General features: G+C 62.7%; 53 protein-coding genes. 26 read left to right on the top strand and 27 right to left on the bottom strand.

Translation table 11 applies throughout. The annotated features are described in order from the left end of the window. The first annotated feature begins 373 nt into the window (after positions 1–373). From LJ738_RS18025 to LJ738_RS17995, 7 genes are all read left to right on the top strand, one after another. Entirely contained in the window at positions 374–733 is a 360-nt protein-coding gene (locus LJ738_RS18025) for a hypothetical protein (protein ID WP_227787756.1), read from the top strand. Between the two features lie 264 nt (positions 734–997). Then, the gene (locus tag LJ738_RS18020; protein WP_227787755.1) at positions 998–1681 is read left to right on the top strand and encodes a response regulator; all 684 of its coding nucleotides are present in this window, start codon (positions 998–1000) and stop codon (positions 1679–1681) included. A gap of 267 nt (positions 1682–1948) precedes the next feature. Continuing rightward, positions 1949–3181: an oligogalacturonate lyase family protein gene (locus LJ738_RS18015; RefSeq protein WP_227787754.1), complete on the top strand. Its 1233-nt coding sequence runs from the start codon at positions 1949–1951 to the stop codon at positions 3179–3181. 193 nt (positions 3182–3374) lie between these two features. Continuing rightward, positions 3375–4508: a glycoside hydrolase family 88/105 protein gene (locus LJ738_RS18010; protein WP_227787753.1), complete on the top strand. Its 1134-nt coding sequence runs from the start codon at positions 3375–3377 to the stop codon at positions 4506–4508. 5 nt (positions 4509–4513) lie between these two features. Next, entirely contained in the window at positions 4514–7372 is a 2859-nt protein-coding gene (locus LJ738_RS18005) for a glycosyl hydrolase (RefSeq protein ID WP_227787752.1), read from the top strand. 8 nt (positions 7373–7380) lie between these two features. After that, positions 7381–7695, top strand: coding sequence for an L-rhamnose mutarotase (rhaM, locus tag LJ738_RS18000; RefSeq protein ID WP_227787751.1), 315 nt, complete (start codon positions 7381–7383; stop codon positions 7693–7695). 239 nt (positions 7696–7934) lie between these two features. Next, entirely contained in the window at positions 7935–9344 is a 1410-nt protein-coding gene (locus LJ738_RS17995; protein ID WP_227787750.1) for a glycoside hydrolase family 28 protein, read from the top strand. 207 nt (positions 9345–9551) lie between these two features. Here the strand turns inward: LJ738_RS17995 and LJ738_RS17990 are convergent, their stop codons facing one another. The 7 genes from LJ738_RS17990 to LJ738_RS17960 all read right to left on the bottom strand — a co-directional run bounded on the left by LJ738_RS17990 (position 9552) and on the right by LJ738_RS17960 (position 18917). Beyond that, positions 9552–10121 carry a LutC/YkgG family protein gene (locus tag LJ738_RS17990; protein ID WP_227787749.1) on the bottom strand — a complete coding sequence of 190 codons (570 nt, stop codon included), beginning with the start codon at positions 10119–10121 and terminating at the stop codon, positions 9552–9554. Continuing rightward, entirely contained in the window at positions 10118–11518 is a 1401-nt protein-coding gene (locus LJ738_RS17985) for a lactate utilization protein B (protein ID WP_227787748.1), read from the bottom strand. Before LJ738_RS17985 ends, LJ738_RS17990 begins: the two co-directional genes overlap by 4 nt. Next, positions 11515–12255 (bottom strand): (Fe-S)-binding protein, encoded by a 741-nt coding sequence (locus LJ738_RS17980; protein ID WP_227787747.1) that lies wholly within the window; start codon positions 12253–12255, stop codon positions 11515–11517. Before LJ738_RS17980 ends, LJ738_RS17985 begins: the two co-directional genes overlap by 4 nt. A 252-nt stretch (positions 12256–12507) precedes the next feature. Beyond that, positions 12508–13881, bottom strand: a complete 1374-nt coding sequence (locus LJ738_RS17975; protein WP_227787746.1) for an FGGY-family carbohydrate kinase — start codon at positions 13879–13881, stop codon at positions 12508–12510. A gap of 8 nt (positions 13882–13889) precedes the next feature. Further along, the gene (locus LJ738_RS17970; protein ID WP_227787745.1) at positions 13890–15170 is read right to left on the bottom strand and encodes a sugar isomerase; all 1281 of its coding nucleotides are present in this window, start codon (positions 15168–15170) and stop codon (positions 13890–13892) included. 319 nt (positions 15171–15489) lie between these two features. After that, on the bottom strand, positions 15490–16500 hold the full coding sequence (locus LJ738_RS17965; protein ID WP_227787744.1) for a GntR family transcriptional regulator: 1011 nt from the start codon (positions 16498–16500) through the stop codon (positions 15490–15492). Between the two features lie 308 nt (positions 16501–16808). Continuing rightward, entirely contained in the window at positions 16809–18917 is a 2109-nt protein-coding gene (locus LJ738_RS17960) for a bifunctional aldolase/short-chain dehydrogenase (protein WP_227787743.1), read from the bottom strand. A 269-nt stretch (positions 18918–19186) separates the two neighbouring features. Here LJ738_RS17960 and rhaT point away from each other — a divergent pair, with 269 nt between their 5' ends. From rhaT to LJ738_RS17915, 9 genes are all read left to right on the top strand, one after another. Then, complete coding sequence (rhaT, locus tag LJ738_RS17955; RefSeq protein ID WP_227787742.1) at positions 19187–20269, top strand: L-rhamnose/proton symporter RhaT; 1083 nt, start codon at positions 19187–19189, stop codon at positions 20267–20269. Positions 20270–20536: 267 nt separating this feature from the next. Further along, a complete protein-coding gene (locus LJ738_RS17950; protein ID WP_227787741.1) occupies positions 20537–23650 on the top strand; it encodes a SusC/RagA family TonB-linked outer membrane protein in 3114 nt (1037 codons plus the stop codon). A 32-nt stretch (positions 23651–23682) separates the two neighbouring features. Beyond that, positions 23683–25200: a RagB/SusD family nutrient uptake outer membrane protein gene (locus tag LJ738_RS17945; protein WP_227787740.1), complete on the top strand. Its 1518-nt coding sequence runs from the start codon at positions 23683–23685 to the stop codon at positions 25198–25200. A 75-nt stretch (positions 25201–25275) separates the two neighbouring features. Next, entirely contained in the window at positions 25276–27222 is a 1947-nt protein-coding gene (locus LJ738_RS17940; RefSeq protein WP_227787739.1) for a rhamnogalacturonan lyase, read from the top strand. A gap of 121 nt (positions 27223–27343) precedes the next feature. Continuing rightward, a complete protein-coding gene (locus tag LJ738_RS17935) occupies positions 27344–28126 on the top strand; it encodes a rhamnogalacturonan acetylesterase (RefSeq protein ID WP_227787738.1) in 783 nt (260 codons plus the stop codon). Positions 28127–28138: 12 nt separating this feature from the next. Continuing rightward, entirely contained in the window at positions 28139–28981 is an 843-nt protein-coding gene (locus LJ738_RS17930; RefSeq protein ID WP_227787737.1) for a rhamnogalacturonan acetylesterase, read from the top strand. Positions 28982–29086: 105 nt separating this feature from the next. After that, positions 29087–30364, top strand: a complete 1278-nt coding sequence (locus tag LJ738_RS17925) for a glycoside hydrolase family 28 protein (protein ID WP_227787736.1) — start codon at positions 29087–29089, stop codon at positions 30362–30364. Positions 30365–30497: 133 nt separating this feature from the next. Continuing rightward, entirely contained in the window at positions 30498–32246 is a 1749-nt protein-coding gene (locus tag LJ738_RS17920) for a hypothetical protein (protein ID WP_227787735.1), read from the top strand. Positions 32247–32368: 122 nt separating this feature from the next. Continuing rightward, entirely contained in the window at positions 32369–35239 is a 2871-nt protein-coding gene (locus tag LJ738_RS17915) for a glycoside hydrolase family 2 protein (RefSeq protein WP_227787734.1), read from the top strand. A gap of 78 nt (positions 35240–35317) precedes the next feature. Here the strand turns inward: LJ738_RS17915 and LJ738_RS17910 are convergent, their stop codons facing one another. The 4 genes from LJ738_RS17910 to LJ738_RS17895 all read right to left on the bottom strand — a co-directional run bounded on the left by LJ738_RS17910 (position 35318) and on the right by LJ738_RS17895 (position 41512). Beyond that, on the bottom strand, positions 35318–36421 hold the full coding sequence (locus LJ738_RS17910) for a glycoside hydrolase family protein (protein WP_227787733.1): 1104 nt from the start codon (positions 36419–36421) through the stop codon (positions 35318–35320). A 3-nt stretch (positions 36422–36424) separates the two neighbouring features. Continuing rightward, positions 36425–37366 (bottom strand): glycoside hydrolase family 43 protein, encoded by a 942-nt coding sequence (locus LJ738_RS17905; RefSeq protein ID WP_227787732.1) that lies wholly within the window; start codon positions 37364–37366, stop codon positions 36425–36427. 229 nt (positions 37367–37595) lie between these two features. Then, a complete protein-coding gene (locus tag LJ738_RS17900) occupies positions 37596–40013 on the bottom strand; it encodes a glycoside hydrolase family 95 protein (protein ID WP_227787731.1) in 2418 nt (805 codons plus the stop codon). A 167-nt stretch (positions 40014–40180) separates the two neighbouring features. Continuing rightward, positions 40181–41512 (bottom strand): rhamnogalacturonan acetylesterase, encoded by a 1332-nt coding sequence (locus LJ738_RS17895; RefSeq protein ID WP_227787730.1) that lies wholly within the window; start codon positions 41510–41512, stop codon positions 40181–40183. A gap of 214 nt (positions 41513–41726) precedes the next feature. On the opposite strand from LJ738_RS17895, the gene LJ738_RS17890 reads away from it, so the two are divergent. The 7 genes from LJ738_RS17890 to LJ738_RS17860 all read left to right on the top strand — a co-directional run bounded on the left by LJ738_RS17890 (position 41727) and on the right by LJ738_RS17860 (position 59476). After that, a complete protein-coding gene (locus LJ738_RS17890) occupies positions 41727–42809 on the top strand; it encodes a glycoside hydrolase family protein (protein WP_227787729.1) in 1083 nt (360 codons plus the stop codon). A 163-nt stretch (positions 42810–42972) separates the two neighbouring features. Then, positions 42973–46185 (top strand): SusC/RagA family TonB-linked outer membrane protein, encoded by a 3213-nt coding sequence (locus LJ738_RS17885; RefSeq protein ID WP_227787728.1) that lies wholly within the window; start codon positions 42973–42975, stop codon positions 46183–46185. Positions 46186–46221: 36 nt separating this feature from the next. After that, on the top strand, positions 46222–47724 hold the full coding sequence (locus LJ738_RS17880) for a RagB/SusD family nutrient uptake outer membrane protein (protein ID WP_227787727.1): 1503 nt from the start codon (positions 46222–46224) through the stop codon (positions 47722–47724). A gap of 252 nt (positions 47725–47976) precedes the next feature. Further along, complete coding sequence (locus LJ738_RS17875) at positions 47977–50976, top strand: glycoside hydrolase family 2 protein (RefSeq protein ID WP_227787726.1); 3000 nt, start codon at positions 47977–47979, stop codon at positions 50974–50976. 236 nt (positions 50977–51212) lie between these two features. Then, positions 51213–53741: a glycosyl hydrolase 115 family protein gene (locus tag LJ738_RS17870; protein ID WP_227787725.1), complete on the top strand. Its 2529-nt coding sequence runs from the start codon at positions 51213–51215 to the stop codon at positions 53739–53741. A 116-nt stretch (positions 53742–53857) separates the two neighbouring features. Next, positions 53858–57295, top strand: coding sequence for a DUF4450 domain-containing protein (locus tag LJ738_RS17865; protein WP_227787724.1), 3438 nt, complete (start codon positions 53858–53860; stop codon positions 57293–57295). Between the two features lie 21 nt (positions 57296–57316). After that, positions 57317–59476 carry a hypothetical protein gene (locus tag LJ738_RS17860; protein ID WP_227787723.1) on the top strand — a complete coding sequence of 720 codons (2160 nt, stop codon included), beginning with the start codon at positions 57317–57319 and terminating at the stop codon, positions 59474–59476. Positions 59477–59515: 39 nt separating this feature from the next. Here the strand turns inward: LJ738_RS17860 and LJ738_RS17855 are convergent, their stop codons facing one another. The 6 genes from LJ738_RS17855 to LJ738_RS17830 all read right to left on the bottom strand — a co-directional run bounded on the left by LJ738_RS17855 (position 59516) and on the right by LJ738_RS17830 (position 67125). Then, a complete protein-coding gene (locus LJ738_RS17855) occupies positions 59516–59926 on the bottom strand; it encodes a YbbN family protein (protein WP_227787722.1) in 411 nt (136 codons plus the stop codon). A gap of 124 nt (positions 59927–60050) precedes the next feature. Beyond that, positions 60051–62231, bottom strand: coding sequence for a sensor histidine kinase (locus LJ738_RS17850; protein ID WP_227787721.1), 2181 nt, complete (start codon positions 62229–62231; stop codon positions 60051–60053). A 186-nt stretch (positions 62232–62417) separates the two neighbouring features. Continuing rightward, positions 62418–63755 (bottom strand): family 1 glycosylhydrolase, encoded by a 1338-nt coding sequence (locus tag LJ738_RS17845; protein WP_227787720.1) that lies wholly within the window; start codon positions 63753–63755, stop codon positions 62418–62420. A gap of 245 nt (positions 63756–64000) precedes the next feature. After that, complete coding sequence (locus LJ738_RS17840) at positions 64001–65620, bottom strand: GMC family oxidoreductase (protein ID WP_227787719.1); 1620 nt, start codon at positions 65618–65620, stop codon at positions 64001–64003. A gap of 54 nt (positions 65621–65674) precedes the next feature. After that, on the bottom strand, positions 65675–66280 hold the full coding sequence (locus tag LJ738_RS17835) for a gluconate 2-dehydrogenase subunit 3 family protein (RefSeq protein WP_227787718.1): 606 nt from the start codon (positions 66278–66280) through the stop codon (positions 65675–65677). 17 nt (positions 66281–66297) lie between these two features. Further along, a complete protein-coding gene (locus LJ738_RS17830; RefSeq protein WP_227787757.1) occupies positions 66298–67125 on the bottom strand; it encodes an SDR family oxidoreductase in 828 nt (275 codons plus the stop codon). A gap of 279 nt (positions 67126–67404) precedes the next feature. On the opposite strand from LJ738_RS17830, the gene LJ738_RS17825 reads away from it, so the two are divergent. Then, positions 67405–68136, top strand: a complete 732-nt coding sequence (locus LJ738_RS17825; RefSeq protein ID WP_227787717.1) for an alpha/beta fold hydrolase — start codon at positions 67405–67407, stop codon at positions 68134–68136. Positions 68137–68383: 247 nt separating this feature from the next. Here the strand turns inward: LJ738_RS17825 and LJ738_RS17820 are convergent, their stop codons facing one another. The 5 genes from LJ738_RS17820 to LJ738_RS17800 form a co-directional block, all read right to left on the bottom strand. Further along, complete coding sequence (locus tag LJ738_RS17820) at positions 68384–69616, bottom strand: NADP-dependent isocitrate dehydrogenase (protein ID WP_227787716.1); 1233 nt, start codon at positions 69614–69616, stop codon at positions 68384–68386. Positions 69617–69942: 326 nt separating this feature from the next. Continuing rightward, positions 69943–70404, bottom strand: a complete 462-nt coding sequence (locus LJ738_RS17815; protein ID WP_227787715.1) for a hypothetical protein — start codon at positions 70402–70404, stop codon at positions 69943–69945. 26 nt (positions 70405–70430) lie between these two features. After that, entirely contained in the window at positions 70431–70772 is a 342-nt protein-coding gene (locus LJ738_RS17810) for a hypothetical protein (protein ID WP_227787714.1), read from the bottom strand. Between the two features lie 217 nt (positions 70773–70989). Beyond that, on the bottom strand, positions 70990–71541 hold the full coding sequence (locus LJ738_RS17805) for a hypothetical protein (RefSeq protein WP_227787713.1): 552 nt from the start codon (positions 71539–71541) through the stop codon (positions 70990–70992). Between the two features lie 170 nt (positions 71542–71711). Next, the gene (locus LJ738_RS17800; RefSeq protein WP_227787712.1) at positions 71712–72203 is read right to left on the bottom strand and encodes a hypothetical protein; all 492 of its coding nucleotides are present in this window, start codon (positions 72201–72203) and stop codon (positions 71712–71714) included. Between the two features lie 292 nt (positions 72204–72495). On the opposite strand from LJ738_RS17800, the gene LJ738_RS17795 reads away from it, so the two are divergent. Continuing rightward, positions 72496–72978: a DinB family protein gene (locus tag LJ738_RS17795; protein ID WP_227787711.1), complete on the top strand. Its 483-nt coding sequence runs from the start codon at positions 72496–72498 to the stop codon at positions 72976–72978. Between the two features lie 51 nt (positions 72979–73029). On the opposite strand, the gene eutC is transcribed toward LJ738_RS17795, so the two are convergent. From eutC to LJ738_RS17780, 3 genes are read right to left on the bottom strand one after another with little or no spacing between them, the layout of a single operon-like run. Next, complete coding sequence (eutC, locus tag LJ738_RS17790; RefSeq protein ID WP_227787710.1) at positions 73030–73809, bottom strand: ethanolamine ammonia-lyase subunit EutC; 780 nt, start codon at positions 73807–73809, stop codon at positions 73030–73032. A gap of 35 nt (positions 73810–73844) precedes the next feature. After that, positions 73845–75245 (bottom strand): ethanolamine ammonia-lyase subunit EutB, encoded by a 1401-nt coding sequence (locus LJ738_RS17785; protein WP_227787709.1) that lies wholly within the window; start codon positions 75243–75245, stop codon positions 73845–73847. A 47-nt stretch (positions 75246–75292) separates the two neighbouring features. Beyond that, positions 75293–75502 (bottom strand): hypothetical protein, encoded by a 210-nt coding sequence (locus tag LJ738_RS17780; protein WP_227787708.1) that lies wholly within the window; start codon positions 75500–75502, stop codon positions 75293–75295. Between the two features lie 113 nt (positions 75503–75615). Between LJ738_RS17780 and LJ738_RS17775 the strand changes: the two genes are divergently transcribed. Then, positions 75616–77472 carry a glycoside hydrolase family 35 protein gene (locus LJ738_RS17775; RefSeq protein WP_227787707.1) on the top strand — a complete coding sequence of 619 codons (1857 nt, stop codon included), beginning with the start codon at positions 75616–75618 and terminating at the stop codon, positions 77470–77472. A gap of 44 nt (positions 77473–77516) precedes the next feature. Here LJ738_RS17775 and LJ738_RS21540 read toward each other — a convergent pair whose 3' ends face one another. Then, positions 77517–79070: an ATP-binding protein gene (locus LJ738_RS21540; protein ID WP_317206810.1), complete on the bottom strand. Its 1554-nt coding sequence runs from the start codon at positions 79068–79070 to the stop codon at positions 77517–77519. Continuing rightward, positions 79067–80875, bottom strand: coding sequence for a hydroxysqualene dehydroxylase (locus tag LJ738_RS17765; protein ID WP_227787706.1), 1809 nt, complete (start codon positions 80873–80875; stop codon positions 79067–79069). The genes LJ738_RS21540 and LJ738_RS17765 overlap by 4 nt, the downstream gene beginning before the upstream one ends. Positions 80876–81206 lie beyond the last annotated feature (331 nt).

Here is an 81206-nt window from a genome sequence, read left to right as displayed (position 1 = left end):
CTACCACTCGCCCAACCACTTCGAAACCCAACTGCAAACCACGTCCCAATTCTGTCCGTCATAGCTAGACCACCTCAGTGCGCCCGGATAGCAACTGGCGGCTTTTGAACCGATGCCACGGCGGCCAACTCATTCCCAAACATACTCCGCTTCCGCCTTCGCAGCCCTCTCCTGAAAAGCCCGCCCACCTTTTCCGGGTGGGCATCGGGGCCGGCGGCTTGTGTTTACCTCTGCCCGTAGGTTGGAAATCCGTAGTAACCGCAGTCAGAATCAGTATTGTTCAGACAATCAAGCGGAACGGCATCTGCGTATACCGGGTTTAAGAGCCAAGGCCAGCACTCCCAGACTTGGGAGCAGCGCGCCGCTTTTCCATATGCTTACCGTTTATTGCGACCAGTTGCCCAAGAGCTATTTGCTGATTCTGGCCTCTGAGCGGCAGGCCACGGACCCGCGTGCGCTGGCGCGCGCGCTGCACCGGGCCGGGCGCAGCGGCAAGACCAGCGTGTGGGTAGACTGCAGCCTGCTCGCGTTGGCCGATGCCACGCCCGACACGGGCTTGCTGCTGCGGACGTACCACGAGGCTTTCGCTGCGCAGGGCATCGAGATGGTGGTAGCCCACGCCAGCACGGAGCTGCGGCAGTGCCTGGTAGGCTCGCGGTCCAAGCCCGGCCCGGCGCTGGTCGATTCGCTGGTCGACGCTTCGAATTTCAAGTTGCTGCCCGCGCTGGAATAGTGTTGCGCCCGCTGGCGCTTCAGGAGCCGATACTATGGGCAGTGCCCCGCTACAAGTAGCCGGAGTCTCGGCTGGCGCGTGCCGATGGTTGAGCTGGCTAAGCTAGCGACATGCAGAATTTTTGGCTTTAAAATCATTGAAACCGAGTTTGTAAACTACTCGTTGGATGTAATTGTTTAGCTTGTTCTTGTGTCAGTTGTGTCAGGGCTGCTTCGGCGAAGCAGTGCCGGAAATGAGCAACGCTTACCTTCTCGTTTTCTGACCATGATTCGTGTTTTGTTAGTCGACGACCATGCCATTCTGCGCAGCGGCTTGCGGTCTTTGCTGGCCGACCAGCCCGGGCTGGAAGTGGTGGGCGAAGCGGGCCGCGGCGAAGAATTGCTGCAGTTGCTGCCCACCACGCCCGCCGACGTGGTGCTGCTGGACCTGAACATGCCCGGCATGGAAGGCGTCGAAATTATCCGCCAGCTCCGGGCCCACCACCCGGCGGTGCAGGTACTGGTTCTGACCGTGACGGCCGGCGAAGAGCGGGTTATTCAAATGCTCAGCGCCGGCGCCCACGGCTATTTGCTGAAGTCGGCCGGGCTGAAGGAGATGGTGTACGGCATCCGGACGGTGGCCGCGGGCCACACCTTTCTGTGCTCGGAAGTTGGGCTGGCCACGTTGCAAAAGCTGCACGAAGGGGCCGAAACGATGGCCAAACAGCTCGATGGCCTGCCCGTGGCCCATCGGCTCATGCCCGCCGACCCGCCGGTGACGCTTTCCAGGCGCGAGCTGGAAGTATTGCGGCTCGTGGCCGATGGCTTTACCAACCAGGAAATGGCCGACCTGCTGTTTACCAGCAAGCGCACCATCGAAACCCATCGGCAGAACATCATCACCAAAACCGGGGCCAAGAACACCGCTTCGCTCATCCGCTTAGCCATTAGCGAAGGGCTGATTTCGTAGGTTATCGAGTTGGGCTGGTTGGGCCGCTGCGCGTTGGGGTCGGGTTGAGCTAGCCGTTCCGGTTGGGCTAAAAGCAGGAGGCGAAGCCGTGGCTGGGCCACACCGAAGAGTACAGGAGAGTTTGGGATTGAAGGCGCGGTTTCTTGCATGCGTTCTTCCCTCAATGGCTTGCCCGCAAGCTGGAAAAGAGAAGGGCCGCGCACCGGCGCGGAGGCGGCCAAGGCTGCTGGCCCGGGTTGTTCCACACTTGCACTTGCCCGCCCTGCTATGAAAACCCGAATTGGAATTGCAACCATCCTCTGCGGCGGCCTGGCGCTGCTGAGCACCCAGGCGCTGGCCCAGGCCAAACTCGAAACGGGCGGGCAAAAGCCCATGCCGGCGGCCGAATGGATAGACCAGAGCACGGGTCACAAAGTGATGCGCCTCACCCCGCAGGACGGCAGCAACGCCGGCTTTTACTTTCACAACAACCCGTTTCTGAAAGCCAAAGGCAGCGAGGGCGACCTGATGGTGTATTACCACACCGATGCCAAAGGCCACCAGCTGCGCGTGCTCAACCTCAAGACCCGGCAGGCCACGCCCGTGACCCGCTACTTTGCCCAAGTGCACGGCGAGATTGTGGCGCCCCGGCACCGGGAGGTGTTTTACCAAACCCGCGACACGGTGTACGCCACCAACGTCGACACCCGGAAAACGCGGCTGGTGTACGTATTTGCCAAGGACTACCCGGCCAGCATCACCTCGCTCAACGCCGATGAAACCGTGCTAGCAGGCTCCATGGCCGGGCAGGAAGCGCGCGACATCCTGAGGAAGTACCCGGCAAAGTCCGACTTTTTCAACCGCATCTACGATGCCCACGTGGAGCACGCGCTATTCACGATAAACACGAAGACCCGGCAGCTACAGGAAATCTACAAGGAGAATACCTGGCTCGGCCACGTGCAGTTTTCGCCCACCGACCCCAATTTGCTGATGTATTGCCACGAAGGCCCCTGGGGCAAGGTGGACCGCATCTGGCACATCAACATCAAAACCAAAGCCGTGCGGCTGATGCACAAGCGCACGGTAGACGGCGAGATTGCCGGCCACGAGTTCTTCAGCCCCGATGGCCAAACCATCTGGTTTGATTTGCAGAAGCCCCGCAGCGTGACCTTTTATCTGGCCGGGGCCAACGTGAAAACTGGCCAGGAAAAGCTCTACCAAATGGACCGCAACGAATGGTCCATTCACTTCAATATTTCGCCCGACCAGAAGCTCTTTGCCGGCGACGGCGGCGACGCCGGCCAGGTGGCTAAAGCCCCCGACGGCATGTGGATTAACCTGTTTCGGCCCGAAGGCAACAAGTTCCGGGCCGAGCGGCTCGTGAACATGCAGCACCACGGCTACAAGCTGGAGCCCAACATCCACTTCACGCCCGATGGCAAATGGCTGGTTTTTAGGGCCAATTTTGAAGGCGAAGAGCAGGTGTACGCCGTGGAAATTGCGAAAGCGGCTTCCTAAGTAAAACGTCATGCAGAGGGCATTTACCTGTCATGCAGAGCGCAGCGAAGCATCTCATCACGCTTGAATGAGTCGTGCTGACGTGATAAGATGCTTCGCAGGCTCAGCATGACAAACGATTATTGCTTACCTACGCGAGACGTTGCGCTCGGCCTGACTAGCAAAAGCCAAGTTTGGAAGACACAATTACTATATGCTAAATCCCACCCTGAAAGCCTGCCTTTGTGCCTTGTTGCTGCTTGTGCTGCAGCCGGCCCAGGCGCAGAAGTTGGCCAAGAAAAAGGCCGTGCTGAAAGCCATGACCCGGACCAACGACTACTTCATGAAGAAGTGGCCCGATACCGGCAAGGAAATCGTGACGAACAAGGCCCGCCCCAGCCACATCTGGACGCGCGGCGTGTACTACGAAGGCCTGATGGCCCTCTACCAGACCGATAAGCAAAAGCGCTACTACGACTACGCCGTGGACTGGGGCGAAAAGCACCAGTGGGGCATCCGCAACGGCGTGACCAACCGCAACGCCGACGACCAGTGCGCCGGCCAGACCTACCTGGAGCTGTACCAGATAGACCCCAGGCCCGAGCGCCTGCGCGACATCAAGGCCAGCGTGGACGCCATGGTGAGCAGCGACAAGGTGGACGACTGGAACTGGATTGATGCCCTGCAAATGGCCATGCCTGTGTTTGCCAAGCTGGGCGTGCTGACCAAGGACACGGCCTACTACGGCAAGATGTACCGCATCTACAACTACTCCAAAACCAAGCACGGCACCAACGGCCTCTACAACCCGCAGGACAAACTCTGGTGGCGCGACAAGGACTTTGTGCCCCCATATAAAGAGCCCAACGGCGAAGACTGCTACTGGAGCCGCGGCAACGGCTGGGTGGTAGCGGCCATGGTGCGCGTGCTCGACGTGATGCCCAAAGACGCCCCGCACCGCGCCGAATACGAGCAAATGTACCTGGCCATGATGCAGGCGCTGCCCCCGCTGCAGCGCCCCGACGGCTTCTGGAACGTGAGCCTGCACGACCCCACGCACTTCGGCGGCAAGGAAATGACCGGTACGGCGCTGTTTGTGTACGGCATGGCCTGGGGCCTCAACAACGGCCTGCTCGACCGCCAGCAGTACGAGCCCATCATCGCCAAAGCCTGGAAAGGCATGGTGACCGACTGCATCCACAAAGACGGTTTCCTGGGCTACGTGCAGGGCACCGGCAAGGAGCCCAAAGACAGCCAGCCCGTGAGCTACACCAACAAACCCGACTTTGAAGACTACGGCCTGGGCTGCTTCCTGCTGGCGGGCAGCGAGGTATACAAGCTGAAATAACTACTATGAAACGACTCCTTCCTTCGCTTTTCCTCGCGGCCCTGGCATCGCTCAGCCTTCCGGCTGGGGCCCAGGCCCCCAAATGGCCGGCCATCACCCAGCAAACCAAGCCCTGGACGCGCTGGTGGTGGGAGGGCAGCGCCGTAAACAAAGCCGACCTCACCCACCTGCTCACCCAGTACCAGCAGGCGGGGCTGGGCGGCATGGAAATCACGACCATCTACGGCGTGAAGGGAGCCGAAAGCCAGTTCATCGATTTCCTTTCGCCAAAGTGGATGGACATGCTCACGCACACCCTCACGGAAGCCAACCGCCTGGGGCTGGGCATCGACATGGCGCAGGCCTCGGGCTGGCCCTTTGGCGGGCCGTGGGTGGCGCCGGTAGATGCGTCGAAGTACGTGGCGTACAGCACCTACTCGGTGAAAGGCGGCGAAAGCCTGACGGAGCCGGTCAGCTTCATGCAAAAGCCCATTGCCAATGCCGTGGGGCACAAGGTGGACCTCAAGCAGCTCTCGGACCCCGTGGCCACCAATAAAAACCTGCAAACCCTGGCGCTGGACCAGGTGCGCTTCGAAAAGCCGCTGCCGCTGCAAACGCTGATGGCCTATTCGGACAAAGGCCAGACGCTGGACCTGACCAGCAAAGTGGGCGCCGATGGAAAATTGAGCTGGACGGCGCCGGCCGGCACCTGGACGCTGTACGCCCTTTTCCAGGGCTGGCACGGCAAGCAGGTGGAGCGGGCCGGCCCCGGCGGCGAGGGCGACGTCATTGACCACCTCTCCAAAACCGCCACCGACCATTACCTGGCGTATTTCGACAAGGCCTTCAAAGGCTACGACGTGAAGCCCATCCGGGCGTTTTTCAACGACTCGTACGAGGTAGACGATGCCCAGGGCGAGGCCAACTGGACGCCGCTGATGTTTGCGGAGTTTCAGAAGCGGCGCGGCTACGACTTGCGCCAGCACCTGCCGGCGCTGTTCAACAAAGCCGCCGAGGACGAAAACCAGCGCGTGCTCACCGACTACCGCGAAACGATTTCGGAACTGCTGCTCGAAAACTACACCAAAACCTGGGGCACCTGGGCCAAAACCCACGACGCGCTGATTCGCAACCAGGCCCACGGCTCACCGGCCAACATCCTGGATTTGTACGCCGCCACCGACATCCCCGAAACGGAAGGGGAGGACCTCACGCGCATCAAGTTTGCGTCGTCGGCCGCGCACGTTACGGGCAAGCCGCTCACGTCGGCCGAAACGGCAACCTGGGAGAATGACCATTTCCTAAGCAAGCTCAGCGACGTGAAAAAGGCCGTCGACCGCATGCTGCTGGGCGGCGTCAACCACGTGTTTTACCACGGCACTGCCTATTCGCCGCAGGCGGCCAAGTGGCCGGGCTGGCTGTTTTACGCCGCCGTGGAGTTCAACCCCCAAAACCCGTTCTGGACGGATTTCGGCAAGCTGAACCAGTACGCCGCCCGCTGCCAGTCGTTTTTGCAAGCCGGCCAGCCCAGCAACGACGTGCTGCTGTACCTGCCCATTTCCGACGCCTATACGCGGCCCGGCAAGGTGCTGCTCCAGCACTTCGATGGCATCGAGCACGGCTTTAAAGGCATGCCCATCGAAGCTACCAGCGAAATGCTGCTGGCCAAAGGCTACGGCTACGACTTCATCTCCGACAAGCAGGTGCAGCAGGTGGTAAACGCCGGCAAGGGCCTGACTACCAGCGGCGGCGCCACCTACCAAACCCTGCTGGTGCCCGAGGCCCATCTCATGCCGCTGCCCACGCTGCAGCAGCTGCTGAAGTTGGCCCAGAACGGCGCCACCATCGTGCTGCAAAGCCAGGCGCCCGACGACGTTCCCGGCCTGGGCAGCTTGGCCACCCGTCGCGCCGCCTTCAAAAAGCTGCTGGCTCAGCTCAACTTCGCGGCCACTAAGCAAGCCGGCGTGCAGCAAGCCACCGTGGGCAAAGGGCGGGTGCTCCTGGGCAAAGACGTGAGCCAGCTGCTGGCCCAAGCCGGCGTGAAGCGCGAAACCCTCGTAGACAACGGCCTGCAGTTTATGCGTCGCAGCCACGCCAAAGGCCATTATTACTTCCTGGCCAACTGGGGCGAGAAGGCCATAAAAGGCTGGGTGCCGCTGCACACAGCCGCCAAGTCGGCGGCCCTCTACAACCCCATGACCGAGCAAACCGGCATGGCCTCGGTGCGCACCTCGGCCCAGGGCACGCCCGAAGTGTACCTGCAGCTGGCGCCCGGCGAAACCTGCATCCTGGATACCAACGAAGGCGCCGTAACGGGCCCCGCCTATGCCTACCTGACCCCCGCCGCCGCGGCCCAGCCCCTCACCGGCCCCTGGGACCTGGCCTTCCTTTCGGGTGGTCCGGAGCTGCCGGCCCGCCTGCAAACCCGGGAGCTGGCCTCGTGGACCACGCTGGCCGGCGAGGCGGGCAAGAAGTTCTCCGGCACAGCCACCTACACCACCACGTTTGCCATTCCCCAGGGCACTGCCGATGGCTGGCTGCTCGACCTGGGCCGCGTGGCCCAAAGCGCCCGCGTGCTGGTGAACGGCCAGCCCATGGGCACGCTCATTGGGCCGGTCTACCAGGTGTTCCTGCCCAAGTCCCGGCTGCGGCCCACCAATACGCTGACCGTGACGGTGAGCAACCTCATGGCCAACCGCATTGCCGACCTGGACCGCAACCACGTGGACTGGAAGATTTTCTACAACACCAACATGCCCGCCAAGCTCAAAGAAAACCGCGGCGCCGATGGCCTCTTCACGGCCGAAAAGTGGGAGCCCCTGGAGTCGGGCTTGCTGGGCCCCGTCACCCTCACGCCCGCTTCCCTGGGAGCGCCGGTTCAATAAGTACTGCCATGGATAAAGTAGCCTTCACCATGAAGCTCAAGCCCGGCGTGGCCGCCGAATACCAGCGCCGCCACACCGAAATCTGGCCCGAGCTCACCGCTGCGTTGCAGCAGGCGGGCATCCGCGATTATTCCATTTATCTCGACGTCGCCAGCGGGACCCTGTTTGCGGTGCAGAAGCGGGAAGTGGGCCACACCACGGCCGCCTTGCCGGCCACCGCTATTATGCAGCGCTGGTGGGCCTACATGGCCGATTTGATGGAAACCAACCCCGACCATTCGCCGGTGGTGCAGCCGCTGGAATGCGTGTTTCACATGGACTAAAAAGCCGGCCTTCCCACTCGTTGGGCAGGAATGAAAAAGTCTTTCGCCATAACAGGAGGGTGCGGGAAGGTTTGAGCTAGAGGGGAAGCCAGCTTTGTGTAGTGAGTGAGAAATACAACCTGACTGATGCGTAGCAGGATGGAAAAAAGATTGGGTGGGAGTCCTCTTTCATCTGTTTCTGCCGCGCATCATGTCAGTGTTGTCACTCTCCCTGCTTTCCGACTTAGCCTCCCGACTATATGAACCTGCTTCTTACGCTGCTTATTTCCCTGTTTGCGTGGCTGAACCCGGCGCCCGCCGACACCTCGCCCGAGTGGACCAAGCAGGTAGGCGCCAAGTCCCTGCCGACTGGAAAAACCATTTTCTCGGCCTCGAAATACGGCGCCGTGGCCGATGGCAAAACCCTCGCCACGCAGGCCATCCAAAAAACCATTGACGCCGCAGCCAAAAAGGGCGGCATCGTGACGCTGGCCCCCGGCCAGTACCTCACCGGCTCGCTGTTCCTGAAAAAAGGCGTGACGCTGCGCCTCGATAAGGGCGTGACCCTGCTCGGCAGCCAGGACCTGAAAGACTACCCCGAAATCCAGACCCGCGTGGCCGGCATCGAGATGAAGTGGCCCGCCGCCCTGCTCAACGTGCTCGACCAGGACAACGTGGCCATCACCGGCGAAGGCACCATCGACGGCCAGGGCAAAGTGTTCTGGGACAAGTACTGGGCCATGCGCAAGGAATATGACCCCAAGGGCCTGCGCTGGATTATCGACTACGACGCCAAGCGGCCGCGCGCCCTGCTCGTGTCCAACGCCTCCAACGTTACCATTAAGAACATCACCCTGCAACGTTCGGGCTTCTGGACGGTGCACGTGCTCTACTCCAAGAATGTGACCGTGGAAGGCATCGTGGTGCGCAACAACCTCGGCGGCCACGGCCCCAGCACCGACGGCATCGACATCGACTCGAGCAGCTACGTGCTGATTCAAAAGTGCGACATTGACTGCAACGACGACAACTTCTGCCTGAAAGCCGGCCGCGACGCCGACGGCCTGCGCGTGAACCGCCCCTGCGAGTACGTCCTCATCCAGGACTGCGTGGCCGGCGCCGGCGACGGCCTTTTCACCTGCGGCTCCGAAACCTCGGGCGGCATCCGCCACATCATTGCCCGCCGCCTCAAGGCCAAGGGCACCAAAACCGGCATCCGCATCAAGTCGGCCCTCACCCGCGGCGGCACGGTGGAAGACGTCTGGGTCGACGACATTGAAATGGCCGATGTGGGCTTCGGCATCATCATGACCATGAACTGGAACCCCGCCTACAGCTATTCTACGCTGCCCGCCGGCTACACCCAGGAAACCCTGCCCGCCCACTGGAAAGCCATGCTGACCAAAGTGGAGCCAGCCGAAAAAGGCATGCCCCACTTCCGCAATGTGCATATCAGCAACGTGCGGGTGACGAACGCCAAAACCGCCATCTCGGCCGAAGGCCAGCCCAATTCCCTGCTCGAAGGTATCACCCTCGACAACATCACCATGACCGCCGCCACCGCCGGTGGCATCAGCTACGCCACCGGCTGGACCATCAAAAACGTGAACATCACCGCCCAGGACCAGGAGCCCGTGGCCGTGCAAAACAGCCAGAACATCAAGTTTTAGATTTTTTTGTGAACCCCAAAGCCAAAGAAGCGGCCTCCATTGGGGGCCGCTTCTTTTTTGCCCGAACAAGCTGAGCGAGGGTCGAACATCGTGCTCTAGGTAGAAGCGCAGTCCTCTCGTCGTTGAACGATACCCACGCGGCGCGGACGCCGAGACGCCAAGTGTGGCGTCTCTACAATGTTCTGACGGCAGTGGGCGTGAGGTGGTTTAGTACAGCAACACCACCAGGCTGCGGGCGCCGTGGGCGCCAATGACCAGCGACTGCTCAATATCCGCCGTCTTGGACGGGCCGGCCACGAACGTGCCGTAGCCGCCCGTGCCGGGCAGTTGGGCGTAGGCCTGGTGCATGGTGGCCACGATGCGCCGGTGGTCGAGCACCAGCGCCAGGTGCTGGGTGATGGTGGGCAGCGCCCGGTGCAGCATGTTGGCTTCGGGCAGCCAGATGGCACCATTCTCGGCCACGCCGATTTCGCCCGTCAACACCGCCAGGTCAATGTCGGCGAGCACCTCGGTGGGCGTGCCGGCATCCACCGGCACAGTGCCCGCGAACAGGGGAGAGGCCGTATTACGCGCCTCCGGAAACAGCTGCTGGAGCGTCGAGCCCAACTGGCCCAAGCCGTCGAGCCACACCACGGTGCCGCCGATGCCGGCCAGCACGGCGCTGAACCGCTCGGCCGTGGCCTCGCCGCCGAAATCGGGCACGGTGGGCAGCAGCGTTTCGGCCGGCTTGTTGGCCTGGGCCGCCAGGAGGATGCGGGTGCGGGAAGCGCTGCTCATGCCGGTACTTGCGGTTGCGGGGGCTGCGGAACGGGTTTCGGCTGCTGCTGGTACCACTCGCGGAAGCTTTGCTGGGGCGGCTCGGGCAACTCGCGGGCCACGGCCCAGGCGTTGAAGGAGGCCGCGTGCGTGAGGCCGTGGGGCAGAAAGCGCAGGGCCTTGCGCGCAAACTGCCCGCTCAGGCCGTACACGCGGGCGCTGGCCAGCAGGCGGCCCATGAACTTCATGCTCCACTTCTTGGAAGCAGGAATTTCGTTGGCTTCGCCCAGCACCTGCCGCCACTTGTAGAGCTGGGTGTGGATGTCGATTTTCACCGGGCACACGTCGGTGCACGAGCCGCAGAGCGTGCTGGCAAACGGCAGCGAGGCGTGCTTTTTCATGTCGATGTTGGGCGACAGGATGGCGCCAATCGGGCCCGGCACGGTGAAGTCGTAGCTGTGGCCGCCGCTGCGCCGGTACACCGGGCAGGTGTTCATGCAGGCCCCGCAGCGGATGCATTTGAGCGAAGCTCGGAAATCGGGCCGGCCCAGCTGCTGCGTGCGGCCATTGTCCACAATGACAACGTGCATTTCCTTGCCCGCCACCGGCTGGGTGAAGTGCGAGGTGTAGGTCGTCACCGGCTGGCCGGTGGCGCTGCGGGCCAGCAGCCGCGTGAACACGCCCAGGTCGGTGAGCCGCGGAATCAGCTTCTCGATGCCCATGCAGGCGATGTGCACTTGCGCCAGGTTCACGCCCAAATCGGCGTTGCCCTCGTTGGTGCACACGACCACGCCGCCGGTTTCGGCCACCGCGAAGTTGACGCCCGAGATGGCCACCTGCCCGGCCAGGAACTTGGCCCGCAGGTGCTGGCGGGCGGCCTCGGTGAGGCGCTGCGGGTCGCTTTCGCCTTTTTCGGTGCCCAAATGAAGGTGGAACGTGTCGCCCACGTCTTCCTTTTTCAGGTGAATGGCGGGCAGCACGATGTGGCTGGGCGCTTCCTCCCGAAACTGAATGATGCGCTCGCCCAAATCCGTGTCCACCACCTCAATGCCGTGCTGGAGGAGGTAGGGGTTCAGGTGGCATTCCTCGGTGAGCATCGACTTGCTTTTGACGATGCGCGTGGCGCCCTGCTGCCGGATGATGGCGAGGATGATGGCGTTGTGCTCGGCAGCATCGGCGGCCCAGTGCACGTGCACGCCGTTGGCCTGCGCGGCGGCCTCAAACTCCTGCAAGTACCGGTCGAGCCGGCTCAGGGTGTGGTCTTTGATTTGGGACGCCAGCTCGCGCAGCGCCTGGAACTCGGGCACGGCGTACACGGCGCGGTCGCGCTTTTCGCGCACAAACCACAGGGTTTCGTCGTGCCAGGTGGTGCGGTCGGCATCGAGCAAAAACTGGTCGGCGCGGAGGGCGTGGCTCATGGCGTAAGTCCGTTAAGAATTTCGGCGGCGTGCATCACCCTCATGGGCAGCTGGGCCCGGCGCACAATGCCCTCCAGGTGCATCAGGCACGACATGTCGCTGCCGGTGAGCACCTGCGTGCCGTTGCGCACGTGGTCGGCCACGCGGTCCTGGCCCATGCGGGCCGAAATACCGGCTTCCGACACGCAGAAGGTGCCGCCGAAGCCGCAGCATTCGTCGTTGCGGTTCAGGTGGGTCAGCTCAATTCCATCGAGGGAGGCCAGCAGGCGGCGCAGCTGCCCGTCGCGCACCGGCGTCAGCTCCGATTCGTTGGCCTGGTGCAGGCCGCGCTGGCCGTGGCAGCTCAGGTGCAGGCCCACTTTGTGGGGGAAGGCGCCGGGCAGGGTTTCCACCTGCAGCACGGTGCTGATGAAGTCAATCAGGTCGTAGGCCGCGCCGCGCACGTGCTGCACCTCGGCGGTTTGCTCGAGCTTATCAAAGTGCTTGCGCACGTGGTACACGCAGCTGCCCGAGGGGGCCACCACGTAGTCGTAGTCCTGAAAGGTGCGAACGAAGTGCTTGTAAATGGGCAGGGCGTCGCGCTCGCAGCCGCTGTTGGCCAGGGGCTGGCCGCAGCAGGTTTGTTGGGCCGGGAAGTATGCCGGCACGCCCAGCTTTTCGAGCAGCTGCAGCGTGGCCACGCCTACCTGGGGGTAGAACTGGTCGATGTAGCACGGGACGAATAGGGCGACTTTCATTCTGGTTTTATAGCGGATTGAACCTAGTACACAATGCTTAATGGAACGTCATGCTGAGCGCAGCATCTTTACCTCAGTACTATGCCCGTCGTCTGTCATGCTGACGAAGGAAGCATCTTATCAGGTTAGCTCAATTCGTTCAATCGTGAGAAGATGCTTCCTTCGTCAGCATGACAAATGGCGTCAGTATGGCAAGTGGCGCGACCGAGATGCTGTGCTCAGCATGACGTTCTTGGTATTTAGCTCAACATCTCAAACTGTTCGGTCCTGCGCCGTCACCAGCGGCAAATCATCCTCATCGGTGAAAAGCGGGTGCGTTTTCTTCAGTGCCTCGCCCTGCTCCAGGTGCACCAGGGCGCCCAAAGCGGTGGCCTGCGGAACTTCCAGCGTGCGGATTTCGGCCTTCGGGAAGTTCCAGCTCAACGTTTGCATAAACAGCGGGTTGCGGGCAAAGCCACCGTCGACGAAGATGGTTTTTTCGCCCTGCCACACCAAGTGGATGGATTCGAGTAGAATGGCAATCAGCCCGTGCATGAGGTGCTGGTAGGCATCGGAGGCGGTGCGGAAGCCGGAGAGGTCCCACTCGCCGGCCGGCTGGTCGGGGAAGGGGCCGGTGCCGGCCATGCAGGCAGGCTTAAAGTCGGCCGACGTCTCGTCGTAGGGCCGGGCCAGCACGATGGAGCGGTAAAAATCCGGCTTCACGTGGAAGTGGGCGGCAATGCGCTCTACCTGGAAGTCGTGCTCGCGGCCCAGGAACACGCGGGCGGCCCGGGTGGCTTCGCCGCGCGGCGTCATAAAGCTCAGGCAGTCGCGGTGCAGCAGCTCGGGGGTGAGGGGCTGGCTGTTGAACGGGTTGATGGTGACCGACCACGTGCCCGTGGACACCAGCACGAAGGGCTCGTCGTTTTCGGCCAGGTAGGGCATCACGGCGGCGGTGCTATCGTGCATGCCTACGCCCACCATAATGCCATCGACCACTGAGGCGATGGAGTCGCGAGTGAGGGGCGCCAGCTTCTCGTCGATGCCCTCGCGGCGCACCCAGTCATGGTACTGGTTGCGCTTGTAGTCCCAGAGCGCGGTGTGGCAGCCCACGGACGTGTAGTCGCTGAATTTCTCGCCCGAAATCAGGTAGGAGAGGTAGTTGGGCAGGTGCAGCGAGGTATGAATCTTGGCGTACTGCTCGGGCTTGGCGTACTTGAGCCAGTACAGCTGCAGGCCGGAATTGAGCATGCCCAGCCGCGGCGAGCAGGTGTCGGCCGCAAAGTCTTCGGGCGACTGGCCCAGCTCGGCGTAGAATTTCTCCTCGATTTCGGCCGGCAGCGGCTTGAGGTAGTTGTAGAGCGGCAGCATGGGCTGGCCGTCGGCCCCAAGGTGCACAAAGCTGGCGCCGTAGGCCGTGAAATTCACGCCCTTCACCGTGTAGTGCTCATGCGTGCGCAGCTGCCGCCAGTGGTCGAGAACCCACTCCGTGAGCCGGGGCAAGTGGTCGCACACAAAGCCGTCGTCGTCGAGCACGTCGGTGCACACGTGCTGCTCCTCGTCAATTATCTGCTGGTCCTCGTCGAAAAGAATCAGCTTCTTATTGGTCTTGCCAATGTCGAACACCGCATAAACCGACTTTTTCATGGCCTTTTTCATAACCCGGTAGAGACGCTGTGCTTGCCACGCTGGCGAATGAGTTGCTCGCGCACACCCTCGGCGCGGTAAGCCCCGATGGGGTTCAGGGCGCCGCCGCTGCGGCGGTAGGCTTCGGCCACCAGAGGGCGCACGTCGGTGAGGAAGGCGTCGCGCAGGATTTCCTCGGCGCGCACCACGTCGTTGGCTTCCTGGGCCTCGTTGAGGGCGTCGCGGTCCACGAGTAGGGCCTTGGCGTAGGCCGAGAGGATGTTCTCGACCGATTGCAACAGGTCTTCCAGCGGGTCTTTTACGTTGTGGCTGGCGTCAATCATGTACGCCACGGCTTCGGCCGGCACCGATTTGTCGACGGCGCTGTCCACCAGCTCGTTGAAAATCAGGAACAGCTGGAAAGGCTTGATGCTGCCTGTGGTCAGGTCGTCGTCGCCGTACATCGAGCCGTTGAAGTGGAAACCGCCGAGGCGGCCGAACTGCCGCAGGCGGCCCACTATCTGCTCGATGTTGGTGTTGGGCAGGTGGTGACCCAGGTCCACGAGCACCTGCGCGTTCTGACCAATGGCTTGGCACAGCGCCAGCGAAGTGCCCCAGTCCGGAATCACCATCGAGTAGAAGTTGGGCTCGTAGGGCTTGTACTCCACCAGCATGGTCCAGTCCGAAGGCATGGCCTCGTAGATGGCCGCCAATGACTCCTGCGTGCGCAGGAACGCGCGCCGCAAGTGCTGCTGGCCGGGGAAGTTGGAGCCGTCGGCCAGCCACACGGTCAGGGTCCGGGCGTCGAGCTGGCGGCCGTAGCGCACGCAGTCGATGTTGTGCTGAATGGCCTGCTCGCGTACGGCCTTGTCGGTGTTGCTCAGCGAGCCGAACTTGTAGGAGTGCGGCTGGTCTTTCTGGTCCTGGAAGGTGTTGGAGTTGACCGAGTCAATCACCAGGCCTTCCTCTTTCAGGAGCTGCTGCAGGCCCGGGATGTCCTGCGGAATGTCCCAGGGAATGTGCAGCGAAATGGAATTCGACGAGCGGTTGAGGCTTTGCAGAATGCCCACGTCGCTGATTTTTTGTTCCAGTGTGCTCGGCTCGCCGCCCAGCGCGAAGCGGCCGAAGCGGGTGCCGCCCGTGCCCAGCGCCCAGCTCGGAATGGCCACCTGAAAATCCATCAGTTTTTGCACCACCCCGGGCAGGTCTACCTGGCGCAGGCGCGGCGAATCGGCGAGGTGCTGGAACTGCAGCTGGTGCTCGGCGAGCAGCGGCTGGTTGAGGTCGGCAAGGCGTTGGTCAGAGAACATGCGCGTTGGGGTGGGATTTGTGAATAAATACCCGCTTGGGAAGAGCAAATTACCCGTACTCCCTGGCCCTAACTCTTCTGGGCTCTCCTGTTTGCCAGGAAAAGTTTGAAAGCTGCAAATAGAACGTCATGCAGAGCGCAGCATCTCGCTCGTGGTAGTGCCCAATCGGCTGTCATGCAGAGCGGAGCGAAGCATCTTATCACGGCTCAACGACTAGCTCAGGCGTGATAAGATGCTTCGCTCCGCTCTGCATGACAAATAGTGCGAGCAAGTTGATGCGCGGCGCTAGGTACGAGCCTCGAAAGCTTCGCTAGCTCTTCTACAGCGACCCGCGCCGAATGGTGTAAAACGGGTTCTTTACTTTCACCCGCTGCTTCTCCAGCAGCAGGTTCGCTGCAGTTTGCCCCATGGCCTCGAAGTCGGTGGTAATCACCGTCATGTTCAGCAGCTCTTTGAGCGGGGTTTCATTGAAGGAAATGATGCCCACTTCGCGGCCCAGCAGGTAGCTGGTCTGGCGGATTTTTTTCACCAGCTCCACTAGGTCGGTTTCGCGGATTACCACGTAGGCCGTGCCGGCCTGCACCACTTCGTTCATGGCGTTTTCCACCACCGAAAATTCCTTATTGCGCATCAGGCAGAAGGAGCGGAAGCCCCACGGCAATTCCTCCGGGTGGTTGGCGTCAGAGGGCAGCACCAGCACCAGGCGGGTGTATTTTTCCAGCAGGTCCTCGGCCTTTTCCAGGGCTGTGAAAATGTCCTTGTCGAAGTCCTGAAATACGCGCAGGCAATCGTGCTTGAGCTCCGGAATGTCCTTGTCGAGCAGCACCAGCTCCTGGCTCGGAATGGTGTTCAGAATGGCGTGGTACAGCGACTTATCGGTGTCGAGGGTGAAGTGCGGCATCACCACGTAGTAGTTGTACTTGCCGAGGTTCTTCTCGATGATTTCCTGAAACAGGTTCACGTTGTAGTGGTGAATCTGCAGGTCTACCGTGGCGCGGTCGCCGAGGGTTTCCAGAAAAGCGTAGTAGATAATCTTTTTGTAGGAGCTCAGCTTATTGAACACCAGCAGGATTTTCAGCTTCGAGGTGTCGTTGCTTTCCACGTAGTAGCCCTTGCCCTGCACCGAGGTGATGAAGCCCCGCTCGCGCAGTTCACGGTAGGCTTTTTCCACGGTGTCGCGCGCCAGGTAGTGTTCCACGCTTAGCTCACTTATGCTCGGGAGGTGGTCACCGTTTTTCAGCACACCGCGCTCAATATCCATGATGACCGACTGCACAATCTGCTTGTACTTCGGCGTTTTATCAAGGGGCTTTAGTTGTAACTGATACATGCCGGCGGCGGTGGGCAAACCATGCGAGTGCGTGGCGCTAGACTTCGGAGAAACACCAGTCTAAACACTCGGAATTCAATCGCATGAGATAAAGGTGAGAAAGGAGGCTGCCCCAAATGTAGCTTTTTTGGCGATGCGAAAAGCACTTCCGGAACAGAGTTGTTGGCATTAAATAAAATAGAACGTCATGCCGCGCGAAGCGAAGCATCCCGCGTGCAGCAGTAATCCAATCGAAAGGGATACTACCACAGGCGCGATGCCTCGCTCCGCGCGGCATGACGTTCTAATAAGCGGGCAACGGCCGGTGCTTAGCGGACGAAGGCCATGGCCACGCCGCCGTCGACGTTGAGCACGTTGCCGGTGCTCTTGCTCAGCGAGCCGTCCACGAAGACGCGCACGGCCTTGGCGATGTCCTCGGCCAGCAATTCTTCGCCCAGCAGCGTGCGCTTGGCGTAGTGCTGGGGCAGCTCTTCCACCGAGATGCCGTAGGCCTTGGCCCGGCCGGCGGCCCAGTCGCCTTCCCAGATTTTGCTGCCGCGCAGCACGGCGTCGGGGTTGACGGTGTTCACGCGAATCTTGTCGCCGCCGAGCTCGGCGGCCAGCAGGCGCGACATGTGCAGCTGGGCGGCTTTGGCCGTGCCGTAGGCCACGTTGTTGGGCCCGGCCACCAGGCCGTTTTTGCTGGCAATGTTCACGATGTCGCCGCCCAGGCCTTGCTGGCGCAGGATGCGCACGGCCTCCTGGCTCACCAGGAACTGGCCTTTGACGAGCACGTCGTTGAGGATATCCCAGTCGGCTTGCGTGGTCTCGGCCAAGGGCTTGCTGATGCTCAGGCCGGCGCAGTTGACGATGATGTCGACGCCGCCGAACTGCAGGATGCTCTGGCGCAGGGATTCGGCGATGCTCTCGGCATCGGTCACGTTGATGGCCGCCGTCAGGGCGCTGTCCTTGCCATACTTCTTGCGCAGCTCGTCCTGGGTTTCTTCCAGTCGGTCGCGGTCCACTGCCACCACGCAGGCGCCGAACTTGAGCAGCTCTTCGCAAATGGCTTTGCCGATGCCGCCGGTGCCGCCGGTCACGTAGGCCACCTTGCCGGAGAGGGCCTTGGGCGGGGCCATGCGCTGGAGCTTGGCTTCTTCGAGCAGCCAGTACTCGATGTTGAACGCTTCCTGCTCGGGCAGGCCCTGGTAGGTGCTCACCGCCTCGGCGCCCTTCATCACGTTGATGGCGTTGGTGTAGAACTCGGCCGCCACGCGCGCCGTCTGCTTGTCTTTCGAGAAGGAGAACAGGCCCACGCCGGGCCAGAGGATGATGACGGGGTTGGCGTCGCGGATGGCCGGCGAGTTGGCGTGCTTGCTGCGCTCGTAGTAAGCCGCGTAGTCCTTGCGGTACGCCTCAAACTGCGCTTCCAGGTACGTCTTCACGCTGGCCGCATCGGCGAGCATGGCCTCGGGGTCGAGCACGAGCGGGCGGATTTTGGTGCGCAGGAAGTGGTCGGGGCAGCTGGTGCCTTTGGCGGCCAGGCGCGGCAGGTCGTTCGAGTTCACGAACTCCAAGACGCGGGCGTCGTCGGTGTAGTGGCCCAGCATGCGGCGCTGGCTGCTGGCCAGCCCGCGCAGCACCGGCATCACGGCCGCGGCGGCCTGGCGGCGGCCGGCGGCATCCAGCGTCTGCTCCAGTTTCACGCCGCCGAACACGGGGCCTTTCTGGCCGTAGTGGGCTTCGAGGTAGGTGGCGGCTTGCTCAATGACTTCGAGCGTGTTGAGGTAGGACTCGTAGCTGGTGTTGCCCCAGGTGAACAAGCCGTGGCCGCCGAGGATGACACCGCGCAGGCCGGGGTTGTCGGCCACAATCTTCTCCAGCTGCAGGCCCAGGTCGAAGCCCGGCTTCTGCCACGGGAGCCAGCCCATGGTGTCGCCCCAGATTTCTTTCATAATCTGCTCGCCGTCCTGGCTCGCCGCAATGGCAATCAGCGCGTCAGGGTGCAGGTGGTCGATGTGCTTGAAGGGCAGCAGGCCGTGCAGCGGGGTGTCGATGCTGGGCGTGGCGCACTTGGGGTCGAAGAGGCAGTACTCGAACAGGCCCACCATTTCGTCCTCGTGTTCGAGGCCGCGGTAGCGGTTCTTGAGCTGGTGCAGTTTCTCCACATACAGGTTGGCGCAGCCGGCTCTGGTGAGCGTGCCGATGTCGCCGCCCGAGCCTTTCACCCACATCACTTCGGCGGGCTGGCCGGTCACGGGGTCGGTGGCGGTGATTTTGCAGCTGGTGTTGCCGCCGGCGTAGTTCGTCAGGCGCAGGTCGGCGCCGAGCAGGTTGGAGCGGTACAGGAACAGGGCGACTTCGTCGCCGGCCAGCTCCAGTGCCTTGGCCTCGTCCCAGAGGTAGCTGACGTGTTGGAAAGTGAGCGTTTTTTCCATGATAGTGCTTCTGTTTCGTTGACCAGAAAACGGGATAGGGTTGCTTTTCTACAAAGGTGCCCGGGCGGGGCGGGGGTAACCTCCTGCACTCTCCTGCTCGCTCATAAAAAAGATGTTAGATGTTAAGAAAGGAGATAGTAGAAATCAGCTCAACTGAAAAAGGAATGCCCGCCGGCTGCCGCATTTGGCTTTACTTCACGGTCAGGAGAGCACAGGAGGGTTTGCGCTCGGCAACCCGGCAGCTTTGTCTAAAACCTTACCCTATAACTATGGCTGTCATTTGGGGAGTAATCCTTCACGCGCTGGGCGGCTTTGCCTCCGGCAGTTTTTACCTGCCTTATAAGAAGGTCAACGGCTGGGCCTGGGAAAGCTACTGGCTGGTGGGCGGCATTGTGTCGTGGGTATTTGCGCCCATCATCATGGGCTCGCTCACGGTGCACAACCTGTTTGGGGTGCTGGCCCAGGCCGACCACTCGACCTTGCTCTGGACCTATATATGGGGCGTGCTCTGGGGCTTCGGCGGGCTCACCTTTGGGTTGGCCATGCGCTACCTGGGCTTGTCGTTGGGCATGGCCGTCACGCTGGGGCTGTGCGCAGTATTCGGCACGGTGGTGCCGCCACTGTGGCTGGGTACTTTCCCGGAGCTGATTCACTCGGCCTCGGGGCAGGTGATTATGATGGGACTGGTGGTGTGCGTGATGGGCATTGTGGTGTGCGGCCTGGCCGGCTTTATGAAGGAAAGGTCGCTCACCGACGCGCAAAAGCAGGAAACCATTGCCGAGTTTTCGCTGCGCAAGGGCGTGCTGGTGGCTGTGTTCTCGGGCATCATGAGTGCCTGCTTCTCCTTTGGCCTCACGGCTGGCCAGCCCATTGCCGAAATCGCCAAACACTCCGGCACCAGCGAACTGTTTGCCAACAACGCCATTCTGGTTATCATCCTGCTCGGCGGCCTCACCACCAACGCGGTGTGGTGCATTTACCTCAACATCAAAAACAAGACCTACACCGACTACCTCAATCCGTCGGCCCCGGCTTTGCGCAATGTCATTTTCTGCGCGCTGGCCGGCACCACCTGGTACTTCCAGTTCTTCTTCTACGGCATGGGCGACAGCCAGATGGGTGCCTACCGCTTCTCGGGCTGGACGCTGCACATGGCCTTCATTATCGCCTTCAGCAGCTTCTGGGGCCTGTACCTGCACGAGTGGCGCGGGGCCAACAAGCTCACCATGCGCACCGTGTCGCTGGGCATTCTGGCGGTGGTGCTGTCTACGGTGATTGTGGGCTATGGCAACTACCTGGGCTCCGAGAAGCCCGAGAAGGAAGCCTCTGCCTCGGTGAGTGCCCGCGAATAGCTCAATATTCAGCGCATAGCCTTCCATGATAAACAGCGCGGCCCCCGTCCATCGACGGGGGCCGTGTTTTTTTGCTGCCGGCTGCCGGCAGATACAACCAGCCAGCTGTAATAAATATGAAAAATTAGTATAGAAACTGGAGAATACAGGAGAGGACAGGTGAGTGTACACAAACGATTGCAATAGTTTTGATGGCTGGGTAAAAGACGCCTAGCTGATGACTCCGCTTTGACTGTACACTTTTTAAAACCGCCAACTTATTTCTCTATGAACAAGCTCTACAGATTGGCTTGCTTGCTCCTGTTGCTGCTCGCTGGCTATGCGCCGGGGGCGTTGGCGCAGAGCCGCAGCGTGAGCGGCAAGGTTACCACTGCCGACACCAAAGAAGCCCTGCCCGGCGTGACCGTGCTGCTGAAGGGCACTACCAACGGCACCGGCACTGGTCCCGATGGCACCTACACCCTGCAGGTACCGAACGAAGGCGGGACCCTGGTGTTCTCCTTCGTGGGCTATGCCTCGCAGGAAGTGCCCATTGCGGGCCAGTCCACCATCAGCCCCGCCCTGACCGTTGACAGCAAGGGCCTCGACGAAGTAGTGGTAGTGGGCTACGGCACGCAGAAAGCCGGCAATGTGACCGGCGCCATCACCGGCGTTACGGCCAAGGAAATCGAGGAACGGCCGGTCAACCGCATCGAAAACGCGCTGGTGGGCCAGATGCCCGGCGTGTACGTGCAAACGCCATCCGGCGAGCCGGGCGCCGAGCTGCAGATTCGGGTGCGGGGCGCGGCCTCTATTAATGCCTCGAACGAGCCGCTGTACGTGGTGGACGGCGTGCCCGTGGATAACCTCCGCGGCATCAACCCCACCGACGTGGCCAATATTGAAGTGCTGAAGGATGCGGCTTCGGCGGCCATCTACGGCTCGCGCGGCTCCAACGGCGTGGTGCTCGTGACCACCAAGCGCGGCAAGAAGGGCGCGGCCAAGCTCAATTTTTCGGGCTTTACGGGCATTCAGAAGGTGGAAAGCAAGCTCGACGTACAGTCGCCCGAAGAGTGGATTCAGATGCGCAAAGAAGGCATCGACGAGGACTGGGTGAAGCAAAATCCGCTCAACCGCCCCGAGGACTCCCGGGCCACGCGCCTGCAGCGCCTGACCGTGAACGGCGTGCCGCCGAGCACCACCAACATCATTCGCTACACCTACGACCCCAAGTGGGCCTATGGCCAGGACAGCCTGGCGTACACCGACTGGCAGAATGCGCTGTTCCGCAAGGCCAAGATGCAGCAGTACACGGTGGGCGTGTCGGGCGGTACCGACAACGTGAACTACAACATCAACGGCTCCTACCTCGACCAGGACGGCGTGATTGTGGGCACCAACCTAAAGCGCGCCACACTGCGGGCCAACTTCGATGCCCAGATTAAGAAAGGCATCAAGTTGTTTATGACCCTGGCCCCCAGCATGGAATGGGCCAGCCTGGGCCGTGTAGACGGCACCGGCGGGCAGGCCCTGAACGCCGCCCAAATGCCCCCTGTGGGCCCCAAAGACGCCGGCAACTACGTGGGTGCTCAGCCCTACCGCACCTACAACTATTCGGGCAACTACATCAGCCCGGTGGCGGTGCTGGAGCGCAGCCAGGTGCAGGGCACCCGCACCCGCCTCAACGCCAACATGGGCCTGAACCTGGACCTCTACAAGGGACTGCAGCTGCAACTGCTGGGCGCTATGGACAACGGCTACTACCAGGACCAGCAGTTTTACCCCACCAGCACCGACCGCAACTGGTTCAACGCCAGCAACGAGGGCGCGCTGAGCCGCTCGCGCTACTACCAGACCTTCAACACGCGCTACCTCTTCCAGAGCGTGCTGAACTACACCCGCTCGTTTGGCAGCCACAACCTGAGCGCCATTGCGGGCTACTCCGTCGAGCGCACCCAGGAAGACCGGTCGCAGCAGGAAAATACCCAGCTGCCCAACGACTGGACCTACCTGTTTGACCGCGCCAACTCCACCACCGGCCAGAACAACATTGCCGTGCCGGTGAAGGACATGCTATTGTCGTACTTCACCCGCGCCCAATACGACTACAAGCAGAAGTACCTGGTGTCGGCCAGCTTGCGGCGCGACGGCTCCTCGAAGTTCGGCAACAGCCGGCCGTTTGGCTACTTCCCAGCCGTGTCGGTGGGCTGGCGCGTGTCGGGCGAGGATTTTATGCAGGGCATATCGGTTATCAGCGACCTGAAATTCCGGGCCAGCTGGGGCATTACCGGCAACAACCGCATTCCCAGCAACTCGCAGTTTGCCACCCTAGGCGTGAACAACTACCCCCTGGGCACGGGCACGCCCACCACCGGCTACAGCCCCGCCAACTTCCAGAACGACGTGTTGGGCTGGGAACAGACCGCCAGCTTTAACTACGGGGTGGATTTCGGGGTGCTCGACAACCGCCTACAGGTATCGGCCGACTACTACATCAAAAACACCTCCGACCTGCTCTACACCGTGCCGGTGTCGTCCATCACCGGCTTCACCAAAAGCCTGCAAAACATCGGCGATGTGCGCAACGTGGGTGTGGAGCTGGGCCTGAACTCGCGCAACCTCGTGGGTGCGTTCCAGTGGAACACTTCCTTTAATACCTCTTACAACGACAACAAAGTGGTGCGCCTGGGCACCGACAACACGCCCGTACCCGGCGGCTTCACCAACCTGACCAGCCTGCTGCAAGTGGGCGTGCCCATCAACTCCTTCTACCTCTACGACGCCATCGGCGTGTACAAGACCCAGGCCGAGGTAGACGCCGGCCCCAAAATGTCGGGCACCAAGGTGGGCGACAGCAAATACCGCGACGTGAACGGCGACGGCGTCATCACCAACGACGACCGCACCATCATTGGCAACCCCCAGCCCAAGTTTATTTTCGGCGTAACCAACAACTTCCGCTACAAAGGCTTCGACCTGAACGTGCTGGTAAACGCCCAGCAGGGCGGCGATTTGTACTCGCTCATCGGCCGCTCCATCGACCGGCCGGGCATGGGCTACCTCTACAACCACGCCTCGAACTGGAACAACCGCTGGAAGTCGGAAGCCAACCCCGGCGACGGCATGACGCCGGCCATCGGCGCCACCACCGGCGCCTACTTTGACTCGCGCTGGCTGTACAGCTCCGACTACATCCGCATCAAGAACATCACCCTGGGCTACACCCTGCCCAAGCAGCGCTTCTACAGCGGGGCCCGCGTGTATTTCGCGCTTGAAAACGCCTACATCTGGCACAGCTACACCGGCGGCTTCTCGCCCGAGGCGCTGCAAACCGGGGGCTACGACAACGGCAGCTACCCGCAGGCCCGCACCTACACGTTCGGCTTCAACCTGTCGATATAATCGCCTCCCACTCCCTTTAAACCGATATTTCGATGAACGCACTCAAACTTCTGGCGTGCTCCGCCGCACTGGGACTGGGCACGCTGCTGGCATCTTCCTGCAGCGAAAAAGAACTCTACATTCCGCCCGTGGCCAACAACACGGCCGACGAGTTCTACAAGGACGAAGCACAGGTAAACCAGGGCGTAATTGCTATTTACAACGGCGCCCTCTCGTTTCCGCAAAGCTCGAACTGGAACATGTCGGAGTTTCGCTCCGATAACATCAACGCGCAGGTGCAGACGGTGCAGCGCGATTTCAGCGACATCAGCAACTTCACGGCTACCTCGCAGCTCGGCCAGCTTCAGGCTACCTGGACCGACTTGTTTGAAGTGGTGTACCGCTCGAACATTTTGCTCGAGAAAATCCAGCCCTTCTCCTTTGCCCGCGTCAACCAGTTCAAGGGCGAAGCGCGGTTCATGCGCGCCTACGCCTACTTCGACCTGGTGCGCTACTGGGGTCCGGTGCCCATTGCCGACCACGTGCTGGGCATTGAGGAGTCGAAGACGGTGCCGCGCGCACCCATTGCCGACGTGTATAAGCTCATCGTTGACGACCTGACCTTTGCCGCCGCCAACCTGCCGGCCTCCTACGGTACCACCGACAAGGGCCGCGCCACCAAATGGGCCGCCAAGGCCATGCTGGCCCGCGTGTACCTCACCATGTACGGCTACCCGCTGCGCCAGACCAGCGCCCTGCCGCTGGCCAAGCAGCAGCTGATGGATGTGTACGCCGCCGCCGGCCCCACCACGTTCTCGATGGCCGCCAACTTCGCCGACCTGTTCAAAACCGTGAACGACAACAAGTACGCGGTGTTTGAAATCCAGTACGCCTCGGGCGGCGTGGGCCTGGGCAGCACCATTCCGTGGGACCAGGGCAGCGTGTTCCCGTCGTGGTGGTCGCCCTTCGCGCCCAGCCAGACCGACATCACGCCCAGCCCCGACTTCCTGGGCCGCAACTGGTCCCTCAAGGATTTGCGCCGCAAAGCCACGCTCGACACCGTGTATGTGAACCCGACTACCAACGCCATCACCGTGACCCGAGCGCAGTACACCAAGTTCCTGGAAAAAGGCACCACCGCTCCGCAGAACAACCGCGACTACTCCAACAACTTTCCCATCATCCGCTTCGAGGACGTGATGCTGATGTATGCCGAGGTGCTGACCGAAGAAAGCGGTTCGGTGCCGCCGCTGGCCCTGACGCTGGTAAACCAGATTCGGACCCGCTCGGGCATCCCGGCCTACACGGCCACCTCGCCCGAAGCAGCTTCCAAAACCGCCTTCCTGGACGCCATCCAGAAGGAGCGGAAGTACGAGTTTGCCGCCGAAGGCCTGCGCTGGTTTGACCTGGTACGCACCGGCCGCGCCATCTCGGTGATGACGGCCTACAAGCGCCTTACCACCCCGGCCACCGCCCGCCAGCTCGACGAGCATGACCTGCTCTTCCCCATTCCCTTGCTGGAGCTGCGCATCAACCCCGGCTTCTGGCAGCAGAACCCCGGCTACAACTAGCCTGAATAATTCAAAAACGGCGGGCTCCAACCCGCCGTTTTTTTTGCCAACTGACTCTGTCATTCCTTTTGCCCGATGAAATCCCGCTGCATTTCGCTCGCCCTGGCTGCCGCCCTGCTTGGGGCGGGCCCTTCGGCTACCTTGCCCCCGGCCCCACAGGCGCAGCCCGAACGGCTGGGGCGCGGGGTAGTAGCCATTGCTCAGCCCGATGGCAGGGTGTTCATCAGCTGGCGCCTGCTGGCTTCTGACGTGCCCGGGGTGGGCTTTAACGTGTACAGCGCCAATGGTACTGGAGCCCCCACCAAGCTCAATGACCAGCCCCTGACTGCGGGCACAAATTTTCTGGACGCATCCGGTAAGAAATCATCCCCGAGGTACTTCGTCCGCGTGGCCGGAGCTGCCGCCACTCCCGATGCTTCGGACGCCTCTACTCTAGCCACCGCCTGGACAGAAGGCTTCCTGCGCCTCCCGCTCCAGCCACCGCCTGGCGGCACTGTGAGCAGCGGCCCCGAAACCAGCGCCTACACCTACACCGCCAACGACGCCTCCGCGGCCGACCTGGACGGCGACGGCCAGTATGAAATTGTGCTGAAATGGGAACCCACCAACGCCCACGACAACAGCCAGGGCGGCCTCACCGGTCCCGTCATTCTCGACGCGTACAAGCTGGATGGCACCCGCCTCTGGCGCATCAATCTGGGCCGGAACATCCGGGCGGGGGCGCATTACACGCAGTTTATGGTGTACGACCTCGACGGCGATGGCAAAGCCGAAGTGGCCTGCAAAACCGCCGATGGCACCATCGACGGCCTGGGCAAAGCTGTGGGCGATGCTACCAAAGACTACCGCTCGCTCACTGTGCCCAGCGACGGCCCCAGCGTGCCCACGGCCCGCGATGCCAAGTACGGCCGCATCCTGGCCGGGCCAGAGTATTTCACGGTGTTCAACGGTCTCACTGGCGCGGCGCTGGCCAGCACGCCCTATCTGCCCGTCCGTGGCGACCTCAGTGGCTGGGGTGGCCTCGGCGGCAACGGCGGCAACGACCGGTACGGCAACCGTGCCGACCGATTCCTGGCCGCCGTGTCCTACCTCGACGGCCAGCGCCCCAGCGTGGTGATGTGCCGCGGCTACTACGGCCGCACCGTGCTGGCGGCCTGGGACTGGCGCGGCGGCCAGCTCAAGTCGCGCTGGGTGTTCGACTCGAAAGACGGCAAGAACCCCTTCTCCGGCATGGGCAACCACGGCCTGAGCGTGAACGATGTAGACGGCGACGGCAAGGACGAAATCGTGTACGGCTCGATGGTGGTCGACGACAACGGCACCGGGCTCTACAGCACCGGCCTGCGCCACGGCGACGCCCTGCACGTGAGCGACCTCGACCCCAACACGCCCGGCCTGGAGGCCTGGGGTGTGCACGAAAACGAAGAGAAAGTGCCCGGCTACGAAAACGGCCCCGGCGCCGCGATGTACGATGCCCGAACCGGAAAAATCCTCTTCGCCCGGCTGCCCGGCCAGGACGTGGGCCGCGGCATGGCCGCCGACATCGACCCGCGCTACCCCGGGGCCGAAGTCTGGGTGAGCAACCCGGAGTTGGGCCTGCTCACCTGCAAGGGGGAGCGCATCGGCCCATCGCCGCGCTCGGTCAACTTTGGCCTGTGGTGGGACGGCGACTTGCTGCGCGAGCTGCTCAACGATACCCGCGTGGAGAAATGGGACTACCAGGCCGGCCAGCTCAACAAGCTGCTTGAGGGCAAAGCCTTCGGTGGGGCCTCCTGCAACGGCTCCAAAGCCACGCCCTGCCTCAGCGCGGACCTGCTGGGCGACTGGCGCGAAGAAGTAGTCTGGCGCACCGCCGACAACTCCGCGCTGCTGATTTTCAGCACCACCATTCCCACCACGCACCGCCTCACCACGCTGATGCAGGACCGTGCCTACCGCCTGGGCGTGGCCCGCGAAAACGTGGGCTACAACCAGCCGCCGCACACTGGCTTTTTTCTGGGCGAAGGCATGAAAGCCCTGTAGCGGGGCCGCGGCGAGTTTGGGCCGCCGCTGCGCAGGTGAGTGCAGGATGCCCCGGCAGGCCTTTGGTGCAACTTTTGACTATTAACCCCTGAGCCGTCGGCTTCCATTCTCAATTTCTACGATGAATAAATCTTGGTTTGCTACCCGCTGCCTGACAGTGGCCGCGGTCCTTTTCCTGCTGGTGGGCTTTGGCAAGCCGGCGGCGCCGCCCACGCTCTACCTCATCGGCGATTCCACGGTGAACAACAACGGCAACGGTCAGATGGGCTGGGGTAATGTCGTTGCCAGCTACTTTGACACCACCAAAATCAAGGTGCGCAACAACGCCAAGGCCGGGCGTAGCACCCGCACGTTCATCACGGAAGGCCGCTGGGAGAAAACCATTGCCGCCATCAAGCCGGGCGATTTTCTCATCATGCAGTTCGGCCACAACGAAGGCAGCGCGCCCGACACCACCAAGGCCGGCCGCCGCGGCGTGCTGCGCGGCACCGGCGACGAAACCAAGGCCCTTGTGTGGCCCGACGGCCACCCCGAAACCGTGAATACCTACGGCTGGTACCTGCGCAAATTCATCCGGGAAGCCATGGCCAAAGGGGCCACGCCGGTGGTCTGCTCCATGATTCCGCGCAACGAGTGGAAGGATGGGAAAGTCATCCGCGCCAGCAACGATTTCGGCAAGTGGGCTCAGGAAGTAGCCCAACAAGAGGGCGTAGTCTTCATCAACCTGAATGAAATAACGGCGCTGAAATACGACAAGCTGGGCCCGGACGAGGTGAAGAAGTTTTTCCCCGGCGACCACACCCACACCAACGAAGCCGGCGCCCGCCTGAACGCCGAATCGGTGGTCGACGGCATTAGAAGCAACAAGAAGCTGGCCTTGAATAAATACCTGGCTAAGAATTAACTCCTTCCATTTATGAAATCAAACGACAAACCCGGAAGCCAGCTCAATAATCCATTTGGCCGCACCGTGCTGGGTTACGGGCTGCTGCTCGTGTGCCTGCTGAGTTCGGCCTTCACGCTGCTGCCTCAGAAGGGGCGCAAGCCCACGCTGTTTCTCATCGGCGACTCGACCGTGAAAAACGGCAAGGGCAAAGGCGACGGCGGCCTCTGGGGCTGGGGTAACTACCTGCCCGCGCACTTCGACACCACCCGCATTCGTATCGAAAACGACGCGCTGGGCGGCACCAGCAGCCGTACCTTCCAAACCAAGGGGCTGTGGGCCGCGGTGCAGGCCAAGATTCAGCCCGGCGACTTCGTGATTATGCAGTTTGGGCACAATGACGATGGCCCGTTGGCCGACACAGCCCGCGCTCGCGGCACCATCAAAAGCAACGGCGAGGAAAGCCAGGAAGTGTACAACCCCCTCACCAATCAGCAGGAAGTGGTGCATAGCTACGGCTGGTACCTGCGCAAGTTAATTGCCGATACCAAGGCCAAAGGCGCCACGCCGGTGGTGTGCTCGCTCATTCCGCGCAATGGGTGGAAAGAAGGCAAAGTGAACCGCGCCACGGATGGCTACACCAAGTGGGCGGCCGAAGCGGCCCGGCAGGGTGGGGCGTATTTCATTGATTTGAACAAGCTGGTAGCCGATAAATACGACCGCGAGGGCGAGGCCAAAGTGGGCACCGTGTACTTCACCTCCAAAGACCACACGCACACCATCGAGGCCGGCGCGCAGCTCAATGCCGCCACTGTGGCGGAGGGAATTCGCGCCACCAAAGGGTTGGCGCTGCGCAAGTATCTGAAGAAGATTTAGTAGTCGAAAACTAGCTCAACTTGCCCGCGCTGCTCTCGGCCACCTCTTTTCTCTGCGCTTTTAGCTTTACCAGTGAAACCCGTTAGCTATTCAAGGCGCTGCTATATGGTCCTAGCGCTGCTAATGGCGTGGGTTGGGCTGAATTGCGCGCCGGCCCACGCCACCGGCACGGCCGCCAACCCCGCCAAGCAGTATCCGATTACGGCCTACGGGGCCAAAGGCGACGGCCAAACCCTGAACACCGCCGCCATTCAAGCCACGCTGGATGCGTGCGCGGCGGCGGGTGGCGGCGTGGTGGTCGTGACCACCGGCGTGTTTGTGAGCGGGGCGCTGTTTCTCCGGCCCCACGTCAGCCTGCGCATTGAGAAGGAGGGGGTGCTAAAAGGCTCGATTAATCCGGACGACTACCCGCAGGTAAAAACCCGCTGGGAGGGCATCGAGCGGGAGTGGACCGCCGCGCTCGTGAACGCCGATGGCCTGACCGACTTCGTGATTTCCGGCGAAGGCACCATCGACGGCTCCGGCGATGAGTGGGTGCGGCAGGCCCAGCTCCAACGCCAAGCCAACGCCCAGCCCATCGGCCCACCGCGCGGGCGCCCGCGCCTGCTGGGCCTGCAGAACTGTCAAAACGTGCGGGTGGCCGGCCTGCGCCTGCACAACCAGGCCGTGTGGTGCCTGCACATTCTCTACTGCCGCAACGTGACCGTGGCGAACCTCACCATCACCGCCGACCACAACATCCCGAGCTCCGACGGCATCGATGTGGATTCCAGCGAGAAGGTGCGCATTGTGGGCTGCAGCATCGACGTGAACGACGACTGCATTTCCATCAAATCGGGCAAAGACGCTGATGGCCTGCGCGTAAACCGGCCCAGCGCCCACATCCTCATCGAGCAGTGCCACTTCGGCTACGGGCACGGCGGGGTGGCCATGGGCAGCGAAACTTCGGGCGGCATCCGCCGGGTGAGGGTGCGCAACTGCGTGGCCGACGCCGGCAACTGGGCCCCGATACGCTTCAAGTCGCAGCCCAGCCGCGGCGGCGTGGTCGAGCACATCACCTACAAAAACATGCAGCTGCTGGGCACGGGCAAAGCCGTGGAATTCAACATGGCTTGGCGCATGGTGCCGCCGCTGGCCCCGCCCGCCCCGGTGCTGCCGGTGGTGCGCCACGTGCGTCTCGTGCACCTGTGGGGCAGCACCACCGTGGTGGGCGACTTCCACGGCCTGCCCGGCAGCCCGATTACCGATGTGCGGTTTCGGCGCTGCCGCATTAGGGCCCAGCGCGGGCTCACCCTGGAGCACACCCGCCGGGTGCGCCTGGCTGGGCTGCACATGGCCGTGCAGGATGGCCCGGCACTGGTGCAGCTCAGCGACGTGCAGTAGGCCATTGGGCCGGCTGGCAGGAAGGTACAGGAAGCTTGCGGCCGGACCGGGCTGTTCCTTCGATGCGCTGGAGCGTTGGCCGGAAAATCGGCCCCCCTTCCGGCCCCTGCCGACGGCTCCGCCGCTGCTTTCTATGAAAAAACCTGCCGCACTGGCCGTATTGCTTTGCTGCCTGCTGGGCCTGCCCGCCGGGGCCCCCCAGGCGCCCGCAGTACGCCCAGCGCCGTTGCCGGCCACGGTTATCATTCCCGCCTCGAATTTTATCCAGGAAATTCCCAAAGGCGACATCATTGCCGATGCCGGCACGCTGCACGCCCCCTGGATTTTCAACAACACGGCGTTGGTGCTGAAATCGAAAACCAACATGCAGGTGCGCGTGCAGGTGCCGGAGGCCGGCAGCTACACGCTGTTTGTGCGCAGCCAGGGCGAGAAAAATACCAGCTTCAAAGTCGCCGTCAACGACAAGGTAACGGCCGCTAGCTTCGGACGGGGTGCGTTGAGCTGGCAGGCCGGGGGCACGTTTGAGCTACCCGCTGGCCCGGCCTATGTGAAGCTGACGCGCATCGAAATTGGGCCGGTGGTAGACGTGCTGGTGCTTGCTAAAAATGCCAGTCTTAAGGAAGAAGACGTGCGGCCCTACCAGCTGCCTGAAGATGTGCAGCTGCTCCGGCAGTACACCATTCCGCAGTCGAACGCCGTGAAGTTTGGCGATGTGAACGGCGACGGGAAAACGGATTTCCTGGTACTAGAGCCAGACTTCTCGGCTCACGTTTTCGACAATGCCGGCAAGGAATTGTGGGCCTATAAAGCTCCCTCCGAATACGTGAAGGAACGGTCAGAATTTGAAGCCCCCGGCGTGCTCTGGGATTTCGACCACAACGGCCGCGCCGAGGTGGTGCATTGGCGCTTCATCGAGGGCAAAGAATGGCTAGTGGTGGCCGATGGACGCACCGGCAAAATCCTGCGCAAAACAGGTTGGCCGACCCAGCCGCTGCCCCACGTGTACAACAACTTTCGGCTGGCCATCGCGCACCTGCACCCCGGCCCCGCCAACGACCTGGTGGCCTACACCGACATGGGCGGCACCGAAAACGTGACCGCCTACGCCGCCGACCTCAAGCTGCTGTGGCAGCACACCGAGCACCGCAAAAAGGACAACCTCGGCCACTACATCTACCCCGTAGACCTGAACGGCGACGGCCTCGACGAGGTGCTGGTGGGCTCGCTGCTGCTCAGCACCAAAGGCCAGGGAATCTGGAACCGCTTCGACCTGTTGCCCGACAACCACGACCACGCTGACAGCTACAAGTTCATCGACATCAACGGCGATGGCAAGCTCGATATCGCCACGGCCAACAGCGAAACCGGCGTGTTTGTGTACGAGGCCCTGACCGGCAAAATTATCTGGCAAAACACCGCCGAGCACAGCCAGCAGCTCGCCGTGGGCAACTTTCTCAAGAACGTGCCCGGCCCGCAGGTGGTAGTGGGCGGCCGCACCTACGGCAGCCGCGAAGCCGGCGAGCCGGCCCTTTCCAGCCAGCTCTACTGGTTCGACAACAGCGGCAACCTGGTGAAAAAGTGGCCCGGCAATCCCATCAACGGCAACCCCGATTTCGTGCGCGGCAACTGGCGTGGCGATGGCTCAACTGAGTTGTTCTGGCACAAATTCCGGCTCAACGACGTGGGCACCGGCGAGCTTTACTTTCCCGACCCGGTCTTTCACATGTTCGATTTCATGGGCCAGGGCGCCGAGGAAGTCATTACTCTGAGCCAAGGCCGGCTGAGTGTGTTCGGCAGCCGTCGGGCCACCCACAGCGGGAAGGACCAGAAGAAAAACCTAGAGTACCTGAGAAACAGTGTGGTCAACCACACGCACTACTAAGCGCCGAACAGTGTAGAGACGCGACACTTCGCGTCTCGGCGTTGAACGGCTCAGTAACGCACAACCTATAACAACATCAGCAACGACGAGACGCGAAGTGTCGCGTCTCTACACCGTCCGATATGCCTCCCAAATACTTTCTCTTCCTTTTTTTCTCCCTGCTGCTGGCGCAAAATGCCCGCGCTCAGCCCACCGCCCAGAAGCAAATCCAGTACCTCTCCAGCCGCGACAACCGCGCCACGGTGAAGTGGGATTTCTACTGCACCGGCGGGCGCAAAAGCGGCTTCTGGACCACCATTGCGGTGCCTTCGTGCTGGGAGCAGCAGGGCTTCGGCCTCTACAACTACGGCCGCGACTACAAGACCTACGGCAAGAACTTCCGCTTTGCGGATGAGCAGGGGCTGTACAAGCACTCGTTTACGGTACCGGCCGGCTGGCGCGGGCGGCGGGTCGAAATCGTGTTTGAGGGCTCGATGACGGATACCGAAGTGAAGGTGAACGGCCAGGTGGCCGGGGCCGTGCACCAGGGCGCGTTCTACCGCTTCAAGTATGACATCACCGACAAGCTCAAGTTTGGCGAGGCCAATGTGCTGGAAGTGAAAGTGAGCAAGATGTCGGCCGAGCCCAGCGTGAACAACGCCGAGCGGCTGGCCGACTATTGGGTGTTTGGTGGGATTTTCCGGCCGGTGTATTTGCAGTCTTACCCCCAGCAATACGCCGAAAACATTGCCATCGATGCCCGCGCCAACGGCGCCTTCACCCTGCGCGCCAACGTGCGCAACGTGAAGCAGCCAGCCCAACTCCAGGCCGACATCCTGGATGCCGCCGGCCAAACCGTGGGCACCGCCCGTGCCGAGGTAGCCGCCGGCGACACCGTGGCCCGCCTGACTACCACCCTCAAAAACCCGCGCCAGTGGACGGCCGAAACGCCCACCCTCTACCGCGCCCGCCTCACGCTGCGCACCGGCCCCGAAACCCAGTACCAAACCACCGAGTCGTTTGGCTTCCGCACCATTGAAGTGCGCCGCGGCAAGGGCATTTACGTGAATGGCACGCAAGTGAAAATGAAGGGCACCAACCGCCACAGCTGGTGGCCCGAAACCGGCCGTACCCTCAACGACTCCATCCAGCTCATGGACGTGAAGCTGCTGAAGGAGATGAACATGAACGCCGTGCGCATGTCGCACTACCCGCCCGATGCCGAGTTTCTGCACCTCTGCGACTCGCTGGGCCTGTATGTGCTCGACGAGCTGGCCGGCTGGCAGAAATACTACAGCACCAAGGCCGGCACCCCGCTGGTGCGCTCCATGGTGGAGAAAGACCAGAACCACCCCAGCATCATTTTCTGGGACAACGGCAACGAAGGCGGCACCAATAAGGAGCTGGACGCCATTTTCTACCAGTACGACCTCACCAAACGGCCCGTTATTCACCCGCACCACCGCCCCGGCAACGCGGCCAGCGGCATCGACTGCAACCACTACGAGGATTACTACAGCACGCAGAAAATCCTCGCTGATTCGCTTATCTACATGCCCACCGAATTCCTGCACAGCCAGGACGACGGTGGGGGAGGCGCCGGCTTGGCCGACATGTGGGAGCTGCACTGGAAGTCGCAGCGCTCGGGCGGTGGCTTCCTGTGGGCCATGGTGGACGAAGGCATCGTGCGCACCGACCAGCGCGGCATCATCGACGTGAACGGCGTGAACGCGCCCGATGGCCTCATGGGGCCGCACCGCGAGAAGGAGGGAAGCTTCTTTGCCATTCGCGAGATTTTCTCCCCCATCAAAATTGGGCTAAAAGAGTTGCCCACAAGGTTCAACGGCACACTGGAGGTCGAAAATCGCTACCATTTCACCAACCTCAGCCAGTGCTTTTTTCAGTGGGAACTGGTGAACTACCGCAAGCCCAGCGACCCCTTTGCGGGCAGCATCACGGGCAAGAAAAGCCGTATCAAAAGCCCTGCGCTGGCTCCGCTGGCCACCGGCAAGCTGAAACTGGAGCTGCCCAAGGACTGGAAAAACTACGATGCCCTAGTGCTCTCGGCCTACGACCCGTTCAAGAACCTTGTGTACAAGTGGACCTGGAAAACCGGCGGCAACGCCAAGCTGCTCGACGGCGTGCTGGCCCTCGAAACCAAAGCGAAGGCGGCCGTGGAAGTGACCGACATTGACAGCACGCTGACTTTGAAGGCCAATAACATCGCCGTCACTTTCAATAAAAGCAACGGCCATATTTCCGGCGTGAAGGGCAACAACGGCGACAAGCTCTCCTTCACCAACGGCCCCGTGCTGGTGGCCGGCACCGCCGCCTTCACCGGCCTGAAACACCGCACCGAGCCCGACGGCGAAGTGGTGGAAGCCACCTACACCGGCGACCTGAAAGCCGTGCGCTGGAAAATGCACGCCAACGGCTGGCTGCGCATGGAATACGAGTACGCCCTCACCGGCGACCACCCCTTTACCGGCATCAGCTTCACCTACCCGGAGAACTTCGTCATCGGAGCCAAGTGGCTGGGCCAGGGCCCGTACCGCGTCTGGAAAAACCGCTTGCAAGGCGTGAGCACCAACGTGTGGGAAAACGCCAACAACAACACCCAAACGGCCGCCGCACCCTGGATTTACCCCGAGTTCAAGGGGTACTTCGCCGACATTGCCTGGATGGAGATGAACACCGTGGAAGGCAAGTTCCTCATCGCCAGCCTCGACAAGGGCCTGTTCATTCGCCGCTTCAATTTCTACGGCCTGAGCGGGGTGAAGCCCCAGCCTGGCCCGCCCACCGGCGATATTTCCTTCCTGGACGCCATCCCGCCCATCGGCACCAAGCTTGGGCTGAACATCGACAACAACCCCAAAAACCTGGGGCCCAACAGCGAAACCAACCACCTGAGCGGCGCGCCTGTAAAGCGCACGTTGTACTTCTACTTCGGCCTGCCGCCAACGGATAGCAAGCCCCAGCCCTACATCGCGCCGGTGAAGGACGACTTGTTTTAGGCGGCACCTCACCCCCGGCCCCTCTCCAATAGCGAGGGGCCGGGGGTGAGGTGCCATCGAGAGAGGTCCCGCGGAGGCTTAATCTTGCCGCGGATTAAGCAGCCGCACAAACGTCGGTTTATCCCGGTCGCACGTCAGCTTGCCGTCTTTGAATTCCAGCTCAACTACCTGAATAACGCTGCGCTTGGCGGCGATGGAATTGTCCGGAGTGGGGTGGGCTTTGCTGCGGCCGGGGTGCGTGAAGTAGAACAAATAAGCGCGGTTGCCGCTCACCACTACATCGGGATGGCCGCCTATGGCCTGGTCGTCCAGGCCCTGGCCCGGGGCTTCGAGCAGGCGTTCGGGCTGGGCTTGCCAGTGCAGAAGGTCGGGGGAGTGGTACACGGCCAGGCCCTGCCATTTGTCGATTATCATCCAGTACTGCTTGTGCCAGCGGAAGACTTTGGGGCCTTCGCCGCGCTCGTTGATGGCCTGGCCGTGGTCGGTCCAGTGTTGCAGGTCGGGGCTGTCGGCGTAGTAGATGGATTTGTGGTCCCGCTCGTTGTTGTACCACAGCCGCCAGGTGCCATCGGGCAGCCGGAACACGCTGGCATCAATCACCTTGTCAGTGACCAGGGGCAGGGTTTGCACGTAGCGCCAGTTGAGCAGGTCGGAGCTGGTGAGGTGCACGATGACGCGCGGGTGATTCCAGTCGGTGAACGTACCCGGCACGTAGGTCAGGAACATGTGGTACTGGCCCTTATCCTCCACGATGTCGGGGGCCCAATGCGTGTAGCCGGGGTTGGGCCGGTAGCCGATGTTGGCCGTGTCGCGGTAGGTCCACGTGGTGCCGCCGTCGGCGGATTCGGCGATGCCGATGCGCGTGCCATGCACCCAGGTTACGCCGGTGGCGGTGGTGTCGGTGGCCCGGCGGTTGGTGTAGAACATCCACCACTTCTTCGCCTGCTTGTTCCAGATGACGACCGGGTCGGCCGCGCCATCATACACCGGGTCGCAAAACAGCGGCTTGGGCGCGGGCTTGGCCGCCGCGTTGGGCTGAGATTTAGCCGCGGAAATAGCTTTAGCAATGGGAGTTTTGGCAGCGGTTTTTTGCGCGAGGGCCTGGCCGGCTCCGCCGAGCAGCAGGGCCGCCAGCAGGCTGCCGGCAGCGAGATGGCAGGTGCTTTTCAGGAAATCTATCATGGGCTATTGTTGCTCCAGGCGTTTCAGCTCCTTGGCCGTGACGCGGAAAATGGTGCCGTGGCGTAGGCCCGCCGGCAGCTTGATTTGGTCAGATACATCGGTCCAATGCGTCAGGTCGGCGGATTTCACGGCGCCGTATTTGTGCTCGCGGTACTTGTCGAAATACACCAGCCACTCTGCGCCCAAGCGCACGGCCGTGGGGCCTTCAGCCCAATAATTGCCGGTGATGGGCGCCGACGGCGGCCCGTAGGGCCCGGCCAGCTGCTCGCTGAAGGCCACGCGCAGGTTCTTCTGCACCGGCTCGCGGGTTTCATCTTTCAGGAACATCACGTAGCGCTTCCCATCGGGCTGAATGCTGGCGTCAATCACGTTGAAGCCCGGCTCGAAGAGCAGGCGGGTGGGCGTGTAGGTCTTGAAATCCTTCGTGCTCACCGAATAAATCCGGTGGTTGTAGCCTTTTTCCTCGGTGCTCTGGGTTTTCGGAAACTTGCCCGCAATGGTGCTGGCCCAATAGATAAGGTAGGTCTTGCTGCGGGCGTCGTAGCTGATTTCCGGGGCCCAGCAGTTGCGGGCCTCGGGCTCCTGCTGCATCACCGGCAGAAACTGCTGCGCCGACCAATGAATCAGGTCCTTGGAGCTGGCATAGCCAATGCCTTTGTCCTGCCAGCTCACCGTCCAGACCATGTGAAACAGCCCGTCCTGACCCCGAATGATGCAGGGGTCGCGCATGAGCTTGTCCTTGCTCACGGTGGGGCGTAGGAACGTGCTGTCGTGCTTCAGGGCCGTCCAGGTGTAGCCATCGCGGCTGCTGGCCAGGTGCAGGCCATCCTCGCCGTTGCCTTTGAAATAGCAGAAGACCAGGGCTTCGCTGGGCTTCAAAGCGGTTTGGGCGCGGGTAGCGCAGGAGCTGAGGGCCAGGAGCGCGAAGAGAGCGGGGATTTTCATTCTAGACATTCATTAAGTAGCTAAGTAGCCCGTCATGCTGAGCGGAGCCGAACCGAAGGTCGCCGTAGGCAAGCATCTCGCTCGCGCCTCTTGTCATGCTGAGCCTGCGAAGCATCTTATCCTCGCGTAACGAGTCGTTGAGCCGTGATAAGATGCTTCCTTCGTCAGCATGACACACGATTATGGCTTGCTTCCCCACGCGAGGCGCTACGCTCTGCATGACGTTCAGTTATTGAGCTAAAATTTCATACGTTTTGCCCGCCCTGGTTGCAAAAGACGTCACGTACTGCGGCCGGTCATTTACCTTACTCGTTGCGGTAGTTGCGGCTACGTCTTTCACCTTCACCGGCCCGTTGGTGCGCAGCCTTAGTGGAGCGCCGGTGCGGGACAGAATACGGGCTTTCGTGAGCTGGCCATTTCGCCAGTCCATATCGACTACGAAGCCGCCCCTGGCTACCAGGCCGGAAACGTGGCCGCTGGGCCAGGCTGCGGGCAAGGCGGCCAGCAGGTGCACGTCGTTGAGCTGGCTTTGGAGCAGCATTTCCGTAATGCCGGCCGTGGCGCCGAAGTTGCCGTCAATCTGGAAGGGCGGGTGGGTGTCGAAGAGGTTGTTGAGTGTCGAGACTTTGAGCAGCTCCTGGTACATCTTGTAGGCGTGGTTGCCGTCGAGCAGGCGGGCCCAGAAGTTGATTTTCCAGGCCTTGCTCCAGCCGGTGCCTTCGTCGCCGCGCACTTCGAGGGTTTTGCGGGCGGCAGCAGCGTAGGTGGGAGTGAGCAGGGGCGAGATTTCGCGGCCGGGGTGCAGGCCAAACAGGTGCGAGACGTGGCGGTGCTGTGGGTCCACGTCCGGCCAGTCGCCGTACCATTCCTGCAGGTTGCCGGCCTGACCGATGTGCAGTGGGTAGAGCCGGGCGCGCTTCGCTTTCAACAGCCTGGCAAAGTCGGCGTCGATGCCCAGAATGGAATCGGCCTCGATGATATTGCCGAACAAGTCCCGGATGATGGACATGTCCATGGTGGAGGCGATGGTCACCACTTCCTTGCTGCCGTTGGGCAGCAGGTAGCTGTTTTCGGGCGAGGTCGAGGGGGCCGTCACGAGGTAGCCGTTGTGCTCCACCAGCCAGTCGAGACAGAATTCGGCGGCGCTCTTCATCAGGGGGTAGGCCTGGGCGCGCAGGTAAGTCTTGTCGTTGGTGAAGCGGTAGTGCTCGTAGAGGTGCTGGCTCAGCCAGGGGCTGCCCAGGCTCCAGTTGGCCCATTTGGGGTCGCCGCTGCCTTCGCCCACGGGGTTGGTCTGGGCCCAGAGGTCGGAGTTGTGGTGCACGGCCCAGCCGCGGGCGTGGTAGTAGTTGGCGGCCGTGGCCGTGCCGTTGTGGGCAAAGCGCGCAATCTGGGCCCGCAGCGGCTCCTGCATCTCGGTGAGGTTGCAGGCTTCGGCGGGCCAGTAGTTCATCTGCAGGTTGATGTTGGTGGTGTAGTTGCTGCGCCAGGAGGGCCGAATCAGCGGGTTCCAGAGGCCCTGCAGGTTGGCGGCCGGGCCACCGGGGCGCGAGCTAGAAATGAGCAAGTAGCGACCGAAGTCGAAGTACAGCAGCTCCAGCGCCGGGTCGGGCTGGCCGGCTTTGTAGGCCTTCAGGCGCTGGTCGACGGGCAGGTTGGGCGCCACGGCCCCATCGAGCCGCAAACTGACCCGGTTGAAGTACTGTTGATAGTCCTTAAGGTGGGCTGCTTTCAGCTGCTGAAAGCTCTGGCCGGCGGCCGCGTTCAGGTAGCGCAGGGCCTCTTTGGTTTCGTCTTTGCCGTCCTTGTCGGGGCATTTGTCGTAGCCGTTGAAGCTGGTGGCGCCCGACACCAGAATCACCGCCTCGCTGGCCCCGCTGATGTGCAGAATGCTGTCGGCCTGCACGCGCCCATCCGTTTTCACCACCCGGATGCGCAGCTGGTAGCGCATGCCGTTGCAGCTTTGGCTGTCCTGGTACACGACCGGCTTCATGGCGCGGCGCTCGTCGGCGTAGATGCGGGCTTTGCCGCGCAGCACCAAGTCCTTGCCATCCTCCACGGCTTTGGTGAAGGCCAGTTGGTTTTTGGCCGAAACGCTAAAATTCAACGCCCGGGCCTTGCTGGCTTTCAGCCGAATAACCACCACTTGGTCCGGGGCGGTGATGAACACCTCGCGGCTGTATTCCACGCCGTTCACCGTGAAGCGGGTGGTGGCGGTGGCATCGGCCAGGTTCAGGTCGCGGTAGTAGCGGGTGGGCGCGCCGGCCAGCGGCTGCCGCAAAATCAGGTCGCCGAGGGGCTGGTAGGCGTTGGTGTTGGGGCCCTGCATCTTGCGCATGAGCTTCACAGCCGCGCCGTTGTCGCCGGCGAAGAGCAAGCGGCGCACTTCCGGCAGGTAGGTGGGGGCCTGCGGGTTCGGGTTGGGGTTGGCCGGGCCCCCGGTCCAGAGGGTGGCCTCGTTGAGTTGAATCAGCTCTTCGGCCGGCCGGCCAAAAACCATGGCGCCCAGGCGGCCGTTGCCCAGCGGCAGCGCCTCTTCCCACACCTTGGCCGGTTGGTCGTACCACAGTACTTGAGCTGGTTTTCGCTGCGCGAAAGCCGGATGCAGGCTCAATAGGAGCAGGGTAATGAGGAGAAGTTTGTTCATAGGTTGTTGTTTGCCCGCCCGGCATGCCGCGCGCAGCGAAGCATCTTATCAGGTTAGCGCGAGTCGTTGAACCGTGAGAAGATGCTTCGCTGCGCTCTGCATGACAAACGATTTGCAGCAAAGCGAAAGGTTGCCTCGCTGCGCATTGCCTTTGGATTGATAGGCAACTAATTGCCGTCCGGTTTTATCACGGTGCTGCGGGGGCTGTTGGGCCAGTTCCAGCTGGCCAGGGCGTCGGGGTGGGCGGGGTCGAAGGCTGGGGTGTCGTTGCGCAGGAATTTCACCAGGCCCAGCTTGTTGGCCTTGATGCCTTCCACGATGCACTTGGCGATTTCGAAGGCGCCGTAGGGGTTGAAGTGGGTATCGTCGGCCAGGGCCTGGGTTTGGCCGGGGTAGGTGTTGGCGGGGTAGTGCACGAAGGCCTTCTTCGATTCCTCGGGGCCGATGGCTTCGTAGAGCTTCACGGTCATGGCGTTGAGGTCAATAAGGGGCACGTTGTCTTGCTGGGCCACGGCGCGGGCGGCGGCGGGGTAGTCGCCGAGGCTGTTCACGATTTTGCCATCGGGCCCAAAGCTGCGGCGGCTGGTCGAGGTCACAATCACGGGTAGGCCGCCTTTCTTGCGGGCCTCGCTCACGAAGTGCCGCAGCCGCTCGGTGTAGGAGTGGTAAGCGCCGTCGTTGGGGCCCTTTTCCTTTTGGTCGTTGTGGCCAAACTCGATGAAGAGGTAGTCGCCCGGCTTCATCACGCTCAGCACCTTGTCGAGGCGTTTCGAGCCCAGAAAGCTGCCCAGGCTCAGGCCCGATTCGGCGTGGTTGGCAATGGCCACCCCGGGCTTGAAGAAGCGCGGAATCATCTGGCCCCAGGCGGCCCAGGGCTCGTCGTCCTGGTTAACCACGGTCGAGTTGCCGGCCAGAAAAACGGTGACGGCCGTGGGCGCCGGTGTTATTTCCAGGGAGTTGAGGCAGGTGTGGGCGCCGTTGAATTCCAGCGTCAGCTTGTTGTCCCAGTCCAGCTTGTTCAGCTCGCGGGGCTTGAGCTGAACGGTGGTGGTGGGCGTAATCTGCCGGCTCTTGATGTTGACGGTGAAGGTTTGGGTGATGAACTTGCCGGGGGTGGTTTCGGCCTTTTGCAGCAGCAGGCGGCGCGATTCGGCCCGCAGGCTGGTGGAAGAAGCGCCCTGCGCGTCGCCCAGCGTCACGGTCACGTTGTAGTTGCCTTCGGGCAGGTCCACGGAGAAATAAAACGGCTTGTCGCTCGTCACGAAGTCGCCCTTCAGCGCGTCCTTGCCACCGCGGTCGGCGCCCGATACCGTGGTGCCGAAATCGAAGCCGCAGCCAGTAGTGGAGCTGTACACCGCCGTGGGCAGCACCTGCTGGTAGCCGGACGCCGCTTTGCCGGGCCCAAAATCAAATTTGAAAGCCGTTTTGGCGGGTTGGGCCACCGCGGCGGTGGCGAGCAGAGAACTGGCCCAGGCGGCCGCAAAAAGCAGGTTTTTCATAGTGAGTGGCGCGTGCAGGGTACTATCGGGACTAAAAGTACCCGCTGCCAGTACGGGCGCTTACCTGCACTGTCATGCCCTCCGCCGCAGGAGCAGCAGCGCCATGCGTCTGCCAGCACTGGCCGGGGCAGCACCCCAGAATACAGGAGAGTGCGGGTAAGGCCGCCGGGTTTCTTGCGCTGCTCTTAGCTACTCCACCTTTTTCAGCCGCCTTATGCTTGCCCGTCGTGCATTTCTTACTGGATTGGTATTGGCGCCGTTTGCACGGGCCTGGGCTGGCCTGGCTAGTGTTCGCCTCATTGATTATCCCCGGGGCAGCTTTTCCAGGTTCAGCAAGCACCTGCGGCCGGTGGGGCGGGCCCTGGAGCTGCCCGATTGGTACGTATGGTGCAACTCGCCCATTTATGGGCCCGATGGCCGCGTGCACGTCTTTTTCTCGCGCTGGCCGGCCAAAAAAGGCATGGGCGGCTGGCTCAACGGCTCAGAAATAGCCCACGCCGTGGCCGACCGCCCCGAAGGCCCTTATACCTTCCTCGAAACAGTGCTGGCCCCGCGCGGGCCGGGCTACTGGGACGCCACCACCTGCCACAACCCCAGCATTCAGTTTGTAGACGGCCAGTACTGCCTGTTCTACATGGGCAATTCCAACGGCAAAACCGACACCAAACGCATTGGGCTGGCCACCGCGCCCACCCTCAGCGGCCCCTGGACGCGCCCCGAGGCGCCCCTGCTTGAGCCCGGCCCCGCCGGCGCCTGGGACGACCACTGCACCACTAATCCGGCTTTCATCAAGCACCCCAACGGGCAGTACTGGCTCTACTACAAGTCCTGGAATACCAGGGAATATGAGGAGGCGAAAGGCAAGGAAATTCGCGGCAACCGCAAGTACGGCCTCGCCATTGCCGATAAGCTGCAAGGCCCCTACGTGAAATTTGAAGGCAACCCGGTCATCGACTTCTCCAGGCAGGGCAACAACAAGCAGTTTGAAGACGCTTTTGTGTGGCGGCAGCATGGCAAGTTCCGGATGCTGGCCCGCGATATGGGCGTGTACAGCCAGGAAGTGGGCTTGTACCTGGAGTCGGAAGACGGCCGGCAGTGGACGTTTCCCACCATCGCCTTCCTGCCACTGCGCGACTACGGCGTGCAGCCGCCGCCCGCCCCCGCCGGCCTGAAACGCTACGGCCGCCTCGAGCGCCCGCAGCTGCTGCTGCGCCACGGCAAGCCGGTTTACCTGTTTGGCGCCTCGCAGGGCGGCGCGGCCCTCACGGCCTCGGCCTTCATTTTCAAAATCACGTAGCCGCGCCAAAATTGAGCTGGCGCCGCCACAATTTTTAGCAAGGATAATGCCCTAAGCAGTAGTCTACAGGAGGGTAGGGGCTTTAGGGAAAAGTAATTTGGTCACAGATACCTGCCTCTACCGCTCGCCTTTTTCTCAAAATCTCACCCCTAGTTTCTCTCACATGACTAAGCGTTACACCTGGCAACGATACGGCCTGGCCGTCTGCTTGCCACTGCTGCTGCTAAATGGCCCCGGTGCGGTGGCCGCCCCCACCCGTCCCGCTCACCACATGGTGGCCGACTGGCAACTGACCGGCAAAATCGTTTCGCCCTCCGGCGAAGGCCTCCCCGGCGTGACCGTGGTGCTGAAGGGCACCACCATCGGCACTACCTCCAACGTGGACGGCACCTTTGCCCTGGCCGTGCCCGAAACGGCCGGTACGCTGGTGTTCAGCTCCATTGGGTTTAAGACCCAGGAGCACAGCTTCAGCGGCGCCGAGAGCATCACCATAAAGCTGGTGGACGACAACAAGGCGCTGGACGAAGTAGTAGTGGTGGGCTACGGCACCCAGAAGCGCGGCGACGTAACCGGCGCCATCGCCACCCTCGACGCCCGCAAGCTTGAGGAGCGGCCCATTGCCCGCGTCGACCAGGCGCTGGTGGGCCAGCTGGCCGGCGTGGTGGTAAAGCAGACCTCCGGCGTGCCGGGCCGGGCCTTCAGCATCCAGGTGCGGGGCGCGGGTTCTATTTCGGCCGGCAGCGAGCCGCTGTATGTGATAGACGGCTTCCCGCTGGAGAGCGTGGCGGCCAACGGCGGCGGCCGCTTCAGCAGCGGCAACCCGCTCGACAACATCAACCCCAACGACATCGAGAAGATTGAGGTACTGAAAGACGCCGCGGCGGCGGCCATCTACGGCTCGCGCGCGGCCAACGGCGTGGTGCTCATCACCACCAAGCGCGGCAAGTCAGGCAAGCCCCAAATCAGCGTCAATTCCTACGCGGGCGGCTCGCGGGCGGCCAAGAAGCTCGACGTGCTCAGCGGCGAGGAGTGGGCCTCGCGGGCCACGGAAATCATCAACAACAACTGGGTGAAATCGGGCGCGGGCCGCACCGCCAGCCAGACCACGGCCCAGCGCCGCACCATCCTGGGCCTGACCGGCAACAACGTGAACCCCGACCTGATGCTGGACGACCGCTGGGCCATGCCCGGCCACCCCGGCCTGCAGTACATCGACTGGCAGGACCAGCTTTACCGCACCGGCATCAGCCAGAACTACCAGGTGAGTGCCTCCGGCGCTACCGACAACGTGAACTACTACGTGTCGGGCAACTACAACGACCAGCAGGGCTTCGCCATTGGGCTGGACTACAAGCGCTACTCGGCCCGCGCCAACGTGGAAGTGAAAGCCAGCGACAAGCTGCGCTTCGGCCTGACCCTGACTCCGACCTATTCCATCTCGACCGACCCCGGCATTGAGGGCAAAGACAACCGCTTTCACCAGCTGCTCTCCGAAACCCCGATTGTGGAAGACACCGCCGGCGTGAACACCGGCTACGGCAAGAACGACGTGTACCGCTGGGCCGTAAGCGCGGCCAGCCCAATTGCCGTAATTAATGCCTACAAAGGCGACACGCGCACGTTCCGTACCCTCGGAACGGTGTTTGGCGAGCTGCAGCCCATTCCGGGCCTGCGGCTGCGCTCCACGCTCAACTTCGACAACAACGACGTGACGTCGAAGTCGTACCAGCCGCCCACGCGCAACCTGGCCACTTCGCTGGCCTCGGGCTCGTACAGCGGCTTCCGCCGCCAGACGTTTGTGAACGAAAACACGGCCACCTACGGCAAGGTCATCGGCAAAAACGACTTCTCGGCGCTGTTGGGCTATTCCTACAACTTCTCCAAGCTCGACAACGTGGCTCTGGCCGCCTCGGGCGGTTTCATCAACAACACGGTGACGACTCTGAATGGCGCCACCAACATCACGGGCACGGGCAGCAACTTCACCACCGAGACCCAGAGCGTGCTGCTCTCGTACTTCGGCCGCCTGCAGTACGCCTACGACGGCAAGTACCTGCTCTCGGCCAGCGTGCGCCGCGATGCTTCCTCGCGCTTCGGCTTCGAAGACCGGGCCGGCGTATTTCCGGCCGTGTCGGCGGGCTGGCGCCTCTCGCAGGAGTCGTTTCTGCAGCCTGTCACGTTCCTGAGCGACCTGAAGCTGCGCGGCAGCCTGGGCTACTCCGGCAACAACACCATCGGCGACTACAGCAGCATTGCCACGCTGGGCTTCGCCAACTACGCCTTTGGCGGCACCTCCGGCGTGCAGGTGACCGGCCAGGCGCCCAACAAAGTGGGCAACTCACAGCTGAAATGGGAGCGCAACCGCACCATCGATTTCGGGGTGGACTTCGGCCTGTTCAAGAACCGCATCGTGGCCTCGGCCGACATCTACACCAAAACCAGCCAGGACCTGCTCCTGAACGTGCCCGTGCCCACGGCCGCCGGCTTCGGCACCAACCTGGTGAACATCGGCGAGGTGCGCAACAAGGGCTGGGAGGTGGAGCTGAGCACCCGCAACCTGGAAGGCGCACTGTCCTGGAACACGTCGTTCAACGTGAGCCACAACGAGAACGTGGTGGTCCACCTGGGCCCCGGCGACGGCACCATTGAAGTGCCCAACGGCCTCGACACGCCCAGCAACATCCTGAAAGTAGGCCTGCCCATCTACAGCCTCTTCGTGGTGCGTCAAACCGGCATCCTCAGCCAGTCCGACATCGACAACAAAGCCGCCCTGTTTGGGGCCGAAACTGCCGGTGACCCCAAGTACGAAGACTTCAACGGAGACGGCAAGATTGACAGCAACGACCGCCAGGTGGTGGGCAACCCCAACCCCACCTACACCTACGGCATGACCAACACCGTGCGCTACAAAGGCTTCGACCTGAGCTTTCTGGTGCAGGGCCAGCGCGGCGGATCCATCTACTCCACCCTGGGCCGCGCCATCGACCGGACCAGCGTGGGCTACAAGGAAAACGCCCTGGGCCGCGTGCGCGACCGGTGGTTCTCGGCCGAAAACCCCGGCGCGGGCATCAAGGGCAAGGCCACGGGCAGCTTCGGCTTCATCCGCAACACCGACTGGCTGTACTCGTCCGACTACTACCGGGTGCGCTCCATCACGTTGGGCTACGACCTGGGCCTGATTATCAAGAAAAGCGTGGCCCAAGGCGCCCGCGTGTATGTGACGGCCGAAAACTGGTTTGGCCACGACAACTACTACGGCGGCCTCAACCCCGACGCCCTGAACACGAGCAACACCGGCACCTTCGTGTCGGGCTCGGACTACGGCGGCTTGCCACTGGCCAAAACGCTGGTCCTGGGTCTTAACCTTACTTTTTAATCGGCTGGGTTTGCCCCGCTCCCTTCCCGAATTCCCATGAAACGTATCCTCCTTCTCTTAACCATTGCCTGCGGCGTGGCCCTGAGCGGCTGCGAAAAGGACCTGGACCAGACGCCCATCTCGAATGGCTCGGTGCCGGACTTCTACAAAACGGCGGCCGATTTCGACCAGGCCATGACGTCGGTGTACAGCCAGCTGCGCGGCTTCCCCGACCGCGAAGTCATTCTCTCCGAGCTGCGTTCCGACAACATGTACGCCGTGAGCGCCATTGGCTCGCGCGACTGGGACCCCATCAACAACTTCGCGCCCACGCTCTCCATTAACCCCTACGTGGCCGATGCCTGGGCCTCGGACTACTCGGCCATCTTCCGGGCCAATACCATGCTCGACCAGCTGGCCGCCAACGGGGCCGTAACGGGCTCGCTGCGCACCCGCTACGAGGCCGAAGCGAAGTTTATCCGGGCCTTCATGTACTTCGATTTGGTGCGCAAGTTTGGCAAGGTGCCCGTGATTGAGCACGCCCTGCTGCCGCAGGAAGTATCCAAGATTCCGCGCCAGGACGTGGCCCAGGTGTACACCCTGATTATCTCCGACCTGCAGTTTGCCATCAGCAACCTGCCCGTTTCCTACACCGGCAACAACATTGGCCGCGTCACGGCGGGCGCTGCCAAAGGCATCCTGGCGCAGGTCTACCTCACCCGTTCGGGCCCCAACTACGGCATCAACGGCCCAGGCCTGGGCCTGAATGAGTACGACAAAGCCACCGTGCTGCTCGACGACCTCATTGCTGCCCGCGGCACGGCCCGCTACGCCCTGCAGCCCACCTACGCCGCCATTTTCTCGCCCACCAACGAGAATAACTCGGAGGTGATTTTCGACATCCAGTACATCAACAACGGCAGCCTGGGCTCGTCGTTCTGCAACGTGGTGGTGCCCGATGGCTACTACGGCCTGCTGGGCCTCACGTTCTCGGCCGGCTCGGTCGAAATCAAGCCCTGCTCCAACGACCTGGTGAATACCTCCTACGCCGCCACCGACGTGCGCAAGGGCGTCAACATCCAGTTGGGCTACACCTACCAGAACGTGACGGATACCCGGCCCTTCTACAAGAAATACGTGAACGTGGCCGCCAAGGGCGCCAGCCGCACCGACTGGTCCATCAACTACATCGTGCTGCGCTACGCCGACATTCTGATGATGAAAGCCGAATGCCTCGTGCGGGGAGTGGGCGGCTCCACGGCCGATGCCCTGACGCTCATCAACCCCCTGCGGGTGCGCGCCGCGCAGCCGGCGCTCACCACCCTCACGCTGGAAAGCCTGATGGAGGAGCGCCGCCGCGAGTTTGCCGGCGAAAACCTGCGCTGGAACGACCTGATGCGCTCCGGCCTGGCCCTGACCGTGATGAACGCCTGGGTGCCCAAGGACGACGTGGGCAACAAAATCACGCGCCCCATTACGGCCAACCTGCTGCTCTACCCCGTGCCGCAAGTGGAGCTGAGCTCGGCCCCCGGCCTCTACGAGCAAAACCCCGGATATTAACCGGCCGCCACTGCACTTGAGCTGAAACTAAACAGCCCAAGTTGAGCAACTTCAATAGGCCAACGACAAGAATATCCTGCTGCGCTATGCGCAGCAGGATATTCTTTTTTCCACGATGCCACCCCCAGACACGTTAGGCCCGCCTATACCGCACAGTACAGGACAGTGAGTGCAGATGGGTCGAGTTCTTTTGCGGGCAGTCCCCTTTCTCCCTGTGCCATGTATCAAGTCCCGCGTGTTTCCTCAGGCTCAATGGCACCGCGGCCTCTGGCATTGCGGCGCTGGCTGTGCGTGGCGTTGTGGTGGGGGCTGGTGCCGGCGATGCTAGCCGCCGCGCCTATTGCGGGCAGAGAGAAGTATAATTTCAACCCCGGCTGGAAAGTGCGGGTAGGAGAGGCGCCTGGTGCTGAGGCCGCCAGCTACGACGATGCGCAGTGGAAAGCCGTGACGCTGCCCTACGCCTGGAACGAAAGCGAAGCCTTCCAAAAAGACATCAAGGACCTGAGCAAGGGCATTGCCTGGTACCGCAAGCATTTCCGGCTGCCGGCCGGGGCCGCGGGCCAGAAGGTGTTTTTGGAGTTTGAGGGCATCCGGCAGGCTGGCGAATTCTATTTGAACGGCCAGCCCATCGGGCAGCACGAAAACGGGGTGATGGCCTTTGGCTTCGACATAACTCCGCTGCTGCGCCCCGCGCCCCAGGAAAACGTGCTGGCCGTGCGCATCAACAACGACTGGGACTACAAGGAAAAAGCCTCGGGCCAGATTTACCAGTGGAGCAACCGCAACTTCAACGCCAACTACGGCGGCATTCCCAAAAACGTGTTCCTGCACGTGATGAGCCCGCTGCACCAGACGTTGCCGCTGTTTTCCACGCTGGGCACCACGGGCGTTTACATCTACGCCCAGGACTTTGACGTGGCCGGCGGCCGGGCCACGGTGGTAGCCGAGGCGCAGGTGAGAAACGAGTTTGCCGCCCCGCGCACGTTCACGTTTGAGGCCACCGTGGCCGATGGTTCCGGTAAGGTCGTTGGCACGTTCAGCGGCGGCACCACCACGCTGCAGCCCAGCGAAACCAAAACGGTGGCCGCCCGCGCCCAGCTCACCGGCCTGCATTTCTGGAGCTGGGGCTACGGCTACCTGTACACCGTGACCACCCGACTGGTAGCCAACCGCAAAGTGGTAGACGAAGTAAAAACCCGCACCGGCTTCCGCAAAACCGAGTTTGCCCACGGCCTCATCCAGCTCAACGACCGGGTGCTGCAGGTGCACGGCTACGCCCAGCGCACCAGCAACGAGTGGCCCGCCGTGGGGCTGGGTGTGCCGGCCTGGCTCTCGGACTACAGCAACGGCCTGATGGTGGCCGGCAATGCCAACCTGGTGCGCTGGATGCACGTGACCCCTTGGAAACAGGACATCGAAAGCTGCGACCGGGTGGGCCTGCTACAAGCCATGCCCGCCGGCGACGCCGAAAAAGACGTGACCGACCGCCGCTGGGGCCAGCGCCTGGAGCTAATGCGCGACGCCATTGTGTACAATCGCAACAACCCCAGTATCGTGTTTTACGAGGGCGGCAACGAGAGCATCAGCGCCGCGCACATGAAGGAGCTAAAGGATATTCGGGACCGGTACGACCCGCACGGCGGCCGGGCCATTGGCTCTCGCGAGATGCTGGATATTCCCGAGGCCGAGTACGGCGGGGAGATGCTCTACATCAACAAAAGCGCCACCAAGCCCCTATGGGCCATGGAGTACTCACGCGACGAAGCCCTGCGCAAGTACTGGGACGAATTCTCGCCGCCCTTCCACAAAGACGGCGCCGGCCCGCCCTACAAAGGCGCCAGCGCGGCCGAGTACAACCGCAACCAGGACTCGCAGGCCCGCGAGGACGTGATGCGCTGGTACGACTATTGGCACGAGCGGCCCGGCACCGGCACCCGCAGCAGCGCCGGCGGCGTCAACATCGTTTTCTCCGACACCAATACCCACTACCGCGGCGAAGAAAACTACCGCCGCAGCGGCGAGGTCGACGCCCTGCGCATTGCCAAAGACGGTTACTTCGCCCACCAGGTAATGTGGGACGGCTGGGTCGAGCCCGAGAAATCGCGCACCCACATCATCGGCCACTGGAACTACAAACCCGGCGTGGTGAAGGACGTTTCGGTGGTGTCGAATGGCGAGCGGGTTGAGCTGTTTCTCAACGGCAATTCGTTGGGCAACGGGCAGCAGAGCCACCGGTTCCTGTTCACGTTCCGGCAAGTGGCCTGGCAGCCCGGCACCCTGCGCGCGGTGAGCTACGATGCCGCCGGCCGCAAAACAAGCGAAGCCGAACACCAGACCGCCGGCCCCGCCGTGGCCCTGCGCCTCACGCCCACCACCAGCCCCACCGGCCTGCACGCCGACGGCACCGACCTCGCCCTCGTGCAAGTAGAAGCAGTGGACGCCCAGGGCCGCCGCTGCCCCACGGCGCTCAACCTGGTCAACTTTGCCCTGAGCGGCCCCGCCGAGTGGCGCGGTGGCCTGGCTCAGGGCCCGGGCAACTACATTCTGGCCAAAAGCCTGCCGGTAGAAGGCGGCGTGAACCGTGTACTTATTCGCACTACCACCCAGGCCGGCAAAATCACCCTCACGGCTACTTCTGAAGGATTGAAACCCTCCACCATCAGCCTGAAATCGCAGCCCGTGGCCGTGAAAAATGGCTTGGCCACACGGGTGCCCGGCGCCGACTTGCCGGTAAGCTTGCAGCGCGGGCCCACGCCGGCCGGGCCGTCGTTCACGGTGTCGCGGGTGAGCGTGCTGGTTGCGGGCGTCGCGGCCAGTTCCAACGCTACCAACGCGGCGTTCAGCATTGATGACAACGAGCTGTCGGAGTGGGTCAGCGACCGCAAGGATGCCCAACCTTGGTTTGAATTCGCGCTGTCCCGGCCCGCCGCCATCAGCCAGGTGGCGATGAAGCTCACGGGTTGGCGCACCAGCACTTATCCGCTGCGCATTCTGGTAGATGGGCAGGAGGTTTTCCGGGGCACCACGGAACGCAGCCTGGGCTACTTCACGGCTGTGTTTCCGCCGCGCACGGGCCAGAAACTGCGAGTTGAGCTGATTGGCACCACGCAAGCCAAAGACGCCTTTAACATCTCGGAACTGGAAGCTACCAAAGTAGCCACTGCGGCCACTGACCAGCCGGGCCCGCCCGGTACGCTGGGATTGGTGGAGGTGGAAGTGTATGAAAACGCAGCCGGGTCTCCAACTCCATGAGCCAGCAAAAAAAGAACGTCATGCAGAGCGCAGCGAACCGAAGGTCGGCGTAGCCAAGCATCTCGACTGCGCCGCCATTTGTCATGCTGACGAATGAAGCATCTTATCGGCGCTGAACGACACAGGCGTGAGAAGATGCTTCGCGAGCTCAGCATGACAGACGATTGTAATGATTACCCTACGCGAGACGCTTGGCTGCGCTCGGCATGACAGGTTTTTGGCAGCCTTTCCCACTTATGTTTCAACGAAGCACCATCTTTAATTTCCTCGCCCTTGTGCTATTGGCGCTGGCCGCCTGTCCATGCCACGCCCAAGGCCCGCTCACGGCTCCGCTCACGTCAGCCTATGCGGCGCAGGCTTTCCCGCTGGTGCACGCGCACCAAGCCGCGCCGCTGTACTACGATGCCAAAGATGCTGAAGTAGTGCGCGTAGCGGCCGAAGCTTTTGCTGGCGACGTGGCGCGGGTGACGGGCGTGCGGCCGTCCTTGCGAATCTCGGCAAAACTGCCCAACGGGCCAGCAGTAATCATCGGCACACTGGGCAAATCCCGCTTGATAGACCAGCTCGTGGCCAGCGGTAAGCTCAAGCCCGGCCCGCTGCGGGGCCAGTGGGAAAGCTATGCCATTAGTGTAATTGAAAAGCCGTTTCCGGGCGTGCCGCGGGCGCTGGTCATTACCGGCAGTGACCGGCGGGGCACGGCGTTTGGCGTGTTTGAGGTGGCGCGGCGCATGGGCGTGTCGCCGTGGGTGTGGTGGGCCGATGTGGTGCCCGCGCACCACGCCGCCCTGTATGTGCAACCCGGCCGGCTCGTCCAGGGCCCGCCCTCGGTGCAGTACCGGGGTATTTTCCTGAACGACGAGGACTGGGGCCTGCGCCCCTGGGCCGCCCGCCACCTCGACAAAGACGTGCACGACATTGGCCCCAATACCTATGCCCACATATTCGAGCTGCTACTGCGCCTGAAAGCCAACTACATCTGGCCGGCCATGCACCCCGGCACCAAGGCCTTCTACCACTACCCGGCCGACCCGGTGCTAGCTAACCGCTACGCCATTGTGGTGGGCTCGAGCCACTGCGAGCCCATGCTCCGCAACAACGTGTTTGAGTGGGCCGAAAACTATGAGTACGAGTACGGCCAGAAGCCCGGCGAGTGGCGCTACGACCTCAACGGCCCGCAGATGCACCGCTACTGGGAAGACCGGCTGAAGCAGTCGGCCCGGTACGAGTCGGTGTACACGGTGGGCATGCGCGGCATTCACGACGGCAGCATGCCCGGCCCGCCCGACCGCGCCGCCAAAGTGCGTTTGCTCGACTCCATCATCACCGACCAGCGCAGTTTGCTCAGGGCCTATGTGAAGCCGATAAATGGCCGCCCGGTGCCCCAGATTTTTTGCCCCTACAAAGAGGTGCTGACCCTGTATCAGTCCGGCCTGAAGCTGCCCGACGATGTTACCATTGTGTGGGCCGACGACAACCACGGCTATATCCGGCAGCTGTCGAACCAGGAAGAGCAAAAGCGCAGCGGTGGCAGCGGTGTGTACTACCACCTCTCGTACTGGGGCGCGCCGCAGGACTATCTGTGGCTGTCGAGCATTTCGCCGCCGCTGGTGAGCTATGAGCTCAGCAAGGCCTACGCGCTGGGCGCCCGGCGGCTGTGGGTGGTGAACGTGGGCGATATCAAGCCCGCCGAGCTGGAAACCGAGTTTGCCCTGGATTTGGCCTGGAACGTGGGCCGCTGGACGCCCGCCACCGCTGCGCAGTACCCCCTGCATTGGGCCACCGAAACCTTCGGGACCAAGCTGGCGCCCGCCATTGCCCACATCAAGCAGGAGTATTACCGCCTGGCCCAGGCCGCCAAGCCCGAGCACCTGAGCGGCGTAACCTTCACGGCCGTCGAAGCCGACAAGCGGCTGGCCGACTATCAGAAAATTGCCACTGAAGCTCAGAAGCTACAGCAGCAGGTGCCCGCCACCCTGCAGGACGCCTACTTCGAACTGGTGCTGTACCCAACGCAGGGTGCGCGGCTGATGAATGAAAAAGTGATTTACGCCGCCCGCAGCTTGGAACTGGCCAAACAAGGCGATAACCGGGCCCTGGTTTTAGCCCAACGAGCCCAGGCCGCCTACGACCAGATTCAAGCCCTGACCCACCGCTACAACAACGAAATTGCGGGCGGCAAGTGGGCCGGCATGATGAGTTCGCACCCGCGCGACCAGAAGGTATTTGAGATGCCGCCCGTAGCCACAGCCGCTCTGGTAGCAGAAGGAAAAGCAGCTCAGAAAACTACAGTAACTCAAGTGGCCGCTGGACCTGCGCCACTGCTGATTGCTGCTGCCGCCTACACTGGCAAAAAAGAAGCTAACAACGAGCATCTCACGCTACTACCAGGCCTCGGCCTGGAAGGCAACGGCCTCACCCGGCAGCCCTACGACGTGCCCTCCTTCGCCACTGTCGTGGCCAATGCGCCCTATCTGGAATACCGGGCCGACTTGACCGCGGGCCCGCATACGGTGACCGTGCGGTGCCTGCCCACCTTTGGGCTATACACTGGGCGCGGCCTGCGCTACGCCGTTTCGGTTAATAATAGTCCGCCCCAGATTGTGGACGTGAACGTGCCAGCCGACTCAAAGCAGTGGAAGGAAAACGTGTTGCGCGGCTTCTCGCAGGGCCAAACCCCGCACGAGGTGGCGGCCAGTGGCCCGGCTACCATCCGGCTTTATTTGCTCGACCCGGGCGTGGTGGTTAATCAGCTCCAGATTCAATGAAAAGACGGATTGTTGAACCTCACCTCCCGACCCCCTCTCCAACAACGAGGGGGTGCCTATTCCGCGCGGGCTTGCATCGTCTGACTCCCCCTCTTTTTTGGAGAGGAGGCCGGGGGGTGAGGTTCCTCTGGCTGGTCAGCACACTCCTGCTCCTAATCAGCCAAGCTCAAGCCCAAGTAGCGCCGCCTCTCTGGCACAACCAGCCGCGCACCCTGCGCTACCACCCCGAAGGCACCGATTTCGTCATCACGAACGGTACCCGGCGCTTCAACCGCGCCCTTTACGGCACCAATACCGCCTTCCGCGTCGAGGCTGGCGACCTGCCGGAAGTGGCCCTGTACCTGCCCGGCATGGGCGGCAACCTGAAGTTTGGCCTGCTGGCCAATGGCCAGAGTAAGTGGCTGATTAAGGCTGAAAGCATAACCGCTCGCTACCGGCCCGGCGCCCTGCTCTACGACATCACCGACCCGCTGCTGGGAGCCGGCAAACTACACCTGGAGGTGCTGGCCCTGGCCGATGCCGAAGGCGTGGTGGTGAAAGCGCAGTTCGAAAATGTGTCGGCCAAAAAGGTGCAGCTGCTGTGGGCCTTCGGCGGCGTTACGGGCAAGAAGTTCAGCCGCGACGGCGACATTGGGGCCGACCCCGAATCGAGCTTTTATCTGAAGCCGGACTACTGCCAGGGCAATGCCTTTGCGCTGCAGGGCAACACGTTTACGCTCACTTATGGAATAGGGGAGAAGCCCACCAAAGCCGTGGCCGCCGCGGCTGGCAATGGGATGCCGGCACCTAAAACCCTGACCGGAACATTCCCGACCAAGGCAAAGAGCCACGTGGCCGATGCCGTGCAGCAGGAATCGCCGGCGCAGCTGTGGGCGTCCGGCGCGTCGGCCATGCCGGTAGTGGTGGGCATGGTGCCCGTGCGAGCGGGGGAGGAGCTGTATTTCTCGGTGCAAAAGCCGGCTGACGCGGGCGCTGCAACCGTTGCCTATGCTGCGTTGCCTGCCGCTTTTGCCCGCGCCGAAGCGGCCCGACAGGCGCTGGCCGGGCGCGTGCGCGTGGTCACGCCCGACCCGTACATTAACACCCTCGGCGGAGCCTTGGCTGTGGCCGCCGATGCCATTTGGGAGGCGCCCTCCTACATGCACGGGGCTGTGGCCTGGCGCATGCGGCTCAACGGCTGGCGCGGGCCCTACGCTGCCGACCCCTTGGGCTGGCACGACCGCGGCCAGTCGCACTTCCGGGCCTACGCCAAATCGCAGCTCACCAGCCCCGAAACCGGCCCGGTGGTGATGGACACCGCCCTGCACCTGGCCCGGCACCTCGAGAAGTTGGGTACGGCCGTGTTCAGCAGCGGCTACATCTGCCGCAACCCCGACGGCGACTTCCGGCCCCACCACTACGATATGAACCTGGTGTACATCGACGCCCTGTTGCGGCACCTGCACTGGACCGGCGACCTGGCCTTTGCCCGCGAAATGTGGCCGGTGCTCCAGCGCCACCTGGCCTGGGAAAAGCGCAACTTCGACCCCGACAACGACGGTCTCTACGACGCCTACGCCGCCATCTGGGCCAGCGACGCCCTGCAGTACAGCGGCGGCGCCGTCACCCACACCTCGGCCTACAACTACTTTGCCAACCAGCAAGCCGCCGCTCTGGCCCAGCTGCTGGGCGAAGACCCCGCGCCCTACCGCCGCGAGGCGGCCCATATTCACCAATCGCTCAATAGCCGCCTGTGGCTGGTGCCGCAGGGCTGGTTTGCCGAGTACCAGGATGCGCTGGGGCTGCAGCAGCGCCACCCCGCCGCCGGCCTCTGGACGGTGTACCACGCGCTGGATTCGGAAGTGCCCGACGCTTTTCAGGCCTACCAGCTGCTGCGCTACGTCGACGCGGAAATTCCGCACATCCCCGTGCGCGCCGCCGGCCTGCCCGATGCCGGCTACCACCTGCTGTCCACCACCAACTGGCAGCCCTACGACTGGTCCTTGAACAACGTGGTGATGGCCGAGGTGCTGCACACCACGCTGGCCAACTGGCAGTCCGGCCGCACCGAGCAGGCCTTTCTGCTCTGGAAAAGTGCCCTGCTCGAAAGCATGTACCTCGGCGCCAGCCCCGGCAACTTCCAGCAGATTTCCTTTTACGATGCCAACCGCGGCGAGCTATACCGCGACTTTGCCGACCCCGTCGGCGTGGCGGCCCGCACGCTGGTGGAGGGCCTGTTCGGCATCGTGCCCAATGCCCTGGAAGGCACCCTGCTCATCCGGCCCGGCCTGCCCCAGGCGTGGAACGCAGCGGCCCTGACCGTACCCGATATTTCCTTCGATTTCAAGCGGGAGGGCTCCCGCGACACCTACACCATCCGGTCGGCTTTCAGCAAGCCCCTGCGACTGAAGCTGCAGGTGCAGGCCCGGGCGGCAGCTGTGCAATCAGTCACTGTAAACGGCCAGCCGGTGCCGTGGCGCAACCTGGATGCCGCGGTGGACTGGCCGGTAATTGAGCTGAATAGCGCGCCAGCGGCGAAGTATGTCGTCGAAATCCGGTGGCAGGGCGACGCGCCCGACGCCGTCCCAACTCAGCCCAATTTCCAGGCAGGTGCGCCACTTGATGTGCGGTTTGCGCACGCGGGCATTGCGCAGGTGTTCGACCCGCAGCACGTGTTCCAGCAGGTGAAAGCCACCGGAGGCGAACTGACCGCCCAGGTGGCCGGAGCTGCGGGCAGCCATACCGCTTTCGTGCAGCTGCGGCAGGGAGAGTTAAAGTGGTGGGAGCCGGTTGGCGTAACCATTGCGCGGCCGCTGGCTGCCGTACCAGCAGCTACGGCCTTGGCCCGCGCCAAGTGGGCCGCCGTGGACCTGGCGGCATATTTCAACGACCGGGTGACGCGCATTTTCCAGAACCAATACCTGGCGCCGAGGCCCGCCGGACCCACGCTGCAGCTGCCCACGCAGGGCATCGGCAACTGGTGCTACCCGCTCACAGAAGCCAATATCGACGATGCAGGCCTACGCCGGCTGGCTGGCGCCAGGAACACCATTGAGCTGCCCGGCGGTATCCCGCTGCGCACGCCCGGCGCAGCTGGCGCCAACAACATCCTGTTCGTGTCGCAGTGGAAAAACTACCCCAGCCAGCGCACGCTGCCCCTCACCGGCCAGGCCTCGCACGCCTACCTGCTCATGGCCGGCTCCACCAATCCCATGCAAAGCCAGTTCCTCAACGGCGAAGTGCGCATAGCTTACACCGACGGCACCACCGACACGCTGCCGCTGCGCAACCCCGACAACTGGTGGCCCATCGAGCAGGATTATGCCGACGACGGCTTTGCCTTCCGCACCGGCCCGCACCCGTACCGCCTGCACCTGAAAACCGGCCTGCTCACCCGCGAATTCACTCAGTACACGGCCATCAAAGGCTTTAGCACGCGGGCCATCGACGGCGGTGCGGCCACCGTGCTGGACATGCCCCTCAACCCCCGCAAAAAGCTCAAAAGCCTCACCCTGCAAGCCCTCGCCAACGACGTGGTAATTGGGCTGATGAGCGTGACGCTGCAACGCAACTAACTGCTCCTTCTGCTCCCGCTTATGCCCTCCACTTTTCGTTTGTTTCGATTCCTTGCCGCTGGCTGCTTTGTGGCAGTGGGCGGCGCTGCGGCCGCGCAGGCCGTGCCCGGCGCCATCGACCGCAAGGCGCTGGTGGAGCGCCACCGGGTGGTGAATACGACCACCGACACGCTGTCGTCGCTGTCGGTGGGCAACGGGGCGTTTGCCTTCACAGCCGATATCACCGGGCTCCAAACCTTCCCGGCTTACTATGAAAAGGGCGTGCCGCTGGGCACCGAGTCGGAGTGGGGCTGGCACCGCTTTCCGAACAAGGAAGGCTACCAGTTTGCCCAAAGCCTGCGCGAGTATGTGCTGAATGGCCGCCCGGTGAGCTATTCGGTGCAAGTGAAAACGCCGGGCAACAAAGACGCCGTCGACTACCTGCGGGCCAATCCGCACCGCTTGCAGTTGGGCAACTTCGGCTTCCGGCTGCTCAAGAAAAACGGCCAGCCGGCCACCATCCACGACCTGCGCAACATCCGCCAGGTGCTCAACCCCTGGACCGGCGAGCTCACCAGCCACTTCACCCTGGAAGGCACGGCGGTGGATGTCATCACGGTGGGCCACCAGCAGCAGGACGCCATAGCGGTGCGTGTAGAGTCGGCGCTGCTGAAAACCGGCCGCCTGAAGCTGGCGCTGCGCTTCCCGTTTCCCACCGCGGGTTGGGCTGATATGGGCACCGACTATTCCCATAACGACCAACACCGTTCGGCCATCGTCAGCCAGCAAAAAGGGGCCGCGCTGCTGTCGCACCAGCTCGATACCACCCGCTACACGGTGGCGTTGGGCTGGGCCCAGGCGGCCACGCTGGCTCCGGTCCGCCCGCACGAGTTTGTGCTGAGCCCCGGCAAAGCGGCAAGCGTGCTCGAAGTAAGCTGCCGGTTTGCGCCCCGCCGGGCCGCTGCGCCGCTGGTTTCGTTTGCCGCCACGCGCGCCAACAGCCGCCAGCAGTGGGAAGCGTTTTGGAAGAGCGGGGGCGCCGTCGATTTCAGCGGCAGCACCGACCCGCGGGCCCGGGAGCTGGAGCGGCGCATTGTGCTGTCGCAGTACCTCACCAAGCTGCAGAACGCGGGCTCGCAGCCGCCGCAGGAAACTGGCCTGGTGCTCAACAGCTGGTACGGCCGGCCCCACCTCGAAATGCACTGGTGGCACTCGGCCCACTTTGCGCTCTGGGGCCGCCCCGCGCTGCTCGAAAAAAGCCTGACCTGGTACGCCAGGCCCGACGTGCAGGCCGTGGCCCGTGGCATTGCCCGCCGCCAGGGCTACGCTGGCGTGCGCTGGCAAAAAATGACCGACCCCTGGGGCGAGGAAGGCCCGTCGTCCGTTGGGGCGTTTCTGCTCTGGCAGCAGCCGCACACCATCTATTTTGCCGAAGAAGCTTACCGGGCGCACCCCAATGCGGCCACCCTCAAGCTGTACCAGGAGCGGGTATTTGCCACCGCCGATTTCATTGCCAGCTACCCGTTTTTTGAGAAAGACAAAAACCGCTACATCCTGGGCAAGGGCGTGATTCCGGCGCAGGAGCGGTTCAAGGCCGAAGACACTTTTAACCCCACCTTCGAGCTGGTGTACTGGCACTGGGCGCTGGCCACGGCCCAGCAGTGGCACGAGCGCCTGGGCCAGCCCCACAACGCCCAGTGGGACGAGGTGCTGCAGAAGCTCTCGGCCCTGCCACAGGCCGGCGGCGTGTACCTGGCCGCCGAAAGCGCGCCCGATTCCTACACCAACCCCGAATACAAAACCGACCACCCTTCGGTGCTGGCCGCGCTGGGCATGATGCCCGCCACCGGCCAGGTAGACCCGGCCACCATGCGCCGCACCTTCGACCTGATTTGGAAAGACTGGAACTGGGATAAAACCTGGGGCTGGGACTTCCCCATGACGGCCATGACCGCCACCCGCCTCGGCCTGCCCGACCGCGCCGTAGACGCCCTGCTCATGAAGGTGCGCACCAACACCTACCTGCCCAGCGGCCACAACTACCAGGAGGGCCGCCTGCCCATCTACCTGCCCGGCAATGGCGGCCTGCTTGCCGCCGTGGCCCTCATGTGCGCCGGCTACGACGGCTGCCCCACCCAGAATCCCGGCATCCCCAAAACCGGCTGGCAGGTGCGCTGGGAAGGCCTGCAGAAGATGCCCTGAAAAGGGGCAGGCAACGTTCTTTAGGAAGCAGCCCGCCCGTTATTTCTGAGCCAGGGCCTGCGTTATTTCAGCCTCAATCTGGGCGTTGGGCTCGGCCATGCTCACAGTTTTGAGGACCTGGTGTGTGCCAGCGTCGACCAGCAGAATCACGCCCGTGTAAATCATGGGGCCCTGCACATTCTCGACGCCGAGCTTGGTCAGGCGCTCTTTCGAAGCAGCCACGGTGGTGGGATTGCTCAGGTCGTTGAGCGCGAAAACGATGGGCTTGCGGGCATAATTGGGAACCAGGGCCATCACGCGCGGGCCGTGAGCCTTACAGGTGCCGCACCAGTCGGCGCGGTTCACAATGGCAATGACTTTGGGCGCCTTCTGAGCCAGAACCGTGGTCGCGGGCAAGGTGGTCATTACCAGAAGGGCTAGGAAGGAAATAGTGGCTTTCAGGAACTTCATGGAGCGAGATAAAAATCTGTAAAACAAGAGCTTGAATTTACAAATTCTTATTTAAAAGTAAAGGTTCCTTCCTATGTTTGGCCCAGGGTAGCTCAGGAAATGTATCCCAATAAATCAGGTGGTGCTAGTAAAATGAAGCATAGCCTGGGTTGGCAGCCTGCGGAATCAAGATGTTGACCATGGTGCCATTTCCCGGGGACGAGCTGATGCGAAACTGACCGTTGAGCAGCTTCACCCGGTCGCGCAGCGCCTTGAGGCCCATGCCTTCGCGGGTGGGAACCTGGGTGGTGTCGAAGCTGCGGCCGTTGTCGCGGGCTTGCAGCTCCAGCCAGCCGGCCCGGCTAGCCAGGGAAAGCGTGGCCTCGGTGGCGTGGGCGTGCTTCATGATGTTGTTGGCCAGCTCCTGGGCCATGCGGTAAAGCGCCAGGGCCAGGCCCGGCGGCAGGGGCGGGAGGTTGTCGGCAAGGCAGGTCAGGTGCAGGGAGGGAGAGCTGTAGTCGCGGCAGATTTCGCGCAGGGCCACGGCCAGCCCAAAGTCTTCGAGGATGGTGGGGATGAGCTCGTGGGAAAGGGTGCGGGTTTGCGAAATGGCAGTTTTGAGCAGCTCGACGGTTTTGCGGTGCGCGCTGGCAAAGGCATCGGCATTGGTGAGGGTAAGCATCTGGTCGAGCTGCAGCTGGGCGGCGTAGAGCAGCTGGCCCAGGCCGTTGTGCAGGCTTTCGGCAATGCGGCGGCGCTCCACTTCCTGGGCGTCGAGCACGGCGTTGGCCAGCTGCTGCTGCTGGGCCAGCTGCAAGCGCAGCAGGTCGGCGGTGGCTTGCTTGCGGGCCGTGATGTCGTGCCAGGTCACCACCAGCCCGTCGCCGAAGGGCGCGGCCGCCACGTGGTACCACGTCTGGGAGTGTGGCTCGGGGTAAGGCAGCTCAAAATCCAGGGGCTGTTGCTGCTCCACTACTTGGCAGAAGTGCGCAAACACGCCGCAGGGGGCCATGTTGGGCTCTTCAATCAGGAGGCGATGGCCCACCATGGTGTGCCGCTGCAGCAGGCGGTGCGACGCCTCGTTGGTGAGCACCCATTCGAAATCGACTAGGTTTCCGGCCTCGTCGCGCACGCTTTTCAGAACTTCCAGGCTGTCGAGGGTGGCGTTGAAGATGGCTTGGAGCAGATCCTTGCTTTCCCGCATCGCCTGTTCGCTCTGCTTGCGGACGGTAATGTTTTCGATGGCCACCACCGCACCGTCGCCAAGCTGCACGGCCGTCCAGCGGAACCAGCCGGTGGCGCCATTGGCATCGAAGGAATTCTCCAAGTCGAGCAACTGGCCAGTTTCCACGGCGCGCACGATGCCATCGAACAGCCCCATTTCCTTGGCGTACGGCCAGTCGACCAGCATGCGTCGGCCCAATATTGGGCGCCCGGCCAGCTCATCAGCCAGGCCATTGGCCAGCACCACTTCAAAGTCCACGATGTGGCCGGCCTCGTCGCGCACGCTCCGGAGCAGGTGCAGGGCCAGGGTAGAGCGGTTAAAAATGGCCTCCAGCAGGTCCTTGCGGGCGCGCAGCTCGGTTTCCTCCGGCTGCAGGGCCGTGATGTTGTGGGTGATGGCCAGCACGGCCAGCACCTGCCCGGCGTGCACCTCAGGCACGAGCCGCGAATGAAACCGCTGTTCGCCATTGGGCGTGGCCAGCGAATGGTTGTACTCTTCGGGCTTGCCAGTGGCAAACACGCGCTGCAGCTTGGCCGAGTAGGCGCCATCGGACGAAGTGGGCAGGTTGATTTCGGTCAGGGCCTTGCCCAGCAGCGCGCCGGGCGGCTGCCCGGCCGCGGCTCCCAGTGCCGCGTTGGCGTATTGCAGGCGCAGGCCGGGGCTCCAGCGGGCCACGGCGTTGGGGGAGAGGTCGGCCATGGCCTGGTACTGCTGGCGCTGCTGCACGAGGCGCGTGACGTCTTGCCAGTACACCAGCACCTGGGGGCCGGTGGGCTGGGTGCTCATCTCAACCCAGCGCTGGCAGTAGGACAAAAGAAACTCGCCGCTCACGGGCTCGGTAGCGTTGGCGGCCTGGTGCAGGGCCAGGCGCACTGCCTCGGGCAGGTGGGCCGGCAGCGCCTCGGCCTGGGCCGGGCCAAGTGGGGCGTGGGCCAGCCCCAGCAGGTTTACGGCCTGGGGGTTGGCAAACGTGAGCTGCACCTTCCGGTTGAGCGCGAACACGGCCAACGGCATGCCCAGCAGCACCTGCTGGGGCAGCACTGTAGGCCCAGAAGCGTCAGGAGATGGTGGGGAGGGTTGGATATGGTCGGCGGCGGTCATGCAGGCAAGGGAAAGCCGCGAGTGGGACAAACGAAAGGATTGCCAACAGGTGTGGGGCGTTCTGGGTATACGCTGCTCGGACCAGGGCAGCGGCCTTGATTGCCACCAAGTTACGGCAAGGGGCAAGGTGCCACAAACTTAATTCACCTACTGCTGAGGCGCGTGCCGCAAGCGGCCCTTGGCCCGCTACACTTCCACCTTCAGGGTAGCGGGCTCGTTGGTTACTTCGAACAGCTCGCCGTGGGGCACGATGGTAATCTGGCCGTACTCCTTCAGCAGCATTCGGTAGGCATCGGCCACGGGGCGGGGCTTGCGGTCGAGGTCGTAGAGGCCGCAGGCGTTGACCTTGCCCACCTTCCGGCTCAGGGCAATGTCCCAGTCCACCTGGTCGATGAGGGAGTACCAGGTGAAGCCTAGCACGGGCACGCCGTCCTGGCGCATCTGCATGATGTTGACCCACTGCTTCCAGAGCCAGCCGGCCGCCGCCTCGGCTTCAAACACGTTGGTTTCGGTGTGCATCACGGGCTTGCGGTAGCGGTTGTAGTACTCCTTGGTGATGTTGTACCAGCCCAGCACGTCCATGCTCGTTTGGCGCTCGCCGTTGGGCAGCACTATCCATTCGTTGCGGCCGTAGTAGTCGTTGCCCATCACCTGGTAGCCGGGCGGCTCGCCGGCCATAAACCAGTCGTACTCGGCGCGGGTCAGGCCGTTGTCATAAAGAAAGTTGAGCACGTCGGCATCGGGGTGGTGCGCGTAGAGCAGGTCCAGGGCCAGAAAGCGCAGCTTGTTTTGCAGAATGATTTCCGGGCTGGGGTCCGAGCGCAACTCGTGCAGGAACTCCGCCGATTCGCTCTGCACAATGATGCAGTCGGGCCGGTGCGTGGCAATCTGCTGCGTGGCCATGATGCTGGCCGCCACCAGGTGCTTCATGGCGGTCACAAAGCTGCGGTCGTCCTTGAGCTGCTCGTTCCAGACGCCTTCGCGGGCGCTGAGCTTGGCCGTGACGTAGATTTCGTTGATGGGCGTGAAAAAGCGCACCCACGGGTAGCGCTTGGCCACTGCCCCGGCGTATTGGGCAAAGTGAATGGGCAGCTCGGGGTTCTGGAAATTGCCCAGCCAGTCGGGCACCCCAAAGTGCATTAGGTCGAGAATAGGCGTGATGCCCAGCCGCTTGATTTCGGCCATCGCCGCGTCGGCAAAATCCCAGTCGTACTTGCCGGGCCCCTTGTGGATGGAATAGTACGGCAGCCCGTAGCGCAGCGACTTCAGCCCCAGGTCGCGCACCAGGCCCAGGTCTTCTTTGTAGCGGTCGTAGTGGCCGGTTTCGGCCAGCAGGTCGCGGCGGGTGCGGCCGTGGTCGATGGTGGGGTACGAGCACTCGATGCCGGTGGCAAACATGAAGTTGTTGGGCGCACCGGTGGGCAGGCCGCTGCCGTCGCGGCCGGCCGCCCCCCCGTACTGGTCGCCTTCGTAGTGGCCATCGTTGTACTTCTCCTTTATCAGGCTCAGAAAGTCTTTCGGCATGGTGCTGAGGGGCTTATTTGCCTACAGAAGGCGGGAAAAAGTAATTTTGTTCGAGAGCGCCGCCGGGCTGCACATTAGATGCTGTTGGCGTTAATAAGGAGACAGGAAGCACAGGTGTAGAGACGCAATACTTTGCGTCTCCTCGTCGAACGATTCGCTAACGGTGCGGACGACGAGACGCAAAGTATTGCGTCTCTACAGTCGTGCTGAATGCAAAATGACACAGCTTCTTATGACACCGCTACTTATTGGTTACGGCGCCGCTGTCGGGCCAGGAACGCATCGGCCGTGCGCAAACTCAGCGCCATGATGGTGAGAGCGGGGTTCACGCTTAGGGCGCTGGGAAATACGCTGTTGTCGCAGATGTACAGGTTGGGTACTTCGAAGGCACGGCCCTCGGCGTTTACCACGGCTGCATCGGCCGAGTGGCCCATGCGGCACGTGCCGATGACGTGGGCCGAGCGGGAAAAGGCCCACACGTCTTCGGCCCCGGCCGCCGCCCAAATCCGGCGCATCACGCCCTCGGCGTGGCGGGTCAGGCGCTCCTCGTTTTCGTGGAAGGAAAAGTGAACGCGGGGTTTGGGCAGGCCGCGGCTGTCGGGCTCGCCGGAGAGCTCCAGGTAGTTGTCGGGGTGGGGGAGGCAGTCGCCCAGAATGTTGATGCCCGCAATGTGGTTGTACTGGCGCAGGTAGTCGCGCAGCGCGGGGCCCCACAGCCCGCGCCCGCGCGCTACCTGGTTGGCAAACGTGACGGGCATCACGCCGATGCTTTGCAGCAGGTAGCCGCCGGCAAAATCGGCGCCGGCGGGCCGGTGCGTGTCTTCTGAGATGAGCGCGCCGGGAATGGCCTTGAACGGGTGGACTTCTTCGGTAAACGTGCCCCACACCTGCATGCCCGGGTGGGCCATAAAGTTCTGGCCCACCTGCCCGCTGCCCAGCGCCAGGCGGTTGAGCAGCAGCAGCCGCGGCGTTTCTATCGCCCCGGCGCACAAAAACAGGTGGCGGCAGCGCTGGCGATGCCGCTGCCCGTCCTGCTCGTACACCACCCCGGTTACGTGGCCCCGGGCGTCGCGCTCGATTTCCGTCACGAAGCAGCCGGCCCGCACTTCGGCGCCGTGGGCCTCGGCCAGTGGAATGAAGGTGACGTCCATGCTGGCCTTGGCGCCCACGGAGCAGCCGGCCTGGCAAAAGCCGCGGTTGGTGCAGGCCTCGCGCCAGCCGATGCCCTCCTGGTAGTAGCGCGCCGACAGCGCCGCATTGGCCGCCGGCGACGTGCGAATGCCCAGCTTCTCGCAGGCCCGCTGCATGAGCTGGGCGGCTCCGTTCAGCGGCAGCGGGGCCAGTGGATAAGCGCGGCGGCGTGGCGGCCCCCAAGGGTAGGTGGCCGGCCCGGAAATCCCCAATAAGTGCTCCAGCTCGTCGTAGTAAGGCTCCAGGTCTTCAAATGCCAGCGGCCAGTCCTGGCCCACGCCAAACTCGGTGCGCAGCCGCAGGTCGTCGGGCTGCGGGCGCGGCGTATACGCGGTGTAGTGCAGCGTGGAGCCCCCCACGCCGGTCCCCGAGTTGTTGTTGCCAAAGGAGGTCGGCGTGCGGCCCGCCGACAGCCGTTCGTCGTTCCAGAACAGGAATTCCTGGGCTTTCTCGTCGGTGGCAAAATCGCGGCGGGCGTCATGGCGGGGTCCGGCTTCCAGAGCCACCACCTTCAGGCCCGCCATGGCCAGGCGGGCCAGCAGGGGCGCGCCCCCGGCCCCGGTGCCCACCACCACGCAGTCCACTATTTCGGCAGTGTCGGTGGGCTGGGAGCGGGCCGGCTGGGGCAGCGGCTTTGGAGTCGCGGAAGAAGAGGGCAGGTCTGCATCAGCCATAAGCCGGACGAGCAAGGAAAGAAGTTAAAAATTGAGTCGGTTGAGCTACGTTTTTCAGTCCGTCGGCTCGGGCTCGCGCGGGTCGCGCTGGTTCAGGCCGATGTGGGTCCAGTTGGGCAGGTCGGCCATGCCCATGTAGCCTATTTCCTCCTGCGCCAGCGGATGGGCATAGAACAGGCTGGTAACCTCGGCCAGCAAGTCCTGGAAGAACAGGGCGGCATCAAAGCCTTGCCAGGCTTTGCCTTCGATGGTGCCCCGCTGGAAGGCGGTAAGCAAAGCATCCTGAGCCGGGCCGGGCAGCGCCACAAAGTCCTGTCCGTGGCGCGCCTGGGCGGTTTGCTGCAGGCCGCGCAAACTCAGCTGGTATGAGTCGGCGTCGGGCGGCAGGGCGTCGTAGCGCCAGCCGTCGGCTTGCTGCAGGTGCAGGCGGGTGTCGATGCAGTAGGCCACCTCCACCAGCGGCGGGTCGGCCTGGCCGAGCAGCCGCTGGCACACCGCGCGCAGCAGCACAAACGCTGCGGGCTCAAAAAAGCGCGGCTCATACGGCTGCTGCGAGGCGTGCAGCCGCTGCTGCAAGGCCTTGCGCGTGGCCGGGCTCACGGCCGGGGTGTCGAGCAGCGCCCGCACCGTGCCCGGCGGATAAGTGGTGGGAATCTTCATAAACAGCAGAAATTGAGCTACAGCCGCCCGCCCGTGACGTGCACCAATGACCCGGTCATAAAGGAGCCGTCCTGCGAGGCTAGCAGCACGTAGGCGGGGGCCAGTTCTTCGGGCTGGCCGGGGCGTTTCAGGGCAACTTCGTGGCCGAAGTTTTTAATCTCACTGGCGGGCATGGTGCCGGGGATGTTCGGGGTCCAGACGGGCCCCGGCACCACGCAGTTTACCCGGATGCCTTTCTCCCCCAGGTACAAGGCCAGCGACTTGGTGAAGGCATGAATGGCGGCCTTGCTGGCCGAGTAATCCACCAGAATCGGGATGCCCGACTCGCCCACAATGCTGCCCGTATTGATGATGCAGTCGCCCTTTTGCAGGTGCGGAATAGCGGCCTGCGCCATCCAGATGTAGCCCAGAATGTTGGTGTCGAACGTGCGCCGAATCTGCTCTTCGGTAATGTCCTCAAACTTCTCCTGGCTCATCTGGTACGCCGCATTATTCACCAGAATGTTCAGCCCACCGAGCTCGGCCAGGGTGCGGCGCACGGCCTGGCGGCACTGCTCGCGGTCGCGCACATCGAGCTGCAGCAGCAGGCAGCGCTGCCCACGCTTTTCTACCTGCCGCTGGGTTTCCTCGGCATCGGAGATGTTCTCGTTGTAGAGCACGGCTACGTCGGCACCTTCCATGGCATAGGCGATGGCCACGGCCCGGCCAATACCGGAGTCGGCCCCGGTGATGAGGGCGACCTTGCCCTGGAGCTTGCCGGCCGCGCGGTAGCCGGACAGGTCCGTGGCGGGCTGCTGCAGCATGTCCGACTGCTTGGCCGGGTAGGGCAGCTTTTCGGCTTTCATCTTGGCAGCAGTGGGGCGGTATTCGGGCGGGGCGCTGCCAGCCGGTTTAGGTTGTGCTTTTGCCTTCGCGGTAGGTTTCGATGCAGCGGGTTTCTTGATAGCCATGTGGGAAAGGAAAGGACGATTGAGTTTCGGGTGAGCTACTTCACCAACGCATTCTCTACGTGTATGCTCAACCCCGCGGACGGCTCCGCGGTTAATTCACTTTCACCTTCCTGATAGGCCGACCTGGTGCACTAAGCTGAGCCGTGCGCCGCTGCTTTGCGTACGAATTGCTTTATGCCCGCACCCCTCACCTTCATCGGCCTTCATTACTGGGCCGGCTCCGGCAGCGAATTCCGGGCCCTGGCCCAATTGCTGGCGCCGCACCACCGCGTGCTGGCTCCCGACCTGCCCGGCTTTGGGGCCGCCCCGCCATCGGAAACCGATTATTCCTTGGACGCTTACGCCGACCATGTGGCGCAGTTTATTGCCGCGCAGCACTTGGAGCGCTACGCGCTGATAGGGCACAGCATGGGCGGAAAAATTGGGCTGGCCCTGGCCGCCCGGCAGCCGCCCGGCCTGGTGGGAATAGCCCTGCTGAGCCCTTCGCCGCCCGGCCCCGAGCCCATGACGGCTGCCGACCGCCAGCAGAGCCAGCAGGCCTATGGCAAGGCCGAGGAAGCCGAAAAAACCTTTCGGAAAATCACGGCCCGCCCCCTGCCCGAAGCCCTACACCAGCAAATCCTACACGACAACCTGCGCACCTGCCAGCCCGCCTGGAATGCCTGGCTGCTGCAGGGCAGCCAAGAAGACATCCGCGACCGGATGAGCCGGCTGCGGGTGCCGTGCTTAGTCATGGCCGGCGAGCGCGACAGCGTGCTGCCGCCCCATGTGCACCTACAGCACACGCTGCCGCTGCTGCCGGCCCGCACGCCCCTGGAAATCATCGCCGGGGCTGGCCACCTGCTGCCCTATGAGGCGCCGGAGCAAGTGGCGGCGCTGCTCCAGGCCTTTAGTCAGCGCTTGTAGTCCGGGCTTAGAGTAGTTTCGGAATCGCTGTACCGTAGCGCGGACTTTTAGTCCGCGAGGCAGTTGGCGCTACGGACTCGCGGACTAAAAGTCCGCGCTACTGCCTACACGCACGCCGAAACCACTCTAGCTCAATTTTGCCGCGCAGAATGGTTGGCGGTTTGCCCATTCGCTCAATAGAAAAAGCCTCAATAAAAAAGCCCACCCGGATAACCGGGTGGGCTTTTTTATTGAGGTGGCGAAAGACTTATTGGCCCAATTTGATTTTCAGGTTTTCGTCCAGCGCAGCCAGGAATTCTTCGGTGTAGAGGTAGTCGCGGCCGTGCTCCACTTTGTTGCCGTGGATGCAAACGGCCAGGTCCTTGGTCATCTTGCCGCTTTCCACGGTTTCGATGCACACGGTTTCCAGGGCTTTGCAGAAGTCGATAAGCTCCTGGTTACCATCCAGAATGCCGCGGAATTCCAGGCCGCGGGTCCAGGCGAAGATGCTGGCAATGGGGTTCGTGGAGGTAGGCTTGCCGGCCTGGTGGTCGCGGTAGTGGCGTGTCACGGTGCCGTGGGCGGCTTCGGCTTCCATGGTTTTGCCGTCGGGCGTTACCAGCGTGGAGGTCATCAAACCCAGCGAGCCGAAGCCCTGGGCTACGGTGTCGCTCTGCACGTCGCCGTCGTAGTTTTTGCAGGCCCACACAAAGTTGCCGTTCCATTTCAGGGCCGAGGCCACCATGTCGTCAATCAGGCGGTGCTCGTAGGTGATGCTGGCTTCTTTGAACTTGGCCAGGTAGTCCTGCTCGTAAATCTCCTGGAAGATGTCCTTGAAGCGGCCGTCGTACTTCTTCAGGATGGTGTTTTTGGTGCTCAGGTACAGCGGCCAGCCTTTCATCAGGGCCTGGTTGAAGCAGGCGTGCGCGAAGCCACGGATGGACTCGTCGGTGTTGTACATGGCCAGGGCCACGCCGTCGCTCTTGAAGTCGAAAACGTTGAACGACTGCACCTCGCCGCCGTCTTCGGGTGTGAAGGTGATGGTGAGCTTGCCCTTGCCCTTGGTCACGAAATCGGTGGCGCGGTACTGGTCGCCGAAGGCATGGCGGCCGATGCAGATGGGAGCGGTCCAGTTGGGCACGAGGCGGGGCACGTTGCTCATCACAATGGGCTCGCGGAACACGGTGCCATCCAGAATGTTGCGGATGGTGCCGTTCGGCGACTTCCACATCTGCTTGAGGTTGAACTCCTTCACCCGCTCCTCGTCGGGCGTGATGGTGGCGCACTTGATGCCCACGCCGTATTGGCGGATGGCGTTGGCCGAGTCGATGGTTACCTGGTCGTTGGTTTCGTCCCGGTGCTCAATGCCCAAATCGAAATACTTGATATCCAAGTCCAGATACGGCGTAATCAATTTGTCCTTGATGAATTTCCAGATGATGCGCGTCATTTCGTCGCCATCCAGCTCAACCACCGGGTTCGCTACTTTAATTTTTGCCATGTTAGCTGTTTGCGGGTTTGGGTTTTTCCATCGCGTTGCCGGCACGCTCCCCTGGGACGTGCCCGGCTACGCAACGTCATGGCAAAGGCCATTCTCAAGCCCAATATTAAGCGACATTTGCTTGCCGATAGCACCCCGGCCCCGGTATTCACCCTCCAGCTTTCGTTGGTTGAAAAAGAGCGCGCCCGGTTGCCGTTTATCAGCCAACTGGTTAGCTCACTGCACCCGACGGTATTAACCGGCCCGGGCACCTGTTCATGCCCTTAATACACTCCCGTAAACCGCTATAGCTGCAAGCCGATGTGCTTGCCGGCAATGCCAGCGGCCTACTGCGGGCGGTGCTTGGGGCGGGGCCGATGCACCTCGCGGCCGTCGGGGGTAAAGGTGATGACATCGGGGTTGTCCGTGTCGCAGGATTCGGTTTCGTAGGTGACATCCCCCGTTTTCACATTCTCGATTTTGGCCACTTTGCAAAAGGTAAGGTCCGAGTAGCGGAGGCCCAGCATGCGCTGCACCGGGGCGGGCAGGGCGCTGGTGCCCGCCAGGTCGGTCACGGTGGCTTCCAAATCGCCGTTGGGGCGGTAGCGAATGACGTGCGGAGCCTGGTCGAGAACGAAGCGGGCCTCGTAGAGGCCGTGGGTTTTGGCCCAACGCACGTTGGCGGCCAGCGGGTACTGCTTTTGCAGCTCCACGAAGGCCAATGGCGGAACCAGGTCGGGCGTGATTTGCTGCCCCAGGCCGGCACCGGCCCGCAGCAGGATGGCACATAGAAGCAGGGCAGTTTTCATGGGAATCGAAAGAGGCGGCGAGGCGCTTACAGTCTTATTTGCTCCAGCCGGCCAACTACAAGAGTCTGGGAGTGGCAGGCCAGGCAATTGGCGGCAGTAGGCAGGGCGTACGCGTGTTTGGCAATGGCTCCTTCCATGGCGTGCTGCAGCGCGGCGAGGAGCTTGCTGCGCTCGGCATCGGGGATGTTTTGCAGCACCTGCTCGATAGCCGAGCGGTATACGTGGGCCATAAAATTGGGGCCGTGCGTGGCAAAAAAACCGTCGTGCAGGGCATCGAAGCCCGTTTTCTCCGCCAATGAAATAGAAAGCGAAAGGGCCTGCCACTGCTTGGCATTATTGTCCAAGCTGCGCTGTAATTCTGGATTCATGGCCCGTTGAAAAAGTAAAGTCGAAGAAGTAGCACCTGCTATTCCCGGAGTGCTTTCCGGGGGTAGTGCAAAGGTCGGGCCCCATTTTATGCCATGCCTTGACTTGGCTCATCGAAAAGGATGAGGTTTGTCAGACTTTGCTTCCGGGCTGCTCGCGGTGGGCGCCGTAACTGAGAACCATCGCCTTCGCAACGATAACCCAGGACCTTATCGGCCTTCAACTGGAGCGGGAGGGCGGTGCTGCGCTGGGCGCGGTGAAGCGGGCGCTCAGGCTATAAATCAAAACGGGAAGGACCATGAACTGCAACACTGGGGTCAGGCCTACTCCGATGCCCGGAATGATGGGCATCCGCGTGGCGTAGGCCCAATTTCCCGCCGCCAGATGGGCGACTTCCGATAAGATGGCGCCGGTGCCGCCCGCTACCACCAGCCAGAAAATGCGTTCGGCCGGCAGGTGCCGGGCCCAAAGGCCATTGCGATACACGAGGGCAAAGCCGAAGTAGAGCAGCCCGGCCATAATGGTATCGGCCAGCGAGGCCAGGGCTAGAAAGGCCACATGCGGCAGGTCGTAGCTGATGCCCTGATATAAGGTGCAGTGGCTTAGTTCCCAGGCATAATTGAGCAGAAAAGCCAGCACCGCTCCCGTCCCAACAAACCGCCTAAACACCGGTTTATTCGTGGCCCTTTTCAGGAAATAGGCATACAGGCCCAGCGCTCCAGCCAATGCGCCGACGGGCACCACGAACAGGCCGGGAGTTAGCGCAACCATGGTTTGGCAGGTGGGTGGTTTAGCTCAATGGCTGGGACTGGCGTCTGGGAGTAACCCAATTGGTAGCAGGCAGCCGGATGGCGGGCGCAGCGGGGACAACACCGGTACTGCAAACGCGCTGTAAGTCAGTTGGTTTTGTTGTGTTTCGAATAGCCACAAGAGTAGTTGAGCTACTTAGCAGCTACCCGCACCCCGAGGTAAACCCCGGGCCGACCAGGTATGGCAAAGGGCTCGATGCTCCAGCGCGGGTCTTGGGGCGAAATGTGGGCCAGCTGCAGCCACGGGACATAGTCGGTGGCGCGGCCGTGGGCGCTGGTGATGAAGAAGTCGATTACCTGGCGGGTGTTTACGTCGTAGGTTACCCGCAGCGTGGTGGTATCGCGCTTGAATTGTTTCGCCCACTCCACGATGCCCTCTTTGCGTTCTTCCGGTGTGGGTTCGGTGTCATCATGGCCTGCTACGGGACCCAGGGCGGCGCGAAGCTGGTCGATGTTGAGGCGCGCCAGAGCGGGCACATCAAACACGGGCTTGACGGCACGAGCGGGTGTGGCGACGGGTGCGGGCGCCACGACCTCGTCGGGCGGCGCCTGCGTGGGGGGCGGGTCCGTGGGCCCGCAGCCGATGGGCAGCAGGAGCAACAACCAACGGTAGCGAAGGCGCATGACTTGGAGCAGGAGGGGGCGGGCGTTTTGTGGCGTGGAAAGGCGCTGTCACAAACGGGCGGTACTTTGCTAGTACATTAAAAAGCCCTTTAAAAGGTCCTGAAAGCGGGTTTTAATGCGCAATGCCGGTGACATTGTTTTTGAACCACGACAACGGAGCCAGGTAGTGGCCTGCCTGTCAAAGCCTCCCGCAGCGGGCAGGTCCGGTGCAATGTATGAATAGCCTCATCTGCTCTAGCCCAACCCGCGCAGATGGCTAACTTCCGGCCTTCACCACAACCCCGCCCCACCCATGGACCCAACCACCCGCGCCCGCATCGTCGACGAACTCCGGCAGCTGCTTCACCACGGCAATGCCCACGTGCCCCTGGCCGAGGCCTGTGCCAAACTCCCCACGAACCTGCTCAACCACTCCGTGCCGGACCTGCCCTATACCCTCTGGCAGCTGGTGGAGCACATTCGAATCACGCAGTGGGACATTGTCGAGTTCTGCCTGAACCCGGCCCACGTCTCGCCCTCGTGGCCGGATGAGTATTGGCCCGGCCCGGATGCGCCCGGTACTGCCGAAGGCTTGCAGGCTACGCTCAAGCAGATTGCGCACGACCGGGACCGGTTCCTGGCCGTGCTCGATGAGCCGGCGCAGGACCTATTTGCGCCCCTGCCGCAGGGCACGGGCCAGTCGCTGTTTCGGGAAGCCGTGCTCATCGCCGACCATACCGCCTACCACACCGGGCAAATCATTCTGGTGAGGCGCCTCCTGCACAACTGGGATTGAGCTAGCCGCCGCTGCCCGCTGGAACCTCTTTAAGATTCCCACCGCCCGGAATTAGCCTAACCGCAAGTCCGACTCATCTTTCAGCCCAACCCCGGAAAGCTGCCGCCGCATCGCCTCCTGCAGCAGGTAAAACAGCGTGGCCGCCGCGGCCGGGTAAGTCAGCCCTTCGGGGCGGATGTTGGACACACAGTTGCGCGCCTCGTCGGTGAGGCCGGGCCGGGGGCCGTAGGTGAAGTAGGCGCCCAAGCTGTTGGGTGCGCTCAGCCCGGGCCGCTCGCCAATGAGCATCAGCACCAGCCGCGCCCTTAGTAGCTGGCCCACTTCATCGCCGAGCGCTACACGGGCCTGTTCGGCCAGCGTAATCGGGGCCAGTAGGAAGCCAGCCGCTTTCAGCATCGGCAGCAGCTGTCGCAGCAGCGGCAGAGCGTGGCCGTTCACGGCCGTGGCCGACAGGCCATCGGCCAGGACCACGGCGATGTCGGATTCGCCAATGGCAAGCTCCGCCAGTTGCGCCCGGGAAGTTTCGGTTAGCTGTCGGCCCCAGTCCGGGCGCTGCAGGTACTGCTCGCGGGTTTGGGCGCGGCTCTGCACCGCGCAGAAGGGGAACTGCAGCTGCTCCAAGCCGGCACGCAGTGGCTCCAGGGCCAGGGCAGAGTACACCGCGTCGCGGGCGTGGGCATGGGCCAGCCGGAACGCCAGCGACTCCCGCAGCGGCACGCTGGTACCGCTGCGCCCCAGCGCAATGCGCGCGGCGGTAAATGCCCGCAGTGCATTCCAAGGGTCGGGTTCCGGCGCGGCACCGGGCGGGGGCAGGACAATTGGGCTGGACATTGAGACGGTTTATTAGGTTGGTAGGAGGATTGAGCCTAGCGCAGCACGGAGGGCAGGGGACCCAGCCGCCGGGCGGCGGCCGCCGCCGGCAGCAACTGGCCGTGGGCCGTGAAAATGCCCTGCTGCTCCAGCCAGGCTGCAAACTCCGGGGCCGGGCGCAGGCCCAACACCTGCCGCAGGTACAGCGCATCGTGGAAAGAGGTGGACTGGTAGTGGAGCAGGATGTCGTCGGCGCCGGGCACGCCCATGATGTAGTTGCAGCCGGCCACGCCGAGCAGGGTGAGCAGCGTGTCCATGTCGTCCTGGTCGGCTTCGGCGTGGTTGGTGTAGCACACGTCTACGCCCATGGGCAGGCCCAGCAGCTTGCCGCAGAAATGGTCTTCCAGCGCCGCCCGAATGATTTGCTTGCCGTCGTAGAGGTACTCCGGGCCGATGAAGCCGACCACCGAATTGACCAGCAGGGGCGAAAACCGGCGCGCCACGGCATAGGCCCGGGCCTCGCAGGTTTGCTGGTCAACGCCCTGGTGGGCATTGGCCGACAAGGCGCTGCCCTGGCCGGTTTCGAAGTACATCACGTGCTGGCCCAGCGTGCCGCGTCGCAGCGCCAGCGTGGCCTCCCAGGCTTCCTGCAGCAGCGCCAGGCTCACCCCGAAGCTCTGGTTGGCCGCCTCGGTGCCGCCGATGGATTGAAAGGTGAGGTCCACGGGCGCGCCCTGCTCAATGAGGCCCAGCGTGGTCGTGACGTGGCAGAGTACGCAGGTCTGGGTCGGGATGGCGTATTGCTCGCGCACCTCGTCGAGCATCTGCAGCAGCTGGTGCACCACCCGGGGGCTGTCCGTGGCGGGGTTGATGCCGATAACGGCGTCGCCGCTGCCGTAGAGCAGGCCGTCGACCAGGCTGGCCGCGATGCCGCGCAAATCGTCGGTGGGGTGGTTGGGCTGCAGGCGCGTGGCCAGGTGCCCGCGCAGTCCCAGCGTGTTGCGAAAGCGCGTCACCACTTCGCAGCGTCGGGCCACAGCAATCAGCTCCTGGTTGCGCAGCAGCTTCGAGACGGCGGCCACCATCTCCGGCGTCAGGCCCGGCGCCAGGCCCGGCGCCAGCGCGTGCAGCGAGGCGGCATCGGCCGCGTCTGACACTAGCCAGTCGCGCAATTGCCCCACGGTGAAGTGGGCGATGCCGGCAAACGCGCCCGCATTGTGGGTGTCCACAATCAGGCGCGTGACTTCGTCTTGCTCGTAGGGTACCAGCGCCTCGGTCAGGAACTGCCGCAGGGGCACATCGGCCAGGGCAAATTGAGCTGCTACGCGCTCCGCGGCAGTCGTGGCGGCCAGCCCGGCCAGCACATCGCCGGAGCGCAGCGGCGAGGCCCGCGCCAGCAGCGTTTTCAGGTCATCGAAAACGTAGGTGCGGCTGTCAATGGTGTGGCGGTAGGGCATAGCCGGAGCGAAGTAGGCAAGTGCGTGGACGGCGAGGTTCTCCTGTTTTATAATGATGCAGTTTGCAAGGGTAGCATCGCAGCAGTTTGCCCCTTGAAGGTAAGGACGGAAACGCAGGTAGCCGAACCCGCCCAGCCGGCCAGCAGTAGGTTGTTTTTACTGCTGCCGCTTGGTGCCGAAAGCCACGCTTGTTTCTCTTTATAAACCGTGGCCGTTGCAAAATCCGCATCCGCCGGTCGGCTGTCAGGAGAGTGCATAAGGGTTGTGAGGGCGGCAGTAGCCTTCTTTGCTGCTCGGCTTTCTGCAGTGGCTAAACCACGGCTGCGCAGTACCAGCCTTACCAGTTCTAAAAACCCATCAAAATTCTAAAATGGACTTCGCGCTCCGCAAAGGGTTTCGCCACTTCTTGCTGCTAAGTGTCCTGAGCGCCTGCTGTCTGGTAGCCCAGGCGCAAGCTCCCCGGCACACGTTTGCGCTGGGGGCCGAGAGCTTCCTGCTCGATGGCCAGCCCTTTCAGATGATTTCGGGCGAGCTGCACTACCCCCGCATCCCGCGGGAAGCCTGGCGCTCGCGGTTGAAAATGGCCAAGGCCATGGGGCTAAATACTATTGGCACCTACGTCTTTTGGAACGCGCACGAGCCCCAGCCGGGCCAGTACGATTTCAAGGGCAATAATGACGTGGCTGCCTTCGTGCGCATGGCCCAGGAAGAAGGCCTGTGGGTGGTGCTACGGCCCAGCCCCTACGTGTGCGCTGAGTGGGAATTTGGCGGCTACCCGTACTGGCTGCAGAACGTGCCCGGCCTGAAAGTGCGCAGCCAGGAGCCACAGTACGTGGCCGCCTACCGGCGCTACATTCAGGCCGTGGGCCAGCAGCTGGCGCCGCTGCAAGTAAACCACGGCGGCCCGGTGCTGATGGTGCAGGTAGAAAACGAATACGGCTCCTACGGCAGCGACAAGCAGTACCTGGCCCTCAACAAACAGCTGTTTCAGCAGGTCGGCTTCGACGGCCTGCTCTATACCTGCGACCCGGCCAATGACGTAGCTGCGGGCCACCTGCCCGGCCTGCTGCCCGCCGTAAACGGCCTCGACCAGCCCCGGGAGGTGAAGGCGCTGGTGCGCGCCAATCACAACGGACAGGGTCCGTACTTCATTGCCGAATGGTACCCGGCCTGGTTCGACTGGTGGGGCGCCCCTCACCACACCGTGCCGGCCGAGAAGTACACGGCGCGGCTGGATTCGGTGCTGAAAGCCGGCCTATCCATCAACCTGTACATGTTTCACGGCGGCAGCACCCGCGGCTTCATGAACGGGGCCAACTACAAGGGCGGCACCACCCGCTACGAGCCGCAGGTGAGCAGCTACGACTACGACGCGCCGCTCGACGAAGCCGGCAACGCCACCCCCAAGTTTCTGGCCTTCCGCCAGGTCATTGCCAAGTACCGGCCCGCGGGGCAGCCCCTTCCGCCGGTGCCGGCGGCCCGCCTGGCCGCCGCATTGCCCACCCTGCAGCTCACCCGGGTTGCCAGCCTGCTCAGCCGCTTGCCCGCGCCCGTGTTCAGCAGCACGCCGCTCACCTTCGAAGGCCTCCGGCAGGCGTATGGCTTTGTGCTGTACCGCGCCACCGTGCCGGGTGGCCGCACGCAGCTGCTGAAAATTACCGAGCTGCGCGACTACGCCGTGGTGCTGGTGAACGGCCAGCGCGTGGGCACCCTCGACCGCCGCCTCAACCAGGACAGCCTGCGCCTCGCCCTGCCGAAGGGCCCGGTCCAGCTGGATATATTAGTGGAGAACATGGGGCGCATCAATTTTGGCAAGTACCTGCTGGAGAACACCAAAGGCATCACTCAGAATGTGCGCCTCGATGGCCGGGAGGTAAAAGACTGGCGTATGTATCGCCTGCCTTTCGATACGGCGCCGGTGGTGGCCCAGGGCACGGCCCCAGCGCCGGCGGCCACGGCGGCCCCGGTGCTGCGTTCGGCCACGTTCACGCTCGCCACCCCAGCCGACACGTACCTGGACATGCGGGCCTGGGGCAAAGGCTGCGTCTGGGTCAATGGCCACCACCTGGGCCGCTACTGGGCCATTGGGCCGCAGCAAACGCTGTACGTGCCCGCCGAGTGGCTGAAAAAAGGCGCCAACGACATCACGGTACTGGAGCTGCTCAAGCCGCAGCAAGCCACGCTGCCCAGCCTGGCCCACCCCATCCTGAGCGAGCTGCAGCCGTAAGCAAACCAGCTGAATAGCAAAACCGGGGCTGACCAGGGCAGCCGTTAGGCCGGGCTGGTCACGGGCAAGCCCAGGGAGAAGGTCGTGCCCTGGCCTTCGTGGCTCTCCACGGTGAGCGCGCCGCCGTGGCCCTGGGCAATGATGTCGTGCGAAAGCGACAAGCCCAACCCCGTGCCCTCGCCCGGCGGCTTGGTGGTAAAGAAGGGCTGAAAGACCTTTTCCCGCACGGAGTTGCTCATGCCGATGCCATTGTCGCGCACCTGAATCACCACCTGCTGATTGACCAGGCGGGTGTTTACTTCTACTACCGGGCGGTAGTTGGCGTCGCCCTGCTGCTGGCGCTGGCGCACGGCGTAGAAGGCATTATTGAACAAATTGAGCAGCACCCGGCCCACGTCCGGGCCCACTACTCGCACCGTCGGCAGGTCCGCCGTAAAGTCGGTATTCAGCGTGGCGTTGAAGCTTTTGTCTTTGGCGCGCAGGCCGTGGTAGGCCAGGCGCAGGTATTCGTCGCAGAGGCTGTTTAAGTCGGTAGGCGTGCGCTCGCCCGTGCTGGTGCGGCTGTGCTCGAGCATGCCCTTGACGATGCCCGCCGCCCGGCGCCCGTGCTGCTGGATTTTGCCCAGGTTCTTGCCCAAGTCGCCGGCCAGGTCCACCACTTCGGCTGCGTCGCCGGCCGCCTGCGCTTCCTGGAGTTCGGTCACCAGCTCGGCCGAGACTTCGGCGAAGTTGTTGACGAAGTTGAGCGGGTTTTGAATCTCGTGGGCAATGCCGGCCGTGAGCTCCCCCAGTGAGGCCATTTTCTCCTTCTGTATCAGCTGCGTCTGGGCTTCCTTCAGGTCGGTGAGCGACTGCTCCAGTTGGGCGGTGCGTTCCGAGAGCAGGACGTTTTGTTCGCTGATGATGTGCAGGGTGTGCGAGTTGATGTTATCGAACACCAAAGCCAGCATGAGGATAATGAGCATCATGCCCACCAGAATGTCCAGATGCCAGAAGTGCAGCTTGACCACCGGCACGTAGCTGCGCAACGGGATGTGCTGGTTCACCAGCACCCAAAAAAAGACCACCGTTAGCAGGCTCACGAGCGAGAATATCAGCCCCCCGCGCCGGCCCAGCAAGAACGTGGCCGCCAGCGGCCAGAGCACCAGCCAGGGTGTGGTGGCCGCGTAGTAGCCGCCCTGGTAGTAGCTATTCAGGGCCACCGTAAGGATGCCGCCCGCCACGTAGAGGTAGCCGAAGGTGGTGTACGAATACAGTCGGTAGCGGAACCCCAGCGCCAGCGCCAAAAACACGACCGCACTGCCCGACATGATAATCAGGCCCGGGGTATACGTGCCCCACCAGCTCAGGCCCAGAAAGTTGAGCGAGAAGAGGATGGTAAGCAAATTCGAATTCAGGATGATGCGGGCCTGGCGGCGCTCATCGAGCGCGCCGCCAAAGCTGGCCGGAAAAAACCAGGCGCTCAGGCGATTAAATCCTTCAGCGAGGGCCGCGAAAAAACGACCCAAGGCCGGCAGCAGCCCCGGCCGGGCAGCCGAAATGGGAGCGGCAGCAGCGGCACTAGCAGCGGGTGATATAGACGGAATGGGGGCGCTCAACGGAAACCTCGGATTTTATGGTACAAGTGATTGGCCTCGTGCAAGACCTGCCCCAGCCAGCTCAATTTATCGGTCCAGGGCAGGCCCTTCGCGAAGCGGCGGCGGTCTTCCCAGCGCAGCACGGCCAGCACGTCGGGCTCGTGCAGGGGCCAGATTTTGCAGAGCGGCGCGCTGCTGCCGCTGGCCGCAATAATGCCGTTCACGGCCCGGCGCGCGGCCTCGTTGGCGCCTTCCATGGTGGCCAGGTCGGTATTGGTGCGCACGTAGTCGGAGGCCAGAAATAGGTTCTCGATGCCGCAAAAGCTGGCGGGGCGCAGGCTCCAGGAATTGGCCGTGTTCACGAGCAGCGGCTCGGTGTTGTGCATGGTGGCAAAGGGGCTCTGCACGGGCGGCGGCGTGGGGCGGTGGGTATCGGGCTCGATGTCGGAATCGACGTAGTAGCCCACGCGCATCGCATCGGTCAGCAGGCATTCGCCGCTGGCTTGCACGAGGCTCTTTTTCAGCTGGGCCCACACTTCTTCCACCACTTCGGGCAGGGTGCAGTCAGAGGCCAGTTTGCCGTTCAGCCCTTTCTCAAACCAGTTGCTCACGTCCACCGAAATCAGGCCCTTAACCTGGCCGTCGCCGTACCCGGACAGTGGGTGCTGCGGCCAGAACTGAGCCTGCGAAATCCCCGTCAGCGCCCACGGCGAATCGAGGCAGATGATGTGGCCCGGCGCCAGGGGCACGTCCACGTTGAGGTAAAACTGAATGCCGTTCATCCAGTTCAGCGCCTGGGTTTCCGGGGCGGCCAGTATTTTGATAAAGCCCAGCGTTTCGTCCACTTTCAGCATGTCGGGGCTGATGAGCGGGGCCATGCGCTCGACGGGCATGGCCGCGACGTAGTAATCGGCCTCAATTTTCTCCTCGGCGTCGCCCACGTCTGGCCGCACGTACGCGGCCGTGATGCGGCGGGTGTACGGGTCGCAGTCGAAGCGCGTGACGTAGCGGTGGTGGTGGTAGCGCACACCCAGCTTCCCCGTGAGGTGGGCCAGCCAGGGGTTGAGCCAAACTTCGTTGGTGGGCCCGTTGAGGATGCGGTCGGTGTGGGCCTCGGGGTTGGCCGTGAGCAGCAGCAGCTGCAGCAGGATGTCGCCGCCCGTTTTGATGCTCATCAACTTGGGCTGCGCCGCTACCAGCGAGTGCGTGAGGCCGCCCACGCAGTACGTTTCGTAGGGCGTCACGGCGCCGTCCGGGTAACCGTCGCGGTGCCCTTGCTCGTCGGTCTGCATAAACTGCCACCAGCTCTGGCGCTCGTACACCTGCTGCCGCCGCTCGTAGCTCGAGGTAAGAATCTGCCACAAGCTGCCGGCAAACAGCTTAATATCACTGGCGTTGAGGCCCGTGTCGGCTCCGGTCAGGTCCTGAAAAATCGTTTCCAGGTCGGCCAGGTTCTTGGGAAAGTTGACCAGCGCCGGCAGCGGCGGCTTTCCAAACCGCGCCAGCAGCACCCGCTCCGAAGCCACCAGATTGTCGAACACGCCCTGTGGGTTGGTGCCGTACGGGATGCGTTTCATGGTATCGGTCACGTGCTTGTAGAAGCCCGGGAAAAACCGAAACCCGTGCTCGCCCGGCAGGTCGGGGCGGCCCTCGGTGCCGGTGTGGGGCACGTCCACCGAGCGGGCCTTGCCGCCTACGTAGTGGGGCTGGCGCTCGTATACGTCCACCGAAAAGCCGCGCTCGGCCAGTTCGTGCGCCGCACTCATGCCCGCTACCCCTCCTCCCAATACTGCAACTCGGATGACGGGAGAAGAAGTAGAATCCATAGAAAAGCTTTAAATGCCAATAGTCATGATTTAGGGGCTGAAATTAACTCAAGAATAACATACTATATAATCTTAACACAAACCAATTTTAATGGGTGTGGCTCGCCATAGCCTGTTTTTGGTCAGCAAAGGCACGTGGGCGGCCCTTGGGTATTCCCAAATTCGATTTTTAAGTGACCACAAGCTGCCTTCAAGTGGGGCTCAGCAGCCCAACTCGTATCCGATGTGCTTTTAGGATAGCCAGCTCGATTAGGTGTATAGTCCCAAAGAGTGATGGTGTATTTTCCGGGCTGGAATTTCGCACGCACTTATGGGACAAGTACTCCACGGC

Source organism: Hymenobacter plasmatis (genome assembly GCF_020711255.1).
In the GTDB taxonomy this organism is placed as follows: domain Bacteria; phylum Bacteroidota; class Bacteroidia; order Cytophagales; family Hymenobacteraceae; genus Hymenobacter.
The sequence above is the reverse complement of the archived record's forward strand: the minus strand, read 5'-3'. Positions and strand labels throughout refer to the sequence as shown.

What these genes read in the sequence shown, in the direction of transcription:
- LJ738_RS17960 (WP_227787743.1), bottom strand. Translation starts at nt 18,917, where the DNA reads ATGGAAAAAACGCTCACTTTCCAACACGTCAGCTACCTCTGGGACGAG.
- LJ738_RS17835 (WP_227787718.1), bottom strand. Translation starts at nt 66,280, where the DNA reads ATGAAGATTCCCACCACTTATCCGCCGGGCACGGTGCGGGCGCTGCTC.
- LJ738_RS17765 (WP_227787706.1), bottom strand. Translation starts at nt 80,875, where the DNA reads ATGGATTCTACTTCTTCTCCCGTCATCCGAGTTGCAGTATTGGGAGGA.
- LJ738_RS17870 (WP_227787725.1), top strand. Translation starts at nt 51,213, where the DNA reads ATGTTTCAACGAAGCACCATCTTTAATTTCCTCGCCCTTGTGCTATTG.
- rhaM (WP_227787751.1), top strand. Translation starts at nt 7,381, where the DNA reads ATGGATAAAGTAGCCTTCACCATGAAGCTCAAGCCCGGCGTGGCCGCC.
- LJ738_RS17855 (WP_227787722.1), bottom strand. Translation starts at nt 59,926, where the DNA reads ATGAAGTTCCTGAAAGCCACTATTTCCTTCCTAGCCCTTCTGGTAATG.
- LJ738_RS17885 (WP_227787728.1), top strand. Translation starts at nt 42,973, where the DNA reads ATGACTAAGCGTTACACCTGGCAACGATACGGCCTGGCCGTCTGCTTG.
- LJ738_RS17985 (WP_227787748.1), bottom strand. Translation starts at nt 11,518, where the DNA reads ATGAGCCACGCCCTCCGCGCCGACCAGTTTTTGCTCGATGCCGACCGC.
- LJ738_RS17980 (WP_227787747.1), bottom strand. Translation starts at nt 12,255, where the DNA reads ATGAAAGTCGCCCTATTCGTCCCGTGCTACATCGACCAGTTCTACCCC.
- LJ738_RS17895 (WP_227787730.1), bottom strand. Translation starts at nt 41,512, where the DNA reads ATGAAAAACCTGCTTTTTGCGGCCGCCTGGGCCAGTTCTCTGCTCGCC.
- LJ738_RS18010 (WP_227787753.1), top strand. Translation starts at nt 3,375, where the DNA reads ATGCTAAATCCCACCCTGAAAGCCTGCCTTTGTGCCTTGTTGCTGCTT.
- LJ738_RS17930 (WP_227787737.1), top strand. Translation starts at nt 28,139, where the DNA reads ATGAAATCAAACGACAAACCCGGAAGCCAGCTCAATAATCCATTTGGC.
- LJ738_RS17775 (WP_227787707.1), top strand. Translation starts at nt 75,616, where the DNA reads ATGGACTTCGCGCTCCGCAAAGGGTTTCGCCACTTCTTGCTGCTAAGT.
- LJ738_RS17850 (WP_227787721.1), bottom strand. Translation starts at nt 62,231, where the DNA reads ATGACCGCCGCCGACCATATCCAACCCTCCCCACCATCTCCTGACGCT.
- LJ738_RS18020 (WP_227787755.1), top strand. Translation starts at nt 998, where the DNA reads ATGATTCGTGTTTTGTTAGTCGACGACCATGCCATTCTGCGCAGCGGC.
- LJ738_RS18005 (WP_227787752.1), top strand. Translation starts at nt 4,514, where the DNA reads ATGAAACGACTCCTTCCTTCGCTTTTCCTCGCGGCCCTGGCATCGCTC.
- LJ738_RS17785 (WP_227787709.1), bottom strand. Translation starts at nt 75,245, where the DNA reads ATGCCCTACCGCCACACCATTGACAGCCGCACCTACGTTTTCGATGAC.
- LJ738_RS17905 (WP_227787732.1), bottom strand. Translation starts at nt 37,366, where the DNA reads ATGAAAATCCCCGCTCTCTTCGCGCTCCTGGCCCTCAGCTCCTGCGCT.
- LJ738_RS17795 (WP_227787711.1), top strand. Translation starts at nt 72,496, where the DNA reads ATGGACCCAACCACCCGCGCCCGCATCGTCGACGAACTCCGGCAGCTG.
- LJ738_RS17900 (WP_227787731.1), bottom strand. Translation starts at nt 40,013, where the DNA reads ATGAACAAACTTCTCCTCATTACCCTGCTCCTATTGAGCCTGCATCCG.
- LJ738_RS17995 (WP_227787750.1), top strand. Translation starts at nt 7,935, where the DNA reads ATGAACCTGCTTCTTACGCTGCTTATTTCCCTGTTTGCGTGGCTGAAC.
- LJ738_RS17825 (WP_227787717.1), top strand. Translation starts at nt 67,405, where the DNA reads ATGCCCGCACCCCTCACCTTCATCGGCCTTCATTACTGGGCCGGCTCC.
- LJ738_RS17830 (WP_227787757.1), bottom strand. Translation starts at nt 67,125, where the DNA reads ATGAAAGCCGAAAAGCTGCCCTACCCGGCCAAGCAGTCGGACATGCTG.
- LJ738_RS17920 (WP_227787735.1), top strand. Translation starts at nt 30,498, where the DNA reads ATGAAAAAACCTGCCGCACTGGCCGTATTGCTTTGCTGCCTGCTGGGC.
- LJ738_RS17910 (WP_227787733.1), bottom strand. Translation starts at nt 36,421, where the DNA reads ATGATAGATTTCCTGAAAAGCACCTGCCATCTCGCTGCCGGCAGCCTG.
- LJ738_RS17915 (WP_227787734.1), top strand. Translation starts at nt 32,369, where the DNA reads ATGCCTCCCAAATACTTTCTCTTCCTTTTTTTCTCCCTGCTGCTGGCG.
- LJ738_RS18015 (WP_227787754.1), top strand. Translation starts at nt 1,949, where the DNA reads ATGAAAACCCGAATTGGAATTGCAACCATCCTCTGCGGCGGCCTGGCG.
- LJ738_RS18025 (WP_227787756.1), top strand. Translation starts at nt 374, where the DNA reads ATGCTTACCGTTTATTGCGACCAGTTGCCCAAGAGCTATTTGCTGATT.
- LJ738_RS17975 (WP_227787746.1), bottom strand. Translation starts at nt 13,881, where the DNA reads ATGAAAAAGTCGGTTTATGCGGTGTTCGACATTGGCAAGACCAATAAG.
- LJ738_RS17815 (WP_227787715.1), bottom strand. Translation starts at nt 70,404, where the DNA reads ATGAAAACTGCCCTGCTTCTATGTGCCATCCTGCTGCGGGCCGGTGCC.
- LJ738_RS17860 (WP_227787723.1), top strand. Translation starts at nt 57,317, where the DNA reads ATGCCCTCCACTTTTCGTTTGTTTCGATTCCTTGCCGCTGGCTGCTTT.
- LJ738_RS17840 (WP_227787719.1), bottom strand. Translation starts at nt 65,620, where the DNA reads ATGGCTGATGCAGACCTGCCCTCTTCTTCCGCGACTCCAAAGCCGCTG.
- LJ738_RS17875 (WP_227787726.1), top strand. Translation starts at nt 47,977, where the DNA reads ATGGCACCGCGGCCTCTGGCATTGCGGCGCTGGCTGTGCGTGGCGTTG.
- LJ738_RS17945 (WP_227787740.1), top strand. Translation starts at nt 23,683, where the DNA reads ATGAACGCACTCAAACTTCTGGCGTGCTCCGCCGCACTGGGACTGGGC.
- LJ738_RS17845 (WP_227787720.1), bottom strand. Translation starts at nt 63,755, where the DNA reads ATGCCGAAAGACTTTCTGAGCCTGATAAAGGAGAAGTACAACGATGGC.
- eutC (WP_227787710.1), bottom strand. Translation starts at nt 73,809, where the DNA reads ATGTCCAGCCCAATTGTCCTGCCCCCGCCCGGTGCCGCGCCGGAACCC.
- LJ738_RS17820 (WP_227787716.1), bottom strand. Translation starts at nt 69,616, where the DNA reads ATGGCAAAAATTAAAGTAGCGAACCCGGTGGTTGAGCTGGATGGCGAC.
- LJ738_RS17965 (WP_227787744.1), bottom strand. Translation starts at nt 16,500, where the DNA reads ATGTATCAGTTACAACTAAAGCCCCTTGATAAAACGCCGAAGTACAAG.
- LJ738_RS17935 (WP_227787738.1), top strand. Translation starts at nt 27,344, where the DNA reads ATGAATAAATCTTGGTTTGCTACCCGCTGCCTGACAGTGGCCGCGGTC.
- LJ738_RS17925 (WP_227787736.1), top strand. Translation starts at nt 29,087, where the DNA reads ATGGTCCTAGCGCTGCTAATGGCGTGGGTTGGGCTGAATTGCGCGCCG.
- LJ738_RS17810 (WP_227787714.1), bottom strand. Translation starts at nt 70,772, where the DNA reads ATGAATCCAGAATTACAGCGCAGCTTGGACAATAATGCCAAGCAGTGG.
- LJ738_RS17800 (WP_227787712.1), bottom strand. Translation starts at nt 72,203, where the DNA reads ATGCGCCTTCGCTACCGTTGGTTGTTGCTCCTGCTGCCCATCGGCTGC.
- LJ738_RS17780 (WP_227787708.1), bottom strand. Translation starts at nt 75,502, where the DNA reads ATGCACTCTCCTGACAGCCGACCGGCGGATGCGGATTTTGCAACGGCC.
- LJ738_RS17805 (WP_227787713.1), bottom strand. Translation starts at nt 71,541, where the DNA reads ATGGTTGCGCTAACTCCCGGCCTGTTCGTGGTGCCCGTCGGCGCATTG.
- LJ738_RS17970 (WP_227787745.1), bottom strand. Translation starts at nt 15,170, where the DNA reads ATGTTCTCTGACCAACGCCTTGCCGACCTCAACCAGCCGCTGCTCGCC.
- LJ738_RS17950 (WP_227787741.1), top strand. Translation starts at nt 20,537, where the DNA reads ATGAACAAGCTCTACAGATTGGCTTGCTTGCTCCTGTTGCTGCTCGCT.
- LJ738_RS17890 (WP_227787729.1), top strand. Translation starts at nt 41,727, where the DNA reads ATGCTTGCCCGTCGTGCATTTCTTACTGGATTGGTATTGGCGCCGTTT.
- LJ738_RS17940 (WP_227787739.1), top strand. Translation starts at nt 25,276, where the DNA reads ATGAAATCCCGCTGCATTTCGCTCGCCCTGGCTGCCGCCCTGCTTGGG.
- LJ738_RS17990 (WP_227787749.1), bottom strand. Translation starts at nt 10,121, where the DNA reads ATGAGCAGCGCTTCCCGCACCCGCATCCTCCTGGCGGCCCAGGCCAAC.
- LJ738_RS17880 (WP_227787727.1), top strand. Translation starts at nt 46,222, where the DNA reads ATGAAACGTATCCTCCTTCTCTTAACCATTGCCTGCGGCGTGGCCCTG.
- rhaT (WP_227787742.1), top strand. Translation starts at nt 19,187, where the DNA reads ATGGCTGTCATTTGGGGAGTAATCCTTCACGCGCTGGGCGGCTTTGCC.